Below are 114,339 nucleotides of genomic sequence, written 5' to 3' on the forward strand. Positions count from 1 at the left end.
CGCGCCTGCGCCAGCCGTGAAAAGCAACAATTCTGCACCACCTGCACCAGATCCACCGGGGTAAACTGCCGCTCCCCCTGCTCTTTTCGCTTCACCGCCGAAAGCTGAAGCAGGCGTTCAGTCAGCACAATGGTGTTATCCAGCGTCACATTCATCGCCCGTAAACTCTCCTGCCACAGCGCCGGATCGTCCCGCGTCAGCGCCACCGAGACCTGCGTTTTGAGCACCGCCAGCGGTGTTTTGAGCTGGTGAGAGGCATCGGCATTGAAGCGCTCCTGCCGCGACAGCACTCCACGCAGTCGGTCAATATAGCGGTTGAAGGCCACAATCAGCAGGCGCGTTTCTGACCAGGGTAGTAGCTCAGGCAGCGGAGACAGCAGCCCCGGCTCCCGACGCACCATGAGCGAGGACAGCTGGCGCATCGGGCGCAGCACGCGACGCAACAGCCAGGCGGTTAAGATCAGCGTCAGCAGGACCAGCAGCCCCTGAGATACCCAGGACGAAAAGAGCAGCTGGCTGGCAAGATAGCGACGGGACTGCAGCGTTTCAGCGACATAGATCTCCGCCATCCCGACGACGTTATCTTCGTTGATGGGCTGAAGCAGCTTCGCCACGCGAATCGCCTGCCCGCGATACTCGGTGTGATAAAACCAGGCCAGCGCCGGGTAGAGCGTAGTGCGCGAGGTTGAAGGGGGCATCATCGGCAGGTCGTCGTAGCCGGAGATCACCCGTCCGGCGGGGTCGACCACCTTGTAATACAGCCTGTCATTCATGTTGAGCTCAAAGCTGTCGAGCACCACCCAGGGCACATTCACCTGCAGCTCGCCATTATGCACTTCAAGCCGCTCAGAGATCGTACGCGCCGACGACAACAGCGTGCGGTCGTAAGCCTGCGTCGCCGCTTGCAGGGCGCTGACGTAGCTGTTAAACGCTGATAACCCCCATAACAACAGCAGCGGTAAACCCAGAAACAGCAGAAGTTGCAGATAAAGGGACTGCGGTTTAGCCCACTTCATCGCCACACTCCAGCACATACCCCAGCCCGCGCAGGGTGGTAATCTTCACCCCGCTGCCGCTCAGTTTTTTGCGCAGACGATGGATGTAGAGATCGATGCTCTCCGGACTCACATCGTCGTTCAGGCTAAAAATCTGGTCGAAAAGCTGCTGGCGGGAGACGGGCCGGGTCCGGCGGTGCATCAGCACCTTCAGCAGGGAGAGCTCGCGCGGCGTCAATGAGAGCGGTTCATCGTGCAGCAGAAAAAAACCGTCATCGTCGTATTCCAGCGCCCCCAAAAGCTGACGCTCCTGGGTTCGCCCTTCGCTTCTGCGCAGCAGCGCGCGCAGCCGCGCATCAAGTTCTTCCAGCTCAAAAGGCTTCGGCAGATAGTCATCCGCCCCGGCGTTCAGTCCTTTCACCCTGTCCGCCACGTTGCTGCGGGCAGTGAGAAACAGCACGGGAAGCGTCTGCCCGCGCTTTCGCAGACGATGGACCACCTCCAGCCCGTCGAATCCGGGCATGCCGATATCCAGAATAGCGACAGCATAGTTTTCTCCCTGCAACAGATGGTCGGCCGCCCGCCCGTCATTAACGCAGTCCACGGCAAAGCCTCCCTGCACCAGCGCTTTCTCCAGCCAGTGAGCCAGCTCACGATTATCTTCCGCCAGTAAGAGACGCATATCACATCCTGTAAAGTTCGTGTCGCAGTGAAAGGGAAATGAAAGGTTAATGTTTTAACAATCACGCAACGGAACCGCTACAAGGTGGTTCACATAATCAGAAAAAAAGCCCCCGTACCCGTACTCCCGGTTCTCCGGCGTGAGGATAAACGATGAAAAAACAACTACTTTCGACCCTTGCTGCAAGCGTATTGATGTTGAGTGCCTCTGTCACCCAGGCGCAGGATGTCCCGTCCCGCACCGAATGTATCGCCCCGGCCAAGCCGGGCGGCGGTTTCGATCTCACCTGTAAACTGATTCAGGTCAGCCTGCTGGAGACGAAGGCCATCGAAAAACCGATGCGCGTCACCTACATGCCCGGCGGCGTGGGCGCGGTGGCTTACAACGCCATTGTGGCGCAGCGCCCTGCCGAAGCGGGCACCGTGGTGGCCTTCTCCGGCGGCTCGCTGCTGAACCTGTCGCAGGGCAAGTTTGGCCGCTACGGCGTGGACGATGTGCGCTGGCTTGCGACAGTCGGAACGGATTACGGCATGATCGCCGTTCGCGCTGATTCCCCCTGGAAATCGCTGAAAGACCTGCTGACCGCAATGGAGAAAGACCCGAACAGCGTGGTGATTGGCGCAGGTGCGTCGATCGGCAGCCAGGACTGGATGAAAGCCGCCCTGCTGGCGCAGCAGGCAAAAGTGGATCCACACAAGATGCGCTACGTAGCCTTTGAAGGCGGCGGCGAGCCGGTCACGGCGCTGATGGGCAATCACGTACAGGCCGTTTCCGGCGATCTCAGCGAAATGGTGCCTTACCTGAGCGGGGACAAAATCCGCGTGCTGGCGGTCTTCTCGGAAAACCGTCTGCCGGGCCAGCTGGCGAACGTCCCTACCGCCAAAGAGCAAGGCTACAACCTGGTCTGGCCGATTATTCGCGGCTTCTTCGTTGGGCCGAAAGTGACCGACGCCGAATACCAGTGGTGGGTGGATGCCTTCGCCAAACTCCAGCAAACCGATGCGTTCAAAAAGCAGCGCGATCTGCGCGGGCTGTTCGAATTCAACCTCAACGGTAAGCAGCTGGACGAGTATGTCAAAAAACAGGTGAATGACTACCGCGAACAGGCGAAAGCCTTCGGTCTGGCGAAATAAACGGAGGCGCTATGAGCGATCGTATTTTTGCCGGGATATGGCTGCTGCTCTGCATTGGCGGGTTGTTCGTCGCCTGGCAGATCCACAGCGAATACAGCTATGAACCGGTGGGGCCACGCCCCTTTCCGATGGGCATCGTCGGCCTGATGCTGCTTTGCTCAGTAGCCCTGCTGCTGCGCCATCCGGATACCGTGGAGTGGCCGCCCAGACGCATTCTGCAACGTCTGCTGGTTATGGTCATTGTGTTGCTGATGTACGCGTGGGGTTTTGAGTGGCTCGGATTCCCGATTGCCACCGCCATCCTGACGATGGTGATTGGCATGTTGTTTAACGCCACACTGCCCACGGCGGGGCTCTCGGGTGCGGTACTGGGCATTTTGCTCTGGTACGCCTTTGACCGCCTGCTGGACGTGACCTTACCCCTTGGCGCATGGTTTAACTAACGGAGCACGCTATGGATACCTGGATTTACCTCTCGCAGGGGTTCGCGGTAGCGATGACCCCGGAAAACCTGATGATCGCCCTGATCGGCTGCTTCGTGGGCACGATCGTCGGCCTGCTGCCCGGTCTTGGTCCGATTAACGGCGTGGCGATACTTCTGCCGCTGGCCTTTGCCCTACACCTGCCTGCTGAATCCGCCCTGATCTTACTGGCGACGGTGTATATCGGCTGCGAGTACGGCGGACGCATCTCCTCCATACTGCTGAACGTGCCCGGCGATGCCGCCGCCATTATGACCGCGCTCGACGGTTATCCCATGGCGCAACAGGGACGCGGCGGCGTGGCGCTCTCCATTTCTGCCGTCAGCTCGTTCTTCGGTTCGCTGATTGCTATTGGCGGCATCATTCTGTTCGCCCCTGCGCTGGCCCAGTGGTCGCTGGCGTTTGGTCCGGCGGAGTATTTTGCACTGATGGTGTTCGCTATCGCCTGCCTCGGCAGCATGATGGCGCAGAACCCGCTCAAATCGTTTTTATCTGCGCTGATTGGCTTAGGGTTAGCCACCGTCGGCGTGGATGCCAACACCGGGGTTTATCGCTTTACCTTCGACAGCGTTCACCTGTCCGACGGCGTGCAGTTTATCGTCGTCGTGATTGGCCTGTTCTCTGTCTCAGAAATATTACTGATGCTGGAACATACCAGCAGCGGGCAGACGCTGGTGCGCAAAACCGGCCGCATGCTCTTTAATGCCAAAGAGGGTGCACAGTGTGTGGGTGCTACCCTGCGTTCGTCAGTGATTGGTTTCTTCGTCGGCATCCTGCCTGGCGCGGGGGCGACCATCGCCAGCGCTATCACCTACATGACCGAGAAAAAGCTGAGCGGCAACAGCGACAGCTTCGGTAAGGGCGATATACGCGGCGTGGCGGCGCCAGAGGCGGCCAATAACGCCTCGGCCTGCGGCTCGTTTATCCCGATGCTGACGCTCGGCGTGCCGGGGTCCGGCACCACGGCAGTGATGATGGGGGCGCTGACGCTCTATAACATCACCCCGGGTCCGGCGATGTTCACCGAGCAGCCGGACATCGTGTGGGGCCTGATTGCGGCACTGCTGATCGCCAACGTGATGCTGCTGGTGATGAATATCCCGCTGATCGGCCTGTTTACCCGCATGCTGACCATTCCCCTGTGGTTCCTGGTGCCCGCCATTGCGGCGGTCTCTGCGGTTGGGGTGTACGCGGTGCATAGCACCACCTTCGACCTGGTGCTGATGGTGCTGCTTGGCGTGCTGGGGTACATCTTACGCAAGATGCACTTCCCGATGTCGCCGCTGATTTTAGGCTTTGTGTTGGGTGAGATGCTGGAGCAGAACCTGCGCCGCGCCCTCTCCATTAGCAACGGCAATATGTCGATTCTGTGGGAGAGCAGCGTGACGAAGATCCTGCTGGCCATGGCGATCATGGTGATTGTGGTGCCGCCGGTCCTGCGCCTGCTGCGTCGACGTCAGCGCAAGCCCGAGCCGGACATCGGCTAACTAGCCCCTCAGCAGGGCATTGACCCACTGTTTTAACGCCTGGCGGGAGATTTTTATCCCGCCATTTTTTAGCTCTGCGGGCAGCACCAGCCAGTGTACCGGCTGTTCAAAACGCGCCAGCCTGCCCTGGATCCAGTCAGGGAATTGCGCGATATCCGTTCCCGGCTCGCACTCCACCACCGCCACCGGACGCTGTCCGAACTCAGCGTCGTCCAGCGGGACGATAAACACCTGGCCGATCTGCGGATGCGTGGCGATAACGCGCTCCAGCGATTCGGGTTGGATCCCCTCTCCTCCGCTGAAAAAGAGATTGTCCATACGGCCTAAAATCGTCAGACGACCGTTGCGCCATTCCCCGCGATCGCGGGTGGCAAACCAGCCCTGCGCATTAGTGAGCGGAAGAAGCGCACCGTCTCGCCAGTAGCCTGCCGCCATGCTCTGCGCTTTGATCCAGACTTCCCCCTCGACCAGCTTCACTTCCCGACCCGGCAGAGCGGTTCCCACATCCGGCTCGCCGTCCGCCGCTTTCGCACAGACGGTAGAGGCGAACTCCGTCAGACCGTAACCGCAGAAGGTGCGAATGCCCTGCTCCCGCGCCTTCTCAGTCAGTTCAACGGGAATTGCCGCTCCGCCGAGCAGAACGGCTTTCAGCGCAACGTGGTGTTGAGTATTAATCAAACGCCACAGCTGAGTCGGCACCAGCGACGCGTGCGTACAGCCCTCCAGCGCCTGCTCCAGCGGTTGCTTCTTGCGCACGGTCAAGCGCCCGCCCGCCAGAAGCCAGCGCCACAGGATCCCCTGACCAGAAACGTGAAACAGCGGCAGCGACAGCAGCCAGTCGTCGTCACCGCCGTAGGGCATCAGCGCCAGCACGCCTTGCGCGCTCGCCAGATGCGCCGCACAGGTGTGCACCGCCGCTTTTGGCAGCCCCGTCGAGCCGGAGGTTAACGTCATGGAAGCCAGGCGATCCGGCTGCCACGAGGCCGCATATTCCCCTGCGTGTTCTGACAGGCTAAGGGCAGAGAGCCCGTCAAACGCACCGTCCAGCACCAGCGCGTGGCGCAGCGTCATCTGCGGGAGCAGGACGTCCAGCAAGGGGTGCGGAAGCTGGGGATTGACCGGCAGAATGCGCGCACCGCACTGCAGCAGCGCAAGCCACGCCAGCAGCGTTTGCGGGTGGTTATGGGCGAGCAGCATAACGCCGTCGCCCTCCTGCACGCCCTGACGAACAAACCCGGCGGAAAGACTATCGATGCGGGCACATAGCTGTTGCCAGGTGAGAACATCGTCGTCCAGGCGCAGCGCGGGTTTATCCGCACACTGCGCGCGCCAGTGCCGCCACGGCCAGTCGGTAAAACTCATAACAACGGCTCCAGCGCCCCAACGTCGAGGCACGGCAATGTGCTGTCCGGCCACTGACGTACAAGCTGGGCCTGCATCAGGTTCAGCGTGTCGAGTCCAGGGATGGTCTGCGGCGTGAGCCAGGCCGCAATGCGCGCCAGCTGCGTTAGCCCAAGGCTGGACTCAATGGACGAACTGATCACCGCCGTCAGCCCCAGGGCGTGCGCAGCCGAGACCTGCTCACGCACCTTGTCCAGGCTGCCGGTCAGCGTCGGCTTAATGACCACCGCACTCACGCCCGGCTCGGCGACAAATTCAAAATCGGCTTCGCGCAGGCTTTCATCCCAGGCAATCGCGATGCCCGTTTCACGGGCAAAGGCGCGGGAGTCATCCCGCGTTTTGCACGGTTCTTCCAGAAACGCGATGCGGTTGCGGTAGGCTGGGTTGACGTACTTCGCGAACTGCTGCGCCTTGAGCGGCGTCCAGGCGCGATTGGCGTCCAGCCGCAGGCGCAGGTCCGGGATCGCTTCCAGCAGCAGATTCGCCACCATCCCGTCGCGCACCGCTTCGTACAGGCCCACTTTTATTTTCGCCACTTTCTCGCCGGGCATGGCGGAGAGCAGCGCGAACAGTTCGTCCGGATCGCCGGTACAGAGCGGCGCCGCGCGGTAGTTGGCTTCCTGAGGCAAGCTTCCGTCAAGCTCCGCCAGCGCGCAGCTGATGCCGAATGCAGCGGAAGGCAGCGCTGGCAGAGCCGGATCGCTCCCCTCGCGCCACGCGCGCGCCCACGCCACCAGCGCGGACTGCACGTCATCAAGCGACTCCAGGCTAAAGCCCGGCAGAGGTGAAATTTCACCCCAGCCTTCCCGCTCGCCCTGCCGGAGATGCACGAAGAGTCCGTCACGGGTTTTTAACCGCCGTTCACGCAGCACCACGCCCGCGTCCATCGGTATCTGCCAGCGGTAAACCTGAGCGCAACGCATTATGGGTTCCGTTTGTATTTGCTGAAGTCCGGCTGGCGTTTTTCGTTAAACGCGTTGCGTCCTTCCTGACCCTCTTCAGTCATGTAGAACAGCATGGTGGCGTTACCCGCCAGCTCCTGCAGACCCGCCTGTCCGTCACAGTCGGCGTTGAGGGCCGCTTTCAGGCAGCGCAGCGCCATTGGGCTGTTTTGCAGCATTTCGCGGCACCAGCGCACGGTCTCTTTTTCGAGATCGGCAATCGGCACCACGGTATTCACAAGGCCCATATCCAGCGCTTCTTGTGCGTTGTACTGACGGCACAGGAACCAGATTTCACGCGCTTTTTTCTGCCCAACGATGCGTGCCATGTAGGACGCGCCCCAGCCGCCGTCGAAGGAGCCTACTTTCGGGCCGGTCTGGCCGAAGATGGCATTTTCAGCGGCAATGGTCAGGTCGCACATCATGTGCAGCACGTGGCCGCCGCCGATGGAGTAACCCGCGACCATCGCGACAACCGGTTTTGGACAGGTACGGATCTGGCGCTGGAAATCGAGGACGTTCAGGTGGTGCGTACCCGCATCATCCTGGTATCCGCCGTAGTCGCCGCGCACTTTCTGATCGCCGCCGGAGCAGAACGCTTTGTCACCTTCACCGGTCAGGACAATCACGCCGATGTTGTCGTCATAGCGCGCATCGGCCAGCGCCTGAATCATCTCTTTCACGGTCAGCGGACGGAACGCGTTGCGCACCTGAGGACGGTTGATGGTGATTTTGGCGATGCCGTCGGTGGACTTGTGGTAGCGAATGTCGGTGTAGCCTTCGGAGCAGTCCTGCCATTCAACCGGGGCGTAGAGCATGTGTTCATCAGGATAGATCATAGAGTGTCCTTTGTTCGAAGACGCAGTATCTGAGCCAGACTCGCGGCGACCGCGCCGGGGTTTTCCCGGTGGGCGTTGTGTCCGGCGTGAGGAATAACGTGGCGTTCGGCGTTCAGTTCTGCGGCGATGGCCGCAAATTTCTCGTCTCGTTCGCCATAGAGATAATAAAAAGGGGCGTCGCACGCGCGCAGTGCAGAACGCAAGTCGGGCTGCACGGCCAGCGACGTGGCCTCAAGCATTGCCGCCAGATTCGCACCGTTGTTCCGGCTACGCAGGGCGATCAGTTCGCTGCGCTGCGCATCCGTAAGAGAGGCAAACACCGGCTGCTGATACCAGTCAGCAAAGACGTCAGGGAGCGGTTCAGCTCGAAAACGCGTCGCCCAGCGGCGATCGGACGCTAGCCGCGCCTCTCGCGGGCCCACATCCTGCAGCCCAGGATGACCGCCTTCAACAACAATGCCGCATAAGCCCTTTGGCTGCTGGCAAGCATGAAACATCGCAATGCGGCCGCCGAGAGAGTACCCCACCAGCCAGTAGTTAAGTATGTTGTAACTAAGTAAGGTGCTGGCGAGCACATCGCTGAGATCGTTAAACCCGGCGACGCTGACACCGGCAGATTCGCCGTGTCCCGGCAGGTCGAGGTACAGCCGGGGATAATCGCGCAATGACGTCCCGACAGCCTGCCACTCGCGGCAATCGCCGGAAAAACCGTGCAGAAAGACCAGCCAGGGATAACCCGGCTTACCGTTATGCTGCACGCCAGCCAGGATCACAGGTGGCTCACCTGCGCCAGCAGATTTTGCAGCTTCTGCGCGCCGTCAGCATCGTTCACCACCAGCTCAATAAGCGTGGTTCCCGGCTGCCGCCAGGCGCTGCTTAACGCCGTATCCAGCTGCTCCCAATTTTCAGGACGATGATACTTGAGGCTGAACATCGCTGCGGCATGCTCGAACTGCACGTTTTGCGGCATCAGATAGAAGCGTTCGCGCTCGCTCTGCGGCGTCGGCAACAGGGAGAAAATCTGCCCGCCGTTGTTGTTCACCACAATCAGCACAAAGGGCGCCGATACCTGACGCAGCAGCGCCAGCGCGTTGAGGTCATACAGTGCAGAGAGGTCGCCCACAATCGCCAGCGTCGATTTCGCACTGGCGCGCTGCACGCCTGCCGCCGTCGAAATCAGCCCGTCGATGCCGCTGGCTCCGCGGTTGCTGTAAACCGGATAGCCTGCAGGCAGCTGAGAGAAGGCATCAATCAGACGCACCACCAGGCTGTTGCCGACGAACAGCTGCCCTTGCTCGGGCAGATAGTGGCGAATACGGTGCGCCAGCTCGGCTTCGCCAAAACCTTCGCACTGCGCTTTGGTGAGCTCCCACGCCTGGCGCGAGAGTGCCGGGATCGCCACCGCCCAGGGTTTACGCTTTTCTGCCGGATGCAGTTCCAGCCAGCTGTCAATCTCGCTCACCAGACGACGACCACGATGATGCGCCGGGTCGAGCCGCCCCTCCAGCGGATCCACCAGCCAGTACTCTTCCGGTGTGCAGGTTGCCTGCCACTGCAACAGACGCTTTCCGGTGAGGCTGGAGCCAATCTGGACCACAATCTGCGCCTGCGCCAGCTCGGTGACCGCTTTGGCGTTACCCAGCCAGAGATCGGCGCACGGCAGCGGCTGTCCGGTCTGGGAAAGCACGTCGCCTATCAGCGGCCAGCCGAGGGTTTGCGCCCACTCGGCGACCAGCTTACCTTCAGCCGCGCTCATGCGACCGGCAATCACCACGCCGCGCTTCTGTCGCCAGAAAAACCAGTCGCGCTGTTTCGCGCTTTCCAGGTACGTCTGTTCGCGCAGCCAGGGTTTTTCGCTCTCCCACCAGTCGCCGAGCTGTTGCTGCCAGGCCAAACCGGTTTCATTCAGTTCACCGTAGAGCGGCTCGGCAAAGGGGCAGTTGATATGTAGCGCGCCGCTGCGCAGCGAGCCCATCGCATGGTCAAGGGTGGAAACCAGCCAGCTTGCAGGAATATCCTGAGTTGGACGCGGCAACGAGACCGTCTGCGAAGGATGAGATGCGAAAATACCCGGCTGGCGGATCGCCTGATTGGCACCGCAGTCGATAAGTTCAGGGGGGCGATCGGCCGTCAGCAGGATCAGTTTTTCACCGGTTAACCCGGCTTCGATGATCGCCGGATAGAGGTTCGCCACCGCGGTACCGGAGGTGACAATCACCGCGACAGGGGCTTTGCTGACTTTCGCCAGCCCTAACGCCAGATGACCCAGACCGCGCTCGTCAAAATGGGTGTGGTGAATAAAGGCCCGGTTTTCAGCCGCCGCCAGCGTCAGCGGCGTGGAGCGGGAGCCCGGTGCAATACACACGTGCCTGACGCCATGGCGGGTCAGGGCTTCGAGGATCACCGTCGCCCAGCGTCGGTTAAAAGAACTTACTGACATGAGTTTGTCCGGTATCAAGAATGCGACACAGTATAAATAATAGAAAAATTTGGAATTTTGATATGAATCGGGAATGCGCGAATCAGTATTAATCCCTAAGGAGCAGAGAGCGCAGCCCGGCGGCTTTGTTTTCTATCTCCTGCCACTCCTGTTCCGGGTCAGACCCGCTAACGATCCCCGCCCCGGCGTAGAGCCGCAGCGCCGCGCCGTGGACGCGTGCAGAGCGCAGTGCCACGCAGAATTCACTTTGCTCAGGCGATAAATACCCGGCCGATCCGGCATACCACTCGCGGTCAAAGGGTTCCACATTCTGGATAAACTCAAGCGCCGCCTGGCGCGGTAGCCCGGCCACCGCCGCCGTCGGCTGCAGAACATGCAGGCATTGTTCATCATCAGCGTGTTTAAGCTCGGTCCAGATGCAGCGCCGCAGATGTTGCACCTTCCGCAACCGCACGACCTGCGCGGGCAGCACCTCCAGCGTTTGGGTGTGATGCTGCAAGCGCTCGCAAATGTCCTCTACAACCAGCATATTTTCCCGCTGATTTTTATCGTCTTTCATCAGCCAGTCGCCCAGTCGCCGGGCCTGAGCATCGTCCGCGTGGCTGGCGACGGTGCCAGCCAGCGCTTCGGTGCGCAGCAAACTGCCACGCCGACGCCACAGACGCTCGGGCGTAGAGCCCAGAAACGCGTTGCTGGCATCGAAAACCATGCAGAAATGGAAGCAGTTCAGGTTGAGCGCGCGGCTGGCTGCCATCAGGGCAACGGCATTTACCGGCTGATGGCATTGCAGATCGGTTGCGCGGGCGAGCACCACTTTTTCAAAATCGCCGTGCGCGATAGTCTCCGTTGCCTGACGGATAAGGCGCAACCATTCCGGTTTTTGCGGCTGGTGCGTTTCGCGTTCAACCTTAACGGAGAGCGGGCGGATCGGTTTGGCGTCCTGAAGACTCTCTAAAAAACGCTGTGCCACCTGTGCATCGTCCTGAAGGGAACACTCACTCCACAGCTGCAGGCGCAGGGTGGCAACTCCGCCTGAACGTCGCCAGAGCAGACGCGGTAAAAACAGGCTGCCCTTTTCCGGGGTAAAGGCGTTCAGGCCGCAGATGCGGGTGTCGCTGGCTGCATGTTGCGTATGCAAAAACTGCGAGGCCAACGCGAGAGAAGAAAAATGGATAACGGCACCCAGCGCAGCCATCTCTTCATCGCCGCTACGCTGCTGCCAGTAAAATTGGGGATAGCACTGCTGAGCACCCAGCCAGGCCAGGGGATCGAATGCGTCGTTTAACGGGAAAGAGACGTCGAAATGTCGTAAACCGGGTGTTGCGGGTAACGCTTGCGCCAGCCGTGTGCGCAGTTGCTCCAGCGCGAGGAATATCGAATGCACGCGAACCTCTCCCTGTTAAAACATCATATTATACGGGGTACCATAAGAAATATCAGTACCCACGTATAGGGAGTGGTTAACCGTTTAAAACGCTGTTAACGACGGGCTAAGAGCAGCCCCAGTACCAGCCCGACGGCAGCACCGGCGCCAATGCCTTGCCACGGTTTTTCATGCACGTAATCATCGGCACGATAAACCGCTTTCTTCGCGCGGTAGTAGTAATTATCAGACGCATGGCTGACGCGGTTTTTCACTTCATGCAGTGCCTTTTCGGCACGCGCTTTAAGCTCAATATATTTCTGATCGGCAGGGTCGCCGGACGAACGTAACACCTCTTCCAGCGTCTCGCTCAGTAAGGCCAGGTCGTCGTCGATACGGGTATCCCAGGATTGAAATGACATATTTTTCTCCATGTTGTTACACCAGTCCGCTAACTATAGCCAACGACTCGCCATTACGCCTGCTTCGTTTCCCTTGCCATCCCGATATGAGGAATGCCATCTTCGTCATACACATCCGTCACTGGCACAAAGCCAAAGTGCCCGTAAAAGGATTGAAGATGCGCCTGCGCGCCGAGATATAACACTTTGTCTGGCCACTGTTTTTCGCATGATGCCAGGGTTTTCTCCATCAGCTGATAGCCCAGTTTTTCACCGCGCGCTTTATCGCTAATGATGACGCGGCCAATCACCACCGGTTCGAAATCGTCGTCGCTTTTCAGAATCCTCGCATACGCCACCAGCTCGTTTTCGCGCCAGCCGAGGATATGACGGTTCTCGCCGACGAGATCATCGCCGTCGATGTCCTGATACGGGCAGGTTTGCTCAACAACAAAGACTTCGCAACGCAGCTTCAACAGGGCATACAGTGAATGAACGGTGAGTTCGCTATGGTGTAAATCTTGCCACTGGATCATGTCTGTCTCCTTCCTGGGGTTCATCACGTTATACTAGACCCCTCCCCGTTCGGCAAAGGGCTGATTGCGTTATGGAACTGATTTTTCTGGGTACGTCCGCTGGCGTGCCAACCCGCTCACGAAACGTGACCGCGATCCTGCTGGATCTTCATCACCCCACCCGCGGCGGTCTGTGGCTGTTTGACTGCGGTGAAGGCACGCAGCACCAGCTGCTGCGAACCGCTTATCATCCGGGCAAGTTGGATAAAATTTTTATTACCCATCTGCACGGTGACCACCTTTTCGGCCTGCCCGGCCTGCTCTGCAGCCGCTCGATGGCCGGTAATGCCAATCCGCTGACCATTTACGGGCCAGCGGGTATCCGGGAATTTGTTGAAACGACGCTGCGCCTGAGCGGCTCGTGGACGGATTATCCGCTCGACGTGGCCGAGATCGCCGAAGGTCTGGTCTTCGACGATGGCGCATATACCGTCACCGCCCAGCCGCTTAATCACCCGGTTGAGTGTTACGGTTATCGCATTGAAGAGCACGACAAACCCGGCGCGCTCGACGCCGCGGCCCTCATCGCTGACGGCATAAAGCCCGGCCCGCTGTTCCAGCGTCTTAAGCAGGGAGAGACCGTCACGCTGGAAGACGGGCGCGCGGTGAACGGTCAGGACTACCTCGCGCCACCGCAGCCGGGGAAAAAGCTGGCGATCTTTGGCGATACCGCGCCGTGCCCTTCCGCGCTTCTGCTTGCACAGGGCGTAGATGTGATGGTGCATGAAGCGACGCTTGAAACGGCGATGGAAGAGAAAGCCAACAGCCGGGGCCATAGCTCCACGCGTCAGGCGGCGCAGCTTGCCCGTGACGCAGGCGTCGAGAGATTAATCATCACTCACGTTAGCTCGCGCTACGACGCGCGGGGATGTGCAAGCCTACTGGCAGAGTGTCATCACGTGTTCCCGGCGAGTGAGCTGGCGGAAGATTTCACTCAGGTCAGCGTTTAGTCCTTCATTTTTCCCTCAGGATGCCGATAACGATTAAAAGGTCAGCATTTCTCTTGAGGGTAGAATGGATAATTTCCAGAAAGATATTGATGACAGGGCGAATCTGACCCTGTCGAACCGTTTTGAACTGTTGCTGTTCCGTCTTGGCACCTCTCTGAACGAAAATAAGTCCGAGCTGTTTGGCATTAACGTGTTCAAGCTACGCGAAATTGTGCCGATGCCGGAGTTCACCAAACCCGCGGGCATGAAGTCTCCGCTGATGGGGATGGTGAACATTCGCGACCAGGTGATCCCGGTGATTGACCTGGCCGCCGTGGCCGGATGCAAGCCGACGACCGGACTGAACATTCTGCTGATAACCGAATACGCCCGCAGCGTGCAGGCGTTTGCCGTGGAGTCCGTTGAGAACATCATGCGTCTCGACTGGAAGCAGGTTCACGCTGCCGAAACCGCCGTCAGCGGGCGCTACATCACCAGCATCGCCTGTCTGGACGAAAAGACCGATACCAACGATCTGGCGATGGTGCTGGACGTTGAGCAGATCCTGTATGACATCACCCCGGCTAACCACGATCTGCACGCTACCAATCTGAAAACCACCAAATTCAATATCAAACCCGGTGCGGTCGCGATTGTCGCGGAAGATTCTAAAGTGGCGCGATCGATGCTGGAGAAAGGGTTGCAGGCGATGGAAATCCCTGCCCAGCTGCACATTACCGGCAAAGACGCATGGGAGAAAATTGGCGTGCTGGCCGCGCAGGCGCAGGCTGAGGGTGTGCCGATCACCGATAAGATCGCACTGGTGCTGACCGACCTCGAAATGCCGGAGATGGACGGCTTTACGCTGACGCGTAAAATCAAGACCGATCCGTTCCTGAAGGATATTCCGGTGGTGATCCACTCGTCTCTGTCCGGCAACGCCAACGAAGATCATATTCGCAAGGTGAAGGCCGACGGATACGTGGCGAAGTTTGAGCTGAACGAGCTGTCGTCGGTGATTGAGGAAGTGCTGGACCGCTCGATGAAGAAGATTGACGGGCCGTTAATTAGCAGGAAGCAGCTGGCTTAAGCCTGGTGCGGGCTGGTGCCCTCACCCCGTCCCTCTCCCACAGGGAGAGGGCGAAAACCATAAAAAAACCCGCCGAGGCGGGTTTTTGTTTTTACATCAGCGGTATCGCACGCTGCACGATATCAATCAGCGGCTGCGGATAGATACCGAAGATCAGCACCAGCAGCGCGGAGATGAGTACCACGATCCCGCCGGCGCTGTACTGCCAGTTGGTCGGTGCATCGCGGTTGAGCTGCTGAGGCGCGCTCAGATACAGGCTCACCGCAACGCGCAGGTAGTAGTAGAGACCAATCGCAGAGCCGATAACGACACCTGCCGTCAGCCACCACAGACCCGCCTGCACACCGACGGCCAGGACGTAGAACTTACCGATAAAGCCCAGGGTCATTGGGATACCTGCCAGGGACAGCATCATCACCGTCATCACCGCAGACAGAATCGGACGGTGCCAGAACAGACCACGGTAGGAGAACAGCGAGTCTGCGTCCGGGCCACGGTACGGGCTGGACATCAGGCTCACCACGCCGAACGCGCCGAGGCTGCTGAACAGATAACCGGCCAGATACACGCCCACGGTTTCCATCGACATTTCACCGCTCTGCAGCGCAATCAGCGCCACCAGCAGATAACCCAGATGGGAAATAGATGAGTAGCCCAGCAGACGCTTGATGTTGGTCTGGCTCAGCGCCATCAGGTTACCGAAGATGATGGAGACGAACGCGATAATGCCCAGCACCACGCGAACCGCTTCGCTGTCACCTACAGGTGCGTACAGGAACAGACGCATGACCACACCGAAGATAGCGATTTTGCTCGCTGTCGCCAGGAAGGTCGACACCGGAGCCGGAGCGCCCTGGTATACGTCTGGCGTCCACAGGTGGAACGGCACCAAAGAAAGCTTGAAGCCGAGACCCACAATCATCATGCCCAGACCCGCCAGCAGCAGCGGCTCGTGCAGCATGCCGTCGCCGAGGCTCTTGCCGATGGCCAGGAAGGAGAGGTTACCCGTCTGTGCATAGAGCAGCGCGATACCGAAGAGCAGGAACGACGAGGCAGCAGCGGACAAGATGGTGTACTTGATCGCCGCTTCCAGAGAGCGTTTCTGGCGGAAGGCGTAACCAATCAGGCCGAACAGCGGCAGTGAGATTAGCTCAATACCGAGGAACAGCGCGGCCAGGTGGTTCGCGTTCGCCAGCAGAATGCCGCCCAGTGCGGCAATCAGTACCAGCAGGTAAAACTCTTCTTTGTTGTCGTTATAGCCTTCAAGCCACGGGTACGCAAAGGTGCAGGTTGCCAGGCTCGCCAGCAGAACCAGACCGGTGTACAGCATGGCGTAACCGTCAACGCGCATCAGCGGCGTGACGTCCATCGCTCCCGCCTGGCCAACAAACCAGAGGGAGACTAACGCAGCGTTCAGACCCAAAACGGACAGGGTCGCATTCAGGAAGTGATTGCGTCGCCACGCAATGGAGAGCATCACAACCACCACCGTCAATCCGACGATCAGCAGCGGTAGCAGCGCGATCAGTTGTTGTGGAGTTATTGTCATGGCGAATTACGGCCTTGTAGTAGAAGCAGAATTAACAAACCACTGCTGGATGTTGCCCATCGCGCTATGCGAGGTATCCAGAATCGGCTGCGGATAGAAGCCCAACAGCACCAGCAGTACGACCAGCAGCAGGATGATGAACAGCTCACGCAGCGACATCCCCGGCAGTTCTTGTGCAGCAATTTCGCTCTTCGCTTTACCGAAGTAAGCGCGGTGCAGCATCGCCAGCGAGTACACGGAAGCGAATACCAGACCAAAAGTGGAGATGACGGTAATCATTGGAACCACTTTGAAGCTGCCGAACAGAATCATAAATTCGCCGACGAAGTTACCGGTGCCCGGCATACCCAGGGTGGCAACCGCGAAGAACATGGAGAGCGCAGGCAGCCATTTCATTTTGCCCCACAGACCGCCCATCATACGCATGTCGCGGGTGTGCAGACGTTCGTACAGCTGGCCGCACAGGATGAAGAGACCCGCGGCGGACAGGCCGTGCGCAATCATCTGGATCACCGCCCCCTGGTACGCCAGCTGGCTGCCGGTGTAGATGGCAATCAGCACGAAGCCCATGTGGGAAACGGAGGTATAGGCAATCAGACGCTTGATGTCGTACTGCGTGAAGGCCATCCACGCACCGTAGAAGATACCGATCACGCCAAGCCACATGGCAATCGGTGCGAATTCTGCGGAGGCATTCGGGAACAGCGGCAGTGCGAAACGCAGCAGACCGTAGGCCGCCGTTTTCAGCAAGATGCCCGCCAGGTCAACGGAACCCGCCGTTGGCGCCTGAGAGTGCGCGTCTGGCAGCCAGCCGTGCAGCGGAACCACCGGCATTTTCACCGCGAAGGCGATGAAGAAGCCCAGCATCAGCAGGTATTCCACGCCGTGAGACATCGGGGTCTTCAGCAGCTCTTCATAGTTGAAGGTCCAAACACCGGTCGCGTTGTAATGCACGAATACCAGCGCCAGAATGGCAATCAGCATCACCAGACCGCTCGCCTGGGTGTAGATGAAGAATTTGGTTGCCGCCGTGATACGCGTTTTACCGTCGGACGCCTTATGGCCCCACAGCGCGATCAGGAAGTACATCGGCACCAGCATCATCTCCCAGAAGAAGAAGAACAGGAACATGTCGATGGCAAGGAATACGCCGATCACGCCGCCCAGGATCCACATCAGGTTCAGGTGGAAGAAGCCCTGGTATTTTTCGATTTCTCGCCAGGAGCAAAGTACCGCCAGAACGCCGAGCAGACCGGTCAGCACCACCATCAGCAGCGACAGACCATCAATCGCCAGGTGGATCGTAATGCCGAAACGTGGGATCCACGGCAGGATAAACTCAGACTGCCACTGCGGAATGCCCGCAGACTGGGTCAGTGAGTAACCGCCCTGCAACCAGAGTTGCAGGCCAAGCGCGAGCGTCAATCCCATGGTGATCAGCGCGATCCAGCGCGGCATCTTCACGCCAAAGCGTTCAGTCTGCCAGCACAGGAAGCCGCCGATGAAGGGAATTAATATTAGCCAGGGTAGTAACATGGCGATTTTTATTCCTTGTTAAAGTCCCTAAGGGACCGATTTTCAACGAATTCGACTACATTCACGTTTGAGTGCGGTCTGTTGTGTCGGGTGGCGCTATCGCTTACCCGACCTACGGTCTCGTAGGCCCGGTAAGCGCAGCGCCACCGGGCAAAACCGCAATCTCAAATCAAATCAACGCAACACCATCAGCAGCGCCAGCACGACAACCGCACCGATGCTCATGGACGCCACATACCAGCGCAGGTAACCGTTCTCGCTGTACAGCAGGCCTTTACCTGCAAAGCGGGAGAGGATCGCCGGGATATTCATCATGCTGTTCATCGGGTCGCGCTTCAGCAGCCACGCAATGCCCAGGAACGGCTTGACGAAAATCATGTCGTACAGCCAGTCGAAGCCCCACGCGTTGTACCACCAGGTGCCCAGCAGGCGGCCCGGCGCACTGTTGGCAACGGCAGTTACCAGCGTACGTTTACCCAGCCACAGCCATGCAGCAATCAGGATGCCCGCGATAGCGACCACACCGGAGGTGATTTCAAGCGTCAGAACGCGACCGTGCTCAAGCTCGGTTGTCGCCGGGAGTACGCCCTGCAGCGGTGGCACAATCATCGCGCCAACGAAGGTGGAGAGTACCAGCAGCACAATCAGCGGCAGGTGGTGGGTGATCCCCTTCCCTGCGTGAGCGTGAATTTGTTCTTTACCGTGGAATACGATGAAAATCATACGGAAGGTATACAGGGAGGTCATGAACGCACCGACCAGACCCGCAACCATCAGATTGATATGTCCATTCGCCATGGCACCCGCAAGGATTTCGTCCTTACTGAAGAAGCCCGCGGTGATCAGCGGCAGTGCCGCCAGCGCCGCGCCGCCCACCAGGAAGCAGACATAGACCAGCGGGATGGACTTACGCAGTCCGCCCATCTTGAAGATGTTCTGCTCGTGATGGCAGGCCAGGATCACCGAACCGGATGAGAGGAACAGCAGCGCTTTAAAGAACGCGTGCGTCATCAGGTGGAAAATGGCCGCGTCCCATGCCTGAACGCCCAGCGCCAGGAACATGTAACCAATCTGGCTCATGGTGGAATACGCGAGAACGCGTTTGATGTCGGTCTGCACCAGCGCGGCAAAGCCTGCCAGCACCAGCGTTACCGCACCGACAATACCCACCAGATGCAGAATTTCCGGGGTCATCAGGAACAGGCCATGGGTGCGCGCAATCAGGTAGACACCGGCGGTTACCATGGTCGCGGCGTGGATCAGCGCGGAAACAGGGGTTGGACCCGCCATCGCGTCGGCCAGCCATGTCTGCAGCGGCAGCTGCGCGGATTTACCCACGGCGCCGCCCAGCAGCATCAGCGTTGCCCACCACAGCATGTCGTTGCCTGCAGCGAAGTGCGCCGGAGCCAGTTCCACCATTTCGCGGAAGTTCAGCGTGCCCAGTTCGTTGTAGAGAATGAACAGCGCGAAAGCGAGGAACACGTCACCCACGCGGGTCACGACGAACGCTTTCATGGCCGCTGCGCCATTCTTCGGATCGGTATAGTAGAAACCGATCAGCAGGTAAGAACACAGACCCACGCCTTCCCAGCCCAGGTACATCAGCAGCAGGTTATCGGCCAGCACCAGAACAACCATGCTGGCGATAAACAGGTTGGTGTAGGCGAAGAAGCGGGAGTACCCCTCTTCACCGCGCATGTACCAGGAGGCGAACATGTGGATCAGGAAGCCCACGCCGGTGACAACGGAGAGCATGGTCAGAGACAGACCATCCAGCACCAGGTTGAAACCGATGTTGAAATCACCGACCGACATCCACGTCCACAGCGGCACGCTGAAAGGCTGACGTCCGTTGTTAAAGAAGTCGATACCCGCATACGCTGTCACCAGCGCAGCCAGACCGATTGAGCCGATACCCACGGTCGCAGACAGATTCTCAGACCAGCGGCCGCGAGAAAACGCCAGCAGCACGAAGCCAATCAGCGGAAAAATAATGGTTAAGGCAAGCATGTTCATCCACGCAACTCACTTACTGAATCGATGTTCAGGTTCTGGCGGCGACGATGGAGCTGCAGCAACAGCGCCAGGCCAATACTCGCTTCAGCAGCCGCGAGGCTGATGGCGAGAATGTACATCACCTGACCGTCGGCCTGGCCCCAGTAGCTCCCGGCGACCACGAAGGCCAGCGCGGAGGCGTTAATCATGATTTCCAGACCAATCAGCATAAACAGCAGATTGCGGCGGATAACCAGACCGGTTAAGCCCAGGACGAACAAAATCGCAGCGAGGATCAGTCCATGTGTTAAGGGGATCATGCGCGCTCCTCCGTTTTTCTTTTCGCGCGGTCATCAGTGCGGTTGCTCAGCACCTCGCCAACACGCTCTTCGCGGCCAACGTGGAAGGCAACAACCAGACCTGCCAGCAGCAGCATTGACGCCAGTTCAACCGCCAGAACGTAAGGGCCAAACAGAGCAATACCTACTGTCTTAGCGCTGATTGGCGTGCCGTCGATGCCCTGATCGTTCACGCCCAGAATGGCGTAAACAATCACAACAAGCATGATGGCCGACAGAATTGCCGGACCAATCCACACCTGCGGTTTTAACCACTGACGTTCCTGCTCAATTTCAGAGCCGCCCAGATTCAGCATCATCACCACAAACACGAACAGCACCATGATGGCTCCCGCGTAGACGATGATTTCCAGCGCACCGGCGAAGTGCGCGCCCAGCGCAAAGAACACCCCGGAAATGGCCAGCAGCGAAATGATTAAGTACAGCAGCGCATGCACCGGATTGGTGTGCGTGATCACTCGCAGCGTAGCCAGGATGGCGATAAGGCCACAGATATAAAAAGCGAATTCCATTGCCCTCTCCTTACGGTAACAGGCTCTTGACGTCGATAGGCTTAGCTTCGTTCTCTGCTTCGCCCTTATCTTTGCCGTCGATTGCCATACCCGCCATCCGGTAGAAGTTATATTCCGGGTATTTGCCCGGACCGGAAATCAGCAGATCCTCTTTCTCGTACACCAGGTCCTGACGCTTGTACTCACCCAGTTCGAAATCTGGAGTCAGCTGAATCGCCGTGGTTGGGCACGCTTCTTCACACAGACCGCAGAAGATGCAGCGTGAGAAGTTGATGCGGAAGAACTCAGGATACCAGCGGCCGTCTACCGTCTCGGCTTTTTGCAGAGAGATACAGCCTACCGGGCACGCTACCGCACACAGGTTACAGGCAACGCAGCGCTCGGATCCGTCCGGGTCGCGCGTCAGCACGATACGGCCACGGTAGCGCGGCGGCAGATATACCGGCTCTTCCGGGTACATCTGGGTTTCGCGTTTGGCAAACGCGTGCAGGCCGATCATCCAGATACTGCGTACCTGGGTGCCGAAACCTACTAATAATTCTTTTAAGGTCATGGTCTAAAGCCCCTTATGGCTGCTGCCAGAGAATGACAGCCGCCGTTACCAACAAGTTGACGAGCGTTAGCGGCAGGCACACTTTCCAGCCGAAGGACATTACCTGGTCATAACGCGGACGCGGTAAGGACGCACGAATCAAAATGAACATCATCATGAAGAACGCGGTTTTCAGCGCGAACCAGATGAACGGCGGTAAGAACGGGCCATGCCAGCCACCAAAGAACAGCGTTACCATCAACGCGGAAATGGTGACGATACCGATGTACTCGCCCACGAAGAACAGACCGAATTTCATACCGGAATATTCAATGTGGTAACCGTCGGCCAGTTCCTGTTCGGCTTCTGGCTGGTCAAACGGGTGACGGTGACACACCGCCACGCCCGCGATAGCAAAGGTAATAAACCCAAAGAACTGCGGGATAACGTTCCAGATGTCGGCCTGGTTGTTGACGATGTCGGTCATGTTAAATGAACCGGCCTGCGCCACCACGCCCATCAGGGAGAGACCCAGGAACACTTCGTAGCTCAGCGTCTGCGCGGAAGCACGCATCGCACCCAGCAGGGAGTATTTGTTGTTACTGGACCAGCCTGCGAACAGCACCGCGTAAACCGCGAGGCCGGCCATCATCAGGAAGAACAGAATGCCGATGTTCAGGTCAGCGACCACCCAGGTCGGGCTGACCGGAACGATGGCAAATGCCAGCAGCAGCGAGGTGAAGGCGATCATCGGTGCCAGAGTAAAGATCACACGGTCAGAGAAGCGTGGGATCCAGTCCTCTTTAAAGAACATCTTGATCATGTCCGCCACCAGCTGGAGTGAACCACCCCAGCCCACGCGGTTCGGTCCGTAACGGTTCTGGAACAGACCGAGCAGACGACGTTCGCCAAAGCTCATGAATGCGCCGCAGGTAACCACCACCAGCAGAATCACAACCGCTTTCAGAATGCTCAGCAGGATGTCGATAAGATCCGGCGTTAACCAACTCATGCTTTTGCCTCCTGCAGATTATCAAGACGCGCACCCGCCAGAACCGGCGCGATGCCAGGCATACCCATCGGCAGACCCACCTGCCCTGCTGTCAGACCTTCAGAAATAATCAGCGGCAGGCTGATGGTCTGGCCGTCATAGCTAAAGGCAATGTTCGCGCCCGCGTTAACGCCAAGCTTCGCGGCATCCGCCGGGTTGAGCTTGATGTACGGCTGCGGCATGCGGGTCTGGAAGACCGGTGAACGCTGGGACAGCTCGTCGCTACCGAACAGATGGTAGTACGGCGCGATACGCCAGTTGCCATCCTGCGCCTGGAAGCTCGCCGGTACGGTGGTGAAGAAGTCCAGACCGGTTTCGGAGGCTTCAATCAGACGCACGCCCGGATCGCCGTGGCGCAGGGAGCCACCCACTTCAGCCTGGAACTTGTTCCATGCCTGCGGGGAGTTCCAGCCCGGTGCCCACGCGAATGGGATTTGCGAACGCGGCGCAGACGGCTGGTTGTTCCCTTCCATGGAGAAGGCGAACATGGTGTCTTTATCCTGCGGCTGGCGCGGTTCGTGCACGCTGATGTTGGCGCGCATCGCGGTACGACCGCTGTAACGGTGCGGTTCACGTGCCAGTTTCTGGCCGCGAATGCGGAAGCTTGCTTCAGGTGCGGCATCTTTAATGCCTGCCAGCTGAGGCAGTTTTTCGACTACCGCGTCGATAACGTGGTCGAGTTGCGTCCAGTCCACTTCACGGCTCTGCACGGTGCTGTGCAGGGAGTGCAGCCAGCGCCAGCTTTCCAGCATCACGGTGTTGCTGTCGTAGTACGCCGGGTCATAAACCTGGAAGAAACGCTGCGCGCGGCCTTCGTTGTTGATCACCGTACCGTCGCTTTCTGCGAAACTTGCCGCAGAGAGCACCAGGTGCGCTTTGTCCATGATCGCGGTGCGCTGATGGTCAATCACCATCACCAGCGGCGCTTTGGAGAGCGCGGCGTCAACGCGTGCAGCAGAAGCATGGCGATGCAGGTCATTTTCCAGCACCACAACGGCGTCAGCAGAACCGGATTCCAGTTCGCTTAACGCTGCTTCCAGCGAGCCGCCGCCAATCATACCCAGACCGATGCTGTTCACCGCACGGGCAATCATGGTCACGCCGACGTCCGCACCGCGGCCTTTCAGGGCTTTGGCAACGTTGGCTGCTGCCTGAATGATTTCGGCGCTGCCGGCGTTGGTACCGGAAATAATCAGCGGTTTCTTCGCACCCGCCAGGGCCTGAACAATCACGTCGACCTTGTTCTGCAGGTCGCGATCCAGTTCAACGGCAGGCGAGTTGCTGTCCAGCGCGTGCGCAATCGCAAATCCAAGACGCGCCTGATCTTCCACCGGTGCGCAGTAGGTCCACGCCGCGATGTCGTCCAGACGGGTATTGTCAACGTTGGTCACAAACAGAGGATGCTTCGCGCGCTGGCCGATGTTCAGGATCGCCGCAATCTGCCAGTCGGCCACTTTCTGCGCGGCCGCCATTTCACGTGCTTTACCCTTCACCGCCTGACGAACCGCCAGAGCCGCGCGTGCGCCGGTCTGCGTCAGGTCTTCACCCAGCACCAGAACCGCATCGTAGGATTCAATTTCGCGCAGCGCAGGGGTATGAATACCGCCTTCACGCAGCACTTTCAGTACCAGCTGCAGACGTTCCTGCTCGCCCTGGGCGATACCGGTATAGAAGTTTTCCACGCCAACCAGCTCGCGCAGCGCGAAGTTGCTTTCGATGCTGGCGCGTGGGGAGCCGATACCGATCACTTTCTTCGACTGGCGCAGAATATCTGCCGCGCCCTGCATCGCCTGTTCAGCGTTCAGGGTGATGACGTCATCGCCACGGCGCTGAACCGGCTGACGCGGACGGTCTTTCAGGTTCACATAGCCATAGCCGAAACGACCGCGATCGCACAGGAAGTAGTGGTTAACGGTACCGTTATAACGGTTTTCGATACGGCGCAGTTCGCCGTAACGCTCACCCGGGCTGGTGTTACAGCCGAGGGAACACTGCTGGCAGATGCTTGGCGCAAACTGCATGTCCCATTTACGGTTGTAACGCTCGGAGTGGGTTTTATCCGTGAATACGCCGGTCGGGCAGATTTCGACCAGGTTACCGGAGAATTCGCTTTCAAGCGTACCGTCTTCCGGACGACCGAAGTAGACGTTGTCATGTGCGCCATACACGCCCAGATCCTGACCGTCTGCATAATCTTTGTAGTAACGCACGCAGCGGTAGCAGGCGATGCAACGGTTCATTTCGTGAGAGATGAACGGCCCCAGATCCTGATTACGGTGGGTACGCTTGGTAAAGCGATAGCGACGGAAGCTGTGACCAGTCATGACGGTCATATCCTGAAGGTGGCAGTTACCGCCCTCTTCACAAACCGGACAGTCGTGCGGGTGGTTGGTCATCAACCATTCCACCACGCTTTCACGGAACTGTTTGGCTTCTTCGTCATCAATCGAAATAAAGGTGCCTTCGGTGGCTGGCGTCATACAGGACATCACCAGGCGACCACGCGTGTCTTCCGCGTTTTGATATTGCTTCACCGCACACTGGCGGCAAGCACCGACGCTGCCCAGCGCCGGATGCCAGCAAAAGTACGGAATATCGAGGCCAAGAGACAGACAAGCTTCCAGCAGGTTGTCCGCCCCGTTGACTTCGTATTCTTTGCCGTCTACATGAATCGTAGCCATTAGCATGCTTCCAGTTGGCTCGAATTGCTTCGAGCGTTAATCAAAATTCTGTTTTTACCAGCGCGCTTTCAGCAGGTTCGGCTGAATACCATTGATCGAATGGGTATTGCTGAACGGCTGCTTGATGCCTGCTTCGAATTCGTCGCGGAAATATTTAATCGCGCTTTGCAGCGGCTCGACGGCACCCGGTGCGTGGGCACAGAAGGTTTTACCTGGCCCTAAGAATCGACACAGTTGCTCAAGTGTCTCGATATCGCCAGGCTGGCCTTCGCCACGTTCAATAGCACGCAGGATCTTCACGCTCCACGGCAGACCGTCACGGCACGGTGTGCACCAGCCGCAGGACTCGCGGGCGAAGAACTCTTCCAGGTTACGCACCAGCGAGACCATGCCGATCTCGTGATCGACGGCCATCGCCAGCGCCGTACCCAGACGGCTGCCTGCTTTACCAATGCTTTCGAATTCCATCGGCAGATCAAGGTGGGCTTCGGTCAGGAAGTCTGTCCCTGCCCCACCCGGCTGCCAGGCTTTGAATTTCAGGCCATCGCGCATGCCGCCGGCGTAGTCTTCAAGAATTTCGCGTGCGGTGGTACCGAACGGCAGTTCCCAGACGCCAGGATTTTTAACGCGACCGGAGAAGCCCATCAGCTTGGTACCGGCATCTTTACTTGACGAGATGCCCTGATACCACTCCACGCCGTTCGCGAGGATAGCCGGAACGTTACACAGGGTTTCGACGTTGTTTACGCAGGTCGGTTTACCCCATACGCCGGAGCTTGCCGGGAACGGTGGCTTGGAACGCGGGTTCGCGCGGCGGCCTTCCAGGGAGTTAATCAGCGCGGTCTCTTCACCGCAGATGTAACGCCCGGCACCGGTGTGCACGAACAGTTCGAAGTTAAAACCGGTTCCCAGAATGTTTTTACCCAGCAGACCCGCTTCGGTGGCTTCGGCAATCGCGCGACGCAGGTTTTCCGCCGCTTCGATGTACTCACCGCGCAGGAAGATGTAGCCACGGTAGGCTTTCAGCGCAAACGCGGAGATCAGCATGCCTTCCACCAGCAGGTGCGGCAGCTGTTCCATCAGCAGGCGGTCTTTATAGGTGCCCGGCTCCATTTCATCGGCGTTACACAGCAGGTAACGGATGTTCATGGATTCGTCTTTCGGCATCAGGCTCCACTTCAGACCGGTGGAGAAGCCCGCACCGCCGCGCCCTTTCAGGCCGGAGTCTTTTACCGCGTTAACGATATCGTCCGGTGCCATGCCGCCAAGGGCTTTACGCGCACCGGCATAGCCGTTTTTGCTTTCGTATTCTTCAAGCCATACCGGCTGTTTATCATCGCGCAGACGCCAGGTCAGCGGATGCGTCTCAGCAGTACGAATTACAGTTTTCATTTGTACTGCTCCAGCAGGTCAGGAATCGCTTCCGGCGTCAGATGGCTGTGAGTGTCCTCATCAATCATCATGGTCGGCCCCTTGTCGCAGTTACCCAGGCAGCAGGTCGGCAGCAGAGTAAAGCGTCCATCGAACGTGGTCTGGCCCGGCTTGATATTGAGCTTCTTCTCAATCGCAGCCTGAATGCCCTGATAACCGGTGATGTGGCAGACAACGCTGTCACAGTAGCGGATCACATGGCGGCCAACCGGCTGACGGAAGATCTGGCTGTAGAACGTGGCTACGCCTTCTACGTCACTTGCCGGAATACCCAGCACTTTCGCGATCTCGTAGATCGCCCCATCCGGCACCCAGCCACGCTGTTTCTGTACGATTTTCAGCGCTTCAATGGACGCCGCACGCGGGTCTTCGTAGTGGTGCATCTCGTGCTCAATAGCGGCACGTTCTGCTTCACTCAGCTCAAAAGCCTCGGTCTGTGGTTGTTGATTCTCGTGCATAATTAGCGGTCCACATCTGACATAACAAAATCGATACTACCCAGATACACAATCAGGTCGGAGACCAGACTGCCGCGAATGGCGGCGGGGATCTGCTGCAGGTGCGCGAAGCTTGGCGTACGTACTCGCGTACGGTAGCTCATGGTGCTGCCGTCGCTGGTCAGGTAGTAACTGTTGATACCCTTGGTCGCTTCAATCATCTGGAAGGACTCCTGCGCCGGCATGACCGGACCCCAGGAAACCTGCAGGAAGTGGGTGATCAGGGTTTCGATATGTTGCAGCGTGCGCTCTTTCGGTGGCGGCGTGGTCAGCGGGTGATCCGCTTTGAACGGGCCTTCCGGCATGTTGTTGAGGCACTGCTCAAGGATGCGCAGACTCTGGCGCAGCTCTTCCACTTTCAGCATCACGCGGGTGTAGCAGTCGGAAACGCCGCCGCCCACCGGGACTTCAAAGTCGAAGTTCTCGTAGCCAGAGTAAGGACGGGCTTTACGCACGTCGAAATCAATACCGGTCGCACGCAGACCTGCACCTGTCGTCCCCCACTCCAGCGCTTCTTTCGCACCGTAGGCAGCAACACCCTGAGAACGACCTTTCAGGATGGTGTTACGCAGCGCGGCTTTCTCGTAAGAGGCCAGACGTTTTGGCATCCAGTCGAGGAATTCACGCAGCAGACGGTCCCAGCCGCGCGGCAGATCGTGTGCCACACCGCCGATACGGAACCAGGCCGGGTGCATACGGAAACCGGTAATCGCTTCCACCAGATCGTAGATTTTCTGACGGTCAGTAAAGGCGAAGAATACCGGGGTCATCGCGCCGACGTCCTGAATGAACGTGGAGATGTACAGCAGGTGGCTGTTGATACGGAACAGTTCTGACAGCATGACGCGAATCACGTTAACGCGATCCGGCGTGGTGATTCCCGCCAGTTTCTCAACGGCCAGCACGTATGGCATTTCGTTTACGCAGCCGCCGAGGTACTCAATACGGTCGGTATACGGAATGTAGCTGTGCCAGGACTGACGCTCGCCCATCTTCTCAGCACCACGGTGGTGGTAGCCGATGTCAGGCACGCAGTCGACAATCTCTTCGCCGTCAAGCTGAAGAATAATACGGAATGCACCGTGCGCAGACGGGTGGTTTGGACCGAGGTTGAGGAACATGAAGTCCTCGTTTTCGGTACCGCGCTTCATGCCCCAGTCTTCCGGCTTGAAGGTCAGCGCTTCCATCTCCAGATCCTGCTTGGCTTTGGTCAGCTCAAACGGGTCGAATTCAGTTGCACGTGCCGGGTAGTCTTTACGCAGCGGGTGGCCGGTCCAGGTCTGCGGCATCATGATGCGCGTCAGGTGCGGGTGGCCGTCGAAGGTCATACCGAACATTTCCCAGGTTTCACGCTCATACCAGTTAGCGTTCGGGAACAGTTTGGTGATCGTCGGCAGATGCATGTCGTTTTCAGACAATGCCACCTTGAGCATGATATCCGTATTACGGTCTATTGAGATCAGGTGGTAGAAAACGGAAAAATCCGCAGCAGGGAGACCCTGGCGGTGCGTACGCAGACGTTCATCCATGCCGTGTAAGTCAAACAGCATGACGTAAGGTTTCGGCAATTTCTTGAGGAAATCGACCACTTCCAGTAATTGCTCACGCTTCACCCAAACAACGGGTACCCCGGTGCGGGTGGCCTGAACAGTAAAGGCATCCGGCCCAAAACGGTTGCGCAGTTCGCCAATGACTGGGTCATCGAGATGATCCCGTGTCTGCCAGGCGGCTTCTTGCGCGGTTAAGTCGGTCATATTGTTCACCATTGCAAATGGTCCGTGGTGACTGTTAAGCCTGGCTTCGCGCTATTTGAGTAGTGATATGCGAAGGTAGTCTCCAGGCCCACAGGCGCAAATTAAATTTCGTCAGGCGTACGCAGATTGGTGACGGCAATACGTTCACCACGTTTACGCTCGCGCTCAGACTGCATGTTCGCGCGATACACACCCTGATCGCCAACAACCCACGACAGCGGGCGGCGTTCTTTACCGATAGACTCCTGCAGCAGCATCAGCGCCTGCATGTAGGCTTCCGGACGCGGCGGGCAGCCCGGGATGTACACATCCACCGGGATGAACTTATCTACGCCCTGCACGACAGAGTAAATGTCGTACATACCGCCGGAGTTTGCACACGCGCCCATGGAGATAACCCATTTAGGCTCCAGCATCTGGTCATAGAGACGTTGAATAACCGGTGCCATCTTGGTAAAGCACGTTCCGGCCACCACCATCAGGTCAGCCTGACGTGGGGAAGCACGGAGTACCTCTGCCCCAAAACGCGCAACGTCATGCACCGCAGTGAATGACGTCACCATTTCAACGTAGCAGCAAGAAAGGCCAAAGTTGTAAGGCCAGATGGAGTTCTTACGACCCCAGTTGACCATATCGTGCATAGCATGTTCGAGCTTGCCCATGTACACGCTTTTATTGACTTCTTGCTCCAGGGGGTCGGTTACGATCTCCTGTTTTTGCAGGGGGTAACGGTCATTCTCACCGTTAGGATCTATGCGGGTGAGCGTATAATCCATCTTATTGCCTCGCTGTTACTGCTGACGATTAGAGATACTGTTTTCCGGGTTGATCTGCTCACGGCGTGAACGCGCAGGCGTCCAGTCCAGCGCGCCAATACGCACCAGATAAACCAGACCGGCCAGTAACACTAAAATGAAAATTGCGGCCTCGACAAAGCCCACCCAACCACTTTCGCGAATGGAGGTCGACCATGCGAAAAGGTAAAGCGCTTCCACGTCGAAGATGACGAAGAACATGGCTACCAGATAGAACTTGGCAGACAGGCGTAAGCGAGCGGTACCTACTGAATCAATACCTGATTCGAAAGGTGTGTTTTTGTGCCTTGCGCGGGCGCGACCGCCCAGGAACCAGCCGCCGACTAACATCAGGCAGCACAGGCCAATGGCTACAATAAGAAAGATTGCGAATGCCCAGTGATGAGCGATGACTTCTGTGGATGTTGACATACTCATTGCTTACTCATCAAAAGTGATACCAACGACACTGCTCTTGCTGGCAGATGGGCATCACATCGATTCATGGGGAGGAACAAATAACCTTACACTAACTGTCAGAAATGAGACATAGACAGCAAAATGATGGGGTTTTTTACTCCTTTCTATAACCTTTTGTCAACTTTAACAAAGGTTTCTTCACATTAAATGACATCGAGCGATTCTCATTAACATTTGGTGCCCTTTAACCCTGGTGGGTACATGACTTTCCGTCAAATGTAGGTTGTTGAATCGTGTCCGTTTTGGAAGTAAAAAAAATAACCCTCCTATTTTGACAGGATTTGCCAACGATTCCTCCCCCCAAATAGGAGTATTTTCTTGATCTGAGACACGCTTTTGTTAATTCAACCAAGAAACCGGCAACATATTTCCTGTTTTTTTAACATTGAACAGAGAAGCGGCAAGTTAGAACGGAAAACGAACACGATTTAACCAAAAGCATTTAGATCATTGATATATAGAGCTTATCTGATGAAACCCTGTATTCGGAAAGGGTTTTTTTACCAAAAAAAAACCACTTCACGCGAAAATCGCGCGAGTGGCTCTTTTTTACACTTACAATTTGTTACGAGAATTTTGAGTGTTTGATCACTCAAAGTCCCCTTCAACGATCAGGGAGTCATCCCCCCCTTCCGGAGTAACATGCTCGTATTGCCAGGGGTTATGGTAGTTTTCCATCGCCTCAAACACGACTTTCGCCAGCTCGTTATTGCTGGTTGCATTGTGGCATAACAGATACTCCGTATCCGGCAACGCAGGAAGACCATCACTTTTACCCAACACGCGGAGATCCGGACTCATCATTTCCACCGGACGCGCTGTTACGCCGAGCCCCGCTTTCACGGCAGCTCGAACAGCGGGTAGCGTTGAGGCCACATAGGCCAAACGCCACGGAATGTTGGCCTCGTTGAGCGCCGACAGCACCATATCGCGGAACGGACTTGGATCATCCAGTAAGACCAATGGAATGGGCTCACCTTGTTGCAGTACATATTCAGCCGCGCAATACCAATGCGTTGGAGAAGTTCGCAGCGTCAGACAATCAAATTGCCCGGGACGATGCGTAGTGACCACAAGATCCACTTCATTCTCTTTGAGCATCTCAATCATAAAGGCATTACGCTTTACGCTAACATCCAGCGCAAGCTTCGGATAAACCGAACTGATACGATTGAGAAGAAACGGCAATATCGTATCCGCTGACTCATCAGATGCTCCTAATGTTAACACCCCCTGGAGGTTGCTAAACATTAAAGACATACATGCTTCATCATTAAAGCGAAGTATTTTCCTGGCATAACCCAGTAGCTGGATACCGTGTTCCGTTAAGAGCTTATTACGTCCATGACGCGCAAAAAGCTCTTTACCGACCAGTTGCTCCAGCCGCTGCATTTGCTGGCTAACGGCAGACTGGGTTCGGCAAACGGCGGCAGCAGCAGCTGCAAAAGTGTTGAGATCGGCGACCGCAACAAACGTTCTCAGCAGATCGAGGTCGAGATTCATTATCGGACGATTTGCATTTATCATATCTATTCACTTTCAGGTTGCTCGTGCGGAGCTGCCCGGGTTGAAGCTGTGTGTAACAGTTAAGCAATTCCCTCTGAAGGTTTCCCTCGCATCCCGGCCCGGCAGACTGCCTGACAGATAGTTATTGTGCTGCTTTATATCAACAGTCAGAAAGCACGTTTCATGACGTTATTTTTATTCTCTTAAACGTTCAAAAATATTTAGATGTTCGCAGGTTTTTGTAAATTACATTAAAGGCATGACACCTTTACGGCCATCTTTATCGCAGCGCGGTTAACGTAGCAGGATGTGTTCGGCACACACCAGCCAGAGATAAATCCAACAATAACAATCAATTAATTTAGAAGAGCGGTTCCAGATATACAAAACATATGGCTCTGGCACCTGCTTTCCTGAAAGACATCTTAACCCAAATCCACTTTATTTATAAGTCTTATTGCAATATTAAGGATTAAGGGGGACTGTTAAGCCTCTCAACTAATTTTATTAAAATTAACTAAAGTTGCATTTTGTTGGTTAATAATAAATAAATTTTAATTTAGATTAAGACCATTCATTAATAACACTTAACATTAATTTCACATGAGTAACTTTTAGCCAAAGCATGCTATTCCAGCAGTCTGTCTTGAAGCATCTGATTTTACGAAAAGTCACTTAGGGGAACTGCTTACTGCGTTGTGAGCATGGTTTTTATTTTTATCAGCATAATATGGAATTAAATTCAAAATAATCAGAACATTCAACTTAAGAACATACTTATCACATTATCTTAGCACAACAGAACTCACTGTAAGCAGTGAAATAGATTCCACAGGAATTGACGCATTGTACAAAATCTTCTCCTGTATACCCTTCAAAACGAAGCGAGGGGGGAGTACATTGTTCCATGCAGACTTCCACGGCAGGGAGTGGCAATAATAGCGAAAAGGTTAAAGGTTCATGTCCCCTATCGAAAAATCCAGCAAACTAGATAACGTCTGTTACGACATCCGCGGCCCGGTTCTGAAAGAGGCCAAACGCCTTGAAGAAGAAGGCAATAAGGTTCTGAAACTCAACATTGGTAACCCTGCGCCATTTGGTTTTGAAGCGCCGGATGAAATTCTGGTTGATGTGATCCGCAACCTTCCTACTGCACAAGGCTATTGCGATTCAAAAGGACTTTACTCCGCGCGTAAAGCCATCATGCAGCACTATCAGGCGCGCGGTATGCGTGACGTTACCGTTGAAGATATCTATATCGGCAACGGCGTCTCCGAACTGATTGTGCAGGCGATGCAGGCGCTGCTGAACAGCGGCGACGAAATGCTGGTACCTGCGCCGGACTACCCGCTGTGGACGGCAGCCGTATCGCTGTCGAGCGGTAAAGCCGTTCATTATCTCTGTGACGAGTCCTCCGACTGGTTCCCGGACCTTGATGATATTCGCGCGAAAATTACGCCTCGCACGCGTGGCATCGTGATCATTAACCCGAACAATCCGACGGGTGCGGTCTATTCGAAAGAGCTGCTGATGGAGATCGTCGAACTCGCCCGCCAGCACAACCTGATCATTTTCGCCGACGAAATCTACGACAAAATCCTGTACGACGCGGCACAGCACCACTCGATCGCCGCGCTGGCCCCGGATCTGCTGACCGTCACCTTTAACGGCCTGTCTAAAACCTACCGCGTAGCCGGCTTCCGTCAGGGCTGGATGGTACTGAACGGTCCGAAAAAGCACGCCAAAGGCTACATTGAAGGGCTGGAAATGCTGGCGTCGATGCGTTTATGTGCCAACGTTCCGGCACAGCACGCGATCCAGACGGCGCTTGGCGGCTATCAGAGCATTAGCGAGTTTATCGTCCCTGGTGGTCGCCTGTATGAACAGCGTAACCGCGCGTGGGAATTGATCAACGATATTCCTGGCGTCTCCTGCGTGAAACCTAACGGCGCGCTCTATATGTTCCCGAAAATTGACGCGAAGCGCTTCAATATTCACGACGACCAGAAGATGGTGCTCGACTTCCTGCTGCAGGAAAAAGTGCTGCTGGTTCAGGGTACGGCGTTTAACTGGCCTTGGCCTGACCACGTGCGCATTGTAACCCTGCCGCGCGAAGATGACCTCGAAATGGCCATCAGCCGCTTCGGGCGCTTCCTCTCTGGATACCATCAGTAACGTTGCCTTTCTGCCGGGTGGCGCTGCGCTTGCCCGGCCTACAAAATCCGTAAATTTGCATCTTGCCTCCCCTCCCCGCACAATGAACGCCTGTCGCAGTAAAGACAAAAGGTAACCTATGAGTCAGAGTCATTTCTTTGCCCACCTCTCCCGCCTGAAACTCATCAACCGCTGGCCGCTGATGCGCAATGTCCGCACGGAAAATGTGTCAGAGCACAGTCTGCAGGTTGCGATGGTCGCTCACGCGCTGGCCGCCATAAAGAACCGCAAATTTAACGGGCAGGTCAACGCCGAACGTATTGCCCTGCTGGCGATGTACCATGATGCCTCGGAAGTGCTGACCGGCGATCTGCCGACGCCAGTAAAATATTTCAACTCGCAGATTGCGCAGGAATATAAGGCGATTGAGAAGATTGCTCAGCAGAAGCTGATTGATATGGTGCCGGAAGAGTTGCGCGATATCTTTGAACCGCTCATCGATGAACATCAGTACACGGAAGATGAAAAGTCGCTGGTGAAGCAGGCCGACGCGCTGTGTGCCTACCTAAAATGTCTGGAAGAGCTGTCTGCGGGGAATAACGAGTTTTTACTGGCGAAAACGCGTCTGGAAAAAACGCTGGAGTCCCGCCGCAGCGAAGAGATGGATTATTTTATGCAGGTCTTTGTGCCGAGCTTCCATTTATCGCTGGATGAAATCAGCCAGGATTCGCCGTTGTAATTTTTCGCCGGGTGGCGGCTTCGCCTTACCCGGCCTACATTTCTGCACTCTCGCTAAAACGGGAATAAAACCGGAATTAACACCACGCACACCACCATCACCAGCAAGGTGAACGGCACGCCAATCTTTACGAAATCGCTGAATTTATAATTCCCGGGCCCCAGCACCAGCGTGTTCACCGGCGAGGATACCGGCGTCATAAATGCCGCCGAGGCCGCCATCGCCACCATCATCGCGAACGGATACGGCGACACGCCCATGGATTTCGCCATCGCCAGTGCAATAGGCGCCATCAGTACCGCCGTCGCGGTATTGGAGATAAATAGCCCGATGGAGGCGCACATGATAAACAGACAGACCATCATCATATACGGCCCATACCCGCCGCCAACGTCCATCAAGCCTTTAACGATCAAATCCACCCCGCCGGTTTTTTGCAGCGCAAGGGCGAAGGGCATCATCCCGACAATGAGAATAATGCTCGGCCAGTGAATGGCTTTATAGGCGCTTTCGGCGTCGATGCAGCGGAATTTCCCCATCAGCAGGCAGGCGATGATGGCTGCGACCGGATTGGGGATTTCATCGGTCAACATGAGTGCGACCATCAGCACCAGGCAGAAAATCGCGTGAGGTGCCTGGCTGTGCGCCGGTGAGGCATCGCTCTCTTCAACCGGCATATTGAGCACCACAAAATCACGCCCTTTTTGTCCGAGCTGGCTTATCAGCTTCCAGTTACCGACGACGAGAAAGATATCGCCCAGCAGGATCGGCTCATCGACCACTGCACCTTCCATCGCTACGCCATCGCGCTTTAGTCCCACCACGTTCAAACCATAGCGGGTGCGAAAGCCGACTTCGCGCACGGTTTTCCCCAATAGCTCTGATTCCGGGATCAGCGACACTTCGGCCATACCGACATCCAGCGCCTGGTCGGAGAAATACTCGCCGCGCAGCACCATAGGCTCCAGCAGCTGTTCGCTGCAAAACTCACGCAGGTCTACCTCTGCGGTGGACATATCAATCAGCAGAACGTCCCGCGCGCGGAATTCCGACACCCCGTTAACGTTGACGATCACCCGGCGAAAGCGACGCCACCGCTCCACGCCGATGACGTTCGCACCGTAGCGTTCACGGAGCTTAAGATCGTCCAGCCGCTGGCCAATCATCGGTGAGCCGGGACGAATGGCCAGACGTCGGGCACGCCCGGTGAGACGGTACTCTTTAATCAAATCGCGAAAGGTGCGTCGCTTCCAGCCCTCTTTGCTTTTATCCTGATTTTCGCCTTTCAGGGCAAAACGGGTCAGCAGCATGTAGACCACGCCCATCACCAGAACGACCAGTCCAAGCGGGGTGACGCTGAAAAAACTAAAGCCCTGGAATCCTTCGCGGATCAGTTCACTGTTGACAACCAGGTTTGGCGGCGTCGCCACCAGCGTCATCATGCCGCTGATCAAACCGGCAAAGCTCAGTGGCATCATCAGGCGCGACGGCGAGATCTGCATCCGCATGGAGACGCTCAGCACCACCGGAATAAAGATGGCCACCACGCCCGTTGAGCTCATAAATGCTCCCAGTCCGGCAACCGTCACCATCAGGTAGATCAGCATTTTGGTTTCACTGCTGCCCGCCACCTTTACCAGCCACGTACCCATGATGGTCGCCACGCCGGTGCGTACCAGCCCGTCGCCAATGATAAACAGGGCGGCGATAAGAATAACGTTGGGGTCGCTAAACCCGGAGAATGCCTCGGGCAGCGTGAGCGTCCCGCTCAACACAAACGCGACGATGACAAACAGGGCGACGGCATCCATGCGCACCTTGCCTGTAGCGAAAAGAATGATGGCGATTAACAGCAGGCTCAGGACCCAAATCAGTTCACCGTTCACAACCTATCCTTGTCAGTGGAAGATAAGGAATTCTGCCATAAAAAAGCCCCAACAATGTGGGGCTAAATCATGGGATTACATTTTTAGCGAGACGGTTACAACTCCGTCGGGTCCCTTCGTGACGTTAATCGCGGTCAGTGTATTCAGCACAAAATCCGCCTCACTCAACCGGGGAGAGTCCGCCGGGACGTTAACGGCGATCACGTGGCTCCCTGCGTTAAGCCCGGCCAGTACGCCCGCTGCTGCATCTTCCACCACCACGCAGTCCGCTGGTGCAAGGCCCAGCAGCTCTGCCCCAAGCAAGAACGCATCTGGCTCTGGCTTGCCGCGCTTGACGCGCTCTGCAGTAATGAACACCTCTGGCTTCGGTAAACCCGCCGCCTTATGGCGGGCATGGGCTACGGGAATGGAGCCGGAGGTCACAATGGCCCACGGGATATGTGCTTCGTTCAGATGTTCAAGCAGCGCGCGCGCGCCCGGCAGCGCGGTGATGCCTTCCGTATCGGTTGCCTCAATGTTCTCGAGGTATTTGAACTCTGCCTGAATTTCTTCCTCAGTACGTCCCGCTAAGAAGTGTCGCAAAGAGGTAATGGCCTGTTTGCCATGGATGAAATTCAGTACGTCCTGATGGTCGATGCCGTGCCTGTCGGCCCAATGGCACCATGAACGCTCCACTACCGGCAGCGAATCCACCAGCGTACCGTCCAGATCAAACAGAAAACCTTTACACTGCACACGCACCTCCGTCAGGCATTAATGATTTGTTGAATTTCGTTGCTGCTTAAATGGTACTGGCGCGGACAGGAGTGCCATACGCCCAGCATGCGCTGGTATTTATCCCACATTGGGGTTTGCGCGTTAAAGCCGTGGGTGCCCGCATCAAAATGGGTATAGCGCCCTTCGGTATTCACCATAAAGCGAACGTAGCTCAGATAGCGCGCTTCCGTCGCGGCATCAAAGCCTAAGAAGGTCACGCGGCGCTCGTCAATGGACTGGCGATCTTTGAGATTCGTCCAGGACACATGCAGAGCATGATACATCTCCATGATGTCGATCACGATGCGGCAGGTTTCTTCTTTCAGTTCGCCAAACTCGCGATCCAGTTCGCGCATCTGTAAACCAAACCCGCGTTCGACGATAGTTTGCAAGCGGCTGTAGCGTTCTGCGTTATCGGGATCAAGCATAGTCATCATCTTGTACTGGTTAGACAAAATCAGACGTTGGGCATGGGTCATTTCCATCTTTCGACTCCTGTAGCGCATTGCACTTTAAAAAAAAAGACACGGTAACTGTTTGTTACTGTGCCTTCTTTTATTAGTCGTTTCGATGATCAATCACAAGTCATCAAGGAATGTTTGATCAAGTTGCTTAAAAGCTCGCTTGAGCGTGTCAGCCAGGGCCTGGTAATCCGGCTTGCCTTCGACAGGGGCCAGCGCCTGACCGGCTTCCTCAAGTTTTCCACGGACTTCATAAAACCAGTGTAAAATTGTAGGCGGCAACGGCGTAATTGAGCGTTTCCCCAGCCACCATAGCCCCTGCATCGGCAGGCTCAGCGCAAAGAGCGCGGTGGCGACGGCAGGCCCAAGCTGGCCGCCGAGGGCAATTTGCCAGCACAGGGTAAAGATGGCAACAGGGGGCATAAAACGAATCGCAAAGCGCGTGGCGCGGATAGTGCGATTCTCTATAAACATCGGCGCGAGGCGCTTTTCCAGTGGCCACGTCTTCGCGTAATGCTGCCCCCGACGAAACAGACTAAAGAAATTCACGGATGGGTTTTCAGGTGTCGACATGGCTGTACCTCAACTTCACATATAAAAATTAAAATTTTTGTGCAAAACCACAACAGGCTATGACAACGTTCAAAATATTTTGTCATCGCTACCCCGTATCGGGTATCCTGTGCCAGCCTGATAGGGCCGTAGACGAAAACCGTTAACTCGTCAAATTATCGCATATTATGCCATTGTCTGAAAAATGTTCAAAATGGCATAAAATCATAGGTATTTCTTTCATTATGCCGGAATGTTCGCCTGGCATGATGTTAATCATAAATGTCTGGGTCATCATGCGTTACGCTTTTAGACTCACTGACGTTTTTTTAGCCACGTATCAATAATAGGTACTTCCATGTCGAGTAAGTTAGTACTGGTTCTGAACTGCGGTAGCTCCTCACTGAAATTCGCCATCATCGATGCGCTCAACGGTGACGAGTACCTCTCTGGTTTGGCCGAATGTTTCCATCTGCCTGAAGCACGTATCAAATGGAAGATGGACGGCAGCAAACAAGAAGCGGCTTTAGGTGCAGGCGCCGCTCACAGTGAAGCGCTGAACTTTATCGTTAACACTATTCTGGCACAAAAACCAGAACTGTCTGCTCAGCTGACTGCGATTGGTCACCGTATCGTCCACGGCGGCGAAAAATACACCAGCTCCGTCGTGATCGACGAATCTGTGATTCAGGGCATCAAAGACTCTGCATCCTTCGCGCCGCTGCACAACCCGGCTCACCTGATCGGTATCGCTGAAGCGCTGAAATCCTTCCCGAATCTGAAAGACAAAAACGTGGCCGTGTTTGACACCGCGTTCCATCAGACCATGCCGGAAGAGTCTTACCTGTATGCCCTGCCGTACAGCCTGTACAAAGAGCATGGTGTTCGTCGTTACGGCGCACACGGCACCAGCCACTTCTATGTGACTCAGGAAGCCGCAAAAGTTCTGAACAAGCCGGTTGAAGAAGTGAACATCATCACCTGCCACCTGGGCAACGGTGGTTCTGTTTCCGCTATCCGCAACGGTAAATGTGTTGATACCTCCATGGGTCTGACCCCGCTGGAAGGTCTGGTGATGGGTACCCGTTCCGGTGACATCGACCCGGCGATCATCTTCCACCTGCACGACACCCTGGGCATGAGCGTTGACGACATCAACAAAATGCTGACCAAAGAGTCTGGCCTGCTGGGTCTGACCGAAGTGACCAGCGACTGCCGTTACGTTGAAGACAACTACGCAGAGAAAGCTGACGCTAAACGTGCAATGGACGTTTACTGCCACCGTCTGGCGAAGTACATCGGTTCTTACACAGCCCTGATGGAAGGCCGTCTGGACGCGGTTATCTTCACCGGTGGTATTGGTGAGAACGCGGCAATGGTTCGTGAACTGTCCCTGGGCAAACTGGGCGTTCTGGGCTTCGAAGTTGATCACGAGCGTAACCTGGCTGCCCGTTTCGGCAAGTCTGGCTTCATCAACAAAGAAGGTACCCGCCCTGCTATCGTTATTCCAACTAACGAAGAGCTGGTCATCGCGCAAGACGCGAACCGTCTGACTGCCTGATTCCACACCGCCAGCAATGCTGGCGGTGCTGTTTTGTAACCCGCCCAATCGCGGCGGTAACGAAAGAGGATAAACCGTGTCCCGTACTATTATGCTGATCCCTACCGGAACCAGCGTCGGCCTGACCAGCGTCAGCCTTGGCGTGATCCGTGCTATGGAACGCAAAGGCGTTCGTCTGAGCGTCTTTAAGCCAATCGCCCAGCCGCGCGCCGGTGGCGATGCGCCAGACCAGACCACCACCATCGTTCGCAAGAACTCCAATCTGCCAGCAGCTGAACCGCTGAAGATGAGCCACGTTGAATCTTTGCTCTCCAGCAACCAGAAAGACGTGCTGATGGAAGAGATCATCGCCAACTACCACGCTAACGCGCAAGACGCGGAAGTGGTGCTGGTTGAAGGTCTGGTCCCGACGCGCAAACACCAGTTTGCCCAGTCTCTGAACTTTGAAATCGCGAAAACCCTGAACGCAGAGATCGTTTTCGTGATGTCTCAGGGCACTGACACCCCAGAGCAGCTGAACGAGCGTATCGAACTGACGCGCAGCAGCTTCGGCGGCGCGAAAAACACCAACATCACTGGCGTGATCGTGAACAAACTGAACGCGCCGGTAGATGAACAGGGCCGTACTCGCCCTGACCTGTCCGAGATTTTCGACGACTCTTCCAAAGCGAAAGTCATCAAAATTGATCCGGCTAAGCTGCAGGCATCCAGCCCGCTTCCGGTTCTGGGCGCGGTGCCATGGAGCTTCGATCTGATTGCCACCCGTGCAATCGATATGGCACGCCACCTGAACGCCACCGTGGTTAACGAAGGCGACATCAACACCCGCCGCGTGAAGTCCGTGACCTTCTGTGCGCGTAGCATTCCGCACATGCTGGAACACTTCCGCGCAGGTTCCCTGCTGGTGACCTCCGCAGACCGTCCAGACGTGCTGGTTGCAGCCTGCCTGGCCGCGATGAACGGCGTGGAAATCGGTGCGATCCTGCTGACCGGTGCCTACGAGATGGACCCACGCGTCAGCAAGCTGTGTGAACGCGCGTTCGCCACCGGCCTGCCGGTCTTCATGGTGAACACCAACACCTGGCAGACCTCCCTGAGCCTGCAGAGCTTCAACCTGGAAGTACCGGTTGATGACCATGAGCGTATCGAGAAAGTTCAGGAATACGTTGCGGGCTACATCAACGCAGACTGGATTGAATCCCTGACTGCGACCTCCGAGCGCAGCCGCCGTCTGTCTCCTCCAGCCTTCCGTTATCAGCTGACCGAGCTGGCGCGTAAAGCGGGCAAACGCGTTGTTCTGCCAGAAGGCGACGAACCACGTACCGTTAAAGCGGCTGCCATCTGTGCAGAGCGCGGTATCGCGACATGTGTGCTGCTGGGTAACCCGGATGAGATCACCCGCGTTGCGGCGTCTCAGGGCGTTGAGCTGGGCGCAGGCATCGAAATCGTTGACCCTGAAGTGGTTCGCGAAAGCTACGTTGCCCGTCTGGTTGAGCTGCGTAAGAGCAAAGGCATGACCGAAGCCGTTGCGCGCGAACAGCTGGAAGACAACGTGGTGCTGGGTACACTGATGCTGGAACAGGACGAAGTTGACGGTCTGGTTTCCGGTGCGGTTCACACCACGGCGAACACCATCCGCCCACCGCTGCAGCTGATCAAAACTGCACCGGGCAGCTCACTGGTGTCTTCTGTGTTCTTCATGCTGCTGCCTGAACAGGTTTATGTTTACGGTGACTGCGCGATCAACCCAGATCCAACCGCAGAACAGCTGGCTGAAATCGCTATCCAGTCCGCGGACTCTGCGATTGCCTTCGGTATCGAACCACGCGTGGCGATGCTCTCCTACTCCACCGGTACTTCTGGTGCAGGTAGCGACGTAGAGAAAGTACGTGAAGCGACGCGTCTGGCACAGGAAAAACGTCCTGACCTGATGATCGACGGCCCTCTGCAGTACGACGCCGCCGTTATGGCAGACGTTGCGAAATCCAAAGCGCCGAACTCGCCGGTTGCAGGTCGCGCTACCGTGTTCATCTTCCCGGATCTGAACACCGGTAACACCACCTACAAAGCGGTACAGCGTTCAGCTGACCTGATCTCTATCGGGCCAATGCTGCAAGGCATGCGCAAACCTGTGAACGACCTGTCTCGTGGCGCGCTGGTAGACGATATCGTCTATACCATCGCGCTGACGGCGATCCAGTCTTCACAGCAGCAGTAATGTTAAAAAGCCCGGTGGCGCTAGCGCTTACCGGGCCTACGGTTTTGTAGGCCGGATAAGCGAAGCGCCATCCGGCAAGAAAGGCGACCACTTAACTGATCGCCTTTTTTATTTACAGCAGCTCTCTCGCCGCCGACACAATGTCATGTGCCGTCAGGCCATACTCCTTCTGCAGGAAATCCTGCGTACCCACCTGGCCGTAGCGCTCCTTGACGCCCACCCGCCGCATTGGCACCGGACACGTCTCCACCAGCACTTCCGCGACGGCTGAACCCAGCCCATTATGAATGCTGTGGTTTTCGCAGGTGACGATGCGCCCGGTTTTCTCGGCATAATTCTTCACTAACATGCGGTCAATCGGCTTCAGGGTAAACATGTCGATGACCGCAGCGCTCACCCCTTCCTGCTCAAGCTGGCGCGCGGCTTCCAGCGCTTCTGCCACCATAATGCCGTTGGCAATCAGGGTAATGTCAGTTCCTTCGCGCAGCACATTGCCTTTTCCGATAGTAAACGTCGAGCCCGGCGCATAGACGCTCGGCGCCTGTTTACGGATGGTGCGTACCCAGTAAAAACCTTCGAGGTCGATAAGCTGGCGCAGCACGTCTTCAAACATCACCGCGTCAGTCACCTCCATCACCACCGAATGCGCCAGACCGCGCACAATGCCCATATCCTCAAACGACATGTGCGTGCCGCCGTTGTGGCAGGCCGTCACGCCCGCGTCAGACGCTATCACCTTCACGTTGTTGCGCTGGTAGTCCAGGGACATAAACAGCTGGTCAAAGCAGCGACGGCTGGCAAACGCGGTGAAGGTGTGCACGAACGGCTTACGTCCGGTAAGCGACAGCCCGGCCGCGGTGCCAATGACGTTGGCCTCCATAATGCCGCAGTTAATCACGTGCTGCGGATAATCGCGCGCCACGCCGTCCATCGCCATCGAGCTCATCAGATCCGCTTCCAGGGCAATAATTTCGCTTCCGGCCTCAATCTGCTTTGCCACAAAGCCCGCGTAGACCTTACGCATCTCAACGGCGTCTTTCTCTCCTGCCGGTGCAACCTTAATCATGTGAAGCCTCCAGTTGGCGAATCGTCTCGGTTAGCGCCGCTTTACTCTCTGGGGTCAACCGCAGGTGGTGCGAGTTGCTGAGCTGCTCCAGATACGGCACACCCTGCCCTTTGATACTGTCGAGAATGACAACTAATGGACGCGCTTCGGCCTCGGGGACCCGCGAGGTTACCGCCAGCAGACCCGGAATGTCGTCGCCCTTCACCGTCGCAACGTCAAAGCCAAAGGCGCGGAATTTCCCCTCCAGGTCGAACGCGCTGATGATCTCGTCCAGCTCGCCGTCGAGCTGCTGTTTGTTCCAGTCCACGAACACCGTCAGGTTATTCAGGCGATGGTGGGCGATAAACTGGAAGGCTTCCCAGCACTGCCCTTCGTTCAGCTCGCCGTCACCGACGATGCAGAAGACCCGATTCGGTCGCGCCGCCAGCTTGTGCGAGAGCGCCATACCGCCCGCAATAGAGATCCCCTGCCCCAGCGAACCGGTGGTGGCATCCACGCCGCGCGTTTTCAGGCGATCCGGGTGGCTTGGCAGCCGCGTGCCGTTCTGGTTCAGGGTGCTCAGCTCTTCCACCGGGAAGTAGCCCTTGATCGCCAGCGTGCTGTAGAGCGCCGGGCCCGCATGTCCTTTCGACAGGACAAAATAGTCTCGCTCCGGCCAGTCCGGATCCGCCGGGTCGATTTTCATCACCGCGCCGTACAGCACGGCCAGGGTTTCAACCACCGACATACTGCCGCCATAGTGTCCAAAGCCCAGCTGCGTCAGGGATTTCAGCGTCTCAAGACGGATCTGACGCGCGAGTTCAGTTATTTCATTCTCATTCATGATTTGGCTCCGGTGTTTTCCTGCGCGTTACCGCCTGCAGGTTTGTTTTTCGCGAAGACGTTGTACGCCACCAGCAGCGCGAACAACGCCACAACCAGCCCGGTGATGGCAAGCGGCGACAGGAAGCGCGCCAGGTTGCCGAGGACAATCCCGACCGCGCCGAAGTCGGCGTCCGAGAAGGTGGTGTTGGCAAAGCCAATTGCGCCCAGCACCGGCAACAGCAGGACCGGCAGGAAGGTGATCAGCAGGCCGTTAGCAAAGGCGCCAATCATCGCCCCGCGACGTCCACCGGTGGCGTTACCAAACACGCCCGCCGTGGCGCCGGTGAAGAAGTGCGGTACCACGCCCGGGAGGATCAGCACCCAGCTGAACTGGCCGCAGATGAACAACCCCACAATCCCGCCGAGGAAGCTGAACAGGAAGCCAATCAGCACCGCGTTGGGCGCGTAGGGATAGACCACCGGGCAGTCCAGCGCGGGGCGCGCATTTGGCACTAGCTTTTCCGAGAAGCCGGTAAAGGCCGGGACGATTTCCGCCAGAATCAGGCGCACGCCCTGCAGGATGATGAAAACGCCCGCCGCGAAGGTGATCGCCATGATGATGGCGTACACCAGATAGTTCTGGCCGCCGCTGAAGGTCGCCTCAACGTACTCACGTCCGGCGCTCACCGCCAGGATGAGGTAGATAATCATCATGGTCAGGGAGATGGAGATCGAACTGTCGCGCAGGAAGCTCAAGTTCTTCGGCAGGTTCATCTCTTCCGTTGAGCGCGAGCCCTTGCCGACCTTGCTGCCAATCCAGCCGGACAGCACGTAGCCCAGCGTGCCGAAGTGGCCGAAGGCAATCTCATCGTTGCCGGTAATGCGCTTCATGTAGCGCTGCGCAATCGCCGGGAAGAAGGCCATGATCAGGCCGAGGATCAGCGAGCCAGTAAAGACCAGCCCCACGCCTTCAAAGCCCGCCACCGTCAGGATCACGCCAATCATACACGCCATGTAAAACGTGTGGTGCCCAGTGAGGAAGATGTACTTCAGGCGGGTAAAGCGGGCGACAATAATATTCGCCACCATCCCAAAGGCCATAATCAGCGCGGTCGAAGCACCGTATTTTTCCAGCGCAATCGACACTATGGCTTCATTGTTTGGAATAATGCCCTGGATAGTAAAGGCGTGCTCAAACATCCCGCCTAGCGGATTTAACGACCCCACCAGCACCGTGGCGCCACCACCCAGCACAATAAAGCCGAGAATAGTTTTAATGGTCCCTTTCACCACGTCCGAGAACGCTTTTTTCTGCGCAACAAGACCGATTAAGGCAATTAATCCCACCAGCACTGAAGGGACTTTTAAAATATCAACAACGAAATTCAGCGTTTCAAGGATAAACATATCCACCTCGCCTAATCAGGGTTATTGTCTTTCGAACCAGGCACGCAGCTGCGCTTCAAGTTCGTTGATGTCGATGATGTTGTTGATCACCACCAGCTGGCTTTCCGGCACGCTGGCGCTGGCCGCGATGTCTTTTGCCATCACGAACAGGTCGGCCGCGCCAGGCGTTGCAGACGAGAGATCGGAGTGTTCAACCTCTGCCTCAATCTCCAGCTTTTTAAGCACCTTTTTGATATTCATTTCGACCATAAAACTGCTGCCCAGGCCTGAACCACAAATAGCCATGATTTTCATTGTTGTTCCCTTATTTTGAGTAGAGTACGCCCCATCACGCTGATGCGTAATGTTGTGATAAACCGGATTAAAGAATTAACTCAGAAGCGGTTAATAATGGCTTTAATTTCCTCCAGGGTATTCGCCTGATGTAATTCAGCCATATCCTCATCGCTGGAAAATAATTCTGCGAGTGCGGATATCATTTCGATATGGCTATGTTTGTCCGGTGCCGCGAGCATGACTATCACATCGACTGGATCAAACTCACCAGCACCGAAAGAGACGCCTTTTTTCAGTTTTAATAATGACAGGCCGAGTCCTTTCGCCCCTTCCTCCGGCCGCGCATGCGGCATCGCCAGCCCTGGTGCCAGCACATAATAAGGTCCTAACGCGTGGTGCTGCTGGATGATAGCGGTGACGTATTCAGGCTCAATCACCTGCAAATCCAGCAGCGGCTTCGCACACTGCTCCAGCGCCTGCGGCCAGTTTTCCACGCTATCCTGCAGCGTGATGGTTGTATCATATATCCATTTTTTGAGCACTTTTCACTCCCGCTTCACGCTTAAGATGAGCAAACTTTATTCAACGCATCACTGATTGACTGCGATCGCGATCACAAAGATAGCGCTACCAACAGTTAACATGCAGAAATGTGATAGCGCTATCAAATTGCAATCGCAGTGCTAAATCACAGCAAAAAAAGGGATTTAAGGCGTATACTGCCTTTCACGTGAAGCGAAGGATGAAAGTAGTCGCGCCCTGTTAGCAGGAAGGTGTATGTCTCTAACCCGAAAACGACGCAGTACCGGTAAGGTGACGCTGGCCGATGTCGCACTGCTTGCCGGTGTGGGCACAATGACCGTGTCCCGTGCGCTCCGCACGCCCGAACAGGTTTCCGATAAACTGCGAGAAAAAATAGACGCTGCGGTGCAGGAGCTGGGTTATATGCCTAATCTTGCCGCCAGCGCGCTGGCATCGGCCTCTTCCTGGACGATCGCAATGGTTGTTCCTAACCTCTCCGAAGCCGGTTGCTCGGAGATGTTCGCCGGGCTACAGCAGGTGCTGCAACCCGCCGGATATCAGATCATGCTGGCAGAATCCCAGCATCGTCTTGAGCAGGAAGAGAAATTACTGGAAACGCTGCTGGCGTCAAATATCGCCGCCGCCATTTTGCTCAGCGTCGAGCATACCGATACCGTGCGCCACTGGCTGAAAAATGCCTCCATTCCAGTGATGGAAATGGGGGCGATGCGCGCCGATCCGATTGATATGAATATCGGCATTGATAACGTGGCGGCGATGTACGAACTGACGGAAATGGTGATTAAGCGCGGCTATCAAAATATTGGCCTGCTGTGCGCCAACCAGGAGCAGTGGATTTTCCAGCAGCATTTGCAGGGCTGGTACAAAGCCATGCTTCGCCACCATTTATCGCCGAACAGAGTAATTAACGCCGCCATGCCGCCCAATTTCTCCACGGGCGCGGCACAGTTGCCGGAATTCCTGCTGGCGTGGCCGGAGCTGGATGCGCTGGTGTGCGTCTCGGACGAACTGGCCTGCGGTGCACTCTATGAATGCCAGCGTCGACGCATTAAAGTGCCGGACGATTTAGCCGTGGTAGGCTTTGGCGATAGCGATGTGAGCCGCGTCTGTCAGCCGCCGCTGACGACCATGGCGGTACCGCATCGTAAGATTGGAATTGAAGCCGGGAAAGCGTTGCTGGAACGTCTGAATGATGGAGACTGGCGCGACCATAAACCTATCGCGTCCAGCCTCTGCCTGCGGGAAAGCTGTTAGGCTTACTCCGCCTCTTCCTCTTTTTCCGCTTTGCTTTCTGGCTTAGCGGATTCGTTTTTGGCGTTGCGGGTCATCCACAGCGCCAGCGCTTTTAAGGAGTCCGGGGTGAATTCGTCGCAACGCGCGGTGATCTCTTCCGGCGTCATCCAGCAGACTTCGCTCACTTCCTCTTCCTGCAGGGCGAAAGGCCCGTGAGAGACACAGCTAAACAGCCCGCCCCAGACGCGACAGTTTTCGTCCTCGAAATAGAACTGGCCGTGCTCGGCAAACGGCACGCCGGCGATACCTAACTCTTCTTCTGCTTCGCGACGCGCGGAATCCAGCAGCACTTCATCTGCCTGCACAACGCCGCCCGCCGTGGCATCCAGCATACCGGGGAGAAAATCTTTGGTGTCCGTGCGGCGCTGGACCAGAATCTTGCCCATGCCGTCGTGCACGACGATGTACGTTGCGCGGTGACGCAGTCGCTCCGCACGCATTTGTTCGCGGCTGGCCTGCGCGATCACTTCATTCTCTTCGCTGACAATGTCAACCCACTCAGTACTTGCCAAATGATTCTGCTCCACCATCGGGAAACCTTCTCGTCTAAGCGCTCTTTCGGCGCGTTTGCAGTTGAGGTGTAACTTACGGATTAATCGCTATCTGCGCAATAACTTGCTGATCATTAAGTGCGATAACGCTCAGGGTATTTCCGTCCAGCATGCCATAGCTCGCCGGATTACCGCCTTTCGGAATGCTGACCGAACCGGGGTTAAAGTGATAAATCTCACCGCGTTTTTCCGCTACCGGAATATGAGTATGACCATAAACCAGGACATCGCCAGCGGCGAGTGCCGGAAGGTTTTCCGGGCTAAAAAGATGCCCGTGAGTCAAAAAAAGACGGCTCTTTTCCAGCAGGACCTGCTGCCAGGGCGCAGTGATGGGAAAATGCAGCAGCATCTGATCAACTTCACTGTCGCAGTTACCGCGCACCGCGATAATACGCGAGGCGTGCGCATTCAATTTTTCCGCCACCTGCGCGGGTGCATAACCCTCCGGCAACGCATTTCGCGGGCCATGGTTTAACACATCGCCCAGCACCACCAGCCACTGTGCCCCGCTTTGGGCAAACAGAGAAAGAACGCGCTCGGTAGCGGGCAGCGATCCGTGGATATCCGACGCAAACATCAGTTTCATCAGTCACTCCTCAGGAAAACAGACTGCCCCTATCATACCTGAAGCGCCAGGGCTTATCAGCCCGCGCGCTTAGCGGAGAGTGCCACATAGCGCTGTACGGAAGCGCGCTGCCACTGGAATGCAGCATAATCCACCAGCAGTTGCGGAACCTCGTCGCCGTTGAGGATCAGACGGTTCAGCATCAGCGCCAGATCGGTATCCGCAATGCACCACTCGCCGAAGAGATTCGGGTTGCCGTGCGCCAGCAACGCTGACGCGGTCTCAATCAGCTTTTGCGCACTGGAGCTGCCCTCTGCGCTCAACGCGGGCTTTTTCACGGCGGCGAAAACCACGTCAGTGGAACGTTCAACGCGGATCGGCACCAGATCGCTACGCAGCCACGCCTGAATCTGACGCGCACGGGCGCGCTTTTGCAGATCGTGAGGATAAATGCGCTCCCACTCCGGCGGCGCAAAGCGATCTTCAAGATATTCATCGATCGCCGAGGATTCGCTCAATGCAAAACCGTCAATCTCCAGCACCGGCACGCGTCGGGTCAGGTCGTAACCTTGCCACTGCGGTTTCAGGTGTTCGCCACTGTCCAGATCGATGGTCTTCAGGGTGTAAGACAATCCTTTTTCCGCCAGAGCGACGTAAACGCTCATCACATAGGGTGAAAAGTAACAGCTATCGGACCACAACGTTATCGCAGGCTGGTTCATAACTTCCTCATTGGCTGAACGGTTTTCACTCAACATATAATCTCTTTGGCTCGCTGTCACTTGATGAAAACTCACGATTTACAACAGGCACCTATACTGATTTTTATGGCATCACTTTTCACACTGACAGGAGTTGAGAATGATCGACCTTTACTATGCCCCTACCCCAAACGGCCATAAGATCACCCTTTTCCTGGAAGAAGCCGAACTGGAGTACCGGATCATTCGCGTGGATATCAGCAAAGGCGATCAGTTCAGGCCGGTCTTTCTGGCGATATCGCCCAACAATAAAATTCCGGCCATTATTGATAATCTGCCTGCCGACGGTGGCAGGCCGTTAAGTCTGTTTGAATCCGGGGAGATTTTGCTCTATCTGGCGGAGAAATCCGGCAAGCTGCTGAGCGGTGAACTGCGTGAGCGTCATCACACCCTGCAATGGCTTTTCTGGCAGTCGAGCGGTCTCGGGCCGATGCTCGGGCAAAACCATCACTTTACCGCCTACGCCCCGCAGCCCATTCCCTATGCAATAGAACGCTATCAGGTTGAAACCCAGCGGTTATATGGCGTGCTAAACCGTCGGCTGGAGAAAACGCCGTGGCTTGGAGGCGATCATTACAGCATTGCCGATATCGCCTGCTGGCCGTGGATCAACACCCATGAAAAGCACCGTATTGACCTGGCGGCATATCCTGCCGTGAATAACTGGTTTGAACGTATTCGGACCCGCCCTGCGACCGAGCGCGCCATGCAAATAATCCAGCAGATTTAGACCACTGCCCCGTTGGGTGCATGACTCGCTCTCATGTATTATGGGGCAGCAAATACTGACACGGAGAAGACCTGCAATGTCACAGCATGACGCGATTATACGTATAAAAAATTTACGCTTACGGACGTTCATCGGTATCAAAGAGGAAGAGATTGCCAACCGGCAGGATATTGTCATCAATGTGGTTATTCACTACCCCGCAGACAAAGCGCGGGCCAGCGAAGATATCAATGACGCGCTGAACTATCGCACAATCACCAAAAACATTATCCAGTACGTGGAGAACAACCGCTTCTCTCTGCTGGAAAAATTAACTCAGGATGTGCTCGACATCGCACGCGAACATCACTGGGTCACTTATGCTGAAGTCGAGATCGATAAACTTCACGCCCTGCGTTACGCCGACTCCGTCTCCATGACGTTAAGCTGGCGACGCCAGGCATAAACCTGGAGGTTGTATGAAGATTCTGCTGACCGGCGGTACGGGCCTGATTGGTCGTCATCTCATTCCCCGTCTGCACGCGCTGCATCACGAGATTACCGTGGTGACGCGCAGCCCTGAGAAAGCCCGTCAGGTGCTGGGGGCCGGTGTCGACGTCTGGAAAGGTCTGGCCGATCGGCAGAATCTGGACGGCTTTGACGCCGTCATCAACCTCGCGGGTGAACCCATTGCCGACAAGCGCTGGACCGAAGAGCAGAAGCAGCGGTTGTGCAGCAGTCGCTGGACTATCACCGAGAAGCTGGTTGAGCTGATTCGCAACAGCCATACGCCGCCATCGGTGCTCATCTCAGGCTCTGCGACGGGCTATTACGGCGATCTCGGCGAAGTGGTAGTGACCGAAGAGGAGCCGCCGCACAACGAATTTACCCATAAACTCTGCGCCCAGTGGGAGCGTATCGCCTGCGCGGCGCAGAGCGATCGAACCCGTGTTTGCCTGCTGCGTACCGGCGTGGTGCTCGCGCCGAAAGGTGGCATTCTCGGTAAAATGCTTCCTCCCTTCAAGCTTGGGCTCGGCGGGCCAATGGGCAACGGGCGTCAGTATCTGGCGTGGATCCATATCGATGATATGGTCAACGGCATTATCTGGCTGCTGGATAACGATCTGCGCGGGCCGTTTAATATGGTTGCGCCTTATCCGGTGCGTAATGAACAGTTTGCCCACGCGCTGGGGCATGCCCTGCATCGTCCGGCGATTTTACGCGTGCCTGCGACGGTCATTCGCCTGATGATGGGTGAGGCCTCTGTGCTGGTACTAGGCGGACAGCGCGCGCTGCCAAAACGGCTGGAAGCGGCCGGGTTTGCGTTCCGCTGGTATGATTTAGAAGAGGCACTGGGGGATGTGGTGCGGTGAATATGTTACAGTGATACGCCATGTCCCGATGAAATGGCGTAACAATGGCAACCATCACCACTCCCCGGCTTCATCTCACCCCTTTCGAACCCTCTGACTGGGCGTTCTTCCGCACGCTACGCGAAAACCGCGACGTCATGCGCTATATGGCCGCGATTGCACCCGAAAAAGAGACCCGACGCGTGTTTGCCGCGCGCCTGATGGCGGAGCATGTATTCGTAATTCGCTTCCGGGGTGACGATACGCCGCTGGGCGATATCGGCCTGCAGATCAGCCCTGAGAACCGTGAAGAGGCGGATATCGGCTACACGGTTGTGCCTGCCGCACAGGGAAAAGGCATCGCCAGCGAGGCGCTGCGCGCGGTATGTGACTATGCGTTTAACCAGACCAGCGTAAAAGCGATTAACGCGTACGTGCTGGCGGACAACGGCAGTTCGGTGCGGGTGCTGGAGAAGGCGGGGTTTGTGCGTACGCAGGTGCTGGAAAAAGCGTATGAGATTGACGGCGTGCGGTATGACGACTGGGTATATCGGTTGGAGTGTGGTGCGGCCTGAATGCCGGGCGGCACTGCGTTTGCCCGGCCTACGGTTTTTGTAGGCCCGGTAAGCGAAGCGCCACCGGGCGATTGGGCCGCACTGCGGCCTGTGCCCTCTTACTTCAGAGATCCTTTAAGGAACTGCTGCAAACGCGGGCTTTGCGGGTTCGCCAGCACCTCGTCCGGATGCCCCTGCTCTTCAATTTTCCCCTGATGCAGGAAAATAACGTGGTTGGAGACGTTACGGGCAAAGCCCATCTCGTGCGTCACCACCACCATGGTTTTGCCCTCTTCGGCCAGCTTCTGCATGATGCGCAGCACTTCGCCAACGAGTTCAGGGTCCAGCGCGGAGGTCGGTTCGTCGAACAGCAGCACCTCGGGCTCCATCGCCAGCGCGCGGGCGATGGAGACACGCTGCTGCTGACCGCCGGAGAGATGCACCGGGTACTTCATCTGCTGGCGCTCGTCGATACCCACTTTCGCCAGGTATTTCACCGCGCGTTCGCGGGCTTCCTGCTTGCTCAGCCCCAACACCTGAACCGGCGCTTCCATCACGTTCTCCAGCACCGTCATGTGGCTCCAGAGGTTGAAGTGCTGGAACACCATTGTCAGGCGCGTGCGCAGCAGGCGCAGCTGATGCTTATCAGCCACCTTCAGCTGGCCGTCTTTATCGCGCACCAGGTTAATATTCTGCCCGCTCACCACAATCGAGCCTTCGCTCGGCTTTTCGAGGAAGTTAATACAGCGCAGGAAGGTACTTTTACCCGAGCCGGATGAGCCGATAATACTGATCACATCGCCTGCGTTCGCCTGCAGCGACACCCCTTTCAGCACTTCATGTTCGCCGTAGCGTTTGTGCAAATCAATAACGTTTAATTTGTTCTCAGCCATCATCTTTCTCAGTGCGTCGAAGGTTTTATATGCTGCAACCAGCGTTTTTCAGCCTTACGGAACAGGCTAATCAGAACATAAGAGATAATTAAATAGAGCACGGCCGCAATGCCAAACGCAGTAAACGGCTGATAGGTCGCGGAGTTAATATCGCGCGCGATTTTGAGCAGATCCGGCACAGTCGCGGTAAATGCGAGCGCGGTGGAGTGCAGCATCAGAATCACTTCGTTGCTGTACGCAGGCAGCGCAATGCGAAGCGCCGACGGTAGAATGATACAGCGATAGAGCTTCACCGACGAAAAGCCGTACGCCCGCGCCGCTTCGATTTCACCGTAAGGGACAGAGCGGATCGCCCCCGCAAAGATCTCAGTGGTATAGGCGCAGGTATTGAGCGTCAACGCCAGAACCGTACAGTTCAGACCGCTGCGGAAGAACGCATTGAGCATCTCTGTGCCTTTCACGATCTCCAGCGTGTACATTCCCGAATAGAACACCAGCAGCTGCACATACAGGGGCGTACCGCGAAACACATAGGTGAACAGCCAGATCGGGAACTGGATAAATTTGTTGTTCGATACGCGGCCAATGGCGAGAAACACCGCCAGAATACCGCCCATCACCACGGAAGAAATCAGCAGCCAGAGCGTAATCGCCACGCCGGTAAAGCGGTAGCCATCCGTCCACAGCAGGGATTTCCAGTATTCCTGAATAATCTCAATCACAGGTCAGCCCTCTTCACACCCACGGAATAGCGACGCTCGAGCAGAAGCAGCACACCATTGGAGACCGTCGTAAACACCAGATAGATCACGCCACAGACTACCGCAAAGTAGAAGGGCTCCCAGGTACTCTTGCCCGCCAGCTGAGTCGCTTTGACGACGTCTTCCAGACCAAGCAGCGAGACCAACGCTGTCGCTTTGAGGATAACCTGCCAGTTGTTACCGATGCCCGGTAGCGCATAGCGCATCATGGCAGGGAACATGATCCGGCGAAACGTTTGTGAGGAGGTAAAACCAAATGCGGTTGCCGCTTCAATGTGCCCTCTCGGGACGGCCATATAAGCGCCACGGAAGGTCTCCGTGAAGTAAGCACCGTAGATAAAACCGAGGGTAATAATACCGGCTACCATTGGGTCGATATCGATCTGTTCCATGCCAACGGCGTCAGTAATGCCGTTCAGCGCGATCTGCAGACCGTAAAAAATCAGCAGCATCAACACCAGATCGGGTACGCCGCGAATAAGCGTGGTATAGCCTTCGAATATGAGCGCCAGGGGTTTATTTGCCGACAGCTTTGCCCCTGCGCCCGCCAGACCTATCAGCACCGCCAGTACCACGGAGCTGATAGCCAGCTCAAGGGTGACAAGCGCGCCTTGTAAAATAACGCCAGAAAATCCGTACAGCATACCGCGTGCCCTGTCGTGTCGTGAGTGGTGGAACCGTGTCTTTTCCCCTCCCTGAGCGGGAGGGGCCGCACGTTATTTGACGGGGCGATTAGCCACCGTAAACATTAAAATCAAAGTACTTTTTCGCCAGCTTGTCGTAGGTGCCGTCAGCACGCATTTCGGCGAAGGCTTTGTTCAGCGCTTCACGCAGCTCGTTGTCTTCTTTGCGCAGGCCCATACCGGTGCCCACACCAAACAACTTCACGTCCTTAATGGACGGGCCGCCAAATTTGTAATCTTTACCCACCGGCGTTTTCAGGAATCCTTCGCTTGCCGCGACTTCATCCTGGAATGCCGCATCAATTCGGCCTGCCGTCAGGTCTGCGTAGATATTTTCCTGGCCCTGATAAGAGACGATTTCGATCCCCTTCGGCGCCCAGTGTTCGTTGCCGTAGGTTTCCTGCGTGGTGCCCTGCAGCACGCCGACGCGTTTGCCCTTCAGCGACTCAAGGGTAGGCTGAATGTCTGAAGACTTAGCCACCACCAGACGAGAATCCGCCGCGTAGAGTTTGTCGGTGAAGGCAATCTCCTGCTGGCGTTTTTCAGTGATGGAAAGAGAGGACATGATTACGTCGATTTTTTTCGCTTTCAGCGACGGGATCAGGGCGTCCAGCGGGTTCTCAACGTAGGTACATTGCGCTTTAATACGTTTGCACAGCTCATTGGCCAGATCGATGTCAAAACCCACCAGTTCACCCTTCGCATTCTTCGATTCAAAGGGGGCATAGGTAGGGTCAGTACCAATACGAATTTTTTGCGGAACGGCTGCGAATGCCGCGGTGGCGCTGGAAAAGGCCAGTACCAGAGAGAGTGACAACACGAGTTTTTTCATATCTATCCTCAACAAACTGTCTTCATACGGTTTTTTACGACGACGGGGTGCGGTTAATGTGCCATTAATCCACGCTGTCAGGCAAAGAATAATGCCCTTCTGGCGGGATTTTTTGCATTATAAATGCTTAAGTATGCACGAGACGACCCAATATGGTGCACAATCTGCACCATATTGAATCACCCACACCAGCGACGCACCATGTCAGTGCATCACCGTTATGCGTTAGTCACCGTAGACGTTGAAGTCGAAGTATTTCTTCGCCAGTTTGTCATAGGTACCGTCTTTACGCAGCTCAGCGAAGGCTTTGTCAAAGGCGGCTTTCAGCTCGGTATCGTCCTTACGCAGGCCGATACCGGTGCCGTCACCAAAGTATTTTTTGTCTTTCACGGACGGGCCCGCAAAGGCGTACTCTTTACCGGCTGGCTGCTTCAGGAAGCCTTCGCTCGCGGCGACTTCATCCTGGAATGCGGCATCCAGACGGCCTGCCGCCAGGTCAGAGTAAATCAGATCCTGGTTCTGGTAAGCCACCACGTCCACGCCCTTCTCACGCCAGTTAGCATTGGCAAAACCTTCCTGCGTCGAGCCCTGAAGCACGCCGACATGCTTGCCTTTCAGCGAGTCGATGGTCGGTTGAATCGGGGAACCCTTGGCCGCAATCAGACGAGAATCCGCAGCGTAGAGCTTCTCAGAGAAGGCGATCTCCTGCTGACGTTTTTCGGTGATGGAGAGAGAAGAGATAATGGCGTCGATTTTTTTGGCTTTCAGCGACGGGATTAACGCGTCAAAGTCGCTGCCCACCCATGTGCATTTCACCGCAATGCGTTTGCACATTTCATTTCCCAGATCGATATCAAACCCCACGAAATCGCCTTTCGCATCCTTGGAAGAGAATGGCGCGTAGGTTGCGTCTGTACCGATACGAACCGTCTGTGGCAGTGCTGCGTAGCTACCTGCTGCTGCACTTAACCCCACGAGCAAAGACAGAGCCAGAACCGTCTTCTTCATACATTTACCCTCAAGTACCGTGATTTTATTATGTATTGTGTAGTGTGTTGTGTTGCAGGCTTCTCTTGCAGGTCTTATGCCACATTCCCGTCCGGTCAAAAATTCGACGTTAAATATGTTAATAAAACGTTGCGATATTGCCTTAGTGGTGAAAGATAGCAGGTCTGCCGAACGAACCGGAGAGGGAAGAAGGGAAAAAACGAATTAAATGTCGAGGATATGATCGCCGTTGCATAATTGCCCTGAAACAGGGCAACTTGTCTTTTCATGCACTTTGTTTGTGCACAAATTCAGGCACCCTGCCAGCGGGTGAAAAGGTCTTCCGGCAGGTCAATATCAAACTGGTCCAGCACGCGGTTAACGGTCTGGTTGATGATGTCATCCAGCGTTTGCGGGCGATGGTAGAACGCCGGGACCGGCGGCATGATGACGGCCCCAAGTTCAGCCGCCTGCGTCATTAGACGAAGATGCCCCAGATGCAGCGGTGTTTCCCGCACGCAGAGCACCAGTGGACGACGCTCTTTCAGCACCACATCCGCGGCGCGGGTTACCAGAGTGTCGGTATAGCTGTTCACAATGCCTGAAAGCGTTTTTATTGAACAGGGCAGGATAACCATACCCGCCGTTTTAAACGAGCCTGAAGAGATACTGGCAGCGATATCGCGGGCATCGTGAACAACATCCGCCAGTGCCTGAACGTCACGCAGGGAGAGGTCGGTTTCAAGCGACAGGGTCTGACGCGCCGCCTGGCTCATCACCAGATGGGTTTCTACTTCAGGTACGTCACGCAGCACCTGCAACAGGCGCACGCCGTAGATGGCTCCGCTGGCACCGCTGATACCGATAATGAGTCGTTTCATGATTTTTGCCCTTGCTGAATTCAGGGCTGACTGTGCAGGATTTTACAGGGAGTTGCAAGTGAGGGCACCCGCCCTCACCTGCTCAGGCGTTAGCCTTCGTTGTGCATCTCTAAGCTTTCAAGATCGTTCTGCAGCTGGACGGCTTTCGCATCGTCGTTACGCAGAGAATCCAGGTAGTCGAGATACTGCTGGTCAACGTCTTTCGTCACGTACACGCCGTTAAACACTGAGCATTCGAACTGCTGAATGTCCGGGTTCTCGGCACGCACCGCGTCGATCAGATCGTTCAGATCCTGGAAAATCAGGCCGTCGGCACCGATAATCTGGCGAATTTCGTCCACTTCACGACCGTGAGCAATCAGCTCGGTCGCGGTTGGCATGTCGATGCCGTACACGTTCGGGAAGCGAATTTCTGGCGCTGCAGATGCCAGGTACACTTTCTTCGCACCGGCTTCGCGTGCCATTTCGATAATCTGCTCAGACGTCGTACCGCGAACGATGGAATCATCCACCAGCAGTACATTCTTGTCGCGGAACTCAGCGCGGTTGGCGTTCAGCTTACGACGTACGGACTTACGGCGCAGATGCTGGCCCGGCATGATAAAGGTGCGGCCAACGTAGCGGTTCTTCACGAAGCCCTGGCGGTATGGCTTATCCAGAATACGCGCGATTTCCAGCGCGATATCGCAGGAGGTTTCCGGGATAGGGATCACGACGTCGATATCGAGATCGTCCCACTCGCGGGCAATCTTCTCGCCGAGCTTCGTACCCATGTTCACGCGCGCGCTGTACACGGAAATTTTGTCGATGAACGAGTCCGGACGGGCGAAGTAAACGTATTCGAACAGGCACGGATTGCTGACCGGATTGTCAGCACACTGGCGGGTAAACAGCTGGCCCTTCTCAGTGATGTAGACCGCTTCGCCCGGCGCAACGTCACGCAGGAATTCAAAGCCCAGAGTGTCCAGCGCCACGCTTTCAGAGGCGACCATATACTCCGTACGACCATCGCCGAGCTCACGTTTGCCGAGCACCAGAGGACGAATGCCGTTTGGATCGCGGAAAGCAACCATGCCGTGACCGATAATCATCGCCACGCAGGCATACGCACCGCGGATCTGACGATTTGTAGCGGCAATGGCAGCAAAAATGTTGTCCGCTTCCAGCGGGTAGTGACGGAAGTTATCCAGCTCGCTGGCGAACACGTTGAGCAGAATTTCAGAATCAGAAGTGGTGTTAATGTGGCGACGTTTCTCTTCGAACAGCTTTTTACGCAGCTCGTGCGCGTTGGTCAGGTTGCCGTTATGAGCAAGGGTGATGCCGTACGGTGAGTTGACGTAGAAAGGCTGTGCCTCAGAGGCGCTGGAACTGCCAGCAGTAGGATAACGAACGTGACCGATCCCCATATTACCTTGCAGACGCTGCATATGGCGGGCTTCAAACACATCGTTTACCAGGCCATTCGCCTTACGTAAACGGAAGCAGTTGTTTGCATCAATGGTGATGATACCCGCAGCATCCTGCCCACGGTGCTGAAGCACCGTTAACGCGTCATAAATCGACTGGTTTACCGGCATGAAACCGGCGATACCGACAATACCGCACATTCGTCTTTTCCTCGTTAAGCCACATCTCAGGGTTTATGCCCTGGGCAAAAAACTCGACGAGCTTTGCAGATAGTCAAAGAACCATCTGATGATGAAGCTGAACTCTGGAATGAGCTGCGATTTCTGCCAGTCTTCGCTTTTGGAGAACCCGGTGAAGGTATCCAGGAAGAACAGTATCGCGGCCACAATCAGCACGCCTCGCAACGCGCCGAAACAGATCCCGAGCACCCTGTCCGTTCCTGACAGACCGGTTTTCTCGACCAGCTGACCTATCACGTAATTGACGATAGCGCCGACAATCAGCGTCGCGATAAACAGCACCGCGATGGCGATTCCGTTTCGGACCAGTTCATCTTCAAAGCCCGTGAACCAGACAGACAGGTAAGTGTAGTAATGACTGGCAACAAAGAAAGCACAACCCCATGTCACCAGCGATAACGCTTCACGAACAAAGCCACGGATCAGGCTAACCAGACAGGAAAAACCAATCACCGCAATGATGGCGTAATCAATCCAGACCATATGTGTCCCACGATTTAACGCCCTGTCATCCAGTTCGGGGCGAATTCTAACAGAAAAAGAAAACGTTTGCGTAGGGATTTCCTTCCCGCGCGTAAATAAAAAAGGCGCTGAAAAAATGTTCAACGCCGTGGCTTATTACGTCTCTTTGGACGTCTGCCATTCCCCCTCACCCCAGCCCTCTCCCTCAAGGGAGAGGGAGCAAACCATCCCCCCGCCCCTCTGGGGAGAGGGTTAGGGTGAGGGGCAAGATTTTATCAGTTTGCGCTGTAGTTCATCACCACACCACTCAGCCCGGAGATCTGCTTCAGCTCACCCAGCGACCCTTTCAGCTTATCTTTCGACGCTTCCGGCCCCACCAGGATACGGGTAATTTTACCCTGCACCGGCGTGGAAGGTGAAGTGTAAACACGGTATCCCGCGCCGCGCAGTTTACTCACCACCTCGTTGACTTTATCGGCGTTTTTCAATGCGCCAAGCTGAACAACGTAGGCTTTACCGGTCGGTGCCGCGTCTTGTTTAGCCGGTGGTGGGGCTTCTGACGCTGCGGCCAGCTGCTCTGCCGCTTTATCCCGCTGCGGCTTCGGCTGCGGTTTCTCGACAGGCTTCGGTTTTTCAACAGCCTTAGGCTGCTCCACCGGAACCGGATCGATTTCGATGTTGTTATTCGCAGCCAGGCGAGAAGGGTCGAGCGACGGTGCGGCGGCATCGCCTGCACGCACCTCTTCTGCCGCACCCTCTGGCGGCTGAGCAGGCAGCGCCTGCGTTGCGGCTGGCAGCATGTCTGGCTCATCGCGATCGCCCGGTTTCGGCACCAGCGGAATGGCCGCAAACTCGTCCTGATAATGCTTTTTCTGCCCGTCGAGCAGTCCCGGAAGAATAATCACCCCGAGCGCGACCAGCACAATGGTTCCTGTTAAACGGTTCTGAAACTTACTCGCCACCGGTTCTCCCCGCGTCCATCACTTCCATGACATGTGCCACCGTGTGGAATGAACCACACACCAGCACGGTATCTTCTGGTTTAGCATCCGCCATCGCAGCATGCCAGGCCTGAGCCACGCTACTATAGATTGCGCCTGTGCCGAGATGTTCCGTCAACTGCTCAGCCGTCGCGCCACGCGGCCCCTCCAGAGGAGCACAATACCAGCTATCGACCACACTCTCCATGCAGGCCAGCGTCCCGCCGATATCTTTATCATGAAGCATACCGATAACCGCCAGCACGCGCCCGGTTTTTGGTAACGATTTGAGACGTCCTGCGAGATACGCCGCTGCGTGCGGGTTGTGGGCCACATCCAGAATCAGGCGCGGTGATTCGCTGACGATCTGGAAACGCCCGGGCAGAATGGCATTCTCAATGCCGTCGCGGATAGCCTGTTCGCTGACCGCCAATCCGCTGGCGCGCAGTGCCGCCAGCGCGGTGGCCGCGTTCGGCTGTGGCACCTGCGGTAACGGCAGATTGTCCAGCGCGCCCTGCGCATCGCTAAAGCGCCAGCCGTTGCCCTGAACCTCATAGTGCCAGTCCACGCCGCGGCGCAATAAATGAGCGCCCTTCTCTTTCGCCACGTCGGCGATGGTGTGCGGCATGTCCGGCTCGCCGACCACGGCTGGCTTATTCGCCCGGAAAATACCGGCCTTTTCACGGCCAATGCTTTCACGGTCTGGCCCCAGCCAGTCGGTATGATCCAATGCGATGCTGGTGACGACGGCGACATCCGCATCCACCATATTGGTGGCGTCAAGACGACCACCAAGGCCGACTTCCAGAATCACCACGTCCAGCTGCGCCTGTTTGAACAGCCACAGGGCCGACAAAGTGCCGTATTCAAAATAGGTTAATGAGATCTCACCGCGTGCGGCTTCAATTTCTGCAAACGACGCCGTATGCGCCGATTCCGGCAGTTCGCTGTTCTGCACGCGCACGCGCTCGGTGTAGCGCACCAGGTGTGGAGAGCTGTAAACGCCTACCTTGTAACCCGCCGCCATCAGGACGGATTCCAGCGTGCGGCAGGTTGTGCCTTTCCCGTTGGTGCCCGCGACGGTGAACACGAACGGGGCCGGTTTGAGCACATCAAGACGCGCGGCGACCTGGCTTACGCGTTCAAGCCCCATATCGATGGTTTTACTGTGCAGGTTTTCCAGATAAGAAAGCCACGCGGCCAGGGGCGACGTGGCTTGGGGAATGCTTTTATTTTCCATAATGCCCGGTTGTCATTAACAGATTAGAAAGCAAAAGGGCAGCGCCAACCGGCCCTGCCCTTTTCAGTTATCAGGCCTCGGGTTCCTGATCCGGTACGATCACGCCTTCGCGTGGCTCATCCGGGTTCGGCGCGGGCAGATTCATCAGCTTCGCCAGAACGCTTGCCAGTTTCAGGCGCATTTCCGGGCGGCGAACGATCATGTCGATAGCGCCTTTCTCGATGAGGAACTCACTGCGCTGGAAGCCCGGCGGCAGTTTTTCACGTACGGTTTGTTCGATAACGCGAGGACCGGCAAAGCCAATCAGCGCTTTTGGCTCAGCGATGTTCAGGTCGCCCAGCATTGCGAAGCTTGCAGAGACGCCACCCATGGTTGGGTCGGTCAGTACAGAAATGTACGGCAGACCGCGCTCCTGCATTTTCGCCAGCGCTGCAGAGGTTTTCGCCATCTGCATCAGGGACATCAGCGCTTCCTGCATACGCGCACCACCTGAAGCGGAGAAGCAGATCAGCGGGCAGTTGTCTTCCAGCGCCTGCTCAACGGCACGCACGAAGCGCGCACCGACCACAGACCCCATTGAGCCGCCCATAAAGGCGAACTCAAACGCGGCGGCAACAACCGGCATCTCATGCAGGGTGCCTTTCATGACGATCAGCGCGTCTTTCTCGCCGGTCTCTTTCTGTGCAGAGGCCAGACGATCTTTGTATTTTTTGGAATCACGGAACTTCAGCACGTCTTTTGGCTCAAGTTCGCTGCCCAGCTCTACCAGAGAGCCTTCGTCCAGCAGGCTATGCAGGCGGTTGCGCGCCGACATACGCATGTGGTGGTCACATTTTGGACACACTTCAAGATTGCGTTCCAGCTCTGCACGATACAGAACCTGGCCGCAGCTATCACACTTCGTCCATACCCCTTCAGGAATGCTCGCTTTACGCGTTGGGGTAATGTTGCTTTTAATTCGTTCAATCCAGCTCATTGATAACCTTTCTGCCTGAACCTGGTCGTATGCCAGTTTTGCTATAAGAGGCGAATAATGCCATTTTTGCCTCCAACAGACCATGAATGTTGCACATTAAAACATAACAGCCCGAAACTTTGGATAAAAAAGTGGTCGAACCGCCAGCGTGCATTTACTTCGCTTGTTTAGCTGCCGCCCGTTTGTGGCGGATGATTTCGATAACACCCGGCAGCACAGAAAGCACAATAATCGCTACAATCAGCAACTTAAGGTTTTCCTGAACCACTGGCAGATCGCCAAACAGGTAGCCTGCGTAAGTAAAGAGCAGTACCCACAGCAGCGCACCGACAACGTTATACATCGCAAAATGACGATAGGACATATGCCCCATTCCTGCCACAAACGGTGCAAAGGTACGAACGATGGGGACAAAACGGGCAAGAATAATGGTTTTGCCGCCGTGACGCTCGTAAAAGGCATGCGTTTTATCTAAATAGCTGCGGCGGAAAATTTTTGAGTCCGGATTACTGAAGAGCCGTTCTCCGAACACCCGCCCAATCGTGTAGTTGACCGCATCACCGATAATCGCGGCGATGATCATCAACACTACCATTAAATGGACATTCAGGTCGTTGGTCGGCAGTGCAGATAACGCTCCGGCTACAAACAGCAGCGAATCCCCCGGCAGGAACGGCGTCACAACCAGACCCGTTTCACAGAACAGGATCAGGAACAGAATGGCATATACCCAGACGCCATACTGCGCGACCAGTTCCGCCAGGTGAACATCAATATGCAGAATGAAATCAATCAGAAAACGTATTACGTCCATATTGTCTAAGCCTTAATTGCACCTTTGTTTAGTCCGCTAAAAACAGCGGGCCCATTGGCGGTTTTGGCAGGTCAAACCGATCCGGATAATCCACCGAGACCAGATACAGCCCTTCCGCTTTCGCCGTTGCTGCCGCAAGCGTTCTGTCCTTCGCTGCCAGCAGTTCTGCAATCCAGCTCTCCGGCTGGTGTCCGGCACCCACTTCCATCAGGCTGCCAACAATATTCCGCACCATATGATGTACAAAGGCATTGGCTTTGATATCTACCACCACATACGCACCATAACGACTGACGTTAATGTGCATGACGTTACGCCACGGCGTACGGGACTGACACTGCACCGCACGAAACGACGTAAAGTCATTTTCTCCAATCAGACACTGCGCCGCACGCTGCATACGTTCTGCATCAAGCGGCTCATAAAAATGCGTCACGCCCTGACTTAACACTGCCGGACGCAGACGCTGGTTGTAGATGACGTAGCGGTAGCGTCGCGCAGTGGCGCTGAAACGCGCATGAAAATCATCCGGCACAGCTTTCACCCAACGCACAGCAATGTCACCAGGTAAATTCGCATTTACACCCAGCGTCCAGGCAGCATCCTTGCGCACGGCGGTGGTTTCAAAGTGCACCACCTGCCCTGTGCCGTGAACACCGGCGTCGGTTCGGCCTGCGCATAAGACGTTAATCGGCTCATTCGCTACCTGAGAAAGCGCTTTCTCCAGCTTTTCCTGAACACTGCGCACTTCGTTCTGACGCTGCCAGCCATAATATTTACTGCCATCGTATTCAATGCCGAGGGCAATTCTATGGACCGGCTTTTGTTCCACTTCTGACATCAGTACAGGTACTCCTGCACCAGCTTCTCGGCGATTTTGACCGCCATCAACGCGCCGCCAAAACGTACGTTATCGGCAACGGACCAGAACTGTACCTGCTCGGGCATGCCGTAATCGTTGCGCACGCAGCCAACGGAAAGATGCGCGCTACCGGTGGCATCGCCCACCTGGGTCGGGAATTCACTCTCTTCGGAAAGGACGATATCTTCACCGCGGCTAAACGCATCGCGCGCTTCTTCTGCCGCCAGCGGACGCAGGGCTTCAAAGCCAACCATCTGCGCGTGCCCGTAGAAGACCGGGGACTGCACAACGTTAGCAGAGATCATCAGCCCTTCATCCTGCAGCACTTTGCGCACTTCATCGACGATACGACGCTCTTCGCGCACGGAACCTTCACGATCCGGCAGCAGTGGCAGCATGTTGAATGCCAGCTGGCGACCAAAGAAATCGTCTTCGTCAATCGGAATACCGTTCAGCAGCTTCGCGCTCTGCCCGGCCAGCGCATCGACCGCTTTTTTACCGTTAGCGGAGGCCGACAGCAGGCTTGTCACATTAATACGAGACAGGCCACCGTCGTCGATCAGCGGTTTCAGGGCGGTCAGCAGCTGACTGGTCAGGCTGTTCGGCACCGCAATGACGTTACGGTTGCGGTAGTCAGCCAGCACAAACGGGTTCACGTCCGGCACCACCAGCGGCACATCCGGCTCCATTGAGAACAGGCCGCTGAGGTCGATCACCAGGCAGCCTGCGTTTGTCGCCTCTTCAATGTACGCCGCAGTCGCCTCAGCGCCCGCGGCGAAAAATGCCAGCTGCGCCTGCGTCCAGTCGAACGCTGCCGCATCCTGGACCATGACGGATTTACCGTTAAAACGCAGATGCTCACCTGCGCTGTCGGTACGCGCCAGCGCATAGATGTCGCCCACCGGGAACTGACGCTCAGCAAGGGTTTCGAGCAGGGCTTCGCCCACGGCACCCGTGGCACCTAAAATGGCAATGTTCCAGCCTTCAGACATGGTGGTTTACTCCAGAAATAAAAAAGCGTCCCTGTCGGAGTATCCGGCAGGGAGCATTAAGAAGACATTAATGTGCCGGATGATGAACGGCGTTAAACCCGAGTTTATGCAGCAGCGTCGCCGCCGTTGCGTCGTCGCAGATCACATACAGGGAAGACCACTCGCGGCGCTCAACATAGTTCTTACGCAGTTTATCAAACTCACCCGGCAAACCCGCTGATTTACGCAGCAGCGCATCATCGCGGCGCACATCATACACCAAATGCACCAGCCTTTTCAGCGTTGCCTGATCGAGCGGGCCATGCAGAGTGATGCGACCAAATTCAGGCGCGGGGAGTAAGGTATCCAGCGCTACCTGCTGTGGATGGCCGATAAAGGCGCTGTAGGCTTCAAACACCTGCGTCGTGCCGCGCGCTTTGCCTTCAAGCGTGTAGCCGGCGATATGCGCGGTTCCCACGTCCACCTTGTTGAGTAGCTCAACGTTGAGATCCGGCTCAGGTTCCCAGACGTCCAGCACCACGCTCAGATCTTGTCCCTCTGTCAGACATTTCAACAGTGCGGCGTTGTCCACGACCGGGCCACGGCAGGCATTTATCAGAATAGTGCCAGCCTTCAGACGGCGGATCAGCGTTTCATCGGCCAGATGAAGAGACTTATACGGCCCCTCTTTGAAAAGCGGCGTGTGGAAGGTGATCACATCACACTGTTCAACCAGCTCATCCAGCGAGCGGAAGTCGCCTTCATCGCCGTTGTCTTTGCGCGGCGGGTCGCATAGCAAGGTGCGGATCCCTAACGCTTCAAAACGCTTTTGCAGGCGACCACCCACGTTGCCCACGCCGACAATCCCCACGGTGCGGTCTTTCAGCGCAAAACCATCGCGCTCGGCCAGCATCAGCAGCGAGGAGAAAACGTATTCCACAACGGCAATGGCGTTACAGCCCGGCGCGGCAGAGAAGCCGATCCCCGCCTGCTTAAGCCACTTGTCATCCACATGATCGGTCCCTGCCGTTGCGGTCCCGACAAATTTCACCGTTTTGCCGGAGAGCAACGTCTCATTTACTTTGGTCACCGAGCGTACCATCAGGGCATCGGCATCATCCAGTTCGTTGACCGGAATCGGGCGACCAGGGACAGCCTTAACGTCGCCAAGGCGGCTAAACAGCTCGCGGGCGTAAGGCATATTTTCATCAACGAGGATTTTCACGTCTGAGTACCTGTTTGAGAGGAAGAAAACCTGCCAAGTGTGCCATAATCTCGCCGCCAGGCATATATGTCCGCCGGGTTAACGCTGAGTTTTGACTTTAAGGATTCCGACGATGCAGCCTATTTCAGGTACGCCGCCGCGCCCTCCGGGTGAAGGCCCCTTAACGCCGCCGAGTGTTGCAGGCGAACAGCCGCTCTCCACGCAACAGCGCACCGTGCTGGAGCGACTGATCACGCGCCTGATTGCGCTGACGTCGCAACAAAACGCGGAAGTCTGGGCCGGGGTGAAGCATGACCTGGGCGTGAAGAACGACGCACCGCTGCAGTCGCGCCACTTCCCTGCTGCCGAGCAGAACCTTAACCAGCGAATCAACGCCGCGCAGCAGCATCACACCACTCGCCAGATTGTGTCGCAACTGACCGAGCTACTGGGCCAGGGGAACAATCGCCAGGCGGTCAGTGATTTTATTCGCCAACAGTATGGCCAGACTGCCCTGAGCCAGCTCACGCCCGATCAGCTCAAAACCGTGTTGACGCTGCTGCAAACTAATCAGCTGTCGATTCCACAGCCTCAGCAGCGCCCGGCGACCGAGCGTCCGCTGCTGCCTGCCGAGCACAACACGCTCAAGCAGATGGTGACCAAACTGGCCGCCGCTACCGGCGAGTCGACAAAACTCATCTGGCAATCCATGCTGGAGCTGTCCGACGTGAAAAGCGGCGAGTTGATCCCGGCCAGACAGTTTACGCATCTGGTCACCTGGCTGCAGGCGCGCCAGACGCTCAGCACGCAAACTACCCCTACCCTGCACACGGTTCAGGCAGCATTGAAACAACCGCTCGAACCGCACGAGTTTGAGGCGGTTCGGGATTATGTCCAGCAGACCTGGCAGGCCACGCCACAAACGGTGCTGACCACCGCGCAGGTGCAGGATATATTGAATCAGATCTTTGTCCGTCGCGCCGAGCGCGAAGGCGGCATTCCTGAAGCACGGAACATTCAGCCGATTTACAGCCCGCTGTTTGCGCCAGTCGTCGAGACGTTCAGAACGCTCTCTGCGCGTCCGGGGTTGATGTTTATTGCGTTGCTGATTGCGCTGGCGATTTTCTGGCTGGTTGCTTAAAACTGCCGGGTGGCGGCTACGCCTTACCCGGCCTACGGTTCGTCCGGTTGTAGGCCCGGTAAGCGAAGCGCCACCGGGCATAAAACTACGATCTGCGAAACGCCACCAGCGTCACCACAATCCCCACTACCGCTGAAACGGCCCCGGCAAGAAATACCGACGGATAGCCAAAGGATGTCGCCAGCAGTCCCGCCAGCGGCGCAGTGACCCCGTAGGAGATATCCTGAAACGCGGCATACCCACCGAGCGCGGTGCCGCGCACCTGCGGGGCCACGCGTTTCACCACCTCAACGCCAAGCGCCGGGAAAATCAGCGAACAGCCGCAGCCGGTCAGCGCCGCCCCCAGCAGCGCAACGTAGGCATTGGGCGCCTGCCAGAGCAGCAGCAGACCCACGGTCTCAATGACCAGCGAGGCCACCGCCACCTTCACGCCGCCGAAGCGATCCGGCATCCAGCCAAAGAGCACGCGCATCAGCACAAACGCGCCGCCAAACGCGGTGAGCGTAAAGCCCGCCATCGCCCAGCCACGGCTCATAAAGTACAGGGAGACGAAGGTACCAATCACCGCAAAACCCACGCCCTGCAGCGCCAGGCCGAGACCCGGCTGCCAGATTTGGCCGACGACGCTCCACAGGGATGGGCGTTCGCCTTTATGGGCCGGGACTTTTCGCACTGAACCATTAAATGCCCACGCCAGCAGCGGCAGCACCATGGTGGTACACGCCAGTGCCGCAAAACCAAACTTGCTGTGGATCAGCAGTCCCAGCGGAGCACCTGCTGCCAGAGCACCGTAGATGGCCATCCCGTTCCACGACATGACCTTGCCCGAACGCGCAGGGCCAACCAGCCCCATCCCCCAGGTCAGGGTACCGGTCAGCAGTTGGCTTTCACCAAAGCCAAGGATTAAACGGCCCAGCACCAGCAGCGCAAATTTATACGCGGCGTCTACCGGCAGGAGCGCGGCCAGCAGCCATGCGCCGCCCGCCAGGCCGCAGGCAAACATGCCCTGTAACGCCGAGCGTTTTGCACCGTGCTGATCCGCCAGGCGTCCGGCGTAACCGCGGGTTAAAACCGTGGCTAAAAACTGAATGCCCACGGCAATGCCGACCAGGGTGTTGCCATAGCCCAGTTCCTGATGAACAAACAGCGGGATCACCGGCAGCGGCAGGCCAACGGTCATGTAAGTAAGAAATACCGCAAAAGCGATGCGGAACAGCGAGGTGTTCCCGGACGTGGCGTTTTTTTCTGAGGTTACGGCCGTCATGCATAACTCCGAATTCAGGCATAAAAAAGGGAGCCATCAGGCTCCCTTCTACTATACATTCAAACGCTTATGCTTTCAGCTTACGCATTACTAGCGTGGCGTTGGTGCCGCCGAAACCGAAGCTGTTGGACATAACGGTCGTCAGCGTCGCATCCGTTGGTTTGGTTACGATGTTCAGACCAGCAGCCTGCTCATCCAGCTCTTCCACGTTGATGCTTGGCGCGATAAAGCCGTGTTCGAGCATCAGCAGAGAGTAGATCGCTTCCTGCACGCCAGCCGCACCCAGAGAGTGACCGGTCATGGCTTTGGTTGCAGAGATCGCCGGGCTCTTATCCGCGAAGACTTCGCGGATCGCACCCAGCTCTTTCACGTCGCCTACTGGAGTAGACGTACCGTGGGAGTTCAGGTAGTCGATTGGGGTATCAACGCCGTGCATCGCCATCTTCATGCAGCGCACTGCGCCTTCGCCGGATGGAGCAACCATGTCTGCACCGTCGGAGGTTGCGCCATAGCCAACGATCTCAGCATAGATATGAGCGCCGCGAGCCAGAGCGTGTTCCAGCTCTTCAACCACAACCATACCGCCGCCGCCCGCGATAACGAAACCGTCGCGGTGTGCGTCATAGGTACGGGACGCTTTATCTGGCGTCTCGTTGTATTTGGTGGACAGTGCGCCCATCGCGTCGAACTCACAGGCCATTTCCCAGCCCAGCTCTTCGCCGCCGCCAGCAAATACGATGTCCTGTTTACCCAGCTGGATTTGCTCAACCGCGTTACCGATGCAGTGTGCGGAAGTCGCACAGGCGGAGCTGATGGAGTAGTTTACGCCGTGAATTTTGAACGGTGTTGCCAGGCAGGCAGAAACGGCTGAACCCATCGCCTTGGTCACAACGTACGGACCTACTGCTTTCAGGCCGCGTGGGCTGCGCATTGCGTCCGCACCGAATACCTGCGCTTTAGACGAACCACCGGAACCGGCAATCAGACCAACACGCGGGTTGTTCTGATAAACGTCTTCGCTCAGGCCAGCATCAGCAATCGCTTCCTGCATGGAAAGATAGGCGTAAATAGAGGCATCGTTCATGAAACGAACCACTTTACGGTCGATCAAACCGGTGGTGTCCAGTTTGACGTTACCCCATACGTGGCTACGCATTCCCGAATCTTTAAACTCTTCAGAGAAAGTGATCCCGGAGCGTCCTTCACGCAGAGATGCCAGGACTTCCTGCTGGTTATTACCGATGCTGGAAACGATGCCCAGGCCAGTAATCACTGCACGTTTCATTCAATACCTCTGTAAGTCGCACTATAGTAAGTTTCGAGTCGCACAATAGCGTACACTTGTACGCCGAACAAGTCCGATCAGACAATTTCTGAGGAAATTTGCACCGATGGGCTCACATCGTTAAGATCGTGCCACTGCCTGTCAGACGAGTAACTTACGTGAAACAAAACGCTATACAACCCGCCAACCTCGAATTCAACGCTGAGGGTACACCTGTTTCCCGAGATTTTGATGACGTCTATTTTTCTAATGATAACGGACTTGAAGAGACACGTTATGTTTTTCTCGACGGAAACCAGCTCGGCACCCGATTCCCCACGCATCCGCGCAGACTGTTCGTGGTGGCGGAAAGCGGATTCGGCACCGGGCTCAATTTTCTGACCCTCTGGCAGGCGTTTGATCAGTTTCACGCTGCCCACCCCGAGGCTACGCTCCAAAGATTACATTTCGTCAGTTTTGAAAAATTTCCGCTCACTTTGCACGATTTGCAGCTTGCACATCAGCGCTGGCCGGAACTGGCAACCTGGGCAGAGCAGCTTCAGGCGCAATGGCCACCGGCCGTGGGTGGCTGCCATCGTCTGATTCTGGACGGCGGACGCGTTACCCTGGATTTATGGCTGGGCGACATTAACGCGCTTACCGATCAGCTCGACGATTCGATGAATCAGAAAGTGGATGCCTGGTTTCTGGACGGTTTTGCCCCCGCCAAAAACCCGGATATGTGGAGTCAGCATCTGTTTAGCGCAATGGCGCGTCTGGCCCGCCCGGGCGCAACGCTCGCCACCTTCACCTCGGCAGGTTTTGTCCGCCGCGGGCTGCAGGAAGCGGGCTTTACCATGCGTAAAACCAAGGGGTTTGGCCGCAAGCGCGACATGCTGGTCGGGATGATGGAACAGACATTGACTGTCCCCGCTCAGGCACCGTGGTTTTCCCGTCGCGCCAGTGCAACACGTGAGGTGGCCCTCATTGGCGGCGGCATTGCCAGCGCCCTGCTCTCGCTCGCCCTTCTGCACCGTGGCTGGCAGGTCACGCTCTACTGCGCCGATGAAGCACCAGCGACGGGGGCCTCAGGCAACCGTCAGGGCGCGCTTTATCCTCTGTTGAGCGCGCACGACCCGGCGCTGTTCCAGTTTTTCCCGGCAGCATTTACGTTTGCTCGTCGTCTGTACGAACTTCTGCCTGTTGATTTTGACCATGACTGGTGCGGCGTGACGCAGCTCGGCTGGGATGAGAAAAGCCAGCAAAAAATCGCGCAAATGCTGTCCCTGGGCCTGCCTGAAGAAATCGCCCATGCGGTCACTGCGCAGCAGGTTGCTGAAACCGCGGGCGTCGACACCGGCTGCGGCGGCATACAGTATCCGCTCGGCGGCTGGCTGTGCCCGGCCGACCTGACGGCGGCGGCGATGACCCTGGCCCAGTCACGCGGGCTGACGGTGCACTATGCCCACACCGTGGAATCGCTTAGTCGGGCAGAATGCTGGAATCTGCGTTTTGCTGATGGCAAAGCGGCGCAGCACGCCAGCGTTGTGCTGGCAAACGGACATAACATCAGCCAGTTTATCCAGACAGAAACATTGCCGGTTTATCCGGTCGGTGGCCAGGTTAGCCATATCCCGACCACGCCCGAACTGAGCAAGTTGCGTCAGGTGCTGTGCTATGACGGCTATCTGACGCCGCAAAATCCGTCTAACGACCATCACTGCATCGGGGCGAGCTATCATCGTGGCGAAACGGAGATGCGCTACAGCGACGGAGATCAGCAGCAAAACCGTCAGCGCCTGATTGACTGTTTCCCGAATGCGGCGTGGGCGAAAGAGGTGGACGTCAGCGAGGGAGAAGCCCGCTGCGGCGTGCGCTGCGCCACGCGTGACCACCTGCCGATGGCGGGGAGCGTGCCTGACTATGAGGCAACGCTTGCGGCCTATCAGGATCTGGCTGAAAACCGGGACACGGCGATAAGCGCACCGGTGTATCCGGAGCTGTTTATGCTCGGTGGGCTGGGTTCGAGGGGGTTGTGCTCCGCGCCATTGCTGGCTGAGGTGCTGGCTGCCCAGATGAGCGATGAGCCGCTTCCGCTGGACAGGATTACGCTTGCGGGGCTCAACCCGAATCGATTGTGGGTACGGAAACTGCTGAAGGGCAAGAAGGTTAAGTAGGGCGCGGTCAAGTCCCCTCACCCTGACCCTCTCCCCAAAGGGGAGAGGGAAGAGAAGGCGGCGGCTTAGCGTTTAGCCTGCTGGAACAGATTGTCCCACATGCCCAACACCAGAGACTGGTCGCGCGGAGAGAGTTCCCCGGCCTGAATGGCTTTTTCCAGGCTGCGAGTGACTTCAGCGTGAACAGCATCAGCAGAGTGATCGTCACCTGCCTCCAGCTCGGCTACCGCCAGTGTCAGGTGACCACGCAGATAACCGCTGGCGAACAGCTCATCATCACTGGCGTGTTCCACCATGTCATCAATTAACGCCAGAATGCGTGATTCAAATTCTGCGATCATCTTCTTTCCTCTGTTAAATATCTTCCGGCCACGGGAAGCATTCCGCCGTGATTTCCGGCGTGTGGTAATAATCCTGTAACGCCTTGATAAAACGCGCCGGACGTTCCGGGATGCCTTTTTCAAGGTATTCCATCACCTGCGCATGCACGCGGCGCTGGAAGACAATACGGTCTGGCTCGAAGCCGCCTTCAAGGTTGTCACAGCTGACGTTAAACGGATAACCCGCCGCCACGCAAAACAGCCAGTCAAACGCCTGCGGTTTCACTTCCACATCTTCGAACTGGCCCTGGGTTGCGGCGTCACGCCCGTCCGGGCAGTACCAGTAACCAAAGTCCACGAGCTCGCGACGCGCTTTCCCCGCGATGCACCAGTGCGAAATTTCGTGTAACGCGCTGGCATAATAACCGTGCGCAAAGACGATGCGGTTATACGGAACCTCAGCATCTGCAGGAAGATAGATCGGTTCGTCGTCGCCTTTAATCAGACGGGTATTAAAATCATCAGCAAAACAGCCATCAAAAATCTCAATCAGCTGTTCGTATTTATGCGTACTGTTCATTAGTTCATCCCCAACCAGGTGAGGATCTCCTGTCCATGGCTGTCATAAAGAAGTTTGGCACTCATCACCGCCGAGACCACAACAATCATCGGACGGATCAGCTTTTGTCCCTTGCTTAATACCAGACGCGAGCCCGCGCGCGCGCCCAAAAACTGCCCCGCCATCATCACGAACCCGGTTGCCCAGATAACCTTACCGCCGATAATAAACAGCAGCAGACCACCGAGATTAGAGGTCGCATTCAGCACTTTAGCGTGAGCGGTAGACTTGGCGAGGTTAAATCCGGCCAGCGTCACGAACGCCAGCGCGTAAAACGAGCCTGCACCCGGGCCAAAGAAACCGTCGTAAAAACCGACGCAGCCCCCGGCAATGAGCGCAAACGGCAGGCCGTGCAGTCGACGCTGCCGATCTTCTTCACCCAACTTTGGCATCAGCAAAAAGTACAGCCCGATGCAGATAACCAGGATCGGCAGGATCTGGCGCAAAATATCCGACTGCACGTGCTGAACCAGCAGCGCGCCCGACGTGGAACCGATAAAGGTCATCAGGATATTGAGCTTCTGGTCGGCCAGGCTCACCACCTTGCGGCGGATAAAATAGAGCGACGCCGAGAGCGAGCCGCCGCAGGCCTGCAGCTTATTGGTGGCAAGCGCCTGCGCCGGGCTCATGCCTGCCGCCAGCAGCGCCGGAACCGTCAGTAAACCGCCCCCACCCGCCAGCGCATCGATAAACCCGGCGAGCATCGCAACAAAAAAGAGCACCGCCAGCAGCAGCGGTGACACCATAAACAGATCGACGAAATTATCCATTAAAGTACATGCTCATCCAGTAGCGCCTGGCAGGAAGGCGGCAACGGAGGCGGTGTCTTCTTCTCAGGCTTAGTGGTTCCAGGCTTCGCCGGTTCAAACCAGCTTTGCAGTTCATAACCACAACCATCGCCAGGCGGTGGAAGCGGCTGATCTTCACATTCAAGGCTGTTCGCCGGGCAGCGCAGACGAACGTGCATATGCGCGCGGTGCTGGAACCACGGGCGTACTTTGCGCAGCCAGTCGCGATCGGTTCCCGCATCAAGGCAGAGCTGCTGCTTGATGGCCGGGTTAACGAAAATCCGCGTGACGTCGTTATCTTCTGCCGCCAGCTTGATCATGCTGGAGACATCCTGCGTCCACAGGGAGGGCACGACGCGCTTACCGTCGCTCGCGACCAAATCCAGCGCCTGCGGTTTCAGCAGCTGCGAAGACGTCCAGCGCGTTTTCGGCAGTTGCAGGAAGATATCGACATCCAGTCCGGTTTGGTGGCTGGCGTGACCGCCGTTGAAGCGGCCCCCGGCAGGCATCCCCATATCGCCAATCAGCATCGTGCCCAGCCCCAGGTTATGCACCTGATTACCAAGGCGCTGTATAAACAGCACCAGATCCGGATGACCGAAATAGCGGCGCTGATCGGTACGCATCACCTGGTAGGTGTCCGACTGCAGCGGAAGTTCCTGCGCGCCCACGATGCAGCCGTTAGAGAAGGCACCAATGGACTGCGCACTCCCCGCCACCGGGTGGGTGATTTTTTGCCACGGCGTGGCGGCCATAGAGGCTCCACTGGCGAGCAGCGCCAGCAGAGCAATTGCGGTTTTTTTCATGTTTACCAGCGTGGAATGGTGGTCGTCACATCCGCGTTCTGCGCGCGCTGGCGCAGGAAGTGATCCATCAGCACGATCGCCAGCATCGCTTCTGCGATCGGCACCGCGCGGATCCCCACGCACGGATCGTGACGTCCTTTGGTGATCATCTCAACTTCTTCACCAGAGCGATTTATCGTGTGCCCCGGCACGGTAATGCTGGAAGTCGGCTTCAGCGCGATATTAGCAATAATCTGCTGCCCGCTGCTGATACCGCCCAGAATGCCGCCCGCATGATTGCTCTGGAAGCCCGCCTTCGTGATTTCGTCGCGGTTCTGGCTGCCGCGAAGCTGAACCACGTCAAAACCGTCGCCAATCTCGACGCCCTTCACCGCGTTGATGCTCATCAGCGCGTGGGCGATGTCGGCGTCGAGACGGTCGAATACCGGCTCGCCCCAGCCAGCTGGAACGCCGTCAGCCACCACGGTGACTTTCGCACCAATGGAGTCGCCCTCTTTTTTCAGGCCGCGCATCAGTTCGTCCAGCGCTTCAAGCTTGTCTGCATCCGCGCAAAAGAACGGGTTTTGCTCGACCTGGTCCCAGTCTTTGATCGCCAGCGGAATGTCGCCCATCTGGGTCAGACAGCCGCGGATAACGATGCCAAATTTCTGCTGCAGGTATTTCTTGGCAATCGCCCCTGCCGCCACGCGCATCGCGGTTTCACGCGCGGAAGAGCGCCCGCCGCCGCGATAGTCGCGGAAGCCATACTTTTGTTCGTAGGTGTAGTCGGCGTGGCCCGGACGGAAAACGTCTTTGATGGCGCCGTAATCCTGGGAGCGTTGATCGGTATTTTCGATCAGCAGGCCAATGCTGGTCCCGGTGGTGCGCCCTTCAAAGACGCCGGAAAGAATTTTGACCTGGTCCGGCTCGCGACGCTGCGTGGTGTAGCGAGAGGTGCCCGGACGTCGACGGTCGAGGTCGTGCTGTAAATCTGCTTCGGTCAATTCGATGCCGGGCGGTACGCCGTCGACAATGCAACCGAGCGCCAACCCGTGCGACTCCCCAAAGGTGGTCACGCGGAATATCTGTCCAATACTGTTTCCTGCCATCACGGCTCCGATGTTGTTGTTTGTGTTTGAGCGTTGTGAAACGGGCCGAAGCCCGCTGGATTAATCTTTATAGATGCTGAAGTGTTCGCGCGCGTCGAGCAGTTGCGCTTTGGTCAGCATAAAGACGCCGTCACCGCCGTTGTCGAACTCAAGCCAGGTGAACGGCACATCCGGGTACTGCTCTATCAGATGTACCATGCTGTTGCCCACTTCACAAATCAGAACGCCGTTGTCGGTCAGGTAATCCGGCGCGCAGGCCAAAATGCGGCGGGTCAGCTTCAGGCCGTCGGAGCCTGATGCCAGGCCCAGCTCCGGCTCATGGCGATATTCGTTTGGCAGATCGGACATGTCTTCCGCATCGACGTACGGCGGGTTAGTGACGATCAGATCGTACTGCAGCGTCGGCAGGTCGCGGAACAGGTCAGAGCGAATTGGCGTAACGTGATGGATCAGGCCGTGCTCTTCAATGTTGTGCTCGGTCACGGCCAGCGCGTCGGTGGAGATATCAACCGCGTCCACTTCCGCTTCCGGGAAGGCGTAAGCGCAGGCAATGGCGATACAGCCGCTGCCGGTACACATATCCAGAATGTGCTGAGGCTGATGGTTAATCAGGCCTTCAAAGTGATTATTAATCAGCTCGCCAATCGGCGAGCGCGGCACCAGCACACGTTCATCAACATAGAACTCGTGGCCGCAGAACCAGGCTTTGTTGGTCAGGTAGGCGACCGGAATACGCTCGTTCACGCGGCGGATCACGCGCTCAACGATACGGTGTTTTTCGCTGGAGGTCAGGCGCGCGGTGCGCATGTCTTCCGGAATATCCAGCGGCAGGTAGAGGGACGGTAGCACTAACTGAACGGCCTCATCCCACGGGTTATCGGTACCGTGACCGTACCAGATATTGGCGGCGCTGAAGCGGCTAACCGACCAGCGCAACATGTCCTGTATGGTATGCAGCTCGTTTACTGCTTCATCGACAAAAATTTTATCCACTCTTTCCTCCAGGGCATGCTCGCATAATTTTCGGCGGCTAGTTTGCCATGAAGACGGCGATAAATCAGCAATGACGCGTACCGCTTGAGGTTAAAAAATGCGTTTAGTCGGGTACACTATCGGAAATACGAGATGAGAATGCCAAATGAAAAAGAAAACATCGCTCAGCGAGGAGGATCAGACACTCTTCCGCCAGCTGATGACCGGGACGCGTAAAATCACGCAGGACACCATCGTTCATCGTCCTCAGCGCAAAAAAATCAGCGAAGTGCCGGTCAAACGGCTGCTCCAGGAGCAGGCCGATAACAGCCACTATTTTTCAGATGAATTTCAGCCGCTGCTCAACACGCAGGGGGCTGTGAAGTACGTACGTGAAGACGTCAGCCATTTTGAGCTGAAAAAGTTACGCCGTGGGGACTATTCACCGGAGCTGTTTCTCGATCTGCACGGGTTAACGCAGATGCAGGCGAAACAGGAGCTGGGGGCGTTGATTGCGGCATGTCGTCGCGAACACGTTTTTTGCGCCTGCGTGATGCACGGCCACGGCAAACATATTCTCAAGCAACAGACGCCGCTGTGGCTGGCTCAGCATCCACACGTAATGGCGTTTCATCAGGCACCCAAAGAGTACGGCGGAGATGCCGCATTGCTGGTGTTGATTGAAGTCGAGGAATGGCTGCCACCAGAATTACCCTGACAGGATGGCGGGAAGCACATGCCACCCCGCCATATCGCACGTCACGTCAGATCGCTTTTGCCATCTTCAGGTTGCACGGACTCATTTGCCAGTTAAAGACACCTTTGCCGGTTTCGTCGAGGGTGACGTTGGCAATGGCGGAGGTCGTGAACATAGGCGGCGTTTCGCCAGGGCACAGCTCAGATACCAGATAGCCGACCAGCGGCAGGTGGGAAATGACCAGTGCGGAAGCGACACCTTCATTGCACAGCGCCTGCAGATAGGCACTCACAAGACCTACATCGCCGCATGGGGTGAGTTCAGGGAGAACATCCACACTGGAAGGCAGGTTCATACACTCCCCTACCACGTCCAGCGTCTGTTCTGCACGCAGGAACGGACTCACCAGAACGCGTTCAATGTCCACTTTTTGACCGTTAAGCCAGGTCGCCATCAGACGAGATTCGTCGCAGCCACAGACTGTCAGAGGACGTACTGAGTCACTGGCGGCATCGAGTGCCGCGTCGCCGTGACGCATGATAAAAACTTGCATATTGCACCGCTTTTGTTAACCAGAATCACCGGCGTTGACTACCCGCGATTAAAGCTGGGAGGTAGAAAACCCGATGGCCGGGCATTGTGCCTGATCCATTCGGTGAATGAAACGCTGTTTTTTACCTCAATGGCGTAAGTATAGTCAATCTCTGTTTACAAATTCGCCAAAACAGGTCTCCTCACCGAAGGATTTACCCTTCTTTGACCTCAGCTTACGAGGACAGTTTCCCTTGCAGGCCAAAATGTCTGGCCCCGTTCCGCCATCTGCAATAATTCGTCACAGGGTGTAAACCGTGGACCATATTGCGAAGCCAGACGTTGCAGAATTGCAACCACTTCACCCGCCCCGAGGGTGTCCATATACCGGAACGGGCCGCCAAGGAACGGCGGGAAACCAATACCAAATACGGCACCGATGTCACCATCGCGTGCGCTTTTGATCACCTGTTCGCCGAAACAGCGCGCCGCTTCGTTGAGCATCATCATCAGACAACGCTCAGCACACTGCGCTGACGACAGTTTTCCCTGACCGGTAACAGAAATAAGCCCATAAACAGCAGGGTCGACCTGTTTCTTGCTTTTACGCCCTTTTGCCCCGTAAAGATAGAAACCGCGTTCATTTTTTCTGCCTTTGCGATCGTCCTTCAAAATTGCAGAAACAATGTTTGCAGGGGGGCTAAAACGGTCCCCGTAAGCCGCTTCCAGTACAGGTATAATTTTAGTGCCGGTATCTATTCCTACCTCATCCAAAAGTTGGATTGGGCCGACAGGGAAACCAAACTTCACCAGTGCCTCATCGACGTGCTCAATCTTCTCCCCTTCCGTCAGCAATCGCATTGCTTCATTAATGTAGGGAGCCAGAATGCGATTGACATAGAAGCCTGCTTTATCTGCCACGACAATCGGCGTTTTGCCCTGCTTTTTGGCGAGCTTGACCACCGTGGCGACCGTTTGCGGGCTGGTGGTCGCGTGTGGAATAACTTCCACCAGCGGCATTTTTTCGACCGGGCTAAAGAAGTGCAGCCCAATCACCTGCTCCGGTCGTGAGGCTTTCGCCGCGATGTCGCCAATCGGCAATGACGAGGTGTTTGAAGCAAAGATCGTATGCGGGCCGCAATGCTGTTCAACGTCTGCCACCATCTGCTGCTTGAGCGCCAGATCTTCAAACACGGCTTCTATCACCAGATCGCGATGCGTAAAACCGCGGTAGTCCGTGGTGCCAGTGATCATCGCGAGTATTTTATCGCGCTCGCTTGCCTTGATATGGCGGCGTTTAACCTTCTGATCAAGGTTCTGCCAGCTGTACTGTAGGGCGTGGTTGATTCCCTTAGGATTAATGTCTTTGATACGCACCGGCAATTTTCCTTTGCTGGCAGTGACGAACGCAATTCCACCGCCCATCAGCCCGCCCCCCAGCACGCCAACGGCACGCAGCGGCGCAGGTTCAGCATCGCTTCCCGGATCTTTTTTGACGTCAGTGCTGGCAAAGAAGATGCTGCGCAGCGCCTGAGACTGCGGCGTCATCGCCAGTTCACCAAAGGCTTTTGCTTCGGCGGCATAACCGCTGCTGCTGCCCTGTGACAAGCCGGCTTCAATGACCTCAAGAATGCGCTTCGCCGCCGGGTAGTTGCCTTTGGTTTTTTGCTCGGTCTTTTTGCTTACCATGTTGAACAGGAGCGCGCGCCCCAGTGGCCCTGCCAGCACGCGCTCACGCACAGGAAGAGGGCGTTTTGCCTGACGCCCTTTCAACGCCAGCTCAACGGCGGCCTCCAGCAAAATCGAGTGGGGAACCACTTCATCGACCAGTCCCACTTTCAGCGCCTGACGGGCGCGAAGCTGCTTGCCGGTTAAGATCATCTCCAGCGCGGTACTCACCCCCACCAGTCGCGGTAAACGCTGCGTTCCACCCGATCCCGGTAACAGGCCTAACTGCACTTCCGGCAGGCCCAACACCGTTTTTGCATCATCGGTACAAATGCGGCTATGGCAGGCCAGCGCCAGCTCTAAACCGCCTCCAAGACAGGCTCCGTGAATGGCGGCGATAACCGGGATCGACAGCGCATGGATCTCGGCCATCACCTGCTGTCCCTGACGCGCCAGATCTTCGGCTTCCTGAGCGCTTTGCGCACGGGCGATCATGTTGATATCCGCCCCGGCGATAAAGTTGTCCGGCTTGGCCGAAATAAAGACCAGACCGCGAATCGCTTTGTTTTCGCGGATCTGCTTAAGCATGGTGCGAACCTGAGTGCCGAATTCAGCCTTCAGGGTATTCATCTTTTCATCAGGCACATCAATAGTGATAACCGCGACGTTATCGAGGCGAACCGTAAGATTGAATGCAGAGGGCATGTCCATTATTCCGCCTCCAGAACCATTGCTGCACCAAGGCCACCCGCCGCGCAGGCGGTGACCAGGCCAAACCCGCCGCCACGGCGACGGAGTTCATGTAATGTTTGGGTGATCATACGCGCGCCCGTGGCCGCAAACGGATGACCGTAGGCAATGGAGCCACCCAGTACGTTAAACTTGCTCTGATCCACTTCGCCGGTGGCGTGCGCGCGGCCCAGTACATCGCGCGCGAAACGCTCGCTTGCCAGCAGCTGGATGTTTGCCAAGGTTTGTGCGGCAAAGGCTTCGTGCATGTCAATGAGCGTTAAATCAGCGAGGGTGAGACCAGCTCGTTCGAGGGCCAGCGGCGTGGACCACGCCGGACCTAATAGCATGTCCTGCCAGACATCAATCGCCGTGAACGCATAGCTGCGCAAATACCCCAGCGGTTTAATGCCCAGCTCTTTCGCGCGGGACTCCGTCATCAGGATCACTGCTGCAGCACCATCGGTCAGCGGCGTACTGTTTGCCGCCGTCACGGTGCCATGCTTGCGGTCAAACGCCGGACGCAGTTTTGCGTAATCCGCCAGCGTCGAGGTGCCACGGATATTATTATCTTCTGCCAGAGGCTCTCGATAGGGGGGAATATAGGCGGTCATGACCTCGTCGGCCAGCTTCCCTTCCGACCAGGCCTTCGCAGCGAGCTGGTGCGAACGATGCGCCAGGGCATCCTGCTGTTCGCGGGTAATGCCGTAGGTTTTCGCCATCTGCTCAGCGGTGTCGCCCATGCGCAGGCCGGTTGAATATTCAGCGACCGCGGGTGGAACAGGCATCAGGTCGCGCAGGCGTAAACGCGAGAAGAGTTTAAGTTTCTGGCTGGTAGTGCGGGCCTTGTTGGCATCCACGAGCATGCGTGCCAGCTTTTTGCTTACCCCAATCGGCAGCACTGAAGAGGAGTCCGCCCCGCCCGCGATACCCGCGCGAATCGTCCCCGCCATCAGGCTTTCGGCCACGTTAGCCACCGCCTGAAAACTGGTCGCGCACGCGCGGCTGACGCTATAGGCATCGGTATGCACATTCATTCCCGTACCGAGAACAATTTCACGTGCAATATTGGGGGCTTCAGGCATCTGCACGACCTGACCGAAGACCAGCTGTTCGATGACCTCAGGCGGAATTTCGCTGCGAGCCAGCATCTCGCCTACGACCATTTTTCCCAGATCGACGGCCGGTATACCATGAAAGGCGGTTGCCTGACGCGCAAACGGCGTTCGCAACCCGCTTACAATGGCAATGCGATCACCTTGTCGGGTGATAAGCGGTAATGCCTGACTCATAACATTCCCCTGTAAAAAACTTTACACAAATATAAAGTGGTCTGACCTGATAACAGTCTTAACCATTTTTTTACATTCAGCCAATCGGGGAAGCATAAAAATGCGAGCTAAAACACAGAGAAGAAAAAGAAAATGCCCCTGCATGGCAGAGGCATTTGTGCGGTATGTTGCCGGGTGGCGGCGTTGTCTGACCCGGCCTACATGATCGTAGGCCCGTGCAAGCGAAGCGCCGCCGGGCAAAAAGGATTAACGCAGGCCCAGCTGGAAAATCAGCGTTTCAGCTTCACACGCAAAAACAAAGTCGATGTCCAGCTTCACGCCACCTTCCACTTCGGTAAAGGTCGACTTGATTTCGCAAGGATCGGATTCTACTTCACGCGCACGCTGACTCAGCGCGGCCAGGGTTTCTTCCGCTTCGGCACGGCTAGTGAATACACGGCTGTAAGACGCGGTGCAATCGGTGTTGTCCATGATGGTGCCAACATCCATACAGCAGCAAACCGGGGTTTCATCAGCACTGCATTTACTCATAGCTCAATTTCCTCTGTATTCGCGCAAAGCGCGAGATAAACACGATGCTGATATTTTACGCCCCGGCGTTGGCTCTCTCCAGCCGTTAATGACGCAAAATCGGATAAGTGAGCAATATCACACTAAAAAATGATCTAAAACAAAAATCACCCTTTCGGGTGAGTCTCGCTGGTCACAATTTTGCCAACCAGATCTCGTTTCAAGAAACATGTTTGAAAATATTAATAAACAAACTTGCAACATCTTAGCTGGTCAGACCTATACTCACGCCACTGGTCTGATTTGTATGTCATACCTCAGACCCTACACTTCGCGCTCCTGTTACGGTATGTAACAATTATTGAATAAAAATAACTCAATGAGGTTATGGTCATGAGCCAGAAAACCCTGTTCAAAAAGACTGCGCTGGCAGTCGCAGTGGCAATCGTCTCAACATCCGCCTGGTCAGCGGGCTTCCAGTTAAACGAATTTTCTTCCTCTGGCCTTGGCCGTGCGTATTCCGGGGAAGGCGCTATTGCTGATGACGCAGGTAACGCAAGTCGTAACCCTGCGCTGATCATGATGTTCGATCGCCCGACCTTCTCTGCCGGTGCTGTTTACATCGATCCTGATGTCAATATTTCTGGCAAGTCTCCTTTCACCGGCGCGAGCCTGAAAGCGGATAACATTGCGCCGACCGCGTGGGTTCCCAACCTGCACTTCGTTGCGCCGATTAACGAACAATTTGGTTGGGGGGCGTCAGTTACCTCTAACTATGGTCTGGCAACCGAGTTCAATAACGATTACCCGGCCGGGGAATACGGCGGTAAAACCGACCTGACCACGCTTAACCTCAACCTGAGCGGTGCTTATCGTCTGAACGAGAGCTGGAGCTTTGGTCTGGGCTTTAATGCCGTCTACGCTGATGCGAAAATCGAGCGTTATTCCGGTGAACAAACTGCCGCCCTGCCGAAAAACAGCAATAAGATCGCCAGTCTGAAAGGTGATGAATGGGGCTACGGCTGGAACGCGGGTATTCTGTATGAGCTGGACAAAAATAACCGCTGGGGTCTGACCTATCGCTCCGAAGTCAAAATTGATTTCGATGGCGATTACAAAAGCGGCATCCTGAGCCCTGTAAACGGCATGGTTCCGGGTGCAGGCACCACCATTCCGTGGGGCACATCAAACCAGACCGTACCGGGTTCACTGTCACTGCATCTGCCAGAAATGTGGGAAGTTTCCGGTTACAACCGCGTCGCACCTCAATGGGCGATTCACTATAGCCTGGCGTACACCAGCTGGAGTCAGTTCGAGGAGTTGAAAGCGACCGGCAGCAATGGTCAGACGCTGTTCTATTAGTACGAAAGTTTCCACGACGCATACCGTATTGCGCTGGGTACAACCTACTATATGGACGACAACTGGACGTTCCGTACCGGTATCGCGTTTGATGACAGCCCGGTGCCGGCTGATAAGCGTTCCATCTCTATTCCGGATCAGGACCGCTTCTGGTTGAGTGCGGGCGCGACATATGCGTTCAACGAAAATGCGTCAATCGACGCTGGCGTCTCGTATATGCACGGTCAGAAAGTCACGTTCCAGGAAGGCCCTTACGAGTTTACCTCTGAGGGTAAAGCCTGGCTGTTCGGGACCAACTTCAACTACGCGTTCTAATCGCGCAGGGATCAAAAAAGGTGAGCGTTGCTCACCTTTTTTATTTATTCCGAGTCGATATCTTTAAGTTCGTTCTCGATGGCTTTCGCATTCGGATTGTCTTCCGGCTTCAGCTTGCCACCGTTGGCAATGAAGTCATGGTTCTGGAAGTACGCCTCACGCACCATGATGTACGGGTCAGAAGACTGGCGCAGCAGACCGTCAGAGTCCAGCAGTTGCGCACGTGTTTCAATCCCTTCCACCGTCCACTTACCAATCGACAGCGGCCAGGTCAGCCATGACAGCACCGGATACAGCGTATCCACCATATCGCCGCCATCATCACGCACCGTGAAACTGCCATAGAACGGCAGATGCACATACGGACCATAACCTACACCGTAATGCCCCAGCGTGCTGCCGAAACGGTGCGGCTGTTCACGCTGCAGTTTTGTGTTTGCCATGCCAGCGACATCAATGAAGCCGCCCATACCCAGCAGGGAGTTCAGGAAGAAGCGCGTAAAGTGCACCATCCCCTGATACGGGTCACCTTGCAGGAAATAGTTCACCATTACCGCAGGCTCTTCCAGGTTGCTGGTGAAATTGCTTAATCCATTACGCGCAGGTTGCGGAACATAATCGCGCCATGCCACCGCTACCGGGCGAACCACATACGGATCCAGCACGTTATAGTTGAAGCTGTACATCGAGCGGTTAAATCCTTCAAGAGGATCGGAGCGTCCCGTCTGCTCCCCGGAGCTGGCGCAGCCCACAAGCATCGTCGCGCCCAGCGCAAGCGCCGACAGCCGAAGTTTCATAATTATCTCCCTGTTCAGTATGGCTATCGTTGATTGCCATCCGTAACGGAGCATCTGGCGCTCCGTATGAAAACGTGCAAGTGATTGTAACAGCACGTTTCCCGATGTCTATGAGCACAATTACGGGCAGTAACCACCGTCACTCTGATCTCAGCATAGCCTGGCTTTAGGAATTCGTTTCGCTGGCAATTTTATAATGTCTTTGAAAGAGATGTATCACCTTTGTTGCCATTGCCACCAATTTAAGAGCATCCCCACAGGCATCACGATAAAAGCCGCTACGCTTTAAAGAAAGTTCATCCTCAAGGAGCGGTTATGAAAGACGTGGGCGAAGAAAAAATTGGTGAAAGCAATGAGGATCTTGAAATTGAGAGTGAGGAAAAAGAGCGTGGCCAGAAGATAGAGATTGATGAAGATCGCCTGCCATCCCGTGCGATGGCGATCCACGAACACATACGCCAGGATGGCGAAAAGGAGATGGAACGCGATGCCATGGCCCTGTTCTGGTCGGCGATTGCTGCCGGTCTCTCGATGGGGGCGTCGCTACTGGCCAAAGGAATATTTCATGTCCAGCTGGAGGGGGTGCCCGGTGGCTTTTTACTGGAGAATCTTGGCTACACCTTCGGCTTTATCATCGTCATCATGGCGCGCCAGCAGCTCTTTACTGAAAACACCGTCACTGCCGTGCTGCCGGTGATGCAAAACCCTACCCTGGGCAATTTCGGCTTGCTGATGCGGCTCTGGAGCGTGGTATTGCTTGGGAATATCATTGGTACAGGCATCGCAGCCTGGGCCTTTGAGTATATGCCGATATTTGATGAACCCACCCGGGATGCGTTTGTAAAAATTGGCATGGATGTGATGAAAAACACGCCCTTAGAGATGTTCTCTAATGCGATTATCTCCGGCTGGATCATCGCCACTATGGTGTGGATGTTCCCTTCGGCAGGCAGCGCAAAGATTGTAGTGATCATCCTGATGACCTGGCTTATTGCGCTCGCCGATACCACGCACATCGTGGTGGGTACCGTTGAAATTCTCTATCTGGTCTTTAATGGTACGCTTCACTGGAGCGATTTTTTCTGGCCGTTCGCCCTGCCAACGCTGGCCGGTAATATTTGCGGCGGGACCTTTATCTTCGCGCTGTTGAGCCATGCGCAAATCCGCAATGATATGTCGAACAAGCGTAAGGCCGAGCTCAAGGCACAGGAAGATAATGAAAAATCGGCAAAAAAATCGGCCTGAATGGTGACTCTTTGAGCAGTCAGGCGGCAATGCGCTTAACGCAAAGTGTAATTAACGTTATACTCGTGCCGCCTCGTCCCCTTAGTTAAATGGATATAACGAGCCCCTCCTAAGGGCTAGTTGCAGGTTCGATTCCTGCAGGGGACACTTCCTGAACTGCTCACGTGCTTTTCCCCGTCCCATGCCACTTCTCCGAGACTCGTCGCTATAACAATCGTAAAATCAACGGTCTGCCAAAGTGTCGCTTTTTTAATCAAAAACGAGTAATAGCACAAATCGTATAACGGTGCTACATTATGCCGCCCATCCAATGTCAGCAATGGCCAGGTAACGCCGTAAAGATCGGTAAAGCCTGCAACCATGACCTTGTACTACGGTCTAATAGGCACGTGGTATCGCAATATGCGCTACTTTCACCGGCTTTACATAGGTTCCTCTATTTTGTCTCAATCCAAATTCAAACGCGCGTTTTTGCACCCGCGTTACTGGTTTACATGGTTTGGTCTTGGCGTACTTTGGTTGCTGGTACAACTTCCTTATCCGGTGATTCGCATACTAGGCTCCAGACTCGGCAGCGCATCGCGCTATTTCCTTAAACGTCGCGAGTCTATCGCACGTAAAAATCTTGAACTTTGCTTTCCGCATTACAATGCGCAGCAGCGCGAAAAGCTGATCGCTGAAAACTTTAAATCTATCGGCATGGCATTGCTGGAAACCGGTATGGCCTGGTTCTGGTCTGATGAACGCGTGCGTAAATGGTTTGATGTAGAAGGTCTGGATAACCTGAAACGTGCCCAGACGCAGAATCGGGGCGTGATGGTCGTCGGGGTTCACTTTATGTCCCTCGAACTCGGCGGTCGCGTGATGGGTCTTTGCCAGCCGATGATGGCAACCTACCGCCCGCACAACAGCGCGCTGATGGAGTGGGTTCAGACTCGCGGTCGTATGCGCTCGAACAAGGCGATGATCAGCCGTAACAATCTGCGCGGCATGGTCGGTGCGCTGAAAAAAGGTGAGGCCGTCTGGTTTGCACCCGATCAGGATTATGGCCGTAAAGGCAGTAGCTTCGCGCCTTTCTTCGCGGTTAAAGACGTTGCCACGACCAATGGCACCTTTGTGATTTCACGCCTTTCTGCTGCCGCCATGCTGACCGTAACGATGGTCAGAAAAGCGGATAAATCAGGTTATCGCTTGCACATCTCCCCCGAAATGGCCAACTACCCGGAAAATGAGTGTGAAGCCGCGACCTTTATCAACAAGGTTATCGAGTTCGAGATCATGCGTGCACCTGAGCAGTATTTGTGGATGCACCGCCGCTTCAAAACCCGTCCGCTGGGCGAAGCCTCTCTCTATATTTAAGCCTTCCAGAAGGTTAGTTTCGCTAAGAAACTAACCTTTTCAATCACCTGTAATTACCCTGAGCAACCGTCTTTTTTCTGCGTCGCTCAACGGGAATTTATTGCGTACTGAAATCAAACTGTCGCCGTTCCACGACACTCGTAAGTATCGGAAAGTATTTAGAAAAATCCCACTTGTCACCCCCCATTTTTAGGCGTACATTAGCGCCGTCTGACAATGGGAAGCGCAGAATTCTGAGGTGGAGTCTGAGGCGTAGCGGGATAATTCCGATTTCCGTTTTAGCCCGATTTCAACTCTCTATAATCAGGTGGACTCTGTTTTTGAATGCGTACCACAAGATACGCGGAGTGATGAAACGTGAAATATTTCTTTATGGGCATTTCGGTGATTGTTTTAGTCTGGGCCGGAACCTTTGCCCTGATGATCTAGCAAAGAACATGCAGTCAAAAAAACAGGCGCTCAAGGCGCCTGTTTTTTTGTGTCGTCAGGTTTCGGGCTGTTCAGCCACACTTTTTGATGAGAGAAGCCCGTCAGCCCGGAACATGCTCTTAATCCCCCTGACCGCCTGACGAATGCGGTCGCTGTTTTCAATCAACGCAAACCGCACGTGGGTATCGCCATAATCGCCAAAACCGATGCCCGGTGAGACGCACACCTTCGCATCCTGCAGGAGCTTCTTGGCAAACTCCAGCGACCCCATTGCCGCATAGGGCTCAGGAATTTTAGCCCAGACGTACATGGATGCCTTCGGCATTTCTACCATCCAGCCCGCTTCATGAAGACCTTTCACCAGCACATCGCGACGCCGCTTATACTGGGCGGCAATATCATGTACACACTGCTGATCGCCTTCAAGCGCAGCAATTGCAGCAACCTGTAGCGGCGTAAATGTGCCGTAGTCGTGGTAACTCTTAATACGTGCGAGCGCATTTACCAGCGTCTTGTTACCTACCATAAAGCCAATGCGCCAGCCCGCCATGTTGTAACTTTTCGACAGCGTGAAGAACTCGACCGCCACATCGCGTGCACCCGGCACCTGCATAATTGAAGGTGCCTTCCATCCGTCGTAGACAATATCCGCATAGGCAAGGTCGTGAACCACCAGCACGTCGTAGCGTTTGGCGAGTGCAACGACTTTTTCAAAGAATTCCAGTTCTACGCACTGGGCGGTTGGGTTCGACGGGAAACCGAGGATCATCATCTTTGGTTTCGGGTAGCTTTCACGAATCGCGCGTTCCAGTTCGTTAAAGAAGTCTACGCCTTCCACTAGCGGTACAGAACGCACCTGCGCGCCAGCAATCACCGCACCGTAGATATGGATCGGATAGCTGGGGTTTGGCACCAGCACGGTATCACCGTGATCCAGCGTCGCCAGCATCAGGTGTGCCAGCCCTTCTTTCGAGCCGATGGTGACAATGGCTTCACTTTCAGGATCGATGTCCACCTGGTAGCGATCCTGGTACCAGCGGGAAATGGCACGACGTAGTCGAGGAATACCGCGAGAAGTTGAGTAACCATGCGTATCCGGACGCTGGGCAACCGTACAGAGTTTCTCAACAATATGCGGCGGCGTTGGGCCGTCAGGGTTACCCATGCTGAAATCAATGATGTCCTCGCCGCGCCGACGCGCAGCCATCTTCAGCTCAGCAGTGATATTGAAAACATAAGGGGGGAGACGATCGATACGCGTAAAACGGCGTTCAGGACTGAATTCAGCCATAGATTCCTCAGATTAACGTTAGCGCCCGGACCGTCCGAGCGACGCTGCCACTGATGTGGCGTGCTTAGAAAATAACCTGAAAAAAAACATGCTGTCGAGAGGGAAAGTAAAAAAAAGATATCGCATTAAAACAGGAACCCTGCTGTCGCTAAAAGCGGAAGGCTGATGACGCAAAATGTTTTTTTAATAGCTGTTATTTAACATGGTGTTATCATAACCATTACCTCGCTGCGCTTCGTTCAGAAAAATTCAGCCGGACTTAAGAACTTTCCGCACAATCCCCTTTGTAACCTGTGGTTTTTCCTCATTTGATAAACCTGACGGATAGCTGGTCAATACGCGCCAGGTTTTTTATCATGGTTCTTTCCCGATTCTCCAGGTTCACTTGTGCACGAAATATTCGATATGCTGCTGGCGGTATTTGATCGCGCAGCGCTAATGCTGATTTGTCTTTTTTTCCTCATTCGCATTCGCCTGTTCCGCGAGCTTCTGCACAAGTCAGCGCACTCGCCAAAAGAACTGCTGGCCGTGACCGCCATCTTTTCGATGTTTGCCCTTTTCAGTACCTGGTCGGGGGTGCCTGTCGAAGGGTCGCTGGTGAACGTGCGCATTATCGCCGTGATGTCAGGCGGAATACTGTTTGGCCCCTGGGTTGGGGTGATCACCGGATTGATTGCCGGTACACACCGCTATTTGATTGATATCGGCGGCGTGACGGCTATTCCGTGCTTTATTACCAGCATTATCGCCGGGATCCTTTCCGGCTGGATTAACCGCAAATTCCCAAAAAAACAGCACTGGCGCGCCGGGATCATCGCGGGCATGGTGTGTGAAACCTTGACCATGATTTTGGTTGTACTGTGGGCGCCCACGACCGCTCTTGGGCTGGATATTGTCTCGAAAATCGGTATTCCGATGATCCTCGGCAGCGTCTGCATCGGCTTTATTGTGCTGCTGGTGCAGAGTGTGGAAGGGGAAAAAGAGGCCAGCGCCGCACGTCAAGCCAAGCTGGCACTCGATATTGCCAACAAAACGCTGCCGCTGTTCCGCCACGTTAACGTTGAGTCTTTACGCCAGGTCTGCGATATCATCCGTCGCGATATTCACGCCGATGCCGTCGCCATCACCAATATCGACCACGTGCTGGCCTACGTGGGCGTCGGGGAACACAACTATCGTGACAACGACGACACCATCAGCCCGACCACCCGACAGGCGATCAACTACGGTAAAATCATCATTAAAAACAATGATGAAGCTCACAGGACGCCCGAAATACATTCCATGCTGGTGATCCCATTGTGGGAGAAAGGGGTCGTCACGGGCACGCTGAAGATTTACTACTGCCATGCGCACCAGATCACCTCCTCATTGCAGGAAATGGCAATTGGTCTGTCGCAAATCATCTCAACTCAACTGGAAGTTTCGCGCGCGGAGCAGCTGCGCGAAATGGCAAATAAGGCAGAGCTACGCGCGCTGCAAAGTAAAATTAATCCTCATTTCCTGTTTAACGCGCTGAACGCCATCTCCTCCTCCATTCGCCTTAATCCGGACACCGCCCGCCAGCTTATTTTCAACCTGTCACGCTATCTGCGCTACAACATTGAATTGAAAGATGACGAGCAGATCGACATCAAAAAAGAGCTTTATCAAATCAAAGATTACATCGCGATCGAGCAGGCCCGCTTTGGCGATAAGCTCACCGTCATTTACGATATTGATGAAGAGGTCAACTGCGTGATCCCAAGCCTGCTGATCCAGCCGCTGGTGGAAAACGCCATTGTCCACGGTATTCAGCCGTGCAAAGGCAAAGGTGTAGTGACCATTAGCGTAACCGAGAGCGGTAATCGCGTGCGCATTGCGGTGCGCGATACCGGCCACGGTATCGACCCAAAGGTCATTGAACGCGTGGGATCCAACGAAATGCCGGGCAATAAGATTGGCCTTTTGAATGTCCACCACCGGGTCAAACTGCTGTACGGCGACGGGCTGCACATTCATCGCCTGGAGCCGGGCACAGAAATCGCGTTTTACGTGCCGAATGAACGCACCCCCGTTCATGCACCGATATCCCTGATGCCATAGGCCGGAGTTACAGATGAAAGTCATCATTGTGGAAGATGAGGTTCTGGCTCAACAGGAGCTGAGCTGGCTCATCAAAACGCACAGCCAGATGGAGATTGTAGGCACCTTCGAAGATGGCCTGGACGTGCTGAAGTTCCTCCAGCACAACCGGGTCGATGCCATTTTTCTCGATATTAATATTCCGTCGCTGGATGGCGTGCTGCTGGCGCAAAATATTAATCAGTTTGCCCACAAGCCCTTTATTGTCTTTGTTACCGCGTGGAAAGAGCACGCCGTGGAGGCCTTCGAGCTGGAAGCGTTTGACTACATCCTGAAGCCTTATCAGGAGTCGCGTATTATCAGCATGCTGCAAAAGCTGGAAGGGGCATGGAAACAGCAAGCCGCGCCTGCGACCGCAAGCCCTGCTATCCGGGAGAATGACACCATTAATCTGGTGAAAGATGAAAGGATTATCGTCACGCCTATCGACGATATTTATTACGCCGAAGCACATGAAAAGATGACGTTTGTCTATACGCGACGTGAATCGTACGTGATGGCGATGAACATCACCGAGTTTTGCAGCAAGCTACCCGCGGCGCACTTCTTTCGCTGCCATCGTTCGTTTTGCGTCAATTTGAACAAGATCCGAGAGATCGAACCCTGGTTTAACAACACGTATATTTTGCGTCTGAAGGATCTCGACTTCCAGGTGCCGGTGAGCCGCAGCAAGGTAAAAGAGTTTCGCCAGTTGATGCACCTGTGAGCGTTCCCCTCTCCCGCAGGAGAGGGGAATTAACATCAGAGAATTTGCCCCAGAACCTGACGCAAATGCGCACCAGAGCCAAGCAGCCCAGGATTATCGTGCACAATCAGGTAAACAGGGATGTCCTGCACGTAGCTTCTGAAGCGTCCTTTATCTTCAAAGCCGCCGCGGAAACCAGAGGCTTTAAAGAACTCGAGGAAGCGCGGCATGATACCGCCCGCAATATAGACGCCGCCAAACGTGCCCAGCGTCAGCGCCAGGTTGCCGCCGAAGCGACCCATAATCACGCAGAACAGGGACAAGGCACGACGACAATCGATGCAGCTGTCCGCCAGTGCGCGCTCGGTCACGTCTTTAGGCTGCAGATTTTCAGGCAGACGGCCATCAGATTTCACAATCGCACGGTACAAATTGACCAGCCCGGGGCCCGACAGCACGCGCTCAGCAGAAACGTGGCCGATCTCAGCACGTAACTCTTCGAGGATAATGCCCTCTTCTTCACTGTTCGGTGCGAAATCCACGTGACCGCCTTCACCCGGCAGACTGACCCAGCGCTTATCGACGTGGACAAGGTGAGAGACGCCCAGCCCGGTTCCCGCGCCGTAAACCGCAATCGGCTTGCCTTCGACCGGCGCCGTGCCGCCAAACTGGATAAGGTGTTCCGGCTTCAGCATCGGGATCGCCATCGATACTGCCGTGAAGTCATTGATAATTTCAAGATGCGCAAAGCCGAGGTTTTTTTTCATTTCGGCAATGGAGAAGGCCCAGGTGTGGTTGGTCATAGCCACCCAGTCACCGGTAATCGGGCACGCAATAGCGATACAGCCGTCTTCGACGCTGACCTTATGCTCTTCAAGATATACGCGAACCACGGCTTCCAGACTTGGATAATCCAGCCCTGAATAGGTTTTCGCCTGGGAAATGTCACCGCTATTTACATCGCAGAGTGCAAGGCGCGCGTTCGTGCCGCCCACATCACCTACCAAAGCATACTTTGTCATTCTTCTACTGCTCCGCTAAAGTCAGAATAAATCTTTGGAACACTGTAAATTCAAGGCGTGATAACAACAACGACCAGAAAGTGAATGCCCCAGGATTATCGATCTTCGTCACAGAATAACTTTACCGTTTCAGCACCTTTTGCACTATTGCCATAAAGCTGATTGTGCAAAGTAACGTTATACCGTTTTGTACAAGGAAATCATCATGCTCCACCCGCGAGCCAGAACCATGCTGTTATTAGCAATACCGGCGCTCGTTATTGGCGTTGCTTCAAGCCTGGTGCTCATCGTCGTGATGAAAGTCGCGTCGGTACTGCAAACGATGTTATGGACCGCCCTGCCTGCCAATATTGGCTTCAGCCCTGATTCTCCTGTATGGATTATCGTCATGCTGACGCTCACCGGTATTGCAGTGGGTTTGGTGATTCGTTTCAGTCCGGACCATGCCGGGCCCGATCCCGCGCAGGAACCGTTGATCGGCGCGCCCGTCAGCCCGGCAGCGCTGCCGGGACTGATCGTTGCGCTGATCGTGGGTCTGGCGGGCGGCGTCAGCCTGGGGCCTGAACATCCGATCATGGCGGTCAATATCGCGCTGGCGGTTTTCCTGGGTTCGCGCATTTTACCGCGCGTTAACGCGCTGGACTGGACGATCCTGGCCTCTGCCGGCACCATCGGCGCGCTGTTCGGCACTCCCGTCGCCGCCGCGCTGATCTTCTCCCAGACGCTGAGCGGTAATAATGACGTCCCGCTCTGGGATAAACTCTTTGCGCCGCTGATGGCCGCCGCTGCCGGTGCGTTGACCACCAGCCTTTTTGTCCATCCCCACTTCTCCCTCCCTCTCCCCCACTATGGCCAGATGCAGGTCGCGGACATCTTCAGCGGCGCAATTGTGGTCGCCATCGCCATTGCGCTGGGCATGGTCGCGGTATGGTGTCTTCCGCGCCTGCATCGGCTGATGCATAAGCTCAAACATCCGGTGCTGATTTTGGGCGTCGGTGGGCTGCTTCTCGGCATACTGGGCGCCATCGGCGGAAAAGTGACGCTGTTTAAAGGCCTGGACGAAATGCAGCAGCTGGCATTCAGTCAGGTCTTCAGCGTGTCGGATTATCTGCTGTTTGCGGTGATAAAGCTGGCGGCGCTGGTCGTGGCCGCCGCGTGCGGTTTTCGAGGCGGACGCATCTTCCCGGCAGTGTTTGTCGGGGTTGCGTTAGGTCTGATGTTGCACGAGCATGTAGACGCCGTACCGGCTGCGATAACCGTTTCGTGCTCGATTCTCGGGCTGGTACTGGTCGTGACGCGGGATGCCTGGCTGAGCCTGTTTATGGCCGCCGTCGTGGTGCCTGACTCTACCCTCTTCCCTCTGCTCTGTATCGTGATGTTGCCCGCCTGGCTCCTGCTGGCGGGCAAACCGATGATGATGGCCTGGCGAAACGATAAGTGATCAGGCGCTATTTCGCGCCTCCAGCGCTTTGGTTATCGCGCCCAACAACGGGGGAATATCCGCTTTGGGCAGCATAACCTCAATGAGCGAAAGCCGCTCATGGTGCGCCACTTTTTCCAGCACATCCGCCAGTTGCTCGACTTCACTGACCCGCCAGCATTCAGCCTGAGGATCCAGGCTGAGTGCCTGCGGGATCTGCGTCCAGTTCCACAGGGCGATATCGTTGTACCGCTGTTCAGGCCCGTGTATGGCCCTCTCAACCGTGTACCCTTCGTTATTGAGCACCAGGATAATCGGGTGCTGTTTATCGCGCAGCATGGAGCCCATTTCCTGAATCGTCAGCTGTGCGGCACCATCCCCGGTCAGGACAATCACGCGCCGGTCCGGGCATGCCGTCTGCGCGCCAAAGGCCGCCGCCAGCGTGTAGCCAATCGACCCCCAGAGTGGCTGAACGATAAAATTAACGTCCGCAGGCAAGCGAAGATCGATCGCGCCAAACGCCGAGGTGCCCTGATCGGCAAGAATTATGTCGCCGGGGCGAATGAAGGTTTGCAGCGTGCTCCAGAAGTTCTCCTGCGTGAGCGAAGCGCCCTCTGCAGGCCAGGCAAAACCACTGTGTGTAGAGGGTGCAGGGCTTTCGTGCACATGTTGTTTGCATAACTCTGCCAGCGTCTCAATCGCCTGCAGCATGGGAATGCCCGTAAACCAGACGTCGCCCACGCGGGAAGCATGAGGCTGCACTTCAATGGTTTGAGCTGGAGTAAGCTGGTGAGTGAACCCGGCGGTCAGGGTATCGGTAAACCGCGTTCCAACGCACAGCACCGTGTCAGCTCTTTCAATCGCCTCTTTGACCGGCTCCGCGCTCGCTGAACCACTGTAAGTGCCGTAGAAACCCGCCTGCCGCTCATCAAAAATCCCTTTCCCCATCAACATGGTGGCGTGTGCCATCGGCACCTCTTTCACCCATTTCTGCAGCGCAGGTTTTAGCCCATGGCGGAGCACCAGAAAATCAGCCAGCAGCGCGGTCCGCTTGCTCATGGCCAGGCGACTCCTGGCGGCATCACGAAACGCTTTGAGACAGGCATTGTCCGCGTGAACAGGCTTAACGGTGAGAGCGCTTACCGGTGGAGTCGCGGCTTTTTTCGCCACATCCGCAGGCAACATCAAATAGCCCGGACGGCGTTCGCGCAGCATGGTGGTCAACACGCGGTCAATTTCGTAGCAGGCATTTTGTTCGGTCAGGATCGCCTGAGCGACGGTGATAGGTTCACTCATATGATAAAAATGACGGAACTCACCGTCACCTAAGGTATGGTGCAATAACTCTCCTTTTTGCTGCGCTGCTATTCCCGGCGCCCCCACAATATGTAACACGGGAACGTGTTCGGCAAAGCTACCCGCCACCCCGTTCATGGCGCTTAACTCTCCGACGCCGAATGTGGTTAACAGCGCGGCAAAACCCTTACATCGGGCATAACCGTCGGCGGCATAGGACGCGTTAAGCTCGTTGGCACAGCCCACCCAGCAGATATCCGGGCTGTCTATTACATGGTCGAGAAACTGCAGGTTATAGTCGCCCGGCACGCCAAACAGATGATCGGTTCCACAATCTGTCAGACGGTCCAGCAGGTAATCGGCGACGCAGTATGGGGTACGCATAAACAGGTATCCTTCTAATGTTGTTCTCACCTTGAGTATTAAATAAGCGTGATGACTGTCCAGAAAAGGCAGTAAGAAGGAGTTGGAAAGAATGCTTTACAAAAAATGCTGCGCTATTCTCTCTTTCTTCGCGTTAGTGTAACCGTATACACACGTTTTTCTTATCAGCGTCAGAGGTCACGATCATGCGTTATCAGCCGGATAAAAATCGTTATCAGACAATGCAGTATCGCCGCTGCGGACAAAGCGGGCTGAAATTGCCCGCCATCTCGCTTGGGCTTTGGCATAACTTTGGCGATGCCACACTCATCGAAAACAGCCGTCAACTTTTACAGCGCGCGTTCGATTTGGGGATTACGCATTTCGACCTTGCCAATAACTATGGTCCTCCTCCCGGTTCAGCCGAACGTAATTTTGGGCGCATTTTGCTGGAAGATTTTCTCCCCTGGCGCGATGAGTTAATTATCTCGACGAAAGCAGGATATACCATGTGGGACGGTCCCTACGGCGACTGGGGCTCGCGTAAATACCTGATATCAAGTCTGGATCAGAGCCTGAAGCGCATGGGGCTGGAGTATGTCGACATCTTCTATCATCACCGCCCGGACCCGGAAACACCGCTTCAGGAAACAATGAAAGCGCTCGACCATCTGGTGCGACAGGGCAAGGCGCTGTACGTCGGGTTATCCAACTACCCTACGGAACTGGCGCGTCAGGCAATTGAAATCCTTGGCGACCTCGGTACGCCTTGTCTTATCCACCAGCCTAAATATTCGATGTTTGAGCGTGCCCCTGAAGCGGGTTTGCTGGATGTACTGCAGCAGACAGGGGTTGGGTGTATTCCCTTCTCTCCTCTCGCAGGTGGTCAATTAACCAACCGTTATCTGAACGGCATTCCAGCGGACTCTCGTGCGGCCAGCGGCAGCAAGTTCCTGAACCCGGATCAGCTCACCGAAGAAAAGCTGGAAAAAGTGCGCAAGTTAAACGCCCTGGCCGAACGCCGTGGTCAGAAGCTGTCGCAGATGGCACTGGCCTGGATTTTACGCCACGACACCGTAACCTCCGTACTGATTGGGGCAAGTAAAACCGCGCAAATTGATGACGCGGTGGGCATGCTGGACAATCGCCATTTCTCGGAAGATGAATTGACACAAATCGAAGAAATACTGGGCTGAACAAACTAAAGCCACTTTTAGCAAAAAGTGCTCTCACCGATGAATTCGGAGTTAAGGCGATGAAACGAGGCTTTACCAACTCGTAATATTGCGTTAACAGGCCCACAAGGCCCCGATCGTGAAGGAGAAGAGTATGTTCAGGTCACTGATTTTAGCAGCGGTATTACTGGCTTCTGCCCCGCTGGTCGCCAATGCTGGCGAGATCACCCTGTTGCCATCAGTAAAATTACAAATTGGCGATCGTGATGACTACGGCAGATACTGGGACGGTGGCTACTGGCGCGACCGTGACTACTGGAACCGTCATTATGAATGGCGTGGTGACCGCTGGCGCAGGCATGATAATGGCCTGCATCGCGGCTGGTATAAAAACAACGCCTATGAACGCGGCTACCGTGAAGGCTGGAACGATCGCGATGACCGTCGTGGCGGCTGGGGCGGACGCGGTGGTAAAGGTCATGGTCATGGTGGTCACGGCCATCGTCACTAACGTAAAAAGGAGCCTTTAGGCTCCTTTTTTGTTTTAAAGACCCAGCGCGGTTCCGACTAACAACCACAGATTCAGCGCCACCACCACGACCACAATCGCCCACCCGGTCCTTTTCACCAGCGTCGAGTTTACGAGATCGCCCATCAGTGTTTTATCGCTGGTAAAAATCAACAATGGCACCAGCGCAAGGGCAATACCAAAACTCAGCAGGACCTGGCTCATCACCAGAATGCGGGTTGGATCCAGCCCCATCAAAATCACAATAAACGACGGCAGCATGGTGACGGCGCGACGCACCCACAGCGGAATATGGAAACGCACGAATCCCTGCATCACCACTTGTCCCGCCAGCGTGCCTACCACCGTGGAAGAGAGGCCAGCAGCCACCAGGCTCAGCCCAAATATCGTTGCTGCGGCATGGCTCAGTAACGGTTCCAGCGTCAGATAAGCCTGATCGAGATCGGCAATCCCCGTGTGGCCATTAAAGTGGAAAGCGGCAGCGGCGGTGGCCATCATCGCCAGATTCACGAAACCGGCAATCGTCATGGCAAACGCGACATCCCATTTTGTCGCGGAATAGCGTTCCTTACGGGTACCACCGTGCAGATGTTGTGTCAGAGAGGAGTGCAGGTAAATCACATGCGGCATAATGGTTGCACCGAGGACGCCAGCAGCCAGGAATACCGCTTCAGAGGTGGGCAAACTTGGGATCACCATCCCTTTACTCAGCTGCGCCAGATTCGGCTGGGAGAAGATCAGCTCCACAATATAGGCTGCAGCAACGAACAGCAGCAGACCACCGATGACTTTTTCCAGCGGCTTCTGCCCGCGACGCTGCAGCATCAGAATAAGGAAAGTCGCAATCCCGGTCAGCACGGCCCCCTGCAGCAGCGACACGCCGAGGATCAGTTTAAATCCAATCGCAGCCCCTATGAATTCGGCAAGGTCGGTTGCCATAGCGATAATTTCAGCCTGGACCCAGTACAGCCAAACCGCCGGACGCGGGTAGTGGTCGCGGATCTGCTCTGCCAGGTTTTTGCTCGTGGCAATGCCGAGCTTCGCTGAGAGCATCTGGATCAGCATGGCCATCAGGTTTGCCCAGACTACCACCCACAGTAATTTGTAGCCGAAGCTGGCGCCGGCCTGAATGTTGGTCGCAAAATTGCCCGGATCGATATAGCCAATGGCAGCAATGAACGCAGGTCCCATTAATGCGAACCGCAACTTGCGCGCTGCTCTGCCACTGCTACCCTCTACGCGACTGTTTGTCATTTCTGCCTCTGAAATATAGCCTTTGCTATGTTTAATGCTATCAAAATGAGAATGATTATCAAGATCATTTGTAAGGTTTGTAATGATTTCTCTGATAGCTTTTGACAATAGATGGGCAGGTGAGATGCGGGTGCTCTAAACGAAACAAAGCTAGCGCACACTTTTGTGAAGCCTAGCACACAAACTTAACTTTTCACTCATTTACCTAACATAACAAAAATGTATTGTTGATCACTATTTTTGAGACTCGTCACAGGATGTAACTATAGTGTGTTCTTGATCTCGTTTTCTTTTCGCTTGTTACATAGAATGTGCACGAAAATTAAACCTGCCTCATATTTGGAGCAAATATGGACCGCGTCCTTCATTTTGTCCTGGCACTCGTTGTCGTTACTGCACTCGCATTGCTGGTCAGCACAGACCGCAAAAATATTCGTATTCGCTATGTTGTCCAACTGCTGGTCATTGAAGTATTACTTGCGTGGTTCTTCCTGAACTCCAACGTTGGCCTCGGCTTCGTGAGAGGCTTCTCCGAGATGTTCGAAAAACTGCTCGGGTTTGCTAACGAAGGGACTAACTTCGTCTTTGGCAGCATGAACGATCAAGGACTGGCCTTCTTCTTCCTGAAGGTGCTGTGCCCTATCGTCTTCATCTCTGCACTGATTGGTATTCTGCAACACATCCGCGTTCTGCCGGTGGTTATCCGTGCGATTGGTTTCCTGCTGTCTAAAGTGAACGGCATGGGCAAACTGGAATCGTTTAACGCCGTGAGCTCACTGATCCTCGGTCAGTCAGAAAACTTCATCGCGTATAAAGATATTCTGGGCAAAATGTCCCGTAACCGCATGTACACCATGGCGGCAACCGCAATGTCTACCGTATCCATGTCTATCGTGGGTGCGTACATGACCATGCTGGAGCCAAAATACGTGGTGGCGGCGCTGGTGCTGAACATGTTCAGCACCTTTATTGTGCTGTCGCTGATCAACCCTTACCGTGTTGATGCAAGCGAAGAGAACATCCAGATGTCAAACCTGCATGAAGGGCAGAGCTTCTTTGAAATGCTGGGTGAATACATTCTGGCAGGCTTCAAAGTCGCCATTATTGTTGCTGCTATGCTGATTGGTTTTATCGCGTTGATCGCAGCCCTGAACGCCCTGTTCGCAGCGGTGCTCGGTATCTCATTCCAGGGTATCCTGGGCTACATCTTCTATCCAATTGCATGGGTGATGGGTGTTCCGGCTCATGAAGCACTGCAGGTTGGCAGCATCATGGCAACCAAACTGGTTTCTAACGAGTTCGTCGCAATGATGGATCTGCAGAAAATTGCCAGCACGCTCTCTCCACGTGCGGAAGGCATTCTGTCCGTGTTCCTGGTTTCCTTCGCAAACTTCTCTTCCATCGGTATTATCGCCGGTGCGATTAAAGGCCTGAACGAAGAGCAGGGTAACGTGGTTTCTCGCTTCGGCCTGAAGCTGGTGTACGGTTCTACGCTGGTGAGCGTACTGTCTGCCTCTATCGCAGCGCTGGTACTTTAACTCGCAGAGTGAAAAAAACCGGGAGCTTGAAAGTTCCCGGTTTTTTTATGCCTGTAATTCGGCAAGCGGTTTGGGTTTGCCTAACAGGTAGCCCTGCAGATAATCGACACCAAAGTGCAGCAACATATCCCGCTGCGCCGGGGTTTCCACATATTCCGCAACCACACAGAGCGATTTTGTTTTCGCCAGATTACAGATCGACTGCACAATCATCGCATCCATGTTGTCGCTGCAGATATCCTTTACGAAACAACCATCAATCTTGATGATGTCGGCCTGCAGGCGCTTTAGACGCTCAAAGTTGGCATAGCCTGTTCCAAAGTCATCAATAGCAATACGGAACCCATGCTCTCTCAGCTGCTGGATATTGTTAATGCTACTGCCCGAATTGGAGAAAGCCTGTTCTTCGGTTATCTCGATGACCACGGCCTGGGGCGGGACGGTATAGCGATCGAAGAGCGCGATAATCTCCGTGGCGACCTCTTTTTGCATCAAGGTCATCGGCATCAAATTGACAGAGAAACGGGTACCGGCATGCGTGGCGGGATTATCCCGCAGCCAGACCAGTAACTTCTCAACCACAGTCAGATCAAAGCGATGGCTCAGGTTAAACTGGGCAATCAGCGGAATAAAGCGATCGGGGGTGATCATCTCTCCCTCGCTCTCCAGGCGGGAGAGGATTTCGTAATATCCTTTCCCCTCGGCATTCTGAATCGATTGGGCATACAGTTGGAGCCCGTCAGCATCAAGCGCACGTTTAATACGCCCTAACATCAGCACCCTGTCGGTGGTTTGCCCGGAGACGTCCTCAATGCTGTTTGTGAGTGCCAGAACGTTATGTGCCGCACACGACTGCTCCGCCAGCCAGCTCAGCTGGCCAAGCGTATGATGCAAATTCTCGCCATCTTCGACTTCCCCCCAGGAGGCACCAAACTCGATATCCAGCCCGGTGTTGTTCCAGTAAATCTTGCGGCTATTCAGTTGATCAATCATATGCTGCAGGCGCTCTGAGGTTTCGGGCCCTAACAGCACCAGCACCAGCTCACTTCCGGGCAACTGGAAAAGCTGTTCGTCTTTTTGCAGTAAGGGCTGGAGCGACGCGGTAATCATCCGCTTGCAGTGAACCCGCATAAGAATGCCGTAGTGGCGGCTCAGGAACTCCAGATTGTCCATTCGCAGACAACACACTTTGGCGTCAGGGTGGATAACCAGGAACTCTTCCAGCGCACGAATATTAGGTAAACCGGTCAACGGATCGGTTAGCGCCCTCTCCTGCCAGCCTTGTTTCATCCATTCGCTTCGCTGGTAGATCCGTGACATATAAAGCAAACAGATGGCGAAAGAAATCAGTACGGAGAGGATAAACGAGAGCGAGTGCCCCGACTCCACCCCGTTAAGAAAGTTGTAGTTGTAAGTCAGCAGCAGGAGCGCGGATACGGCCCAAAACAATGAGATGAGCGCATAACTCAAGCGACTGATGCCTAACGTGAAAAGAATGAAAATAATGGGCATCAAATATCCTGCAATTATAGGTGACTCAAATGGAGCACATAAAATTGCCATGAAGGCGACCAGAAGCATCAGCCAGATGACGACAAACAATGGTTTTTTATGAAAAAAGACAGGCTTCACGCTTCGCCGCCAAAATGTTCTGGCGTAGCGGGGATTAATAATCATTCTTAATGGATAATAGAACATCATGGTGAAAATCAACGCCGCACAGATCAGGCTTTGAATATCCACAACGTTGTAAATCGTGGTGCCTTCACCGAAGTAAGTAGAGATTGTCACCGGGAAATGAAATAAATAGCCAGCCAGGTACATTGATAATTTGATACCTACCGGCACCATAAAACCAAGCCAGAAAATGCGTATTCCGATGTACTTATTGGGCACGCTGTAGCGCCAGCGCCTGCCCAGCATCAGACGGATAATGCCACACGCTGCGAAAACTGAGAACGTCTGACAAAACAATAAAACTGCATATTGTAGCGGCGCTAAATCAACGATAAATATATTAGTGATGGTAAAACTTAACACAACAGGAATAACTGCCCGGCGGCCAAACAACAAAATAACAGCCAGCATGACACTTAATGGCAACCATGCTAAATAAACATCATGCCCGTTAACAATAGCGCGTGGAGAGATATAACGGGAAAAGGGCACTGCAATCAAGCATAGCCCCAGGGCAATCATAAATATTTTTACATTATTGTAAGCTTTTCTATTCATTCAGTCAGGAATTCTATTTTACCAGCGTATCATTGACCGGATGGATAATAGGTTTATTAATTGCTCGAATCAAGTTCAAGTCTATTTATAGACCCGTTTATTGATTTGAGTTGAGGTGAGGTATAGAAAAAGCGTTTTATTGCAACAAAAGCAGTATGAATATTTTACAAAGGTATAAAAAAAACCCCCGTCTTTCGACGAGGGTTCAAATTTTGGTGGAGCTAAGCGGGATCGAACCGCTGACCTCTTGCATGCCATGCAAGCGCTCTCCCAGCTGAGCTATAGCCCCACATGTTACTTTACTTACCGCACTCTGTTGGGTTCAGAGTTTGGTGGAGCTAAGCGGGATCGAACCGCTGACCTCCTGCATGCCATGCAGGCGCTCTCCCAGCTGAGCTATAGCCCCGTCGTAAAGCTGTCATGTTGACGGGCGGCATAATATGAATTCCGCTGCTGAGTGTCAACGGCAAAATCAGCCCCCACCTTTCAATCGCTGAAAAATCATGCAAATGAATCACTTTGCGAGCCTGCTCGCAGTCAGGAGTTAAGCCTGTCACGTTTTCACGTAAAACGGTGCTATAAGATGAACCACTAATTAACCCCACGAACACTCAGGAAATTGCATGATCAAGGAACGAATGACGCCAGAAGAGTTAGCCCTGCTCACTGGCTATAGCCGTCAGACCATCAATAAATGGGTACGTAAAGAAGGTTGGATTACATCGCCAAAACCAGGCGTTCAGGGTGGCAAGGCGCGTCTGGTGCATGTGAATGAAAAGGTACGGGAGTTTATCCGCAGTGCCCGCAGGGCGTCTGAGACGCCTGAAGTGCCAGACAGCGCCGGCTACGAGGGTTCACTTCATACTTTACTTCTGACACTGGCAAATGAAATGACGCCGGATGAGCAAAAGCAGCTGACATCGCTGTTACTGCGGGAAGGGATTACCGGATTGTTGCAACGTTTAGGGATTCGCGACCAGAACTAATATGAAAAGATTACGCAGCAAAATGACCACGGATGAACTGGCTGACTGTCTGGGCGTCGCCAGGCAAACCGTTAACCGCTGGATACGCCAGAAAGGATGGAAAACGGAGGGTGTTAACGGCGTAAAAGGGGGAAGAGCAAGACTGATCCATGTCGATGCGCGGGTGAAGGAACATATTATTAGCCTTCCTGCCATCCGTCACCGACAGGCGATTTACCAGGTGGCCGAAACGCCCTCTCTCTATGGGATACCCTCATCGTCTACCCTGCACCCACAAATCATCGACTCGCTGGAGAACATGACGCAGGTTGAACAGGAACGTCTTCTCATATTGCTGAAGCGCGAGGGGGTAAAAGAATTTCTCTCACGGCTCGGTATTGCTGAATAGCAGACAAAAAAAACGGCAGGTTCCCCTGCCGTTTGATTCACTGGCAATTGATTACTGCTGGCTTTCACGCTCAGCAATAAAATCCAGTGCCTTATTGATACGCCCCACGCTACGAGACTTACCAATAGCATGAACGGTGACGTCCAGCGCTGGAGACTGACCCGCACCGGTCACGGCGACGCGCAGCGGCATACCCACTTTGCCCATACCGACTTCAAGCTCATCTGCGGTTGCCTGAATAGCGTGATGCACATTCTCCGCGGTCCATTCCGTGATAGCGGCGATTTTGTCACGCACCACTTCCAGCGGCTGGCGGGCAACCGGACGCAGGTGTTTCTTAGCCGCGTCGGCATCAAACTCATCGAATTCTTCGTAGAAGTAACGGCAGCTTTCGGCGATCTCTTTCAACGTTTTGCAACGTTCACCGAGCAGTTTCACCAGATCGGCCAGTTCAGGACCGGTACGGGTATCGATATTCGCCTGCTCAATGTGCCACTGCAGATATGTCGCGACATACTCTGGCTGCATGGTGTTGATGTAATGATGGTTCAGCCACAGCAGCTTATCGGTATTGAATGCACTCGCTGATTTGCTCACAGAGTTCAAAGAGAACAGTTCGATCATCTCTTCGCGGCTGAAGATCTCCTGGTCACCGTGAGCCCAGCCCAGACGCACCAGATAGTTCAGCAGCGCCTCCGGCAGATAACCGTCGTCGCGATACTGCATCACGCTCACGGCACCGTGACGTTTAGACAGTTTTTTACCGTCGTCACCGTTGATCATGGACACGTGTGCATACACCGGCACGGGCGCATTCAGCGCCTTCAGGATGTTGATTTGACGTGGTGTGTTGTTGATATGGTCTTCACCGCGCACAACGTGAGTGATTTCCATATCCCAGTCGTCTACCACAACGCAGAAGTTGTAGGTTGGGGAACCGTCGGTACGACGGATGATCAGATCGTCCAGCTCCTGGTTGCTGAATTCAATTGGGCCACGGATCTGGTCATCAAAGATAACAGAACCCTCTTGCGGGTTAGCAAAACGCACAACGCACGGCTCATCAGCCGCATGCTCGCTATGGTCGTGGCGGCAACGACCGTCATAACGCGGCTTGTCACCGTTCGCCATCTGCTCTTCACGCAGTGCATCCAGACGCTCTTTGGAGCAATAGCACTTATACGCCGTGCCCGCGACCAGCATTTCATCAATGACAGCGTTATAGCGGTCAAAACGTTTGGTCTGGAAATACGGGCCTTCGTCCCATTCCAGATTCAGCCAGTTCATACCATCCATGATGGCTTCGATTGCTTCCGGCGTGGAGCGCTCAAGATCGGTGTCTTCAATACGCAGCACGAACTCACCTTTGTTGTGGCGTGCAAAAAGCCAGGAATATAGAGCGGTACGTGCACCACCGACGTGCAGATAGCCTGTCGGGCTCGGCGCGAAGCGAGTTTTGATTTTCATGAAATGGCCTTACGTTATAAAGATGCCGGCAATCGGCAAATCTTGGGGAAAAAACAATGGGCAATATTCTATCACTGTGCGGCGATTCCTCAATGTTGTTCCCTGAATCGGGCTTGAGTTTACTGTTTTTGTTTAGAAATCATGCGCCATTGCCCGTTTCACGATCGTTTTGTCTAATTTTACGACGAACGAATAAAAACTTTAGAAAATGCGTTGACTCATTTTCAACTCTCCCTATAATGCGACTCCACACAGCGGGGGTGATTAGCTCAGTTGGTAGAGCATCTCCTTTACACGGAGGGGGTCGGCGGTTCGAGCCCGTCATCACCCACCATCTACTTTAAGTAGACTCGCAGTGTAGATAAGAATTGAGATTGGGCGATTAGCTCAGTTGGTAGAGCATCTCCTTTACACGGAGGGGGTCGGCGGTTCGAGCCCGTCATCGCCCACCATTCTCACCTTATCGCAGCAGTTCCGAAATGGGCGATTAGCTCAGTTGGTAGAGCATCTCCTTTACACGGAGGGGGTCGGCGGTTCGAGCCCGTCATCGCCCACCATTTCGGGTCGTTAGCTCAGTTGGTAGAGCAGTTGACTTTTAATCAATTGGTCGCAGGTTCGAATCCTGCACGACCCACCAATGTAAAAAAGCGCCCTAAAGGCGCTTTTTTGCTATCTGCGATCTGGATGATTCGAACCTGCAGCAGGTTCGAGCCGAACGCAGTGAGGCACCGGAGCCGTTTACGGCGACGGCCCGAAGGGCGAGCGAAGCGAGTCATCCTGCACGACCCACCAATGTAAAAAAGCGCCCTAAAGGCGCTTTTTTGCTATCTGCGATCTGGATGATTCGAACCTGCAGCAGGTTCGAGCCGAACGCAGTGAGGCACCGGAGCCGTTTACGGCGACGGCCCGAAGGGCGAGCGAAGCGAGTCATCCTGCACGACCCACCAATGTAAAAAAGCGCCCTAAAGGCGCTTTTTTGCTATCTGCGATCTGGATGATTCGAACCTGCAGCAGGTTCGAGCCGAACGCAGTGAGGCACCGGAGCCGTTTACGGCGACGGCCCGAAGGGCGAGCGAAGCGAGTCATCCTGCACGACCCACCAATGTAAAAAAGCGCCCTAAAGGCGCTTTTTTGCTATCTGCGATTTAATCAATTCGAACCTGCCAGATATGGCAGTTTTGCTCAAGCTAATCCTTTCCTTGCCGATACCTCTGTTTTATGGCGAAAAGGATCTCATTATGACAACCCTCAATGCAGTTTCTCTGTCGGCGATGGAAATCGGCAGTGCTGATAATAGTTCTGGTGGTAATGACATTGCCTCCCAGATCAATCGGCTGATGAAACAGATAACAAAAGCCACTCAGCAACTCAAAGAAGTGGCACTGAGTGATGCAACAACAGAAGAAAAACAAAAGCAGCAGGAGTTACTCGAATCTCAGTTGACTATGCTGCAGGCACAGCTGGCGCAATTGCAGCGTCAGCAGGCAGAAGAAGAGATGCCAAAACAGGAAAGCAGTCAGTCAGTGGCGGAAGGCGTCAACAACCCTTCCGCTGAGCACAAGATTGATATCTATATCTGATCGTTAAACAGGGGATCGCGCGTGCGGGCTTCCATCAAGCGCTGAGCCTGCTCGCGCACCACGTCCCAGCAGGCGTGAGCCGCCCCTGAAAGAGAACGGTTTTTGCGTCGAACCAGCATCAGCTGGCGTTGAACGCAGGGCGTAAAACGCCTGACCGTTAAGCGACTCCCCTGCGGCAACGGCAGCGCAAGCGCCGGTAGTACGCTTATCCCAATCCCGGCTTCGACCATGGGGAACAGCGTGGCCGGGTGCCCTATCTCCTGCACAATGGTTGCCTTCACACCTTGTGCGACAAGCGCGGCATCAATCAACGGGCGGCTTCCTGAAGCATAATCCTGTAGCACCAGATTTGCCCCTTGCAGCGCCTGCCATGTCACGTGCGGCAGCGATGCCAGCGCGTCGTCATCGCGACAAAGCAACAAAAAGGGTTCTGAGAGCACCGCTTCACATTCCAGGTCGCTTACCGCACCAGGGTCAATAACAATGCCGAAATCCACATCCCCCTGACGGATGCTCTCCAGCACCCACTGCTGCGGCCTGTCATGCAAAACAAAATCAATATCCGGATAGCGATGATTACTTTCGGCAATACACTGAGGAATAAGATGCGCGGAGATGGTCTGGCTCGCCGCCACCCTCACCGTGCCGGAAAGCTGTTGTCCGAGTCGCCCCACATCCCTGAGCGTGCTGTTCAACTCGTCCAGCAGCCTCTCCAGACGCATCGCCAGCTGCTGCCCCGCTTCGGTAAGCACCACCTCACGCGTCGTTCGGTCAAGCAGCTTCACTCCCGTCTGCGTTTCCAGCTCCTTAACGCTATGACTGACGGCCGACTGGCTCAGGCCAATCATCTCCCCCGCCCGGCTAAAACTGCGAGCCTGCGCCACGGTGACAAAAACACGAAGCTGACGTAATGAATAATTCATCTGTTTAATTCATGAATGGATGCAATAAATCAATTTTATTTCTCAAACGGAAGAAAGCACAATAGCGACATCTGCTTTCAGGAGTGATTATGAAACTTTTTCGTATCCTTGATCCGTTCACGCTTACCCTGGTGGTTACCGTTTTACTGGCCTCGTTTTTCCCCGCTCGCGGCGGTTTCGTTCCATTCTTTGAAGGGCTGACCACGGCGGCCATCGCCCTGTTGTTCTTTATGCATGGTGCCAAACTCTCCCGCGAGGCCATCATTGCAGGCGGCGGGCACTGGCGCCTGCATCTGTGGGTGATGTGCAGCACCTTTATCCTCTTCCCTGTACTGGGCGTGCTGTTTGCCTGGTGGGCACCGGTGAATGTCGATCCAGCCCTGTATACCGGATTCCTGTATCTGTGCATTCTCCCCGCTACCGTGCAGTCTGCCATCGCCTTTACCTCGCTGGCAGGCGGCAACGTGGCGGCGGCAGTTTGTTCAGCATCCGCCTCCAGCCTGTTAGGGATTTTCGTCTCGCCGCTGCTGGTAGGCCTGCTGATGAACATGCACGGTGCAGAGGGCAACCTGGAGCAGGTGGGCAAAATTTGTCTGCAATTGCTGCTGCCGTTTGTACTTGGACATCTTTCCCGACCGTGGACCGGCGCGTTTGTGGCGAAGCATAAAAAATGGATTTCAAAAACCGACCAGACGTCGATTCTGCTGGTGGTTTACTCCGCCTTCAGTGAAGCGGTGGTAAACGGCATCTGGCATAAGGTTGGTGCAGGTTCACTGCTGTTTATCGTGGTCGTCAGCATTATTCTGCTGGCGATAGTGATTGCGGTAAATGTGTTTGTGGCACGCAAATGCGGCTTCAACAAAGCGGATGAAATCACAATTGTCTTCTGCGGCTCGAAAAAGAGCCTGGCGAACGGCATTCCGATGGCGAACATTCTGTTCCCGACCTCGGTGATTGGGATGATGGTGCTGCCGCTGATGATTTTCCACCAAATCCAGCTGATGGTTTGTGCGGTGCTGGCGCGTCGTTACAAACGCCAGACCGAAAAGCTGGCGCAGGAAGAGACCCGCGCCGCGAAGGCTTAAGGACGCTTAAGGGGCTGAACCAGCTGGGTCAGCCCCTCGGTTTTAATCAGTAACGTGATAGCCATCAGCTCGCCCAGCCGCCCGGCCGGGAATTCATCCTTACGGGCAAACCACAGCAGATACTCTTCCGGCAAATCGATCAGCCTGCGGCCCTTGTATTTACCGAACGGCATCTCCGTATTGGCGATCTCAACGAGCTGTTCTTTCTCCACGTCACTCTCCTAACAGGCGCATCATTTCGGCTTCGTCGATAACGTCAATGCCAAGCTCCTGGGCTTTCGCCAGCTTCGAACCGGCCGCTTCTCCGGCGATCACCAGGTCGGTTTTCTTCGATACGCTGCCTGCCACTTTGGCCCCCAGCGCCACCAGACGCGCTTTAGCGTCGTCCCGGGAAAGCTGGCTCAGGCTGCCGGTCAGCACCACGGTTTTACCGGCAAACGGACTGTCGATCTCTTCGGCGTTGACCACCACCGGCGCGGGCCATCTGATGCCCTCTTCCAACAGCTTGCCGATGACCTCGCGGTTGCTCTCTTCAGCAAAGAAGTTAAAGACGTGCGTGGCGACTACAATGCCGACATCCGGTACTTTTTGCAGCTCGTCGATGCTTGCCTTTTCCAGCGCCTCCAGCGTGCCGAAGTACGCCGCCAGGCCCGCAGCCGTCGCTTCACCGACTTCACGAATGCCCAGCGCGTAAAGGAAACGGGCAAAGGTGGTCTCTTTCGCCGCCTCCAGCGCGTTAACGACATTCTGCGCTGACTTCGGCCCCATGCGATCCAGGCCGGTCAGTTTACCTGCCGTCAGCCTGAAGAGATCCGCTGGCGTGTGGACATACTCTTTCTCAACCAGCTGATCGATAATTTTATCGCCCATGCCGTCGACATCCATTGCACGACGGGAGACGAAGTGCTTGAGCGACTCTTTACGCTGCGCGCCGCAGATCAGGCCCCCCGTACAGCGAGCCACCGCTTCACCTTCGACACGCTCAACGTCAGAGCCACACACCGGGCAATGCTCCGGGAAGACAATCTCGCGCGTATCGTCAGGACGTTCTGACTCAACGACGTTCACCACCTGGGGGATCACATCCCCGGCGCGGCGTATCACCACTTTGTCACCGATGCGTAACCCCAGACGCGCGATTTCGTCGGCGTTATGCAGCGTGGCGTTACTCACCAGCACACCAGCAACATGTACCGGCTCCAGGCGCGCAACGGGAGTAATTGCCCCCGTACGGCCGACCTGGAACTCTACGTCGCGAACGAAGGTCATCTGCTCCTGAGCAGGAAACTTAAACGCCACCGCCCAGCGCGGCGCGCGCGCCACAAAGCCCAGCTGTTCCTGTAGCGCCAGTGAATTGACCTTGATGACAACACCATCAATATCAAAGCCGAGCGTTGGGCGATCCTCTTCCACTTTGTGGTAGAACGCCAGGACCTCCTCCGGAGAGTCGCAGAGCTGAACGCGGTTGCTTACCGGCAAGCCCCACTCTTTAAACTGCAGCAGACGTCCGAGGTGCGTATCCGGCAGTTCACCGCCTTCCAGGATACCCACGCCGTAGCAGAAGAAAGTAAGCGGTCGCTTCGCGGTGATGCGCGGGTCAAGCTGGCGCAGGGAGCCAGCCGCTGCATTACGAGGGTTAGCAAACACCTTCCCGCCAGTGCGGCGTGCCTCTTCGTTTATTTTCTCGAAGCCCGCCTGGGGCAGGAACACTTCGCCACGAACCTCAAGACGCGCTGGAATGTTCTCACCGCGCAATTTCAGTGGGATGGCACGGATGGTTCGCACGTTGGTGGTAATGTCTTCGCCCGTCGTACCGTCACCACGCGTCGCGGCACGCACCATCACGCCGTTTTCATAAAGAATGCTAACCGCCAGTCCGTCCAGCTTCAGCTCGCAGCACCAGCTCAGGCTATCACTACTCTTCAGACGATCCTGCACGCGCTTGTTAAACGCGAGGAAACTCTCTTCATCAAAGACGTTATCCAGAGACAGCATCGGGACTTCGTGGCGAACCTGGCTGAAAGCACCCAGCGGTTCCGCCCCGACGCGCTGCGTCGGGGAGTCCGGCGTAATCAGTTCTGGATGCTGCGCCTCCAGTTCGCGCAACTCGCGCATCAGGCGGTCGTACTCCGCATCCGGTACTTCTGGCGCGTCCATAACATGATAGAGGTATTCATGATGGCGAAGCGTGGTTCGCAGTTCAGTGAGTTGTTGTTCGATTGAGTCCATATCGCACCATCAATGAGAAAAAACCCCCGACAGGCGGGGGTTGAGGAGGAGTTGAAGTAAACGCGACGATTACGCGTTGGCTTCCTTAACTTCGCGGATGCGGTCCTGATACTCGCGCAATTTCTGCGGGGTCATCATTCGACGCTGATCGTCGAGCACCACACCACCCACTTCGTCGGCAATGTGCTGAGCGGACTGCAGCATCAGCTTGAAGTTTTGCAGCTCGTCACCGTAGGACGGAACCTGCATAAAGATAGTCACACCCGGCGTCACGAAATCACCGGTCATTTCCGGGTCAAAGGTACCCGGGTTGACCATATTTGCCAGACTGAACAGCGCCGGGCCGCTCCCGTCAGGGCTCAGGTGACGATGGAATATATTCATGTCGCCAAATTTGAAACCTGCCTGCTCAATGCTGTTGAGCAGCACGTCACCATTAAGGTGGCTGCCGTGATGGGCTCCAACGTTCATGATGATTACCGCTTCTTTACGCTGCGGTTTTTCGACAACCGGTTCCGGCTCTACAACGGGCTCTGGCTCAACGTGTGCCACGGGAGCAGGCTGAGGCGCAGGCTGCACCTGGACAGGCTGCTGTTGCGGTTGCTGAATCGGCTGCACTGGCTGCTGTACAGGTTGTTGCACAGGCTGTTGAGGCGCAGGTTGCGGCGCAGCAGGCTGCTGATGAACCGGCTGTTGCGGCGGCTGACGCACCGGTTCTTCCACAGGCTGCGGCGCTGGCTGGCGCGGCTGTGCAGAAGCATACGGCGGTTGATACTGGTGCTGCGAAGGACGAGGCGCTTCTTGCTCCCCATGACCAGCGCCGGGCGCAGTATTGACCCGATGAACACGAACTTCACCCACGCCGTCGTCGTCAACTCCGTCGATGTCGTCTTCAACGTCATCGTCATCACGACTGGACTTCATGCGCTTCAGTGGGCGATCGCGAAACATAGAAGAACGCTCTTTACGGCTGGTCCAGAAACCATGTACCAGTAAAGCGATTATGGCGATCGCGCCAACAATGATTAATATCAGACGCAAATCCTGCATCATTATATTCTCTGTTGTTCTAACACCTTGCCACCACGGCAAACATTTACTCACTAAGAGTATTTGCCGTTTAACTCAAGTGCAAGTGTATGCAGAGCATTCACAGCATAAAGATGCGCTAAAACGTGCTTTTTGCTGTTTTTTCGAACATTTCCGAACTGGTCATTGCTCCGTAACTGGATAATATAGGCGGGCAATTCCACTGGTTGTGTAAAAAGGAGTACAGCCTGGTTATGGTTTCAACATCTTCTTCATCCCCGCGCAGCGGTGTCTGGTATTTTTCTCAGGGCTGGAAACTGGTTTCTCTACCGGGTATTCGCCGTTTCGTCATACTCCCCCTGCTCATCAACATTGTGCTGATGGGCGGCGCGTTCTGGTGGCTGTTCACGAAGCTCGAGAGCTGGATCCCGTCGCTGATGAGCTACGTGCCGGACTGGCTGCAGTGGCTTAACTACCTTCTCTGGCCGGTGGCGGTGATCTCCGTGCTGCTGGTGTTTGGCTATTTTTTCTCGACGATTGCGAACTGGATAGCCGCACCGTTTAACGGCCTGCTGGCAGAACAACTCGAAGCACGGCTCACCGGCGCAACGCCGCCGGACACGGGCGTACTGGGGATCATGAAAGATCTCCCGCGCATCATGAAACGCGAATGGCAGAAGTTTGCCTGGTACCTTCCCCGCGCGATTGTGTTGCTTATTTTGTATTTCGTGCCCGGTATCGGCCAGACGGTAGCACCCGTGCTGTGGTTCCTGTTCAGCGCCTGGATGCTGGCCATTCAGTACTGCGACTACCCGTTCGATAACCATAAGGTGCCGTTTAAAGAAATGCGCATCGCCCTGCGTACGCGAAAAGTGACCAATATGCAGTTTGGCGCGCTGACCAGCCTGTTCACCATGATCCCGTTCCTGAATCTGTTCATCATGCCCGTCGCCGTTTGCGGCGCGACGGCGATGTGGGTGGACTGCTACCGTGCTAAGCACGCGTTATGGAAATAATGCAAAAATGTGTAAAGCAGGGGTGGCTTATGCCTCCCCTTATTCCATACTGATCCCCATTATTTCCTTGCAGTATATAGATATGCGAATTCCTTACTTCCCCCTACCTGTTCAACAGGTATGCTGGGTCGGTATCCCAATTTCATACAGTTAAGGACAGGCCATGAGTAAGATTTATGAAGACAACTCGCTGACTATCGGTCACACGCCCCTGGTTCGACTGAACCGTATCGGTAATGGACGCATTCTGGCGAAGGTCGAATCACGTAACCCAAGCTTCAGCGTAAAATGCCGCATCGGTGCAAACATGATTTGGGATGCGGAAAAACGGGGTGTGCTGAAACCAGGCGTTGAGCTGGTTGAGCCGACCAGTGGCAACACCGGTATCGCTCTGGCCTATGTCGCTGCGGCGCGTGGCTACAAGCTGACGCTCACCATGCCTGAAACCATGAGTATTGAACGTCGCAAGCTGCTGAAAGCGCTGGGTGCAAACCTGGTTCTGACCGAAGGCGCGAAAGGCATGAAAGGTGCCATTCAGAAGGCCGAAGAGATTGTGGCCAGCGATCCAGCAAAATATCTGCTGCTGCAGCAGTTTAGCAACCCGGCTAACCCGGAAATCCATGAGAAAACTACCGGTCCGGAAATCTGGGAAGATACGGACGGTCAGGTTGACGTGTTTATCTCCGGCGTAGGTACCGGCGGAACGCTAACCGGCGTATCCCGGTATATTAAAGGCACGAAAGGTAAAAAAGACCTGATTACCGTTGCCGTTGAACCCACCGACTCACCGGTTATCGCTCAGGCGCTGGCGGGCGAAGAACTCAAGCCTGGCCCGCATAAAATTCAGGGCATCGGCGCGGGCTTCATTCCGGGTAACCTGGATTTAAAGCTGATCGATAAAGTCGTTGCCATCACTAACGAAGAAGCGATCTCAACCGCACGTCGTCTGATGGATGAAGAAGGCATTCTGGCGGGTATCTCCTCCGGTGCTGCCGTTGCGGCCGCACTCAAACTTCAGGAAGATGAGACCTTTACCAACAAGAATATTGTGGTTATCCTTCCTTCTTCGGGTGAGCGTTACTTGAGCACCGCACTGTTTGCCGATCTCTTCACTGAGAAAGAACTGCAACAGTGATGCCAGCATGTTAAAAACGCGTAAAAAAGCACCTTTTTAGGTGCTTTTTTGTGGCCTGCTTCAAAGTTTTACCCCTCCTGGCATTGCTTCACCCCGTTGTGTCTGGTATTTAAACCAGCAATTATTTTGATGCGTGAAATTAATCAGTGAACGAAATAGCCTTGCTGAATCGATTTTATGATTTGGTTCAAGTCTTGCTTTCGCTGCATAATGTTTAATGACGATTGAAACGTCAGCGCTAACAATACAGGCTAAAGTTAAGCCGCCAGGCTAGACTTTAGTTCCACAACACTAAACCTATAAGTTGGGGAAATACAATGTTCCAGCAAGAAGTTACCATTACCGCTCCGAACGGTCTGCA

At 55.4% G+C, this 114,339-nt stretch carries 107 protein-coding genes, 7 tRNA genes, 3 other RNA genes and 1 pseudogene (2 of these 118 only partly in view); 42 read left to right on the plus strand and 76 right to left on the minus strand.

The genetic code is table 11. The features are described from left to right. Window positions 1-1,016 carry the 5' portion of a sensor histidine kinase gene (locus tag N2K86_RS15130; protein ID WP_260659159.1) on the minus strand. The gene continues 394 nt to the left of window position 1, outside the view, so only the first 1,016 of its 1,410 coding nucleotides appear in the window; the start codon lies at window positions 1,014-1,016; the stop codon falls past the left edge of the window. Beyond that, on the minus strand, window positions 1,003-1,677 hold the full coding sequence (gene tctD, locus N2K86_RS15135; protein ID WP_260659160.1) for a transcriptional regulator TctD: 675 nt from the start codon (window positions 1,675-1,677) through the stop codon (window positions 1,003-1,005). Before tctD ends, N2K86_RS15130 begins: the two co-directional genes overlap by 14 nt. 152 nt (window positions 1,678-1,829) lie before the next feature. Here tctD and N2K86_RS15140 point away from each other — a divergent pair, with 152 nt between their 5' ends. The 3 genes from N2K86_RS15140 to N2K86_RS15150 are packed head-to-tail and all read left to right on the plus strand — an operon-like array spanning window position 1,830 to window position 4,779. Beyond that, window positions 1,830-2,810 carry a Bug family tripartite tricarboxylate transporter substrate binding protein gene (locus tag N2K86_RS15140; RefSeq protein WP_260659161.1) on the plus strand — a complete coding sequence of 327 codons (981 nt, stop codon included), beginning with the start codon at window positions 1,830-1,832 and terminating at the stop codon, window positions 2,808-2,810. 11 nt (window positions 2,811-2,821) lie between these two features. Further along, window positions 2,822-3,253, plus strand: a complete 432-nt coding sequence (locus N2K86_RS15145; RefSeq protein ID WP_218307703.1) for a tripartite tricarboxylate transporter TctB family protein — start codon at window positions 2,822-2,824, stop codon at window positions 3,251-3,253. Between the two features lie 11 nt (window positions 3,254-3,264). After that, window positions 3,265-4,779 (plus strand): tripartite tricarboxylate transporter permease, encoded by a 1,515-nt coding sequence (locus tag N2K86_RS15150; RefSeq protein WP_260659162.1) that lies wholly within the window; start codon window positions 3,265-3,267, stop codon window positions 4,777-4,779. Here N2K86_RS15150 and menE read toward each other — a convergent pair whose 3' ends face one another. The 8 genes from menE to N2K86_RS15190 form a co-directional block, all read right to left on the minus strand. Next, complete coding sequence (menE, locus tag N2K86_RS15155; protein WP_260659163.1) at window positions 4,780-6,141, minus strand: o-succinylbenzoate--CoA ligase; 1,362 nt, start codon at window positions 6,139-6,141, stop codon at window positions 4,780-4,782. It abuts the gene before it with no gap. Further along, window positions 6,138-7,103 (minus strand): o-succinylbenzoate synthase, encoded by a 966-nt coding sequence (gene menC, locus N2K86_RS15160; protein ID WP_260659164.1) that lies wholly within the window; start codon window positions 7,101-7,103, stop codon window positions 6,138-6,140. The genes menE and menC overlap by 4 nt, the downstream gene beginning before the upstream one ends. Beyond that, a complete protein-coding gene (menB, locus tag N2K86_RS15165; protein ID WP_010433380.1) occupies window positions 7,103-7,960 on the minus strand; it encodes a 1,4-dihydroxy-2-naphthoyl-CoA synthase in 858 nt (285 codons plus the stop codon). Before menB ends, menC begins: the two co-directional genes overlap by 1 nt. Further along, entirely contained in the window at window positions 7,957-8,733 is a 777-nt protein-coding gene (gene menH, locus N2K86_RS15170) for a 2-succinyl-6-hydroxy-2,4-cyclohexadiene-1-carboxylate synthase (protein ID WP_260659165.1), read from the minus strand. The genes menB and menH overlap by 4 nt, the downstream gene beginning before the upstream one ends. Further along, on the minus strand, window positions 8,730-10,400 hold the full coding sequence (gene menD / locus N2K86_RS15175; protein ID WP_260659166.1) for a 2-succinyl-5-enolpyruvyl-6-hydroxy-3-cyclohexene-1-carboxylic-acid synthase: 1,671 nt from the start codon (window positions 10,398-10,400) through the stop codon (window positions 8,730-8,732). Before menD ends, menH begins: the two co-directional genes overlap by 4 nt. Before the next feature lie 88 nt (window positions 10,401-10,488). After that, window positions 10,489-11,784: an isochorismate synthase MenF gene (gene menF, locus N2K86_RS15180; RefSeq protein WP_260659167.1), complete on the minus strand. Its 1,296-nt coding sequence runs from the start codon at window positions 11,782-11,784 to the stop codon at window positions 10,489-10,491. 95 nt (window positions 11,785-11,879) lie between these two features. Then, a complete protein-coding gene (elaB, locus tag N2K86_RS15185; protein ID WP_029485146.1) occupies window positions 11,880-12,185 on the minus strand; it encodes a stress response protein ElaB in 306 nt (101 codons plus the stop codon). A 53-nt stretch (window positions 12,186-12,238) separates the two neighbouring features. Continuing rightward, entirely contained in the window at window positions 12,239-12,700 is a 462-nt protein-coding gene (locus N2K86_RS15190; RefSeq protein WP_260659168.1) for a GNAT family N-acetyltransferase, read from the minus strand. Between the two features lie 71 nt (window positions 12,701-12,771). On the opposite strand from N2K86_RS15190, the gene rnz reads away from it, so the two are divergent. Both rnz and N2K86_RS15200 read left to right on the plus strand, forming a co-directional pair. Continuing rightward, window positions 12,772-13,689 (plus strand): ribonuclease Z, encoded by a 918-nt coding sequence (rnz, locus tag N2K86_RS15195; protein WP_260659169.1) that lies wholly within the window; start codon window positions 12,772-12,774, stop codon window positions 13,687-13,689. A gap of 64 nt (window positions 13,690-13,753) precedes the next feature. Next, complete coding sequence (locus tag N2K86_RS15200; RefSeq protein WP_221553202.1) at window positions 13,754-14,758, plus strand: chemotaxis protein; 1,005 nt, start codon at window positions 13,754-13,756, stop codon at window positions 14,756-14,758. A gap of 91 nt (window positions 14,759-14,849) precedes the next feature. Here N2K86_RS15200 and nuoN read toward each other — a convergent pair whose 3' ends face one another. The 14 genes from nuoN to lrhA form a co-directional block, all read right to left on the minus strand. Next, entirely contained in the window at window positions 14,850-16,307 is a 1,458-nt protein-coding gene (gene nuoN, locus N2K86_RS15205) for an NADH-quinone oxidoreductase subunit NuoN (RefSeq protein ID WP_260659170.1), read from the minus strand. Between the two features lie 6 nt (window positions 16,308-16,313). Then, window positions 16,314-17,843 (minus strand): NADH-quinone oxidoreductase subunit M, encoded by a 1,530-nt coding sequence (gene nuoM / locus N2K86_RS15210; RefSeq protein ID WP_089597916.1) that lies wholly within the window; start codon window positions 17,841-17,843, stop codon window positions 16,314-16,316. 174 nt (window positions 17,844-18,017) lie between these two features. Beyond that, window positions 18,018-19,859: an NADH-quinone oxidoreductase subunit L gene (gene nuoL / locus N2K86_RS15215; protein WP_260659171.1), complete on the minus strand. Its 1,842-nt coding sequence runs from the start codon at window positions 19,857-19,859 to the stop codon at window positions 18,018-18,020. Next, window positions 19,856-20,158 carry an NADH-quinone oxidoreductase subunit NuoK gene (gene nuoK / locus N2K86_RS15220; protein ID WP_006176506.1) on the minus strand — a complete coding sequence of 101 codons (303 nt, stop codon included), beginning with the start codon at window positions 20,156-20,158 and terminating at the stop codon, window positions 19,856-19,858. Before nuoK ends, nuoL begins: the two co-directional genes overlap by 4 nt. Then, window positions 20,155-20,709, minus strand: coding sequence for an NADH-quinone oxidoreductase subunit J (nuoJ, locus tag N2K86_RS15225; RefSeq protein ID WP_010433354.1), 555 nt, complete (start codon window positions 20,707-20,709; stop codon window positions 20,155-20,157). Before nuoJ ends, nuoK begins: the two co-directional genes overlap by 4 nt. Window positions 20,710-20,719: 10 nt before the next feature. Further along, window positions 20,720-21,262, minus strand: coding sequence for an NADH-quinone oxidoreductase subunit NuoI (gene nuoI / locus N2K86_RS15230; RefSeq protein ID WP_010433353.1), 543 nt, complete (start codon window positions 21,260-21,262; stop codon window positions 20,720-20,722). Window positions 21,263-21,275: 13 nt separating this feature from the next. Further along, the gene (gene nuoH, locus N2K86_RS15235) at window positions 21,276-22,253 is read right to left on the minus strand and encodes an NADH-quinone oxidoreductase subunit NuoH (protein ID WP_010433351.1); all 978 of its coding nucleotides are present in this window, start codon (window positions 22,251-22,253) and stop codon (window positions 21,276-21,278) included. Then, window positions 22,250-24,973, minus strand: a complete 2,724-nt coding sequence (nuoG, locus tag N2K86_RS15240) for an NADH-quinone oxidoreductase subunit NuoG (protein WP_260659172.1) — start codon at window positions 24,971-24,973, stop codon at window positions 22,250-22,252. Before nuoG ends, nuoH begins: the two co-directional genes overlap by 4 nt. Before the next feature lie 54 nt (window positions 24,974-25,027). After that, window positions 25,028-26,365 (minus strand): NADH-quinone oxidoreductase subunit NuoF, encoded by a 1,338-nt coding sequence (nuoF, locus tag N2K86_RS15245; RefSeq protein ID WP_260659173.1) that lies wholly within the window; start codon window positions 26,363-26,365, stop codon window positions 25,028-25,030. Continuing rightward, on the minus strand, window positions 26,362-26,862 hold the full coding sequence (gene nuoE, locus N2K86_RS15250) for an NADH-quinone oxidoreductase subunit NuoE (protein WP_006176513.1): 501 nt from the start codon (window positions 26,860-26,862) through the stop codon (window positions 26,362-26,364). The genes nuoF and nuoE overlap by 4 nt, the downstream gene beginning before the upstream one ends. A 2-nt stretch (window positions 26,863-26,864) precedes the next feature. Further along, complete coding sequence (gene nuoC, locus N2K86_RS15255) at window positions 26,865-28,667, minus strand: NADH-quinone oxidoreductase subunit C/D (protein ID WP_014071108.1); 1,803 nt, start codon at window positions 28,665-28,667, stop codon at window positions 26,865-26,867. Between the two features lie 89 nt (window positions 28,668-28,756). Continuing rightward, the gene (nuoB, locus tag N2K86_RS15260; RefSeq protein ID WP_003861482.1) at window positions 28,757-29,431 is read right to left on the minus strand and encodes an NADH-quinone oxidoreductase subunit NuoB; all 675 of its coding nucleotides are present in this window, start codon (window positions 29,429-29,431) and stop codon (window positions 28,757-28,759) included. Window positions 29,432-29,446: 15 nt separating this feature from the next. Beyond that, a complete protein-coding gene (nuoA, locus tag N2K86_RS15265; RefSeq protein ID WP_010433335.1) occupies window positions 29,447-29,887 on the minus strand; it encodes an NADH-quinone oxidoreductase subunit NuoA in 441 nt (146 codons plus the stop codon). 630 nt (window positions 29,888-30,517) lie between these two features. Next, complete coding sequence (gene lrhA / locus N2K86_RS15270; RefSeq protein ID WP_089597911.1) at window positions 30,518-31,456, minus strand: transcriptional regulator LrhA; 939 nt, start codon at window positions 31,454-31,456, stop codon at window positions 30,518-30,520. 939 nt (window positions 31,457-32,395) lie between these two features. Between lrhA and alaA the strand changes: the two genes are divergently transcribed. After that, complete coding sequence (gene alaA / locus N2K86_RS15275; RefSeq protein WP_008500204.1) at window positions 32,396-33,610, plus strand: alanine transaminase AlaA; 1,215 nt, start codon at window positions 32,396-32,398, stop codon at window positions 33,608-33,610. 118 nt (window positions 33,611-33,728) lie between these two features. Then, window positions 33,729-34,328, plus strand: coding sequence for a 5'-deoxynucleotidase (gene yfbR, locus N2K86_RS15280; RefSeq protein ID WP_028016242.1), 600 nt, complete (start codon window positions 33,729-33,731; stop codon window positions 34,326-34,328). 53 nt (window positions 34,329-34,381) lie between these two features. Here yfbR and N2K86_RS15285 read toward each other — a convergent pair whose 3' ends face one another. From N2K86_RS15285 to yfbV, 4 genes are all read right to left on the minus strand, one after another. Continuing rightward, a complete protein-coding gene (locus tag N2K86_RS15285) occupies window positions 34,382-36,214 on the minus strand; it encodes an SLC13 family permease (protein WP_260659174.1) in 1,833 nt (610 codons plus the stop codon). Window positions 36,215-36,289: 75 nt separating this feature from the next. Then, complete coding sequence (locus N2K86_RS15290) at window positions 36,290-36,949, minus strand: sugar phosphatase (RefSeq protein ID WP_260659175.1); 660 nt, start codon at window positions 36,947-36,949, stop codon at window positions 36,290-36,292. Between the two features lie 11 nt (window positions 36,950-36,960). Beyond that, a complete protein-coding gene (locus tag N2K86_RS15295) occupies window positions 36,961-37,455 on the minus strand; it encodes a YfbU family protein (protein WP_221550864.1) in 495 nt (164 codons plus the stop codon). A 93-nt stretch (window positions 37,456-37,548) separates the two neighbouring features. Next, window positions 37,549-38,004, minus strand: a complete 456-nt coding sequence (yfbV, locus tag N2K86_RS15300) for a terminus macrodomain insulation protein YfbV (protein ID WP_260659176.1) — start codon at window positions 38,002-38,004, stop codon at window positions 37,549-37,551. Between the two features lie 337 nt (window positions 38,005-38,341). Here yfbV and ackA point away from each other — a divergent pair, with 337 nt between their 5' ends. Both ackA and pta read left to right on the plus strand, forming a co-directional pair. Then, on the plus strand, window positions 38,342-39,544 hold the full coding sequence (ackA, locus tag N2K86_RS15305; RefSeq protein WP_010433314.1) for an acetate kinase: 1,203 nt from the start codon (window positions 38,342-38,344) through the stop codon (window positions 39,542-39,544). Window positions 39,545-39,620: 76 nt separating this feature from the next. Beyond that, entirely contained in the window at window positions 39,621-41,762 is a 2,142-nt protein-coding gene (pta, locus tag N2K86_RS15310; RefSeq protein ID WP_260659177.1) for a phosphate acetyltransferase, read from the plus strand. A 112-nt stretch (window positions 41,763-41,874) separates the two neighbouring features. On the opposite strand, the gene N2K86_RS15315 is transcribed toward pta, so the two are convergent. From N2K86_RS15315 to N2K86_RS15335, 5 genes are all read right to left on the minus strand, one after another. Next, entirely contained in the window at window positions 41,875-42,828 is a 954-nt protein-coding gene (locus N2K86_RS15315) for a transketolase family protein (RefSeq protein ID WP_260659178.1), read from the minus strand. Continuing rightward, the gene (locus tag N2K86_RS15320; RefSeq protein WP_260659179.1) at window positions 42,821-43,651 is read right to left on the minus strand and encodes a transketolase; all 831 of its coding nucleotides are present in this window, start codon (window positions 43,649-43,651) and stop codon (window positions 42,821-42,823) included. The genes N2K86_RS15315 and N2K86_RS15320 overlap by 8 nt, the downstream gene beginning before the upstream one ends. Further along, window positions 43,648-45,039 (minus strand): PTS ascorbate transporter subunit IIC, encoded by a 1,392-nt coding sequence (locus tag N2K86_RS15325; RefSeq protein ID WP_089597908.1) that lies wholly within the window; start codon window positions 45,037-45,039, stop codon window positions 43,648-43,650. Before N2K86_RS15325 ends, N2K86_RS15320 begins: the two co-directional genes overlap by 4 nt. A 21-nt stretch (window positions 45,040-45,060) precedes the next feature. Next, the gene (locus N2K86_RS15330) at window positions 45,061-45,333 is read right to left on the minus strand and encodes a PTS sugar transporter subunit IIB (RefSeq protein ID WP_003861447.1); all 273 of its coding nucleotides are present in this window, start codon (window positions 45,331-45,333) and stop codon (window positions 45,061-45,063) included. Between the two features lie 80 nt (window positions 45,334-45,413). Beyond that, window positions 45,414-45,857: a PTS sugar transporter subunit IIA gene (locus N2K86_RS15335; RefSeq protein WP_260659180.1), complete on the minus strand. Its 444-nt coding sequence runs from the start codon at window positions 45,855-45,857 to the stop codon at window positions 45,414-45,416. A 235-nt stretch (window positions 45,858-46,092) separates the two neighbouring features. Between N2K86_RS15335 and N2K86_RS15340 the strand changes: the two genes are divergently transcribed. Beyond that, complete coding sequence (locus tag N2K86_RS15340) at window positions 46,093-47,112, plus strand: LacI family DNA-binding transcriptional regulator (RefSeq protein WP_238458839.1); 1,020 nt, start codon at window positions 46,093-46,095, stop codon at window positions 47,110-47,112. A 2-nt stretch (window positions 47,113-47,114) separates the two neighbouring features. Here N2K86_RS15340 and yfcD read toward each other — a convergent pair whose 3' ends face one another. Genes yfcD through yfcF form a run of 3 tightly spaced genes read right to left on the minus strand, consistent with a single transcriptional unit; the run spans window position 47,115 to window position 48,989 of the window. Beyond that, window positions 47,115-47,681, minus strand: coding sequence for an NUDIX hydrolase YfcD (gene yfcD / locus N2K86_RS15345; protein ID WP_010433290.1), 567 nt, complete (start codon window positions 47,679-47,681; stop codon window positions 47,115-47,117). Window positions 47,682-47,736: 55 nt separating this feature from the next. After that, window positions 47,737-48,288: a phosphodiesterase gene (gene yfcE / locus N2K86_RS15350; protein ID WP_260659181.1), complete on the minus strand. Its 552-nt coding sequence runs from the start codon at window positions 48,286-48,288 to the stop codon at window positions 47,737-47,739. Window positions 48,289-48,344: 56 nt separating this feature from the next. Continuing rightward, the gene (gene yfcF, locus N2K86_RS15355) at window positions 48,345-48,989 is read right to left on the minus strand and encodes a glutathione transferase (protein ID WP_260659182.1); all 645 of its coding nucleotides are present in this window, start codon (window positions 48,987-48,989) and stop codon (window positions 48,345-48,347) included. A gap of 139 nt (window positions 48,990-49,128) precedes the next feature. Here yfcF and yfcG point away from each other — a divergent pair, with 139 nt between their 5' ends. The 4 genes from yfcG (at window position 49,129) to N2K86_RS15375 (ending at window position 51,664) form a co-directional block, all read left to right on the plus strand. Beyond that, complete coding sequence (gene yfcG / locus N2K86_RS15360; protein ID WP_100165823.1) at window positions 49,129-49,758, plus strand: GSH-dependent disulfide bond oxidoreductase; 630 nt, start codon at window positions 49,129-49,131, stop codon at window positions 49,756-49,758. A gap of 76 nt (window positions 49,759-49,834) precedes the next feature. Then, window positions 49,835-50,203 (plus strand): dihydroneopterin triphosphate 2'-epimerase, encoded by a 369-nt coding sequence (gene folX, locus N2K86_RS15365; protein ID WP_010433280.1) that lies wholly within the window; start codon window positions 49,835-49,837, stop codon window positions 50,201-50,203. A gap of 13 nt (window positions 50,204-50,216) precedes the next feature. Continuing rightward, on the plus strand, window positions 50,217-51,110 hold the full coding sequence (locus tag N2K86_RS15370; RefSeq protein WP_260659183.1) for a TIGR01777 family oxidoreductase: 894 nt from the start codon (window positions 50,217-50,219) through the stop codon (window positions 51,108-51,110). Window positions 51,111-51,154: 44 nt separating this feature from the next. After that, window positions 51,155-51,664 (plus strand): GNAT family N-acetyltransferase, encoded by a 510-nt coding sequence (locus N2K86_RS15375; RefSeq protein ID WP_260659184.1) that lies wholly within the window; start codon window positions 51,155-51,157, stop codon window positions 51,662-51,664. Between the two features lie 98 nt (window positions 51,665-51,762). Here N2K86_RS15375 and hisP read toward each other — a convergent pair whose 3' ends face one another. The 15 genes from hisP to pdxB form a co-directional block, all read right to left on the minus strand. Next, entirely contained in the window at window positions 51,763-52,536 is a 774-nt protein-coding gene (gene hisP / locus N2K86_RS15380) for a histidine ABC transporter ATP-binding protein HisP (protein ID WP_010433274.1), read from the minus strand. Between the two features lie 8 nt (window positions 52,537-52,544). Continuing rightward, complete coding sequence (locus N2K86_RS15385; protein ID WP_010433272.1) at window positions 52,545-53,258, minus strand: ABC transporter permease; 714 nt, start codon at window positions 53,256-53,258, stop codon at window positions 52,545-52,547. Next, window positions 53,255-53,941 (minus strand): histidine ABC transporter permease HisQ, encoded by a 687-nt coding sequence (locus tag N2K86_RS15390; protein ID WP_089597903.1) that lies wholly within the window; start codon window positions 53,939-53,941, stop codon window positions 53,255-53,257. Before N2K86_RS15390 ends, N2K86_RS15385 begins: the two co-directional genes overlap by 4 nt. 88 nt (window positions 53,942-54,029) lie before the next feature. Beyond that, window positions 54,030-54,812, minus strand: a complete 783-nt coding sequence (gene hisJ / locus N2K86_RS15395) for a histidine ABC transporter substrate-binding protein HisJ (protein ID WP_010433264.1) — start codon at window positions 54,810-54,812, stop codon at window positions 54,030-54,032. Between the two features lie 225 nt (window positions 54,813-55,037). After that, the gene (argT, locus tag N2K86_RS15400) at window positions 55,038-55,820 is read right to left on the minus strand and encodes a lysine/arginine/ornithine ABC transporter substrate-binding protein ArgT (protein WP_260659185.1); all 783 of its coding nucleotides are present in this window, start codon (window positions 55,818-55,820) and stop codon (window positions 55,038-55,040) included. A 290-nt stretch (window positions 55,821-56,110) separates the two neighbouring features. Further along, window positions 56,111-56,680 (minus strand): UbiX family flavin prenyltransferase, encoded by a 570-nt coding sequence (locus N2K86_RS15405; RefSeq protein ID WP_260659186.1) that lies wholly within the window; start codon window positions 56,678-56,680, stop codon window positions 56,111-56,113. A gap of 89 nt (window positions 56,681-56,769) precedes the next feature. Continuing rightward, entirely contained in the window at window positions 56,770-58,287 is a 1,518-nt protein-coding gene (gene purF, locus N2K86_RS15410) for an amidophosphoribosyltransferase (protein ID WP_010433256.1), read from the minus strand. A 33-nt stretch (window positions 58,288-58,320) separates the two neighbouring features. After that, window positions 58,321-58,809 carry a colicin V production protein gene (cvpA, locus tag N2K86_RS15415; RefSeq protein WP_000262116.1) on the minus strand — a complete coding sequence of 163 codons (489 nt, stop codon included), beginning with the start codon at window positions 58,807-58,809 and terminating at the stop codon, window positions 58,321-58,323. 254 nt (window positions 58,810-59,063) lie between these two features. Continuing rightward, a complete protein-coding gene (gene dedD / locus N2K86_RS15420; RefSeq protein ID WP_260659187.1) occupies window positions 59,064-59,750 on the minus strand; it encodes a cell division protein DedD in 687 nt (228 codons plus the stop codon). Then, complete coding sequence (gene folC / locus N2K86_RS15425; RefSeq protein ID WP_260659188.1) at window positions 59,740-61,008, minus strand: bifunctional tetrahydrofolate synthase/dihydrofolate synthase; 1,269 nt, start codon at window positions 61,006-61,008, stop codon at window positions 59,740-59,742. Before folC ends, dedD begins: the two co-directional genes overlap by 11 nt. Window positions 61,009-61,078: 70 nt before the next feature. Beyond that, window positions 61,079-61,984, minus strand: coding sequence for an acetyl-CoA carboxylase, carboxyltransferase subunit beta (gene accD, locus N2K86_RS15430; RefSeq protein ID WP_126816643.1), 906 nt, complete (start codon window positions 61,982-61,984; stop codon window positions 61,079-61,081). A 154-nt stretch (window positions 61,985-62,138) separates the two neighbouring features. Beyond that, window positions 62,139-62,798 carry a DedA family protein gene (locus tag N2K86_RS15435; RefSeq protein WP_006811410.1) on the minus strand — a complete coding sequence of 220 codons (660 nt, stop codon included), beginning with the start codon at window positions 62,796-62,798 and terminating at the stop codon, window positions 62,139-62,141. Between the two features lie 28 nt (window positions 62,799-62,826). After that, window positions 62,827-63,639 carry a tRNA pseudouridine(38-40) synthase TruA gene (gene truA, locus N2K86_RS15440; protein WP_042716992.1) on the minus strand — a complete coding sequence of 271 codons (813 nt, stop codon included), beginning with the start codon at window positions 63,637-63,639 and terminating at the stop codon, window positions 62,827-62,829. Beyond that, complete coding sequence (locus tag N2K86_RS15445; protein ID WP_260659189.1) at window positions 63,639-64,652, minus strand: aspartate-semialdehyde dehydrogenase; 1,014 nt, start codon at window positions 64,650-64,652, stop codon at window positions 63,639-63,641. Before N2K86_RS15445 ends, truA begins: the two co-directional genes overlap by 1 nt. 67 nt (window positions 64,653-64,719) lie before the next feature. After that, window positions 64,720-65,856, minus strand: a complete 1,137-nt coding sequence (gene pdxB / locus N2K86_RS15450) for a 4-phosphoerythronate dehydrogenase PdxB (protein ID WP_260659190.1) — start codon at window positions 65,854-65,856, stop codon at window positions 64,720-64,722. Between the two features lie 112 nt (window positions 65,857-65,968). Between pdxB and flk the strand changes: the two genes are divergently transcribed. Continuing rightward, entirely contained in the window at window positions 65,969-66,976 is a 1,008-nt protein-coding gene (flk, locus tag N2K86_RS15455; RefSeq protein ID WP_260659191.1) for a flagella biosynthesis regulator Flk, read from the plus strand. Window positions 66,977-67,061: 85 nt separating this feature from the next. Here flk and N2K86_RS15460 read toward each other — a convergent pair whose 3' ends face one another. Together N2K86_RS15460 and fabB are read right to left on the minus strand one after the other, a co-directional pair. Beyond that, complete coding sequence (locus N2K86_RS15460) at window positions 67,062-68,240, minus strand: MFS transporter (protein WP_260659192.1); 1,179 nt, start codon at window positions 68,238-68,240, stop codon at window positions 67,062-67,064. Between the two features lie 67 nt (window positions 68,241-68,307). Next, the gene (gene fabB, locus N2K86_RS15465; RefSeq protein ID WP_010433229.1) at window positions 68,308-69,525 is read right to left on the minus strand and encodes a beta-ketoacyl-ACP synthase I; all 1,218 of its coding nucleotides are present in this window, start codon (window positions 69,523-69,525) and stop codon (window positions 68,308-68,310) included. Between the two features lie 158 nt (window positions 69,526-69,683). On the opposite strand from fabB, the gene mnmC reads away from it, so the two are divergent. Beyond that, window positions 69,684-71,681, plus strand: coding sequence for a bifunctional tRNA (5-methylaminomethyl-2-thiouridine)(34)-methyltransferase MnmD/FAD-dependent 5-carboxymethylaminomethyl-2-thiouridine(34) oxidoreductase MnmC (gene mnmC, locus N2K86_RS15470; protein ID WP_260659193.1), 1,998 nt, complete (start codon window positions 69,684-69,686; stop codon window positions 71,679-71,681). Window positions 71,682-71,746: 65 nt separating this feature from the next. On the opposite strand, the gene N2K86_RS15475 is transcribed toward mnmC, so the two are convergent. Genes N2K86_RS15475 through prmB form a run of 6 tightly spaced genes read right to left on the minus strand, consistent with a single transcriptional unit; the run spans window position 71,747 to window position 76,295 of the window. Continuing rightward, a complete protein-coding gene (locus tag N2K86_RS15475) occupies window positions 71,747-72,022 on the minus strand; it encodes a YfcL family protein (RefSeq protein WP_260659194.1) in 276 nt (91 codons plus the stop codon). 13 nt (window positions 72,023-72,035) lie between these two features. Beyond that, a complete protein-coding gene (locus N2K86_RS15480) occupies window positions 72,036-72,581 on the minus strand; it encodes an elongation factor P hydroxylase (RefSeq protein WP_260659195.1) in 546 nt (181 codons plus the stop codon). After that, window positions 72,581-73,390 carry a sulfite exporter TauE/SafE family protein gene (locus tag N2K86_RS15485; RefSeq protein WP_260659196.1) on the minus strand — a complete coding sequence of 270 codons (810 nt, stop codon included), beginning with the start codon at window positions 73,388-73,390 and terminating at the stop codon, window positions 72,581-72,583. The genes N2K86_RS15480 and N2K86_RS15485 overlap by 1 nt, the downstream gene beginning before the upstream one ends. After that, window positions 73,390-74,214, minus strand: coding sequence for a penicillin-insensitive murein endopeptidase (gene mepA / locus N2K86_RS15490; RefSeq protein WP_260659197.1), 825 nt, complete (start codon window positions 74,212-74,214; stop codon window positions 73,390-73,392). Before mepA ends, N2K86_RS15485 begins: the two co-directional genes overlap by 1 nt. A 2-nt stretch (window positions 74,215-74,216) precedes the next feature. Then, window positions 74,217-75,302 (minus strand): chorismate synthase, encoded by a 1,086-nt coding sequence (aroC, locus tag N2K86_RS15495; protein WP_260659198.1) that lies wholly within the window; start codon window positions 75,300-75,302, stop codon window positions 74,217-74,219. 60 nt (window positions 75,303-75,362) lie between these two features. Beyond that, window positions 75,363-76,295 (minus strand): 50S ribosomal protein L3 N(5)-glutamine methyltransferase, encoded by a 933-nt coding sequence (gene prmB / locus N2K86_RS15500; protein ID WP_260659199.1) that lies wholly within the window; start codon window positions 76,293-76,295, stop codon window positions 75,363-75,365. 145 nt (window positions 76,296-76,440) lie between these two features. Between prmB and smrB the strand changes: the two genes are divergently transcribed. Further along, window positions 76,441-76,992, plus strand: coding sequence for an endonuclease SmrB (gene smrB, locus N2K86_RS15505; RefSeq protein ID WP_238458820.1), 552 nt, complete (start codon window positions 76,441-76,443; stop codon window positions 76,990-76,992). A 46-nt stretch (window positions 76,993-77,038) separates the two neighbouring features. Here the strand turns inward: smrB and sixA are convergent, their stop codons facing one another. From sixA to N2K86_RS15525, 4 genes are all read right to left on the minus strand, one after another. After that, window positions 77,039-77,524: a phosphohistidine phosphatase SixA gene (gene sixA, locus N2K86_RS15510; RefSeq protein WP_260659200.1), complete on the minus strand. Its 486-nt coding sequence runs from the start codon at window positions 77,522-77,524 to the stop codon at window positions 77,039-77,041. Window positions 77,525-77,733: 209 nt separating this feature from the next. Continuing rightward, window positions 77,734-79,881: a fatty acid oxidation complex subunit alpha FadJ gene (gene fadJ, locus N2K86_RS15515; RefSeq protein WP_260659201.1), complete on the minus strand. Its 2,148-nt coding sequence runs from the start codon at window positions 79,879-79,881 to the stop codon at window positions 77,734-77,736. Further along, a complete protein-coding gene (fadI, locus tag N2K86_RS15520) occupies window positions 79,881-81,191 on the minus strand; it encodes an acetyl-CoA C-acyltransferase FadI (RefSeq protein ID WP_260659202.1) in 1,311 nt (436 codons plus the stop codon). The genes fadJ and fadI overlap by 1 nt, the downstream gene beginning before the upstream one ends. Window positions 81,192-81,437: 246 nt before the next feature. Next, complete coding sequence (locus tag N2K86_RS15525; protein ID WP_010433204.1) at window positions 81,438-81,722, minus strand: YfcZ/YiiS family protein; 285 nt, start codon at window positions 81,720-81,722, stop codon at window positions 81,438-81,440. A 372-nt stretch (window positions 81,723-82,094) separates the two neighbouring features. Between N2K86_RS15525 and fadL the strand changes: the two are divergent. Then, window positions 82,095-83,378 (plus strand): annotated as a pseudogene (gene fadL / locus N2K86_RS15530) (long-chain fatty acid transporter FadL). 44 nt (window positions 83,379-83,422) lie between these two features. Here fadL and mlaA read toward each other — a convergent pair. Beyond that, complete coding sequence (gene mlaA, locus N2K86_RS15535; RefSeq protein ID WP_010433199.1) at window positions 83,423-84,175, minus strand: phospholipid-binding lipoprotein MlaA; 753 nt, start codon at window positions 84,173-84,175, stop codon at window positions 83,423-83,425. A gap of 315 nt (window positions 84,176-84,490) precedes the next feature. On the opposite strand from mlaA, the gene N2K86_RS15540 reads away from it, so the two are divergent. The 4 genes from N2K86_RS15540 (at window position 84,491) to ypdK (ending at window position 87,208) form a co-directional block, all read left to right on the plus strand. Continuing rightward, window positions 84,491-85,420 carry a formate/nitrite transporter family protein gene (locus tag N2K86_RS15540; RefSeq protein ID WP_260659203.1) on the plus strand — a complete coding sequence of 310 codons (930 nt, stop codon included), beginning with the start codon at window positions 84,491-84,493 and terminating at the stop codon, window positions 85,418-85,420. A gap of 75 nt (window positions 85,421-85,495) precedes the next feature. Continuing rightward, a tRNA-Arg gene (locus N2K86_RS15545) sits at window positions 85,496-85,567 on the plus strand. Between the two features lie 291 nt (window positions 85,568-85,858). Further along, window positions 85,859-86,779, plus strand: coding sequence for a kdo(2)-lipid IV(A) palmitoleoyltransferase (gene lpxP / locus N2K86_RS15550; RefSeq protein ID WP_260661703.1), 921 nt, complete (start codon window positions 85,859-85,861; stop codon window positions 86,777-86,779). Window positions 86,780-87,136: 357 nt separating this feature from the next. Continuing rightward, on the plus strand, window positions 87,137-87,208 hold the full coding sequence (gene ypdK / locus N2K86_RS15555; protein WP_099458937.1) for a membrane protein YpdK: 72 nt from the start codon (window positions 87,137-87,139) through the stop codon (window positions 87,206-87,208). Window positions 87,209-87,263: 55 nt separating this feature from the next. On the opposite strand, the gene alaC is transcribed toward ypdK, so the two are convergent. Further along, window positions 87,264-88,499 carry an alanine transaminase gene (alaC, locus tag N2K86_RS15560; protein ID WP_260659204.1) on the minus strand — a complete coding sequence of 412 codons (1,236 nt, stop codon included), beginning with the start codon at window positions 88,497-88,499 and terminating at the stop codon, window positions 87,264-87,266. 387 nt (window positions 88,500-88,886) lie between these two features. Here alaC and N2K86_RS15565 point away from each other — a divergent pair, with 387 nt between their 5' ends. Further along, complete coding sequence (locus tag N2K86_RS15565) at window positions 88,887-90,584, plus strand: sensor histidine kinase (protein ID WP_260659205.1); 1,698 nt, start codon at window positions 88,887-88,889, stop codon at window positions 90,582-90,584. 13 nt (window positions 90,585-90,597) lie between these two features. Then, window positions 90,598-91,329: a LytR/AlgR family response regulator transcription factor gene (locus N2K86_RS15570; protein ID WP_260659206.1), complete on the plus strand. Its 732-nt coding sequence runs from the start codon at window positions 90,598-90,600 to the stop codon at window positions 91,327-91,329. A gap of 35 nt (window positions 91,330-91,364) precedes the next feature. On the opposite strand, the gene glk is transcribed toward N2K86_RS15570, so the two are convergent. Beyond that, window positions 91,365-92,330 (minus strand): glucokinase, encoded by a 966-nt coding sequence (gene glk / locus N2K86_RS15575; RefSeq protein WP_089597886.1) that lies wholly within the window; start codon window positions 92,328-92,330, stop codon window positions 91,365-91,367. 205 nt (window positions 92,331-92,535) lie between these two features. On the opposite strand from glk, the gene N2K86_RS15580 reads away from it, so the two are divergent. Continuing rightward, entirely contained in the window at window positions 92,536-93,771 is a 1,236-nt protein-coding gene (locus N2K86_RS15580) for an ion channel protein (RefSeq protein ID WP_260659207.1), read from the plus strand. Here the strand turns inward: N2K86_RS15580 and ipdC are convergent, their stop codons facing one another. Next, a complete protein-coding gene (gene ipdC, locus N2K86_RS15585; RefSeq protein WP_260659208.1) occupies window positions 93,772-95,430 on the minus strand; it encodes an indolepyruvate decarboxylase in 1,659 nt (552 codons plus the stop codon). Between the two features lie 185 nt (window positions 95,431-95,615). Here ipdC and mgrA point away from each other — a divergent pair, with 185 nt between their 5' ends. Beyond that, window positions 95,616-96,605 carry an L-glyceraldehyde 3-phosphate reductase gene (mgrA, locus tag N2K86_RS15590; protein ID WP_260659209.1) on the plus strand — a complete coding sequence of 330 codons (990 nt, stop codon included), beginning with the start codon at window positions 95,616-95,618 and terminating at the stop codon, window positions 96,603-96,605. Window positions 96,606-96,738: 133 nt separating this feature from the next. After that, a complete protein-coding gene (locus N2K86_RS15595) occupies window positions 96,739-97,095 on the plus strand; it encodes a DUF2502 domain-containing protein (protein WP_109081573.1) in 357 nt (118 codons plus the stop codon). Between the two features lie 33 nt (window positions 97,096-97,128). On the opposite strand, the gene N2K86_RS15600 is transcribed toward N2K86_RS15595, so the two are convergent. Then, on the minus strand, window positions 97,129-98,367 hold the full coding sequence (locus N2K86_RS15600; protein ID WP_260659210.1) for an Nramp family divalent metal transporter: 1,239 nt from the start codon (window positions 98,365-98,367) through the stop codon (window positions 97,129-97,131). A gap of 350 nt (window positions 98,368-98,717) precedes the next feature. Here N2K86_RS15600 and nupC point away from each other — a divergent pair, with 350 nt between their 5' ends. Beyond that, complete coding sequence (gene nupC / locus N2K86_RS15605) at window positions 98,718-99,905, plus strand: nucleoside permease NupC (RefSeq protein WP_260659211.1); 1,188 nt, start codon at window positions 98,718-98,720, stop codon at window positions 99,903-99,905. A gap of 45 nt (window positions 99,906-99,950) precedes the next feature. Here the strand turns inward: nupC and N2K86_RS15610 are convergent, their stop codons facing one another. From N2K86_RS15610 to N2K86_RS15620, 3 genes are all read right to left on the minus strand, one after another. Then, a complete protein-coding gene (locus tag N2K86_RS15610) occupies window positions 99,951-102,140 on the minus strand; it encodes a sensor domain-containing phosphodiesterase (protein ID WP_260659212.1) in 2,190 nt (729 codons plus the stop codon). A gap of 213 nt (window positions 102,141-102,353) precedes the next feature. Further along, window positions 102,354-102,429: transfer RNA gene (locus tag N2K86_RS15615), tRNA-Ala, on the minus strand. 41 nt (window positions 102,430-102,470) lie between these two features. Then, window positions 102,471-102,546 (minus strand) — tRNA-Ala (locus tag N2K86_RS15620). Window positions 102,547-102,763: 217 nt separating this feature from the next. Here N2K86_RS15620 and N2K86_RS15625 point away from each other — a divergent pair. After that, window positions 102,764-103,126, plus strand: coding sequence for a YfeC-like transcriptional regulator (locus N2K86_RS15625; protein ID WP_260659213.1), 363 nt, complete (start codon window positions 102,764-102,766; stop codon window positions 103,124-103,126). Window position 103,127: 1 nt separating this feature from the next. Next, the gene (locus N2K86_RS15630) at window positions 103,128-103,514 is read left to right on the plus strand and encodes a YfeC-like transcriptional regulator (RefSeq protein WP_260659214.1); all 387 of its coding nucleotides are present in this window, start codon (window positions 103,128-103,130) and stop codon (window positions 103,512-103,514) included. Between the two features lie 51 nt (window positions 103,515-103,565). Here N2K86_RS15630 and gltX read toward each other — a convergent pair whose 3' ends face one another. Continuing rightward, complete coding sequence (gltX, locus tag N2K86_RS15635) at window positions 103,566-104,981, minus strand: glutamate--tRNA ligase (protein WP_260659215.1); 1,416 nt, start codon at window positions 104,979-104,981, stop codon at window positions 103,566-103,568. A gap of 258 nt (window positions 104,982-105,239) precedes the next feature. Between gltX and N2K86_RS15640 the strand changes: the two genes are divergently transcribed. From N2K86_RS15640 to N2K86_RS15675, 8 genes are all read left to right on the plus strand, one after another. Then, window positions 105,240-105,315 (plus strand) — tRNA-Val (locus N2K86_RS15640). Window positions 105,316-105,357: 42 nt separating this feature from the next. Then, window positions 105,358-105,433 (plus strand) — tRNA-Val (locus tag N2K86_RS15645). 29 nt (window positions 105,434-105,462) lie between these two features. Continuing rightward, window positions 105,463-105,538: transfer RNA gene (locus N2K86_RS15650), tRNA-Val, on the plus strand. Between the two features lie 4 nt (window positions 105,539-105,542). Beyond that, window positions 105,543-105,618: transfer RNA gene (locus tag N2K86_RS15655), tRNA-Lys, on the plus strand. Window positions 105,619-105,644: 26 nt separating this feature from the next. After that, a non-coding RNA gene (locus tag N2K86_RS15660) (RtT sRNA) lies at window positions 105,645-105,773 on the plus strand. 26 nt (window positions 105,774-105,799) lie between these two features. Further along, window positions 105,800-105,928: non-coding RNA, RtT sRNA (locus N2K86_RS15665), on the plus strand. A 26-nt stretch (window positions 105,929-105,954) separates the two neighbouring features. Next, window positions 105,955-106,083: non-coding RNA, RtT sRNA (locus N2K86_RS15670), on the plus strand. A 136-nt stretch (window positions 106,084-106,219) separates the two neighbouring features. Then, a complete protein-coding gene (locus N2K86_RS15675; RefSeq protein WP_211447293.1) occupies window positions 106,220-106,561 on the plus strand; it encodes a FlxA-like family protein in 342 nt (113 codons plus the stop codon). On the opposite strand, the gene N2K86_RS15680 is transcribed toward N2K86_RS15675, so the two are convergent. Beyond that, the gene (locus N2K86_RS15680) at window positions 106,552-107,484 is read right to left on the minus strand and encodes a LysR family transcriptional regulator (RefSeq protein ID WP_260659216.1); all 933 of its coding nucleotides are present in this window, start codon (window positions 107,482-107,484) and stop codon (window positions 106,552-106,554) included. The genes N2K86_RS15675 and N2K86_RS15680 overlap by 10 nt on opposite strands. An 89-nt stretch (window positions 107,485-107,573) precedes the next feature. On the opposite strand from N2K86_RS15680, the gene N2K86_RS15685 reads away from it, so the two are divergent. Continuing rightward, window positions 107,574-108,569: a bile acid:sodium symporter family protein gene (locus N2K86_RS15685; protein ID WP_260659217.1), complete on the plus strand. Its 996-nt coding sequence runs from the start codon at window positions 107,574-107,576 to the stop codon at window positions 108,567-108,569. Here the strand turns inward: N2K86_RS15685 and N2K86_RS15690 are convergent. From N2K86_RS15690 to zipA, 3 genes are all read right to left on the minus strand, one after another. Further along, complete coding sequence (locus N2K86_RS15690; protein ID WP_003861328.1) at window positions 108,566-108,781, minus strand: DUF3820 family protein; 216 nt, start codon at window positions 108,779-108,781, stop codon at window positions 108,566-108,568. The genes N2K86_RS15685 and N2K86_RS15690 overlap by 4 nt on opposite strands. A 1-nt stretch (window position 108,782) precedes the next feature. Continuing rightward, entirely contained in the window at window positions 108,783-110,798 is a 2,016-nt protein-coding gene (ligA, locus tag N2K86_RS15695; protein WP_260659218.1) for an NAD-dependent DNA ligase LigA, read from the minus strand. 69 nt (window positions 110,799-110,867) lie between these two features. Then, the gene (gene zipA / locus N2K86_RS15700) at window positions 110,868-111,851 is read right to left on the minus strand and encodes a cell division protein ZipA (RefSeq protein WP_260659219.1); all 984 of its coding nucleotides are present in this window, start codon (window positions 111,849-111,851) and stop codon (window positions 110,868-110,870) included. Window positions 111,852-112,081: 230 nt separating this feature from the next. On the opposite strand from zipA, the gene cysZ reads away from it, so the two are divergent. From cysZ to ptsH, 3 genes are all read left to right on the plus strand, one after another. Next, window positions 112,082-112,843, plus strand: coding sequence for a sulfate transporter CysZ (gene cysZ, locus N2K86_RS15705; protein ID WP_260659220.1), 762 nt, complete (start codon window positions 112,082-112,084; stop codon window positions 112,841-112,843). Window positions 112,844-113,006: 163 nt separating this feature from the next. After that, a complete protein-coding gene (gene cysK, locus N2K86_RS15710) occupies window positions 113,007-113,978 on the plus strand; it encodes a cysteine synthase A (protein WP_006176601.1) in 972 nt (323 codons plus the stop codon). Window positions 113,979-114,295: 317 nt separating this feature from the next. After that, window positions 114,296-114,339, plus strand: the start of a protein-coding gene (gene ptsH, locus N2K86_RS15715; protein WP_000487600.1) for a phosphocarrier protein Hpr. 214 nt of this gene lie beyond the right edge of the window; 44 of the gene's 258 nt are visible here — the first part of the coding sequence; its start codon is at window positions 114,296-114,298; its stop codon lies off the right edge, out of view.

Origin of the sequence: Enterobacter mori, from assembly GCF_025244905.1 — a bacterium.
In the GTDB taxonomy this organism is placed as follows: Bacteria; Pseudomonadota; Gammaproteobacteria; order Enterobacterales; family Enterobacteriaceae; genus Enterobacter; species Enterobacter mori_A.

What these genes read in the sequence shown, in the direction of transcription:
- tctD (WP_260659160.1), bottom strand. Translation starts at nt 1,677, where the DNA reads ATGCGTCTCTTACTGGCGGAAGATAATCGTGAGCTGGCTCACTGGCTG.
- N2K86_RS15140 (WP_260659161.1), top strand. Translation starts at nt 1,830, where the DNA reads ATGAAAAAACAACTACTTTCGACCCTTGCTGCAAGCGTATTGATGTTG.
- N2K86_RS15145 (WP_218307703.1), top strand. Translation starts at nt 2,822, where the DNA reads ATGAGCGATCGTATTTTTGCCGGGATATGGCTGCTGCTCTGCATTGGC.
- N2K86_RS15150 (WP_260659162.1), top strand. Translation starts at nt 3,265, where the DNA reads ATGGATACCTGGATTTACCTCTCGCAGGGGTTCGCGGTAGCGATGACC.
- menE (WP_260659163.1), bottom strand. Translation starts at nt 6,141, where the DNA reads ATGAGTTTTACCGACTGGCCGTGGCGGCACTGGCGCGCGCAGTGTGCG.
- menC (WP_260659164.1), bottom strand. Translation starts at nt 7,103, where the DNA reads ATGCGTTGCGCTCAGGTTTACCGCTGGCAGATACCGATGGACGCGGGC.
- menB (WP_010433380.1), bottom strand. Translation starts at nt 7,960, where the DNA reads ATGATCTATCCTGATGAACACATGCTCTACGCCCCGGTTGAATGGCAG.
- menD (WP_260659166.1), bottom strand. Translation starts at nt 10,400, where the DNA reads ATGTCAGTAAGTTCTTTTAACCGACGCTGGGCGACGGTGATCCTCGAA.
- elaB (WP_029485146.1), bottom strand. Translation starts at nt 12,185, where the DNA reads ATGTCATTTCAATCCTGGGATACCCGTATCGACGACGACCTGGCCTTA.
- N2K86_RS15190 (WP_260659168.1), bottom strand. Translation starts at nt 12,700, where the DNA reads ATGATCCAGTGGCAAGATTTACACCATAGCGAACTCACCGTTCATTCA.
- rnz (WP_260659169.1), top strand. Translation starts at nt 12,772, where the DNA reads ATGGAACTGATTTTTCTGGGTACGTCCGCTGGCGTGCCAACCCGCTCA.
- N2K86_RS15200 (WP_221553202.1), top strand. Translation starts at nt 13,754, where the DNA reads ATGGATAATTTCCAGAAAGATATTGATGACAGGGCGAATCTGACCCTG.
- nuoN (WP_260659170.1), bottom strand. Translation starts at nt 16,307, where the DNA reads ATGACAATAACTCCACAACAACTGATCGCGCTGCTACCGCTGCTGATC.
- nuoM (WP_089597916.1), bottom strand. Translation starts at nt 17,843, where the DNA reads ATGTTACTACCCTGGCTAATATTAATTCCCTTCATCGGCGGCTTCCTG.
- nuoL (WP_260659171.1), bottom strand. Translation starts at nt 19,859, where the DNA reads ATGAACATGCTTGCCTTAACCATTATTTTTCCGCTGATTGGCTTCGTG.
- nuoK (WP_006176506.1), bottom strand. Translation starts at nt 20,158, where the DNA reads ATGATCCCCTTAACACATGGACTGATCCTCGCTGCGATTTTGTTCGTC.
- nuoJ (WP_010433354.1), bottom strand. Translation starts at nt 20,709, where the DNA reads ATGGAATTCGCTTTTTATATCTGTGGCCTTATCGCCATCCTGGCTACG.
- nuoI (WP_010433353.1), bottom strand. Translation starts at nt 21,262, where the DNA reads ATGACCTTAAAAGAATTATTAGTAGGTTTCGGCACCCAGGTACGCAGT.
- nuoH (WP_010433351.1), bottom strand. Translation starts at nt 22,253, where the DNA reads ATGAGTTGGTTAACGCCGGATCTTATCGACATCCTGCTGAGCATTCTG.
- nuoG (WP_260659172.1), bottom strand. Translation starts at nt 24,973, where the DNA reads ATGGCTACGATTCATGTAGACGGCAAAGAATACGAAGTCAACGGGGCG.
- nuoF (WP_260659173.1), bottom strand. Translation starts at nt 26,365, where the DNA reads ATGAAAACTGTAATTCGTACTGCTGAGACGCATCCGCTGACCTGGCGT.
- nuoE (WP_006176513.1), bottom strand. Translation starts at nt 26,862, where the DNA reads ATGCACGAGAATCAACAACCACAGACCGAGGCTTTTGAGCTGAGTGAA.
- nuoC (WP_014071108.1), bottom strand. Translation starts at nt 28,667, where the DNA reads ATGGTGAACAATATGACCGACTTAACCGCGCAAGAAGCCGCCTGGCAG.
- nuoB (WP_003861482.1), bottom strand. Translation starts at nt 29,431, where the DNA reads ATGGATTATACGCTCACCCGCATAGATCCTAACGGTGAGAATGACCGT.
- nuoA (WP_010433335.1), bottom strand. Translation starts at nt 29,887, where the DNA reads ATGAGTATGTCAACATCCACAGAAGTCATCGCTCATCACTGGGCATTC.
- lrhA (WP_089597911.1), bottom strand. Translation starts at nt 31,456, where the DNA reads ATGATAAATGCAAATCGTCCGATAATGAATCTCGACCTCGATCTGCTG.
- alaA (WP_008500204.1), top strand. Translation starts at nt 32,396, where the DNA reads ATGTCCCCTATCGAAAAATCCAGCAAACTAGATAACGTCTGTTACGAC.
- yfbR (WP_028016242.1), top strand. Translation starts at nt 33,729, where the DNA reads ATGAGTCAGAGTCATTTCTTTGCCCACCTCTCCCGCCTGAAACTCATC.
- N2K86_RS15295 (WP_221550864.1), bottom strand. Translation starts at nt 37,455, where the DNA reads ATGGAAATGACCCATGCCCAACGTCTGATTTTGTCTAACCAGTACAAG.
- yfbV (WP_260659176.1), bottom strand. Translation starts at nt 38,004, where the DNA reads ATGTCGACACCTGAAAACCCATCCGTGAATTTCTTTAGTCTGTTTCGT.
- ackA (WP_010433314.1), top strand. Translation starts at nt 38,342, where the DNA reads ATGTCGAGTAAGTTAGTACTGGTTCTGAACTGCGGTAGCTCCTCACTG.
- N2K86_RS15315 (WP_260659178.1), bottom strand. Translation starts at nt 42,828, where the DNA reads ATGATTAAGGTTGCACCGGCAGGAGAGAAAGACGCCGTTGAGATGCGT.
- N2K86_RS15320 (WP_260659179.1), bottom strand. Translation starts at nt 43,651, where the DNA reads ATGAATGAGAATGAAATAACTGAACTCGCGCGTCAGATCCGTCTTGAG.
- N2K86_RS15325 (WP_089597908.1), bottom strand. Translation starts at nt 45,039, where the DNA reads ATGTTTATCCTTGAAACGCTGAATTTCGTTGTTGATATTTTAAAAGTC.
- N2K86_RS15330 (WP_003861447.1), bottom strand. Translation starts at nt 45,333, where the DNA reads ATGAAAATCATGGCTATTTGTGGTTCAGGCCTGGGCAGCAGTTTTATG.
- N2K86_RS15340 (WP_238458839.1), top strand. Translation starts at nt 46,093, where the DNA reads ATGTCTCTAACCCGAAAACGACGCAGTACCGGTAAGGTGACGCTGGCC.
- yfcD (WP_010433290.1), bottom strand. Translation starts at nt 47,681, where the DNA reads ATGGTGGAGCAGAATCATTTGGCAAGTACTGAGTGGGTTGACATTGTC.
- yfcE (WP_260659181.1), bottom strand. Translation starts at nt 48,288, where the DNA reads ATGAAACTGATGTTTGCGTCGGATATCCACGGATCGCTGCCCGCTACC.
- yfcF (WP_260659182.1), bottom strand. Translation starts at nt 48,989, where the DNA reads ATGAACCAGCCTGCGATAACGTTGTGGTCCGATAGCTGTTACTTTTCA.
- yfcG (WP_100165823.1), top strand. Translation starts at nt 49,129, where the DNA reads ATGATCGACCTTTACTATGCCCCTACCCCAAACGGCCATAAGATCACC.
- folX (WP_010433280.1), top strand. Translation starts at nt 49,835, where the DNA reads ATGTCACAGCATGACGCGATTATACGTATAAAAAATTTACGCTTACGG.
- N2K86_RS15370 (WP_260659183.1), top strand. Translation starts at nt 50,217, where the DNA reads ATGAAGATTCTGCTGACCGGCGGTACGGGCCTGATTGGTCGTCATCTC.
- N2K86_RS15375 (WP_260659184.1), top strand. Translation starts at nt 51,155, where the DNA reads ATGGCAACCATCACCACTCCCCGGCTTCATCTCACCCCTTTCGAACCC.
- hisP (WP_010433274.1), bottom strand. Translation starts at nt 52,536, where the DNA reads ATGGCTGAGAACAAATTAAACGTTATTGATTTGCACAAACGCTACGGC.
- N2K86_RS15390 (WP_089597903.1), bottom strand. Translation starts at nt 53,941, where the DNA reads ATGCTGTACGGATTTTCTGGCGTTATTTTACAAGGCGCGCTTGTCACC.
- hisJ (WP_010433264.1), bottom strand. Translation starts at nt 54,812, where the DNA reads ATGAAAAAACTCGTGTTGTCACTCTCTCTGGTACTGGCCTTTTCCAGC.
- argT (WP_260659185.1), bottom strand. Translation starts at nt 55,820, where the DNA reads ATGAAGAAGACGGTTCTGGCTCTGTCTTTGCTCGTGGGGTTAAGTGCA.
- N2K86_RS15405 (WP_260659186.1), bottom strand. Translation starts at nt 56,680, where the DNA reads ATGAAACGACTCATTATCGGTATCAGCGGTGCCAGCGGAGCCATCTAC.
- purF (WP_010433256.1), bottom strand. Translation starts at nt 58,287, where the DNA reads ATGTGCGGTATTGTCGGTATCGCCGGTTTCATGCCGGTAAACCAGTCG.
- cvpA (WP_000262116.1), bottom strand. Translation starts at nt 58,809, where the DNA reads ATGGTCTGGATTGATTACGCCATCATTGCGGTGATTGGTTTTTCCTGT.
- folC (WP_260659188.1), bottom strand. Translation starts at nt 61,008, where the DNA reads ATGGAAAATAAAAGCATTCCCCAAGCCACGTCGCCCCTGGCCGCGTGG.
- accD (WP_126816643.1), bottom strand. Translation starts at nt 61,984, where the DNA reads ATGAGCTGGATTGAACGAATTAAAAGCAACATTACCCCAACGCGTAAA.
- N2K86_RS15435 (WP_006811410.1), bottom strand. Translation starts at nt 62,798, where the DNA reads ATGGACGTAATACGTTTTCTGATTGATTTCATTCTGCATATTGATGTT.
- truA (WP_042716992.1), bottom strand. Translation starts at nt 63,639, where the DNA reads ATGTCAGAAGTGGAACAAAAGCCGGTCCATAGAATTGCCCTCGGCATT.
- N2K86_RS15445 (WP_260659189.1), bottom strand. Translation starts at nt 64,652, where the DNA reads ATGTCTGAAGGCTGGAACATTGCCATTTTAGGTGCCACGGGTGCCGTG.
- flk (WP_260659191.1), top strand. Translation starts at nt 65,969, where the DNA reads ATGCAGCCTATTTCAGGTACGCCGCCGCGCCCTCCGGGTGAAGGCCCC.
- N2K86_RS15460 (WP_260659192.1), bottom strand. Translation starts at nt 68,240, where the DNA reads ATGACGGCCGTAACCTCAGAAAAAAACGCCACGTCCGGGAACACCTCG.
- fabB (WP_010433229.1), bottom strand. Translation starts at nt 69,525, where the DNA reads ATGAAACGTGCAGTGATTACTGGCCTGGGCATCGTTTCCAGCATCGGT.
- N2K86_RS15475 (WP_260659194.1), bottom strand. Translation starts at nt 72,022, where the DNA reads ATGATCGCAGAATTTGAATCACGCATTCTGGCGTTAATTGATGACATG.
- N2K86_RS15480 (WP_260659195.1), bottom strand. Translation starts at nt 72,581, where the DNA reads ATGAACAGTACGCATAAATACGAACAGCTGATTGAGATTTTTGATGGC.
- N2K86_RS15485 (WP_260659196.1), bottom strand. Translation starts at nt 73,390, where the DNA reads ATGGATAATTTCGTCGATCTGTTTATGGTGTCACCGCTGCTGCTGGCG.
- mepA (WP_260659197.1), bottom strand. Translation starts at nt 74,214, where the DNA reads ATGAAAAAAACCGCAATTGCTCTGCTGGCGCTGCTCGCCAGTGGAGCC.
- aroC (WP_260659198.1), bottom strand. Translation starts at nt 75,302, where the DNA reads ATGGCAGGAAACAGTATTGGACAGATATTCCGCGTGACCACCTTTGGG.
- smrB (WP_238458820.1), top strand. Translation starts at nt 76,441, where the DNA reads ATGAAAAAGAAAACATCGCTCAGCGAGGAGGATCAGACACTCTTCCGC.
- sixA (WP_260659200.1), bottom strand. Translation starts at nt 77,524, where the DNA reads ATGCAAGTTTTTATCATGCGTCACGGCGACGCGGCACTCGATGCCGCC.
- fadJ (WP_260659201.1), bottom strand. Translation starts at nt 79,881, where the DNA reads ATGGACATGCCCTCTGCATTCAATCTTACGGTTCGCCTCGATAACGTC.
- fadI (WP_260659202.1), bottom strand. Translation starts at nt 81,191, where the DNA reads ATGAGTCAGGCATTACCGCTTATCACCCGACAAGGTGATCGCATTGCC.
- N2K86_RS15525 (WP_010433204.1), bottom strand. Translation starts at nt 81,722, where the DNA reads ATGAGTAAATGCAGTGCTGATGAAACCCCGGTTTGCTGCTGTATGGAT.
- mlaA (WP_010433199.1), bottom strand. Translation starts at nt 84,175, where the DNA reads ATGAAACTTCGGCTGTCGGCGCTTGCGCTGGGCGCGACGATGCTTGTG.
- N2K86_RS15540 (WP_260659203.1), top strand. Translation starts at nt 84,491, where the DNA reads ATGAAAGACGTGGGCGAAGAAAAAATTGGTGAAAGCAATGAGGATCTT.
- alaC (WP_260659204.1), bottom strand. Translation starts at nt 88,499, where the DNA reads ATGGCTGAATTCAGTCCTGAACGCCGTTTTACGCGTATCGATCGTCTC.
- N2K86_RS15570 (WP_260659206.1), top strand. Translation starts at nt 90,598, where the DNA reads ATGAAAGTCATCATTGTGGAAGATGAGGTTCTGGCTCAACAGGAGCTG.
- glk (WP_089597886.1), bottom strand. Translation starts at nt 92,330, where the DNA reads ATGACAAAGTATGCTTTGGTAGGTGATGTGGGCGGCACGAACGCGCGC.
- N2K86_RS15580 (WP_260659207.1), top strand. Translation starts at nt 92,536, where the DNA reads ATGCTCCACCCGCGAGCCAGAACCATGCTGTTATTAGCAATACCGGCG.
- ipdC (WP_260659208.1), bottom strand. Translation starts at nt 95,430, where the DNA reads ATGCGTACCCCATACTGCGTCGCCGATTACCTGCTGGACCGTCTGACA.
- mgrA (WP_260659209.1), top strand. Translation starts at nt 95,616, where the DNA reads ATGCGTTATCAGCCGGATAAAAATCGTTATCAGACAATGCAGTATCGC.
- N2K86_RS15595 (WP_109081573.1), top strand. Translation starts at nt 96,739, where the DNA reads ATGTTCAGGTCACTGATTTTAGCAGCGGTATTACTGGCTTCTGCCCCG.
- N2K86_RS15600 (WP_260659210.1), bottom strand. Translation starts at nt 98,367, where the DNA reads ATGACAAACAGTCGCGTAGAGGGTAGCAGTGGCAGAGCAGCGCGCAAG.
- nupC (WP_260659211.1), top strand. Translation starts at nt 98,718, where the DNA reads ATGGACCGCGTCCTTCATTTTGTCCTGGCACTCGTTGTCGTTACTGCA.
- N2K86_RS15610 (WP_260659212.1), bottom strand. Translation starts at nt 102,140, where the DNA reads ATGAATAGAAAAGCTTACAATAATGTAAAAATATTTATGATTGCCCTG.
- N2K86_RS15625 (WP_260659213.1), top strand. Translation starts at nt 102,764, where the DNA reads ATGATCAAGGAACGAATGACGCCAGAAGAGTTAGCCCTGCTCACTGGC.
- N2K86_RS15630 (WP_260659214.1), top strand. Translation starts at nt 103,128, where the DNA reads ATGAAAAGATTACGCAGCAAAATGACCACGGATGAACTGGCTGACTGT.
- gltX (WP_260659215.1), bottom strand. Translation starts at nt 104,981, where the DNA reads ATGAAAATCAAAACTCGCTTCGCGCCGAGCCCGACAGGCTATCTGCAC.
- N2K86_RS15675 (WP_211447293.1), top strand. Translation starts at nt 106,220, where the DNA reads ATGACAACCCTCAATGCAGTTTCTCTGTCGGCGATGGAAATCGGCAGT.
- N2K86_RS15680 (WP_260659216.1), bottom strand. Translation starts at nt 107,484, where the DNA reads ATGAATTATTCATTACGTCAGCTTCGTGTTTTTGTCACCGTGGCGCAG.
- N2K86_RS15685 (WP_260659217.1), top strand. Translation starts at nt 107,574, where the DNA reads ATGAAACTTTTTCGTATCCTTGATCCGTTCACGCTTACCCTGGTGGTT.
- ligA (WP_260659218.1), bottom strand. Translation starts at nt 110,798, where the DNA reads ATGGACTCAATCGAACAACAACTCACTGAACTGCGAACCACGCTTCGC.
- zipA (WP_260659219.1), bottom strand. Translation starts at nt 111,851, where the DNA reads ATGATGCAGGATTTGCGTCTGATATTAATCATTGTTGGCGCGATCGCC.
- cysZ (WP_260659220.1), top strand. Translation starts at nt 112,082, where the DNA reads ATGGTTTCAACATCTTCTTCATCCCCGCGCAGCGGTGTCTGGTATTTT.
- cysK (WP_006176601.1), top strand. Translation starts at nt 113,007, where the DNA reads ATGAGTAAGATTTATGAAGACAACTCGCTGACTATCGGTCACACGCCC.